This window comes from Micromonospora trifolii (assembly GCF_050516465.1).
Classification (GTDB): domain Bacteria; phylum Actinomycetota; class Actinomycetes; order Mycobacteriales; family Micromonosporaceae; genus Micromonospora; species Micromonospora trifolii.
The window spans coordinates 2,047,043-2,159,567 of sequence record NZ_CP191526.1 but is presented as its reverse complement, the minus strand read 5'-3'; the positions used below and the strand labels follow the sequence as shown (position 1 = coordinate 2,159,567).

112 protein-coding genes and 1 pseudogene (2 of these 113 cut by a window edge) are annotated in these 112,525 nt (G+C 71.2%); 45 read left to right on the top strand and 68 right to left on the bottom strand.

Annotated features, from left to right (window positions below):
• The 7 genes from hppD to ACQRWP_RS09995 all read right to left on the bottom strand — a co-directional run.
• Positions 1-440, bottom strand: partial view of a 4-hydroxyphenylpyruvate dioxygenase gene (gene hppD / locus ACQRWP_RS10025; protein ID WP_430501955.1) — the beginning only. Its footprint begins 652 nt before the window's first position; 440 of the gene's 1,092 nt are visible here — the first part of the coding sequence; its start codon is at positions 438-440; its stop codon lies off the left edge, out of view.
• A 75-nt stretch (positions 441-515) separates the two neighbouring features.
• On the bottom strand, positions 516-1,754 hold the full coding sequence (locus ACQRWP_RS10020; protein WP_430501953.1) for a beta-ketoacyl-[acyl-carrier-protein] synthase family protein: 1,239 nt from the start codon (positions 1,752-1,754) through the stop codon (positions 516-518).
• Positions 1,751-3,367 carry a class I adenylate-forming enzyme family protein gene (locus tag ACQRWP_RS10015; protein WP_430501951.1) on the bottom strand — a complete coding sequence of 539 codons (1,617 nt, stop codon included), beginning with the start codon at positions 3,365-3,367 and terminating at the stop codon, positions 1,751-1,753. The genes ACQRWP_RS10020 and ACQRWP_RS10015 overlap by 4 nt, the downstream gene beginning before the upstream one ends.
• Positions 3,364-3,810: a beta-ketoacyl synthase chain length factor gene (locus ACQRWP_RS10010; RefSeq protein WP_430501949.1), complete on the bottom strand. Its 447-nt coding sequence runs from the start codon at positions 3,808-3,810 to the stop codon at positions 3,364-3,366. Before ACQRWP_RS10010 ends, ACQRWP_RS10015 begins: the two co-directional genes overlap by 4 nt.
• A gap of 152 nt (positions 3,811-3,962) precedes the next feature.
• Entirely contained in the window at positions 3,963-5,066 is a 1,104-nt protein-coding gene (locus ACQRWP_RS10005; RefSeq protein ID WP_430501947.1) for a beta-ketoacyl synthase N-terminal-like domain-containing protein, read from the bottom strand.
• Positions 5,059-5,304: an acyl carrier protein gene (locus tag ACQRWP_RS10000; protein ID WP_430501945.1), complete on the bottom strand. Its 246-nt coding sequence runs from the start codon at positions 5,302-5,304 to the stop codon at positions 5,059-5,061. The genes ACQRWP_RS10005 and ACQRWP_RS10000 overlap by 8 nt, the downstream gene beginning before the upstream one ends.
• Positions 5,304-5,570, bottom strand: a complete 267-nt coding sequence (locus tag ACQRWP_RS09995) for an acyl carrier protein (protein ID WP_196922961.1) — start codon at positions 5,568-5,570, stop codon at positions 5,304-5,306. Before ACQRWP_RS09995 ends, ACQRWP_RS10000 begins: the two co-directional genes overlap by 1 nt.
• A gap of 15 nt (positions 5,571-5,585) precedes the next feature.
• Between ACQRWP_RS09995 and ACQRWP_RS09990 the strand changes: the two genes are divergently transcribed.
• Positions 5,586-6,272, top strand: coding sequence for a 4'-phosphopantetheinyl transferase family protein (locus ACQRWP_RS09990; RefSeq protein ID WP_430501942.1), 687 nt, complete (start codon positions 5,586-5,588; stop codon positions 6,270-6,272).
• On the opposite strand, the gene ACQRWP_RS09985 is transcribed toward ACQRWP_RS09990, so the two are convergent.
• Together ACQRWP_RS09985 and ACQRWP_RS09980 are read right to left on the bottom strand one after the other, a co-directional pair.
• Positions 6,200-7,549: a class I adenylate-forming enzyme family protein gene (locus ACQRWP_RS09985; protein WP_430501940.1), complete on the bottom strand. Its 1,350-nt coding sequence runs from the start codon at positions 7,547-7,549 to the stop codon at positions 6,200-6,202. The genes ACQRWP_RS09990 and ACQRWP_RS09985 overlap by 73 nt on opposite strands.
• Positions 7,550-7,876: 327 nt before the next feature.
• Positions 7,877-8,704 (bottom strand): M55 family metallopeptidase, encoded by an 828-nt coding sequence (locus tag ACQRWP_RS09980; protein WP_430501938.1) that lies wholly within the window; start codon positions 8,702-8,704, stop codon positions 7,877-7,879.
• A 207-nt stretch (positions 8,705-8,911) separates the two neighbouring features.
• On the opposite strand from ACQRWP_RS09980, the gene ACQRWP_RS09975 reads away from it, so the two are divergent.
• Positions 8,912-9,937, top strand: coding sequence for an IS30 family transposase (locus ACQRWP_RS09975; RefSeq protein WP_430501936.1), 1,026 nt, complete (start codon positions 8,912-8,914; stop codon positions 9,935-9,937).
• A gap of 90 nt (positions 9,938-10,027) precedes the next feature.
• Here the strand turns inward: ACQRWP_RS09975 and ACQRWP_RS09970 are convergent, their stop codons facing one another.
• The 9 genes from ACQRWP_RS09970 to ACQRWP_RS09930 are packed head-to-tail and all read right to left on the bottom strand — an operon-like array spanning position 10,028 to position 18,111.
• The gene (locus ACQRWP_RS09970) at positions 10,028-10,345 is read right to left on the bottom strand and encodes an antibiotic biosynthesis monooxygenase family protein (protein WP_091408806.1); all 318 of its coding nucleotides are present in this window, start codon (positions 10,343-10,345) and stop codon (positions 10,028-10,030) included.
• Positions 10,342-11,616 (bottom strand): beta-ketoacyl synthase N-terminal-like domain-containing protein, encoded by a 1,275-nt coding sequence (locus tag ACQRWP_RS09965; RefSeq protein WP_430501934.1) that lies wholly within the window; start codon positions 11,614-11,616, stop codon positions 10,342-10,344. The genes ACQRWP_RS09970 and ACQRWP_RS09965 overlap by 4 nt, the downstream gene beginning before the upstream one ends.
• A complete protein-coding gene (locus tag ACQRWP_RS09960) occupies positions 11,613-12,887 on the bottom strand; it encodes a beta-ketoacyl-[acyl-carrier-protein] synthase family protein (RefSeq protein WP_430501932.1) in 1,275 nt (424 codons plus the stop codon). Before ACQRWP_RS09960 ends, ACQRWP_RS09965 begins: the two co-directional genes overlap by 4 nt.
• Positions 12,884-13,288, bottom strand: coding sequence for a cupin domain-containing protein (locus ACQRWP_RS09955; protein ID WP_112587250.1), 405 nt, complete (start codon positions 13,286-13,288; stop codon positions 12,884-12,886). The genes ACQRWP_RS09960 and ACQRWP_RS09955 overlap by 4 nt, the downstream gene beginning before the upstream one ends.
• Positions 13,281-14,036, bottom strand: a complete 756-nt coding sequence (locus ACQRWP_RS09950) for an SRPBCC family protein (RefSeq protein ID WP_430501929.1) — start codon at positions 14,034-14,036, stop codon at positions 13,281-13,283. Before ACQRWP_RS09950 ends, ACQRWP_RS09955 begins: the two co-directional genes overlap by 8 nt.
• Positions 14,033-15,463, bottom strand: a complete 1,431-nt coding sequence (locus ACQRWP_RS09945; protein ID WP_430501927.1) for an acetyl-CoA carboxylase biotin carboxylase subunit — start codon at positions 15,461-15,463, stop codon at positions 14,033-14,035. The genes ACQRWP_RS09950 and ACQRWP_RS09945 overlap by 4 nt, the downstream gene beginning before the upstream one ends.
• A gap of 19 nt (positions 15,464-15,482) precedes the next feature.
• Positions 15,483-16,013: an acetyl-CoA carboxylase biotin carboxyl carrier protein gene (gene accB, locus ACQRWP_RS09940; RefSeq protein WP_430501925.1), complete on the bottom strand. Its 531-nt coding sequence runs from the start codon at positions 16,011-16,013 to the stop codon at positions 15,483-15,485.
• Positions 16,010-17,776 carry an acetyl-CoA carboxylase carboxyltransferase subunit alpha gene (locus tag ACQRWP_RS09935; RefSeq protein WP_430501923.1) on the bottom strand — a complete coding sequence of 589 codons (1,767 nt, stop codon included), beginning with the start codon at positions 17,774-17,776 and terminating at the stop codon, positions 16,010-16,012. The genes accB and ACQRWP_RS09935 overlap by 4 nt, the downstream gene beginning before the upstream one ends.
• Positions 17,773-18,111, bottom strand: coding sequence for a TcmI family type II polyketide cyclase (locus ACQRWP_RS09930; protein WP_091408771.1), 339 nt, complete (start codon positions 18,109-18,111; stop codon positions 17,773-17,775). The genes ACQRWP_RS09935 and ACQRWP_RS09930 overlap by 4 nt, the downstream gene beginning before the upstream one ends.
• A 425-nt stretch (positions 18,112-18,536) precedes the next feature.
• Between ACQRWP_RS09930 and ACQRWP_RS09925 the strand changes: the two genes are divergently transcribed.
• The 4 genes and pseudogenes from ACQRWP_RS09925 (at position 18,537) to ACQRWP_RS09910 (ending at position 22,681) form a co-directional block, all read left to right on the top strand.
• On the top strand, positions 18,537-19,334 hold the full coding sequence (locus tag ACQRWP_RS09925; RefSeq protein ID WP_430501921.1) for an AfsR/SARP family transcriptional regulator: 798 nt from the start codon (positions 18,537-18,539) through the stop codon (positions 19,332-19,334).
• Between the two features lie 95 nt (positions 19,335-19,429).
• Positions 19,430-19,762: pseudogene (locus ACQRWP_RS09920) on the top strand (TcmI family type II polyketide cyclase); the annotation flags it as partial.
• Positions 19,763-19,871: 109 nt separating this feature from the next.
• On the top strand, positions 19,872-21,221 hold the full coding sequence (locus tag ACQRWP_RS09915; RefSeq protein WP_430501919.1) for an FAD-dependent oxidoreductase: 1,350 nt from the start codon (positions 19,872-19,874) through the stop codon (positions 21,219-21,221).
• A gap of 326 nt (positions 21,222-21,547) precedes the next feature.
• Positions 21,548-22,681, top strand: a complete 1,134-nt coding sequence (locus ACQRWP_RS09910; RefSeq protein WP_430501917.1) for a helix-hairpin-helix domain-containing protein — start codon at positions 21,548-21,550, stop codon at positions 22,679-22,681.
• A gap of 297 nt (positions 22,682-22,978) precedes the next feature.
• Here ACQRWP_RS09910 and ACQRWP_RS09905 read toward each other — a convergent pair whose 3' ends face one another.
• On the bottom strand, positions 22,979-23,695 hold the full coding sequence (locus ACQRWP_RS09905) for an isocitrate lyase/PEP mutase family protein (protein ID WP_430501915.1): 717 nt from the start codon (positions 23,693-23,695) through the stop codon (positions 22,979-22,981).
• Between the two features lie 38 nt (positions 23,696-23,733).
• The gene (locus ACQRWP_RS09900; RefSeq protein ID WP_430501913.1) at positions 23,734-24,489 is read right to left on the bottom strand and encodes an SDR family NAD(P)-dependent oxidoreductase; all 756 of its coding nucleotides are present in this window, start codon (positions 24,487-24,489) and stop codon (positions 23,734-23,736) included.
• Between the two features lie 89 nt (positions 24,490-24,578).
• Between ACQRWP_RS09900 and ACQRWP_RS09895 the strand changes: the two genes are divergently transcribed.
• Entirely contained in the window at positions 24,579-25,169 is a 591-nt protein-coding gene (locus tag ACQRWP_RS09895; RefSeq protein ID WP_430501911.1) for a TetR/AcrR family transcriptional regulator, read from the top strand.
• Between the two features lie 23 nt (positions 25,170-25,192).
• On the opposite strand, the gene ACQRWP_RS09890 is transcribed toward ACQRWP_RS09895, so the two are convergent.
• A complete protein-coding gene (locus ACQRWP_RS09890; protein WP_430501909.1) occupies positions 25,193-25,495 on the bottom strand; it encodes a GNAT family N-acetyltransferase in 303 nt (100 codons plus the stop codon).
• A 157-nt stretch (positions 25,496-25,652) separates the two neighbouring features.
• Here ACQRWP_RS09890 and ACQRWP_RS09885 point away from each other — a divergent pair, with 157 nt between their 5' ends.
• The 3 genes from ACQRWP_RS09885 (at position 25,653) to ACQRWP_RS09875 (ending at position 29,813) form a co-directional block, all read left to right on the top strand.
• A complete protein-coding gene (locus ACQRWP_RS09885) occupies positions 25,653-26,348 on the top strand; it encodes a DUF1223 domain-containing protein (protein WP_430501907.1) in 696 nt (231 codons plus the stop codon).
• A gap of 40 nt (positions 26,349-26,388) precedes the next feature.
• On the top strand, positions 26,389-26,754 hold the full coding sequence (locus ACQRWP_RS09880; RefSeq protein WP_430501905.1) for an MmcQ/YjbR family DNA-binding protein: 366 nt from the start codon (positions 26,389-26,391) through the stop codon (positions 26,752-26,754).
• 191 nt (positions 26,755-26,945) lie between these two features.
• The gene (locus ACQRWP_RS09875) at positions 26,946-29,813 is read left to right on the top strand and encodes a glycosyl hydrolase (protein ID WP_430501903.1); all 2,868 of its coding nucleotides are present in this window, start codon (positions 26,946-26,948) and stop codon (positions 29,811-29,813) included.
• 93 nt (positions 29,814-29,906) lie between these two features.
• On the opposite strand, the gene ACQRWP_RS09870 is transcribed toward ACQRWP_RS09875, so the two are convergent.
• Both ACQRWP_RS09870 and ACQRWP_RS09865 read right to left on the bottom strand, forming a co-directional pair.
• A complete protein-coding gene (locus tag ACQRWP_RS09870) occupies positions 29,907-31,292 on the bottom strand; it encodes an endo-1,4-beta-xylanase (RefSeq protein WP_430501901.1) in 1,386 nt (461 codons plus the stop codon).
• A 340-nt stretch (positions 31,293-31,632) separates the two neighbouring features.
• Positions 31,633-33,408, bottom strand: a complete 1,776-nt coding sequence (locus ACQRWP_RS09865) for a family 43 glycosylhydrolase (RefSeq protein WP_430503171.1) — start codon at positions 33,406-33,408, stop codon at positions 31,633-31,635.
• 689 nt (positions 33,409-34,097) lie between these two features.
• Between ACQRWP_RS09865 and ACQRWP_RS09860 the strand changes: the two genes are divergently transcribed.
• The 3 genes from ACQRWP_RS09860 (at position 34,098) to ACQRWP_RS09850 (ending at position 38,536) form a co-directional block, all read left to right on the top strand.
• Complete coding sequence (locus ACQRWP_RS09860; protein WP_430501899.1) at positions 34,098-36,434, top strand: beta-L-arabinofuranosidase domain-containing protein; 2,337 nt, start codon at positions 34,098-34,100, stop codon at positions 36,432-36,434.
• A gap of 160 nt (positions 36,435-36,594) precedes the next feature.
• On the top strand, positions 36,595-37,533 hold the full coding sequence (locus tag ACQRWP_RS09855; RefSeq protein WP_430501897.1) for an SMP-30/gluconolactonase/LRE family protein: 939 nt from the start codon (positions 36,595-36,597) through the stop codon (positions 37,531-37,533).
• Positions 37,534-37,666: 133 nt separating this feature from the next.
• Complete coding sequence (locus tag ACQRWP_RS09850) at positions 37,667-38,536, top strand: endonuclease/exonuclease/phosphatase family protein (protein ID WP_430501895.1); 870 nt, start codon at positions 37,667-37,669, stop codon at positions 38,534-38,536.
• Positions 38,537-38,614: 78 nt separating this feature from the next.
• On the opposite strand, the gene ACQRWP_RS09845 is transcribed toward ACQRWP_RS09850, so the two are convergent.
• Both ACQRWP_RS09845 and ACQRWP_RS09840 read right to left on the bottom strand, forming a co-directional pair.
• The gene (locus tag ACQRWP_RS09845) at positions 38,615-39,499 is read right to left on the bottom strand and encodes an MHYT domain-containing protein (protein WP_430501893.1); all 885 of its coding nucleotides are present in this window, start codon (positions 39,497-39,499) and stop codon (positions 38,615-38,617) included.
• Positions 39,500-39,664: 165 nt separating this feature from the next.
• Positions 39,665-42,466 carry a DEAD/DEAH box helicase gene (locus ACQRWP_RS09840; protein ID WP_430501891.1) on the bottom strand — a complete coding sequence of 934 codons (2,802 nt, stop codon included), beginning with the start codon at positions 42,464-42,466 and terminating at the stop codon, positions 39,665-39,667.
• Between the two features lie 86 nt (positions 42,467-42,552).
• On the opposite strand from ACQRWP_RS09840, the gene ACQRWP_RS09835 reads away from it, so the two are divergent.
• A complete protein-coding gene (locus tag ACQRWP_RS09835; protein WP_430501889.1) occupies positions 42,553-43,323 on the top strand; it encodes an HAD family hydrolase in 771 nt (256 codons plus the stop codon).
• 17 nt (positions 43,324-43,340) lie between these two features.
• On the opposite strand, the gene ACQRWP_RS09830 is transcribed toward ACQRWP_RS09835, so the two are convergent.
• Complete coding sequence (locus tag ACQRWP_RS09830) at positions 43,341-43,739, bottom strand: PIN domain-containing protein (RefSeq protein ID WP_430501887.1); 399 nt, start codon at positions 43,737-43,739, stop codon at positions 43,341-43,343.
• Positions 43,736-44,032, bottom strand: a complete 297-nt coding sequence (locus tag ACQRWP_RS09825; RefSeq protein WP_238659052.1) for a hypothetical protein — start codon at positions 44,030-44,032, stop codon at positions 43,736-43,738. Before ACQRWP_RS09825 ends, ACQRWP_RS09830 begins: the two co-directional genes overlap by 4 nt.
• Positions 44,033-44,145: 113 nt before the next feature.
• On the opposite strand from ACQRWP_RS09825, the gene ACQRWP_RS09820 reads away from it, so the two are divergent.
• Complete coding sequence (locus tag ACQRWP_RS09820; protein ID WP_430501884.1) at positions 44,146-45,063, top strand: EamA family transporter; 918 nt, start codon at positions 44,146-44,148, stop codon at positions 45,061-45,063.
• Here the strand turns inward: ACQRWP_RS09820 and ACQRWP_RS09815 are convergent.
• The 6 genes from ACQRWP_RS09815 to ACQRWP_RS09790 all read right to left on the bottom strand — a co-directional run bounded on the left by ACQRWP_RS09815 (position 45,026) and on the right by ACQRWP_RS09790 (position 49,839).
• Entirely contained in the window at positions 45,026-45,949 is a 924-nt protein-coding gene (locus tag ACQRWP_RS09815) for a diacylglycerol kinase (RefSeq protein WP_430501882.1), read from the bottom strand. The two genes, ACQRWP_RS09820 and ACQRWP_RS09815, sit on opposite strands and share 38 nt — an antisense overlap.
• Positions 45,950-46,086: 137 nt before the next feature.
• Positions 46,087-47,040 (bottom strand): twin-arginine translocase subunit TatC, encoded by a 954-nt coding sequence (gene tatC, locus ACQRWP_RS09810; RefSeq protein ID WP_430501880.1) that lies wholly within the window; start codon positions 47,038-47,040, stop codon positions 46,087-46,089.
• Positions 47,041-47,058: 18 nt separating this feature from the next.
• Positions 47,059-47,373 carry a Sec-independent protein translocase subunit TatA gene (tatA, locus tag ACQRWP_RS09805; protein ID WP_430501878.1) on the bottom strand — a complete coding sequence of 105 codons (315 nt, stop codon included), beginning with the start codon at positions 47,371-47,373 and terminating at the stop codon, positions 47,059-47,061.
• Between the two features lie 159 nt (positions 47,374-47,532).
• Positions 47,533-47,778 (bottom strand): hypothetical protein, encoded by a 246-nt coding sequence (locus ACQRWP_RS09800; protein ID WP_430501876.1) that lies wholly within the window; start codon positions 47,776-47,778, stop codon positions 47,533-47,535.
• A 10-nt stretch (positions 47,779-47,788) separates the two neighbouring features.
• The gene (locus ACQRWP_RS09795) at positions 47,789-48,844 is read right to left on the bottom strand and encodes a helix-turn-helix transcriptional regulator (protein WP_430501874.1); all 1,056 of its coding nucleotides are present in this window, start codon (positions 48,842-48,844) and stop codon (positions 47,789-47,791) included.
• Complete coding sequence (locus ACQRWP_RS09790) at positions 48,841-49,839, bottom strand: helix-turn-helix transcriptional regulator (RefSeq protein WP_091408906.1); 999 nt, start codon at positions 49,837-49,839, stop codon at positions 48,841-48,843. The genes ACQRWP_RS09795 and ACQRWP_RS09790 overlap by 4 nt, the downstream gene beginning before the upstream one ends.
• A 117-nt stretch (positions 49,840-49,956) precedes the next feature.
• On the opposite strand from ACQRWP_RS09790, the gene ACQRWP_RS09785 reads away from it, so the two are divergent.
• Both ACQRWP_RS09785 and ACQRWP_RS09780 read left to right on the top strand, forming a co-directional pair.
• Positions 49,957-50,961 (top strand): cation diffusion facilitator family transporter, encoded by a 1,005-nt coding sequence (locus ACQRWP_RS09785; RefSeq protein ID WP_430501871.1) that lies wholly within the window; start codon positions 49,957-49,959, stop codon positions 50,959-50,961.
• Between the two features lie 49 nt (positions 50,962-51,010).
• The gene (locus tag ACQRWP_RS09780) at positions 51,011-52,096 is read left to right on the top strand and encodes a DUF3866 family protein (protein WP_430501870.1); all 1,086 of its coding nucleotides are present in this window, start codon (positions 51,011-51,013) and stop codon (positions 52,094-52,096) included.
• A 125-nt stretch (positions 52,097-52,221) separates the two neighbouring features.
• On the opposite strand, the gene ACQRWP_RS09775 is transcribed toward ACQRWP_RS09780, so the two are convergent.
• From ACQRWP_RS09775 to rfbA, 4 genes are all read right to left on the bottom strand, one after another.
• Complete coding sequence (locus ACQRWP_RS09775) at positions 52,222-52,416, bottom strand: hypothetical protein (RefSeq protein ID WP_430501868.1); 195 nt, start codon at positions 52,414-52,416, stop codon at positions 52,222-52,224.
• A gap of 79 nt (positions 52,417-52,495) precedes the next feature.
• Positions 52,496-53,854 (bottom strand): Pup--protein ligase, encoded by a 1,359-nt coding sequence (pafA, locus tag ACQRWP_RS09770; protein WP_238680390.1) that lies wholly within the window; start codon positions 53,852-53,854, stop codon positions 52,496-52,498.
• A gap of 68 nt (positions 53,855-53,922) precedes the next feature.
• Positions 53,923-54,546, bottom strand: a complete 624-nt coding sequence (gene rfbC, locus ACQRWP_RS09765) for a dTDP-4-dehydrorhamnose 3,5-epimerase (RefSeq protein WP_425700239.1) — start codon at positions 54,544-54,546, stop codon at positions 53,923-53,925.
• Positions 54,543-55,433, bottom strand: a complete 891-nt coding sequence (rfbA, locus tag ACQRWP_RS09760) for a glucose-1-phosphate thymidylyltransferase RfbA (RefSeq protein WP_430501865.1) — start codon at positions 55,431-55,433, stop codon at positions 54,543-54,545. The genes rfbC and rfbA overlap by 4 nt, the downstream gene beginning before the upstream one ends.
• An 85-nt stretch (positions 55,434-55,518) precedes the next feature.
• Between rfbA and rfbB the strand changes: the two genes are divergently transcribed.
• Genes rfbB through ACQRWP_RS09730 form a run of 6 tightly spaced genes read left to right on the top strand, consistent with a single transcriptional unit; the run spans position 55,519 to position 60,801 of the window.
• Positions 55,519-56,520, top strand: coding sequence for a dTDP-glucose 4,6-dehydratase (rfbB, locus tag ACQRWP_RS09755; protein ID WP_430501863.1), 1,002 nt, complete (start codon positions 55,519-55,521; stop codon positions 56,518-56,520).
• Positions 56,517-57,404 (top strand): dTDP-4-dehydrorhamnose reductase, encoded by an 888-nt coding sequence (gene rfbD, locus ACQRWP_RS09750; protein WP_430501861.1) that lies wholly within the window; start codon positions 56,517-56,519, stop codon positions 57,402-57,404. The genes rfbB and rfbD overlap by 4 nt, the downstream gene beginning before the upstream one ends.
• Positions 57,401-57,772, top strand: a complete 372-nt coding sequence (locus ACQRWP_RS09745) for a DUF2304 domain-containing protein (RefSeq protein ID WP_030332916.1) — start codon at positions 57,401-57,403, stop codon at positions 57,770-57,772. The genes rfbD and ACQRWP_RS09745 overlap by 4 nt, the downstream gene beginning before the upstream one ends.
• Positions 57,765-58,466, top strand: coding sequence for a glycosyltransferase family 2 protein (locus ACQRWP_RS09740; RefSeq protein ID WP_354946139.1), 702 nt, complete (start codon positions 57,765-57,767; stop codon positions 58,464-58,466). The genes ACQRWP_RS09745 and ACQRWP_RS09740 overlap by 8 nt, the downstream gene beginning before the upstream one ends.
• Positions 58,463-59,776: a lipopolysaccharide biosynthesis protein gene (locus ACQRWP_RS09735; protein ID WP_430501858.1), complete on the top strand. Its 1,314-nt coding sequence runs from the start codon at positions 58,463-58,465 to the stop codon at positions 59,774-59,776. The genes ACQRWP_RS09740 and ACQRWP_RS09735 overlap by 4 nt, the downstream gene beginning before the upstream one ends.
• Positions 59,773-60,801, top strand: coding sequence for a glycosyltransferase family 2 protein (locus ACQRWP_RS09730; RefSeq protein WP_430501856.1), 1,029 nt, complete (start codon positions 59,773-59,775; stop codon positions 60,799-60,801). The genes ACQRWP_RS09735 and ACQRWP_RS09730 overlap by 4 nt, the downstream gene beginning before the upstream one ends.
• A 63-nt stretch (positions 60,802-60,864) precedes the next feature.
• Here ACQRWP_RS09730 and prcA read toward each other — a convergent pair whose 3' ends face one another.
• The 10 genes from prcA to ACQRWP_RS09680 form a co-directional block, all read right to left on the bottom strand.
• Complete coding sequence (prcA, locus tag ACQRWP_RS09725) at positions 60,865-61,686, bottom strand: proteasome subunit alpha (RefSeq protein WP_430501854.1); 822 nt, start codon at positions 61,684-61,686, stop codon at positions 60,865-60,867.
• A gap of 64 nt (positions 61,687-61,750) precedes the next feature.
• Complete coding sequence (gene prcB, locus ACQRWP_RS09720) at positions 61,751-62,590, bottom strand: proteasome subunit beta (RefSeq protein ID WP_430501852.1); 840 nt, start codon at positions 62,588-62,590, stop codon at positions 61,751-61,753.
• Positions 62,509-63,030: an endonuclease VII domain-containing protein gene (locus tag ACQRWP_RS09715; protein ID WP_430501850.1), complete on the bottom strand. Its 522-nt coding sequence runs from the start codon at positions 63,028-63,030 to the stop codon at positions 62,509-62,511. Before ACQRWP_RS09715 ends, prcB begins: the two co-directional genes overlap by 82 nt.
• 186 nt (positions 63,031-63,216) lie before the next feature.
• Positions 63,217-63,432 carry a ubiquitin-like protein Pup gene (locus ACQRWP_RS09710; RefSeq protein WP_030332902.1) on the bottom strand — a complete coding sequence of 72 codons (216 nt, stop codon included), beginning with the start codon at positions 63,430-63,432 and terminating at the stop codon, positions 63,217-63,219.
• A 104-nt stretch (positions 63,433-63,536) separates the two neighbouring features.
• Positions 63,537-65,054, bottom strand: coding sequence for a depupylase/deamidase Dop (gene dop / locus ACQRWP_RS09705; protein WP_430501847.1), 1,518 nt, complete (start codon positions 65,052-65,054; stop codon positions 63,537-63,539).
• A gap of 142 nt (positions 65,055-65,196) precedes the next feature.
• The gene (locus tag ACQRWP_RS09700; protein WP_430501845.1) at positions 65,197-66,756 is read right to left on the bottom strand and encodes a DUF2142 domain-containing protein; all 1,560 of its coding nucleotides are present in this window, start codon (positions 66,754-66,756) and stop codon (positions 65,197-65,199) included.
• Between the two features lie 57 nt (positions 66,757-66,813).
• Complete coding sequence (locus ACQRWP_RS09695) at positions 66,814-67,746, bottom strand: glycosyltransferase family 2 protein (protein WP_430501843.1); 933 nt, start codon at positions 67,744-67,746, stop codon at positions 66,814-66,816.
• Between the two features lie 2 nt (positions 67,747-67,748).
• On the bottom strand, positions 67,749-68,696 hold the full coding sequence (locus ACQRWP_RS09690) for a Gfo/Idh/MocA family oxidoreductase (RefSeq protein ID WP_430501841.1): 948 nt from the start codon (positions 68,694-68,696) through the stop codon (positions 67,749-67,751).
• Complete coding sequence (locus ACQRWP_RS09685; protein ID WP_430501839.1) at positions 68,689-69,789, bottom strand: DegT/DnrJ/EryC1/StrS family aminotransferase; 1,101 nt, start codon at positions 69,787-69,789, stop codon at positions 68,689-68,691. Before ACQRWP_RS09685 ends, ACQRWP_RS09690 begins: the two co-directional genes overlap by 8 nt.
• 22 nt (positions 69,790-69,811) lie before the next feature.
• Positions 69,812-70,345 (bottom strand): acyltransferase, encoded by a 534-nt coding sequence (locus tag ACQRWP_RS09680; protein ID WP_410819321.1) that lies wholly within the window; start codon positions 70,343-70,345, stop codon positions 69,812-69,814.
• 108 nt (positions 70,346-70,453) lie between these two features.
• Here ACQRWP_RS09680 and ACQRWP_RS09675 point away from each other — a divergent pair, with 108 nt between their 5' ends.
• Positions 70,454-70,867 (top strand): GtrA family protein, encoded by a 414-nt coding sequence (locus ACQRWP_RS09675; RefSeq protein ID WP_430501837.1) that lies wholly within the window; start codon positions 70,454-70,456, stop codon positions 70,865-70,867.
• 83 nt (positions 70,868-70,950) lie between these two features.
• On the opposite strand, the gene arc is transcribed toward ACQRWP_RS09675, so the two are convergent.
• Entirely contained in the window at positions 70,951-72,735 is a 1,785-nt protein-coding gene (arc, locus tag ACQRWP_RS09670) for a proteasome ATPase (protein ID WP_030332887.1), read from the bottom strand.
• Positions 72,736-72,913: 178 nt separating this feature from the next.
• Between arc and ACQRWP_RS09665 the strand changes: the two genes are divergently transcribed.
• Positions 72,914-73,207, top strand: a complete 294-nt coding sequence (locus ACQRWP_RS09665) for a ferredoxin (protein ID WP_091408893.1) — start codon at positions 72,914-72,916, stop codon at positions 73,205-73,207.
• Positions 73,208-73,256: 49 nt separating this feature from the next.
• Here ACQRWP_RS09665 and ACQRWP_RS09660 read toward each other — a convergent pair whose 3' ends face one another.
• From ACQRWP_RS09660 to ACQRWP_RS09650, 3 genes are read right to left on the bottom strand one after another with little or no spacing between them, the layout of a single operon-like run.
• Positions 73,257-73,829 carry a hypothetical protein gene (locus ACQRWP_RS09660; protein ID WP_091408625.1) on the bottom strand — a complete coding sequence of 191 codons (573 nt, stop codon included), beginning with the start codon at positions 73,827-73,829 and terminating at the stop codon, positions 73,257-73,259.
• 46 nt (positions 73,830-73,875) lie between these two features.
• Positions 73,876-74,877 carry a tRNA (adenine-N1)-methyltransferase gene (locus ACQRWP_RS09655; RefSeq protein WP_430501835.1) on the bottom strand — a complete coding sequence of 334 codons (1,002 nt, stop codon included), beginning with the start codon at positions 74,875-74,877 and terminating at the stop codon, positions 73,876-73,878.
• The gene (locus ACQRWP_RS09650; RefSeq protein ID WP_430503170.1) at positions 74,874-75,965 is read right to left on the bottom strand and encodes a site-2 protease family protein; all 1,092 of its coding nucleotides are present in this window, start codon (positions 75,963-75,965) and stop codon (positions 74,874-74,876) included. Before ACQRWP_RS09650 ends, ACQRWP_RS09655 begins: the two co-directional genes overlap by 4 nt.
• Before the next feature lie 140 nt (positions 75,966-76,105).
• Between ACQRWP_RS09650 and ACQRWP_RS09645 the strand changes: the two genes are divergently transcribed.
• The 5 genes from ACQRWP_RS09645 (at position 76,106) to ACQRWP_RS09625 (ending at position 82,121) form a co-directional block, all read left to right on the top strand.
• Complete coding sequence (locus tag ACQRWP_RS09645) at positions 76,106-77,020, top strand: RecB family exonuclease (protein WP_430501833.1); 915 nt, start codon at positions 76,106-76,108, stop codon at positions 77,018-77,020.
• A gap of 202 nt (positions 77,021-77,222) precedes the next feature.
• Positions 77,223-77,909, top strand: a complete 687-nt coding sequence (locus ACQRWP_RS09640; RefSeq protein WP_430501831.1) for a response regulator — start codon at positions 77,223-77,225, stop codon at positions 77,907-77,909.
• Positions 77,910-78,264: 355 nt separating this feature from the next.
• Positions 78,265-79,032 carry an ABC transporter ATP-binding protein gene (locus ACQRWP_RS09635; protein WP_124816963.1) on the top strand — a complete coding sequence of 256 codons (768 nt, stop codon included), beginning with the start codon at positions 78,265-78,267 and terminating at the stop codon, positions 79,030-79,032.
• Positions 79,032-81,587, top strand: coding sequence for an ABC transporter permease (locus tag ACQRWP_RS09630; protein WP_430501829.1), 2,556 nt, complete (start codon positions 79,032-79,034; stop codon positions 81,585-81,587). Before ACQRWP_RS09635 ends, ACQRWP_RS09630 begins: the two co-directional genes overlap by 1 nt.
• A 156-nt stretch (positions 81,588-81,743) precedes the next feature.
• Entirely contained in the window at positions 81,744-82,121 is a 378-nt protein-coding gene (locus tag ACQRWP_RS09625; protein ID WP_430501827.1) for a carboxymuconolactone decarboxylase family protein, read from the top strand.
• Positions 82,122-82,169: 48 nt separating this feature from the next.
• On the opposite strand, the gene ACQRWP_RS09620 is transcribed toward ACQRWP_RS09625, so the two are convergent.
• Complete coding sequence (locus tag ACQRWP_RS09620; protein ID WP_430503169.1) at positions 82,170-82,826, bottom strand: HAD family hydrolase; 657 nt, start codon at positions 82,824-82,826, stop codon at positions 82,170-82,172.
• A 121-nt stretch (positions 82,827-82,947) separates the two neighbouring features.
• Entirely contained in the window at positions 82,948-83,691 is a 744-nt protein-coding gene (locus ACQRWP_RS09615; RefSeq protein ID WP_430501825.1) for a neutral zinc metallopeptidase, read from the bottom strand.
• Between the two features lie 248 nt (positions 83,692-83,939).
• Here ACQRWP_RS09615 and ACQRWP_RS09610 point away from each other — a divergent pair, with 248 nt between their 5' ends.
• A complete protein-coding gene (locus ACQRWP_RS09610) occupies positions 83,940-84,305 on the top strand; it encodes a hypothetical protein (protein ID WP_430501823.1) in 366 nt (121 codons plus the stop codon).
• A 6-nt stretch (positions 84,306-84,311) separates the two neighbouring features.
• Here ACQRWP_RS09610 and ACQRWP_RS09605 read toward each other — a convergent pair whose 3' ends face one another.
• The gene (locus ACQRWP_RS09605) at positions 84,312-84,458 is read right to left on the bottom strand and encodes a hypothetical protein (protein ID WP_430501821.1); all 147 of its coding nucleotides are present in this window, start codon (positions 84,456-84,458) and stop codon (positions 84,312-84,314) included.
• A 177-nt stretch (positions 84,459-84,635) separates the two neighbouring features.
• On the opposite strand from ACQRWP_RS09605, the gene ACQRWP_RS09600 reads away from it, so the two are divergent.
• Both ACQRWP_RS09600 and ACQRWP_RS09595 read left to right on the top strand, forming a co-directional pair.
• Positions 84,636-85,028, top strand: a complete 393-nt coding sequence (locus ACQRWP_RS09600; protein WP_430503168.1) for a YciI family protein — start codon at positions 84,636-84,638, stop codon at positions 85,026-85,028.
• A gap of 4 nt (positions 85,029-85,032) precedes the next feature.
• Complete coding sequence (locus ACQRWP_RS09595; RefSeq protein ID WP_430501819.1) at positions 85,033-86,289, top strand: RNA polymerase sigma factor; 1,257 nt, start codon at positions 85,033-85,035, stop codon at positions 86,287-86,289.
• 18 nt (positions 86,290-86,307) lie between these two features.
• On the opposite strand, the gene ACQRWP_RS09590 is transcribed toward ACQRWP_RS09595, so the two are convergent.
• The gene (locus ACQRWP_RS09590) at positions 86,308-87,408 is read right to left on the bottom strand and encodes a calcium:proton antiporter (protein ID WP_430501817.1); all 1,101 of its coding nucleotides are present in this window, start codon (positions 87,406-87,408) and stop codon (positions 86,308-86,310) included.
• 111 nt (positions 87,409-87,519) lie between these two features.
• On the opposite strand from ACQRWP_RS09590, the gene ACQRWP_RS09585 reads away from it, so the two are divergent.
• On the top strand, positions 87,520-87,882 hold the full coding sequence (locus ACQRWP_RS09585; protein ID WP_430501815.1) for a metalloregulator ArsR/SmtB family transcription factor: 363 nt from the start codon (positions 87,520-87,522) through the stop codon (positions 87,880-87,882).
• Positions 87,879-88,382, top strand: a complete 504-nt coding sequence (locus ACQRWP_RS09580; protein WP_430501813.1) for an SRPBCC family protein — start codon at positions 87,879-87,881, stop codon at positions 88,380-88,382. Before ACQRWP_RS09585 ends, ACQRWP_RS09580 begins: the two co-directional genes overlap by 4 nt.
• Here ACQRWP_RS09580 and mug read toward each other — a convergent pair.
• The gene (gene mug, locus ACQRWP_RS09575) at positions 88,379-88,948 is read right to left on the bottom strand and encodes a G/U mismatch-specific DNA glycosylase (RefSeq protein ID WP_430503167.1); all 570 of its coding nucleotides are present in this window, start codon (positions 88,946-88,948) and stop codon (positions 88,379-88,381) included. The two genes, ACQRWP_RS09580 and mug, sit on opposite strands and share 4 nt — an antisense overlap.
• A gap of 62 nt (positions 88,949-89,010) precedes the next feature.
• Between mug and ACQRWP_RS09570 the strand changes: the two genes are divergently transcribed.
• Together ACQRWP_RS09570 and ACQRWP_RS09565 are read left to right on the top strand one after the other, a co-directional pair.
• The gene (locus ACQRWP_RS09570; RefSeq protein WP_430501811.1) at positions 89,011-89,754 is read left to right on the top strand and encodes an SAM-dependent methyltransferase; all 744 of its coding nucleotides are present in this window, start codon (positions 89,011-89,013) and stop codon (positions 89,752-89,754) included.
• A 36-nt stretch (positions 89,755-89,790) separates the two neighbouring features.
• The gene (locus ACQRWP_RS09565; protein ID WP_430501809.1) at positions 89,791-90,600 is read left to right on the top strand and encodes a CPBP family intramembrane glutamic endopeptidase; all 810 of its coding nucleotides are present in this window, start codon (positions 89,791-89,793) and stop codon (positions 90,598-90,600) included.
• Between the two features lie 121 nt (positions 90,601-90,721).
• Here the strand turns inward: ACQRWP_RS09565 and ACQRWP_RS09560 are convergent, their stop codons facing one another.
• Entirely contained in the window at positions 90,722-91,069 is a 348-nt protein-coding gene (locus ACQRWP_RS09560; protein WP_430501808.1) for a hypothetical protein, read from the bottom strand.
• 313 nt (positions 91,070-91,382) lie between these two features.
• On the opposite strand from ACQRWP_RS09560, the gene ACQRWP_RS09555 reads away from it, so the two are divergent.
• Complete coding sequence (locus tag ACQRWP_RS09555) at positions 91,383-92,570, top strand: ThuA domain-containing protein (protein WP_430501806.1); 1,188 nt, start codon at positions 91,383-91,385, stop codon at positions 92,568-92,570.
• 88 nt (positions 92,571-92,658) lie between these two features.
• Positions 92,659-95,484 (top strand): PQQ-dependent sugar dehydrogenase, encoded by a 2,826-nt coding sequence (locus ACQRWP_RS09550; protein WP_430501804.1) that lies wholly within the window; start codon positions 92,659-92,661, stop codon positions 95,482-95,484.
• A 44-nt stretch (positions 95,485-95,528) separates the two neighbouring features.
• Here ACQRWP_RS09550 and ACQRWP_RS09545 read toward each other — a convergent pair whose 3' ends face one another.
• Positions 95,529-96,308 carry a helix-turn-helix domain-containing protein gene (locus tag ACQRWP_RS09545; RefSeq protein ID WP_430501803.1) on the bottom strand — a complete coding sequence of 260 codons (780 nt, stop codon included), beginning with the start codon at positions 96,306-96,308 and terminating at the stop codon, positions 95,529-95,531.
• A 68-nt stretch (positions 96,309-96,376) separates the two neighbouring features.
• Between ACQRWP_RS09545 and ACQRWP_RS09540 the strand changes: the two genes are divergently transcribed.
• The gene (locus tag ACQRWP_RS09540; RefSeq protein ID WP_430501801.1) at positions 96,377-96,763 is read left to right on the top strand and encodes a nuclear transport factor 2 family protein; all 387 of its coding nucleotides are present in this window, start codon (positions 96,377-96,379) and stop codon (positions 96,761-96,763) included.
• Here ACQRWP_RS09540 and ACQRWP_RS09535 read toward each other — a convergent pair.
• The 3 genes from ACQRWP_RS09535 to ACQRWP_RS09525 form a co-directional block, all read right to left on the bottom strand.
• Positions 96,760-97,704 (bottom strand): acyltransferase domain-containing protein, encoded by a 945-nt coding sequence (locus ACQRWP_RS09535; RefSeq protein WP_430501800.1) that lies wholly within the window; start codon positions 97,702-97,704, stop codon positions 96,760-96,762. The genes ACQRWP_RS09540 and ACQRWP_RS09535 overlap by 4 nt on opposite strands.
• A gap of 29 nt (positions 97,705-97,733) precedes the next feature.
• The gene (locus ACQRWP_RS09530) at positions 97,734-98,318 is read right to left on the bottom strand and encodes a hypothetical protein (RefSeq protein ID WP_430501798.1); all 585 of its coding nucleotides are present in this window, start codon (positions 98,316-98,318) and stop codon (positions 97,734-97,736) included.
• A gap of 119 nt (positions 98,319-98,437) precedes the next feature.
• On the bottom strand, positions 98,438-98,866 hold the full coding sequence (locus ACQRWP_RS09525; protein ID WP_430501797.1) for a VOC family protein: 429 nt from the start codon (positions 98,864-98,866) through the stop codon (positions 98,438-98,440).
• A gap of 96 nt (positions 98,867-98,962) precedes the next feature.
• Here ACQRWP_RS09525 and ACQRWP_RS09520 point away from each other — a divergent pair, with 96 nt between their 5' ends.
• Positions 98,963-99,883, top strand: a complete 921-nt coding sequence (locus tag ACQRWP_RS09520) for an NAD-dependent epimerase/dehydratase family protein (protein ID WP_430501795.1) — start codon at positions 98,963-98,965, stop codon at positions 99,881-99,883.
• A 104-nt stretch (positions 99,884-99,987) separates the two neighbouring features.
• Here the strand turns inward: ACQRWP_RS09520 and ACQRWP_RS09515 are convergent, their stop codons facing one another.
• The 3 genes from ACQRWP_RS09515 to ACQRWP_RS09505 form a co-directional block, all read right to left on the bottom strand.
• A complete protein-coding gene (locus ACQRWP_RS09515) occupies positions 99,988-100,428 on the bottom strand; it encodes a VOC family protein (protein WP_430501793.1) in 441 nt (146 codons plus the stop codon).
• A 134-nt stretch (positions 100,429-100,562) separates the two neighbouring features.
• Entirely contained in the window at positions 100,563-101,315 is a 753-nt protein-coding gene (locus ACQRWP_RS09510; protein ID WP_430501791.1) for an MBL fold metallo-hydrolase, read from the bottom strand.
• A gap of 82 nt (positions 101,316-101,397) precedes the next feature.
• Positions 101,398-101,715 carry a hypothetical protein gene (locus tag ACQRWP_RS09505; protein ID WP_430501789.1) on the bottom strand — a complete coding sequence of 106 codons (318 nt, stop codon included), beginning with the start codon at positions 101,713-101,715 and terminating at the stop codon, positions 101,398-101,400.
• Positions 101,716-101,872: 157 nt separating this feature from the next.
• On the opposite strand from ACQRWP_RS09505, the gene ACQRWP_RS09500 reads away from it, so the two are divergent.
• A complete protein-coding gene (locus tag ACQRWP_RS09500) occupies positions 101,873-102,331 on the top strand; it encodes a hypothetical protein (protein WP_430501787.1) in 459 nt (152 codons plus the stop codon).
• 225 nt (positions 102,332-102,556) lie between these two features.
• On the opposite strand, the gene ACQRWP_RS09495 is transcribed toward ACQRWP_RS09500, so the two are convergent.
• The 3 genes from ACQRWP_RS09495 to metH all read right to left on the bottom strand — a co-directional run bounded on the left by ACQRWP_RS09495 (position 102,557) and on the right by metH (position 108,003).
• Positions 102,557-102,907: a hypothetical protein gene (locus ACQRWP_RS09495; RefSeq protein ID WP_430501785.1), complete on the bottom strand. Its 351-nt coding sequence runs from the start codon at positions 102,905-102,907 to the stop codon at positions 102,557-102,559.
• 627 nt (positions 102,908-103,534) lie between these two features.
• Positions 103,535-104,323, bottom strand: a complete 789-nt coding sequence (locus ACQRWP_RS09490; RefSeq protein WP_430501784.1) for a GNAT family N-acetyltransferase — start codon at positions 104,321-104,323, stop codon at positions 103,535-103,537.
• A gap of 179 nt (positions 104,324-104,502) precedes the next feature.
• Positions 104,503-108,003 carry a methionine synthase gene (metH, locus tag ACQRWP_RS09485; RefSeq protein ID WP_430503166.1) on the bottom strand — a complete coding sequence of 1,167 codons (3,501 nt, stop codon included), beginning with the start codon at positions 108,001-108,003 and terminating at the stop codon, positions 104,503-104,505.
• Between the two features lie 276 nt (positions 108,004-108,279).
• On the opposite strand from metH, the gene ACQRWP_RS09480 reads away from it, so the two are divergent.
• The 3 genes from ACQRWP_RS09480 (at position 108,280) to ACQRWP_RS09470 (ending at position 111,526) form a co-directional block, all read left to right on the top strand.
• Positions 108,280-109,149, top strand: coding sequence for a PAC2 family protein (locus ACQRWP_RS09480; RefSeq protein ID WP_030332815.1), 870 nt, complete (start codon positions 108,280-108,282; stop codon positions 109,147-109,149).
• 123 nt (positions 109,150-109,272) lie between these two features.
• A complete protein-coding gene (locus ACQRWP_RS09475; RefSeq protein ID WP_430501782.1) occupies positions 109,273-110,064 on the top strand; it encodes a GntR family transcriptional regulator in 792 nt (263 codons plus the stop codon).
• 289 nt (positions 110,065-110,353) lie between these two features.
• A complete protein-coding gene (locus tag ACQRWP_RS09470; RefSeq protein WP_430501781.1) occupies positions 110,354-111,526 on the top strand; it encodes an alpha/beta hydrolase family protein in 1,173 nt (390 codons plus the stop codon).
• A 159-nt stretch (positions 111,527-111,685) separates the two neighbouring features.
• Here the strand turns inward: ACQRWP_RS09470 and mshC are convergent, their stop codons facing one another.
• Positions 111,686-112,525: the 3' portion of a cysteine--1-D-myo-inosityl 2-amino-2-deoxy-alpha-D-glucopyranoside ligase gene (mshC, locus tag ACQRWP_RS09465; protein ID WP_430501779.1), read on the bottom strand. 399 nt of this gene lie beyond the right edge of the window; the window shows 840 of its 1,239 coding nt (coding positions 400-1,239); its start codon lies off the right edge, out of view — the gene reads right to left on this strand; it ends in the stop codon at positions 111,686-111,688.

The window sequence follows — 112,525 nt, the reverse complement described above, 5'->3', positions numbered from 1 at the left end:
ATGGCGCCGGGCAGGAACCCGCTCCCCTCGCCCCGGCGCTGCACCAGCCGGTGTCGCACGTCGGCGAAGCCGTCCACCTCGGCGATCACCACCTCGGCGTCCGCGCCGGTGTGGGTGGTCGGCGGCGTCACCCCGGTCGCGCCCCGACCCACGAGCTCGGCGTACGCGGCCGACACGTCGTCGACCTCGACCGCGACGACCCCGATGCCGTCCCCGTGGCGTTGCACGTACCGCGCCGCCGGGTGCGCGGCGCTCAACCCGGAGGTGAGCAGCAACCGGATGTCGCCGTGGCAGAGCAGCAGCGAGCGCTGCCCCGCCAGCCCGGTCTCCGGACCACCCTGGCCACAGATTTCGAAGCCGACGGCGGTGCTGAAGTAGAAGGCCGCCTGTCGGGCGTCCCCCACGTAGAGTTCGATGTGGTCAATACCACGGATGTCCATGTCCCCTGAAACCCTTCCCACCCGATTCCCCCTGTGTTGCCGTCCGGGCACACCCCGCCCGGGATGCCGCCTCGATCACCCCCTCGGCTCGGCGACGCGTGCCAGCAGCAGGCTCACGTTCTGGCCGCCGAACCCGAACGAGTTGGTGACCGCGTACTCCAGGTCGGCCTTGCGGGGGTTGCCACGGATGTGGTCCGCCGGGCAGGCCGGGTCCGGATCGTCGAGGTGGTACGTCGGCGGCAGCAGCCCCCGACCGAGCGCCAACGCGGTGGCCGCCGCCTCCAGCACCCCGGAGGCCCCCAACAGGTGACCGGTGAGGGCCTTGGTGGAGCTGACCGGCACACCGCCGACGCCGAAGACGTCGGCGAGGGCGGTGGTCTCCGCGATGTCACCGAGCTTCGTGCCGGTGCCGTGCGCGTTGACGTAGCCGACCGCCGCCGCCGGCACACCGGCGCTGCGCAGCGCCCGGCGGATGCACGCCGCCGCGCCGGCGCCGTCCGGGCGGGGCGCGGTCGGGTGGTACGCGTCCGTCGTCGCGCCGTGGCCGGCAACCTCGGCGTACCCGGCGACGCCGCGCGCCGCGGCGTGCTCAGCGCGTTCGAGCACCAGCAGCGCGGCCCCCTCGGACAGAACGAACCCGCTGCGGGAGGTGTCGAAGGGTCGACTCGCCCGGCCCGGGTCGGTGCCGGCGCGCGCCAACGCCCGCGCGTTGCCGAAGGTGTCGGCGAAGGTCGGGAAGAGCGGTGCCTCGCTGGCACCGCAGAGCACCACGTCGACCTCGCCGGTCGCGATGAGCCGCACCCCGTCGGCGACCGCCTGGGCGCCGGAGGCGCAGGCGGTGCCGACCGACGAGCTGTAGCCCCGGATGCCGTGCGCGATGGCGATCCGCGCCGCCGGCATGTTCGGCAGGATCCCGGTGAGCAGGTACGGGCTGACCGCCGCCCGACCCCGGGCCGCCCGGGCCAGCACCTGCGACTCCAGGGTGGCCATCCCGCCGACCCCACCGACGATCACACCGATCCGGTCGGGGTCGACGTCGCGGCCCACCTCGATGCCGGCGTCGGCGAGAGCGTCGGCCGCGGCGAGCAGGGCGAGGACGACGATCCGGTCCAGCACCCGGGTCTCCGGCCCGGAGGCGACGGTGCGCGGGTCGATGTCGGGCAGCAGGCCGGCGACGTCCAGCGACTTGCTCGCCGGGTGCCCCTCGGGCGGGCGGGTCAGCCCGGACCGGCCGGTGGTCAGCGCGTCGAAGGTCTCCTCGACGCCCCGCCCGACCGGGGTGAACAGACCCATCCCCGTGATCAACGCGCTCACGAAGTGGCCTCGGTGAGGTAGCGCTCGCGCAGGACCACCTTGCGGACCTTGCCGGTCACGGTGACCGGGATGTCGGCGGAGCCCACCGGCACGACCCGGCGCAGTGTGGCGCCGACGTCCGGGCCGAGGGCGGCGCGGACCCGATCGGTGCGGTCCTCGGCCTCGTCGGCGCCGGCGGCCAACTCCAGCAGCACGTCGGTGACGACCGCGCCGGCCTCGGCGACGATCACCACGGTGCAGTCGGTGACGTCCGGGCAGGCGGCGAGGATGCGCTCCTCGGACAGCGCTGTGTAGAAGCGCCGCCCGTCACCGGCGTCGACCGAGTCCACCGCCCGGTCCAGGTGGTAGTAGCGGCCGTCGGCGTCAGCGCGGACCAGGTCACCGGTGAGGTACCAGCCCCGCTGGCGGAAGCGGTGGGTGGTGACCGAGTCGTTCCAGTAGCCCCGGAACAGCGACGGTGAGTCGATGCCCAGGAAACCCACCTCGCCGACCGGCACCGGCTCACCGTCGGCGTCGAGCACCGCGACCTTGGCGAACCGGTACGGGCGGCCGATGCAGCGGCCGTACCGGTCGGTGTCGGCGCGGTGGGTGATGTGGAACATCGAGTGCCCCATCTCGCTGGAGCCCAGCCCGTCGATGAAGACCGAGCCGGGCACCTTCGCCACCCCGTCGCGGGTGACGGTGTCGTGCCAACCGACCGCGACGAGGCGGCGGATGTGCGGCTCGTGCGAGGCGTCGCCGGTGTTGAACCACAGCCGCACCGAGTCCAGGTCGTACCCGGACAGGTCGAAGCGGGCCAGCTCCGCCCAGGTGACCGAGAAACCGAACACCCCGTCGGGGCGCCAGCGTTGGATCGCGTCCAGCACCTGCTCGCCGCCCTGTTCGGAGAGCAGGAACATCTGAGCGCGGTTGCCCAGCGCCTGGTTGACCATCAGCACCGTGGCGGTGTGCGGTGCGGGCAGCGCGTTGAGGATCCGGGTGGTGCCCTGCGCCTGCGGCATGGTGAGCAGGTGTCGGGTGGCCGCGAAGAGGCTGGCGTGCGAGTGCAGCACCGCCTTGGGCACCCCGGTCGTCCCGGAGGTGTGGGTGATCACGATCGGGTCGTCCGGGTGGTGCCGGTAGTGCGCCGGGGCCGTGGCCGGATCGCCCGTGCCGGCCTGCGCGGGGGTGCCGAGCAGGGGTACGCCCAGGTCGTGCCCGGCCAACAACGCGGTGTGCGCGTCGTCGGCCAGCACACCGACGCCCCGCAGGCGGCGGATGTACTCGGCGGCGATCTCCGGGCGGAGTTTGCCGTTCATCAGCGCCGGGATCGCCCCGAGCCGGGCCAGCGCCAGGAAACTGAGCACCATGTCGGCGGCGGCGGTGGCCCAGACGGCGACCGGGTCGCGAGGGCGTACCCCTTGTTCGTGCAGCCAGGCGGCGCGGGCGGCGACCCGCTCGTCGAGCCGCCCGAGCGTCAGTGGCGTCTCGGCGGGGTGCCCGTCGACGGCGGTGTCGAAGGTCAGGCCGGGCCCGTCCGGGTCGGCGCCGTGCGCCAGTACCCGGGCCAGGACGTTGCCCGCACCCAGCTCGGTGTCGGCGGCCAGTGCGCCGCGCAGTCCCCGTGTCCTCATGGTCGTGCTCCTCCCCCCAGCAGCACCGCGACCGCCTCGGTCGGCTTGTCGGGTGCCTGTTCGATCAGGATCAGCAACACCTCGTCGGCGTCGCCGTCGTCGCGCAGCAGGTCGGCCTCGTCGACGCCGTCGGTGTACGGGTCGCCGGTCGGGCTGAGGCAGACCACCGGGCCACGCAGGTTCCAGCGGGCCGCGATGTGCCCGGCGACGCTGTTGGGCACGGACTGGAAGAAGAACAGTGGGCCGATCCGCCCGCCGGCCTCGACGGTGGCCCGTACGTGCTGGGCGCTGGCGAGATCACCGCTGGCGCTGACCAGCACGATCCCCGTCCGCATCCCGGCGGGCACTCCCGCCGACCCGTACCCCCGTCGCAGACACCGTTCCGCGACGGCCACCACCACCGGCGCGAAGTCCGAGTGCACAAACCCCGGCACCCCCGCCACCGTGCCCTCGACGTCCCCACCCTCAGGCCAGAAGGCCCGAGCCCTCTCCCCGGCCCTCTCCCCCGGCGATCTTGCGGTCTCGGTCGTCGATCTGGGTGCTTGGTCGGATTCGTCGGGGCAGAAAGTGCGAGATCGCGGGGAGATGGGGGCGGTCATCCGACGCCGACCAGGAGAGCGGTGTTGGCGCCGCCGAAGGCGGCGTTGAGGGTCAGGGCGTGGGTGGCTTCCGTCTGGTGGGGACGGTCCATGACGACGTTCAGGGGGCAGGAGTCGTCTCGGCCTAGCCAGCCGGCGTTGACCGGCAGTTGGCCGTGGCGCAGCGCGAGCGCGGTGACCACCAGTTCGAGCAACCCGGACGCCTCCAGCGCGTGCCCGTGCACCGACTTCGTGGAGCTGACCGGGACCCGGTTGGCATGCCCGCCGAGGGCCCGACGCAGGGCGGCCGCCTCGGCGGTGTCGCTCTGCGCGGTACCTGTCGCGTTGGCGTTGACGTAGCCGACGGACTCCGGTGGCAGCCCGGCCCGGCGCAGCGCGCCGTCGACCGCGCGGGCCAACCCGGTGCCGCCAGGCTCCGGCTGGCAGGGATGGAACGCGTCACCGGCCCGCCCCCAACCAGCCACTGTGGCCACCGGATCGACACCGCGCCGTCTGCCGGTGCTCGATTCCAGCACCACCGCGGCCACCCCGTCGCCCAGCAGCAACCCCCGGCGGCCAGCGCTGAACGGGCGGACCGCCCCGTCGACCGCGAGGGCGCGACCGGCGTCGAAGAGCGCGAACTGGTCCGGTTCCACCAGGTAGCCGGCCGCGACCACCACCCGCTCGACGTCACCCCGGGTGATCCGAGCGGCGGCGTCGGCCACCGCCGTGCTCGCCGACACGCAGGCGCTGGTGTAGACCCGGGTGTGACCCGAGAGTCCACCTCGGGTGGCGAGCTGACCGGCGAGCACGGCCGGCGTCGGGCCCACGGCCGGGCCGCCGTGCACGGCGAGCAGCAGGGAGCACCCGGCGCGCTGCGCGCGGTCCAGACCGGCCGCCCGACAGGCCGCGTCGATCGCTGCGGCCAGCTCGTCGGGGAGCGTACCGACCTCGGGCAGGGTGGCCGCCACGGTGACCCGGCGGGCGGCTGTGTCGAATCGGCCCACCGGTCCGAACGCCGGCACCCCGGCCAGCACACCGGCGAGCTGCGCATCGGCACCCCGCCCCAGGGCGCTGACCGCGTGCACACCGGTGAGCTGGGCGACGCGCGCCTCAACCATCTGCGGAGACGGTCAGCGCCGCCCGGAACACCAGCAGGGCGTCGTCGACGGTGCGGATGCCGGCCAGTTCGTCGTCGGTGATGTCGAGCCGGCGTTCGTAGCGCTGCTCGACGAGGTGCACCAGCCAGGCAAGCTCCATCGAGCCGATCCGGTCGGACACCTCGGCAGCCGGTTTCGCGGTGAGTTCGGCGAGCATGGTCATCAGGTCAGCTCGCCCCAGATCGGGCTGACCGCTCATCAGGCTTTGTCGCTCGTCGCCTCGGTGACGCGATTGGCGACCATGGTGGTGAACTCGCCGACCGTCATGAGGGCCAGCTGCTCCGACTCGTCGTCGGCGAACGTCAGGCCGTACCGGTCCTCGACCCGGACGGACAGGTCGGCCAGGGCGAGAGACTCCAGGTCGACGCCGGAGGGGCCGAGCGTGGTGTCGTCGTCGAGCCCCTCGACGTCGTAGTTCATGTCGGCGAGCTGCTCGACGACAAAGGCGCGGACCTCGGCTCTCATGGATACCCTCTCTGCGTGGCTCAGCTGACGGTGTCCGGTCGGGACACCGCCTACGTGTGGGTCGGTCGGGACACCGGCGGTCAGCCGGATCCGGCCGCTGTGCTGTTGCGGCGGGCGGGTGCTCTGCTGCTCGGTCGCCCGGAGACCGAGCTGGTGCTGACGCACGACCGCGAAGGACGGCCGGCCGTCAGGGTCGACGAGGTGACCGGGTCGGTCGAGCTGGCGGTCAGCGTCAGCCGCACCGCCGGGCTGGTGGTGGTCGCCGCCCGTCGGGCCGGTGCGGTCGGGGTGGACGTGGAGCGGATCCGCCCGCTGCCGGCGCTCGCGCTGGCCCGCCGCTGGTTCCCGCCCGCCGAGCTGGCCTGGTTGGACGATCGGCCCGAGGCCGGTCGGACTGTGGACTTCCTGCGGCTGTGGACCGCCAAGGAGGCGGTCGGTAAGGCCCTCGGGCGGGGGTTGCGGAACGGCGGGCTGCGCCGGTTGATGCCGGCGCCGGGGCTGCCGTTGCGACCGGTACCCGGTGCCGAGCCCCTGCGGGTCGGTCACCCGCAGCTGGGCGGGGGCCTCGTCCTGGCGGTCGCCGCGCGGGCGAGCGGGCAGGTCGACGTCGAGGTGGTGCAGCGGCCCGGTCACGGGGTGACCGCCGAGCGCAGCGCGTCGGTCGAGCGGACCAGCTTGCCGGTGGTGGTACGGGGCAACTGATCGAGCAGGTGCAGCGCCCGGGGCCGTTTGTAGCCGGCCAACCGCTCGGCGAGGAGCTTGTCCAGGGTCTCCTCCGACAGCGGGCCGTCGGGTTGGACGTACGCGGTGATGCCGTCGTCCCAGACCACCACCGCGGCGGCCACCCCGGTCAACTCGGCGACGGTGGCCTCCACCTCGGTCAGGTCGACCTTCAATCCGCCGACGGAGACCTGCGAGTCGAGTCGACCGCGCACCGTGACCAGGCCGGTGTCCTCATCGACGGTGCCGGCGTCACGGGTGTGCAGCCAACCGTCGGACCAGCGGGTCGGGTCGCTCAGTCCGACGTACGGCGACGCCGGGCAGGACACCCACAGCTCACCGCCGGTCTCGCGGACCTCGATGCCGGGCGCCGGGGCGATCGACGGTCGGTGCGCGCCGTGCAGGTCGGTGCCGATCACCCCGACCTCGGTCATCCCGTACATGTTGCCCAGGGGCACCCCGTACCGGTCGGTGAACGCCCGGGCGACGGCGGCCGGCACCAGCTCGCCTCCGGTGGTCATCCGCCGCAGCTGCGGCAGTGGACCGGTCGGGCGGGTGGAGGCGAGCAGTCCGATGTGGAACGGCACTCCGAGCACGGTGGCCGGTGTGGTGCCGGCACTGATCGCGGCCAGCACGGCGTCGCCGCTGAGCCGCTCCGGCGGAACCAGCTCGACCCCGGCGTGCAGCCCGTAGAGCAGGCCGCCGACCAGGCCGAGCACGTGCACCATCGAGGGCAGCAGGATGATCCGCTCGCCGGGCAGCGCGACCCCGTCGATCCGGGTGTAGCGGTGCACCTCGGCGACCAGGTCGGCGGCGGTGCGGCCGATCACCTTGGACGGGCCGGTGGAGCCGGAGCTGAGCTGGATCACGGCGTGGCCGCTGACCGCCGGACGGTCGGCGTACCGGGTGACGCCCTCGGTGACGTCGACGAAGATTTTCAGCGCTCCGCCACCGGTCCGCACCGGGGCGACCACCACCTGCGGGGTCAGCCGGGCCAGCGCCCGGTCCACCTCGTGGTCGGTGAGCCGGTGGTCGAGCAGGATCGCCTGCCCCCCGGCGCGCCAGGTGGCCAGCAGGTTCACCACGTACGCCAGGGACGGCGGCAACCGCAGCGCCGCAGCGCCGCCGGGGCGCAGTCCGGCGGCGGTGAGCCGGTCCTGCGCGGCGGTGACCAGCCGGTGCAGGGTGGCCCGGTCGACGGGCTCGGGCAGACGGAGACAAACGTCGGTCGGGTGGCCTGCGAACAGGACTTCGTCCACCCATCCCGGGTCGGTCGCCGTAGGATCTTCTGCCGTCACTGCCGATCACCGCCCAGCATCAAAGAGGGCGAATCCGCCCATCACGTACGCTTGTCGGGGTGCTGCGGGGAACCATACGACCCTCAACGACGGCATTGCTAGATGCGAATGGATGGATCAAAAGCAGCGGCCAGCCGGATTGCCGACAGCCCGTTCGGCGGACAGGATCGGGCGGGCGATTCGGCAGAGCGTCACCGAGCCATGACGCCTCGTACAACCGTCGCGCGGCCCCAGCCGGACGGCCGATGGCGTCGCGGTCACCGGCTGAGAGCCGACGACTCGCGGCCGCTAGCTCGGTTTGATGCTGGCGAGTTGGACCAGCAACTGAACCAGCCGGTATGCCTCGGCGAAGTCGGCGGCGTGGAAGGCGACCGTCCGGCCGCCGCCGACGCGGGCCACACCCGGCACCAGAGTGGCGAGGTCGACCATGTAAGGACCGTAGAGGTCGACCTCGACGTCCAACGGCCCGGCCATCTTCGCCGGGGGAATCGAGGCGCGCCGGGCGACTGCGTCGGCGGCTGCGTGGCGCAGCCGCTCCCGTGCCTCCTGCGGATGCAGGGCCACCGCGGCGGCCTGCCCCAGGGTCTGCTTGACGGCGACGGTGACTGCCGAGGGCACCAGTTCACCGAACTCGGCGCAGGCGGTGTCGTCTCCGCTGAGCAGGACGACCGGCGCGTCCAGGTGTCCCGCCATGGCGACGTTGAGGCCGATCTCGCCCAGCGATCGTCCGGCCACCCGTACGTCGAGGACGGCGTCGCTTATCGTGTGCGCCAGCACGGCGGGCCCGGCACCGGCCCGAGCGTGATAGCCGACGAGCAGAACGGCATCCGTCTGCTCGTCCAGCCCCGCTAGCATGCCCAGCGGGCGGGGTTTGCCCCGCACGAGGTGAGCACGCCGGTCGAGGTCCTCCGGCAGGATGTTCCGAAACGTCCCGTGCGCGTCGGCGACCCACACCACCGCGTCGGGTTCGGCATCGAGGACCCCGGCGATCACCGCGTTCGCCTCGGCCGTCATCAACGCCCGGCCGCGCTCGTAGTCGTACCGATCCGGATTCGTCTCGGTGGGATGCACGATCCCCGAGATGCCTTCGAGGTCGACCGAGATCAGTACCTTCATGGCCCCAGGACCCTACGCGCTCCTGACGCAATATCGACCCCGCCCGCGGCGAAGCCCGCCCCACCGCGCCGATCTCGCAGTTTCGGTCGTCGGGAAGGGAGCCGTCGATCATGGAGTTGTGGTGCCTGGATCGTCGCAGTAAGGGGCACTTGTGGCGGGCTCAACCGGTGGTTGCAACACCCTTCGGTGATTTTCGTTGGGGTGGCTATGGCGTCGAGGTTGAGTCCGCTGGAGCGGGAGCAGATCGGGTTGGGTCGGGCTGCGGGTGAGTCGTTGCGGTCGATCGCGCGAAGGTTGGAGCGGTCAGCGTCGACGATCTCGCGGGAGGTGGGTCGGTTCGAGCGTTATGGGCAGCGGTATCAGCCGTTGATGGCGCAGTGGGCGTCGTTTCTGCGGCATAACCGGTCCGGGCGGGTGCCGCGGTTGGCTGACGGCGGGCCGTTGCGTCAGGTGGTGCTGGATATGCTGCGGCGACGCCGTTCGCCGCAGCAGGTCAGTGCTCGGCTGCGGGTGCAGTTCCCGGACACGCCGGAGATGTGGGTGTCGCACGAGACGATTTACCAGGCGATCTACCTGCAGGCGCGGGGCAACCTCCGCGCGGAGTTGACGCGGCAGGTGGCGTTGCGATCAGGGCGGGCCGCTCGTCGCCGTCGGGCGGCGTCAGCCGGGGCGGTGCGCTCGGCTCGGCCGTGGGTCGACCTGCGTATCGCTGACCGGCCGGCTGAGGTCGCTGACCGGGCGGTGCCCGGTCATTGGGAGGGTGATCTCCTCGAGGGCGTCCGTCGGGGTGGGCGCGGTGGTTCCGCGATCGCCACGCTGGTCGAACGCGCTACCCGGTTCGTGATCCTGGTCGGACTGCCCGAGGGCAAGGTCTCCGACCACGTCGTGTCCCAGTTGGCCGCGGCGATGAGCTGGCTCCCGCAGCGGTTGAGGGCCTCGCTGACCTGGGACCAGGGCGTCGAGATGGCCCGGCACCGTGACTTCACCATCGCCACCGACTGCCCGGTCTACTTCTGCGACCCACACAGCCCCTGGCAGCGTGGCAGCAACGAGAACACCAACGGACTGCTCCGCCAGTACTTCCCCAAAGGCCAATTCGACTTCACCACCATCGACCAAACCGGCCTCGACCACGTCGCCGACGAACTCAACGACCGCCCCCGCATGACCCTGGGCTGGGCCACCCCAGGTGAGAAGATGACCCAACTTCTAGGTGTTGCAACCACCGGTTGAGCCCACCTGTCCCCCACCACAACTCCATGATCGACGGGGGCGGTGGGGCGGGGGCGGGGCGGGGGCGGCGGGGCGGGGCGGGGCGGACCGTCAGGCTAGGGCCGGGGTTTGGGCGTGGATGTGGAAGCGCAGCGAACGGGCGTCGGTGAAGCACTCCCGCATCGGACGCACCAGGTCCCGGTGCTCCGGGCTGCGTTCCCACTCTTCGAAGTCGGCCAGGCTCGCCCACTCACTGGTGATCAACCACTGCTCCGGGTCGGTCGACGACCGGCACACCTGGTCGACCAGGTGCCCCGGCACACCGCCGGCGACCAGGTGCCGCACCTCCTCGTACGCGGCGAGGAACTGCTCGGTGCGCGGCACCGGCACCCGTACCAGGAAGACCACCCGGGCTCGTTTGTCGCTCATGACGCCTCTCCCCTCATCGGCGCGGCCCCGCGCAGGACCAGCGCGCTGTTGAACCCGTCGAAGCCCCGCGCGCAGATCAGGGCGAGTCGGCTGCGCGGTCGGCGGTGCTCCCGTAGGAAGTCCAGCTCGCAGCCCTCGGCCACCTCGTCCGGCCCGGCCGACGCGGGCAACGTGTCGTGGGCGAAGGCGAGCAGCGCGGTGGCCACGTCCAACGCCGAGCCGCCCTGGTACGCCCGACCGGTCAGCGGTTTCTGCGTGGTCGCCGGGGGCGGCCGGTCGGCGAACACGGCACGCAGCGCCTCGGCCTCGCTGCGGTCGTAGCGGGGCACACCGAGCGCGTCGGGCAGCACCACGTCGATTCCGGCCGCGGCGACGCCCGCCCGGTCCAGGGCCAGACGCATCGCCCGCGCGTACTGGGCCGGGTCGCCGGTGCTCTCCGCCGTGGTGTGCGCGGCGTCGTGGGTGGAGCCCCAGCCGCTCACCTCGCCGTAGACCCGGGCGCCCCGGGCCAGGGCGTGCCCCAGCTCCTCCACCACGAACACCGCTCCACCCTCGGCCGGCAGGTAGCCGCTGGCCTTGGCGTCGAACGGCCGGTAGGCCCGCTCCGGGTCGGCGACGTCACTGAGCAGCCCCGAGCGCAGCTGGCAGGCCAGCGCGTACGGGCTCAACGGGCACTCGGTCGCCCCGGCGATCACGACCGGGGTGCCCCGGCGCACCGCGCGGGCGGCGTGCGCCAGGCTGTCCAGCCCGCCGGCCGACTCTGCGACCAGCACTCCGCTCGGACCCTTGAACTGGTGGTGGATGGAGAGCTGCCCGACGCTGGCCGCGTAGAACCAGGCGATCGACTGGTACGCCCCGACCGTTCGGGACGTGCCGCCCCACAGCCGTTGCAGTTCCCGCTGACCGAACAGGTTGCCCCCGGACGAGCTGGCCAGGGTCACCGCGTAGCCGTACGGGTCGGGGGCCCGGTCGGGCAGGCCGGCGTCGGCCAGCGCCAGCCGGGTGGCGGCGAAGCCGAGGTGCGTCCACCTGTCGGTCTGCACCAGTTGTCGGCTGTCGGCGTAGGAGTCGGCGGTGAAGCCGGGCACCTCCCCGCCGAAGCGGGTCGGATAACCGGCCGGGTCGAACAACGTGATCGGGCCGGTCCGGCGGGTGCCGGCGAGGACCGTGCGCCAGTGCGCGTCCGCGCCGATGCCGCTCGGTGCGACCACCCCGATGCCGGTCACCACCGCCCGGGCCGTCGCGCCGCCACTGTGCGGAGCGGCGCTCACGCCGCCACCGCGCCGAGCATCCGACGGAAGACCATCGCCGACTGGAAACCGCCGAACCCGCTGCCCACCGAGAGGGCCACGTCCACCGGCACCTCCCGCGCCTCATTGGGTACGTAGTCCAGGTCGCACTCCGGGTCCCGGGTGCTCCAGTTCGCCGTCGGCGGCACCACACCGAACTCGATGGCGAGGGCGCACGCGGCCATCTCGATCGACCCGATCGCGCCGAGCGAGTGCCCGACCATCGACTTGATCGAGCTGATGGGTATCCGGTAAGCGGCCTGGCCCAGCGCCCGCTTGAACGCGGCCGTCTCGTGTCGGTCGTTCTGCCGGGTGCCCGAGCCGTGCGCGCTGATGTAGGAGACCTGCTCGGGCAGGATCCGGCCCTGCCGGAGCGCGTCGGTGACGGCGAGGCCCATCTCCAGCCCGTCCGGCCGTAGCCCGGTCATGTGGAAGCCGTTGCTGCGGCTGGCGTAGCCGGCCACCTCGCAGTAGATGTGCGCTCCCCGCCGCCGGGCGTGCCCGGCCTCCTCCAGCACCAGCACCGCCCCGCCTTCGGCCAGCACGAATCCGTGCCGGTCGGCGTCGAACGGGCGGGAGGCGTGTGCCGGGTCGTCGTTGTCCGGGCTGGTCGCCTTGATTGCGTCGAACGAGGCGACAGTGACCGGCGAGATCGGCGAGTCGGCCGCGCCGGCCAGCATCACGTCCGCCTCACCGTCCACGATCATCTGGTGGGCGTACCCGATGGCGTCGATGCCGGAGGTGCAGCCGGTCGACACCACCTGCGCCGGGCCGTGCAACCCGTGCCGGCAGGCCACGTCCGCCGCGAGGCTGCTGGGCACCAGCGCCTGATAGAGGTACGGGCCACCACGCGCCCCGTCCACCAGCCAACGCCGGCCGTGCTCGCTCACGGTGACGTACTCCTGCTCCAACGCCATCGTGCCGCCCACCGCCGTGCCCAACACGACCCCGGCCCGGTCCCGTTCCGCGTCGGTGAGCACCAACTGGGCGTCGGCCACCGCCTCGGCGGAGCAGGCCAGCGCGAACTGCACGTACCGGTCGGCCCGCCGCAGTTCGGCCTCGCTGAGCCCCGCCGCGACCGGGTCGAAGTCGCACTCCGCCGCGATCTGCGACCGGAACGCCGACGGGTCGAAGAAACTGATCCGCCGGGTGGCGGTCCGCCCCTCGGTGATGGTCTTCCAGAAGCGGTCCCGGCTGGCGCCGCCCGGGGCGACCACCCCAATCCCGGTCACCACCGTGCGGCGCCCCGTCATGACCCGCCCCGCTGTTCGACCAGTTCGGTGTCGACGTGGCCCAGTTCGGGCCGGGGGGCGAGCGGGCCCAGGTGGAAGACCACCTCGGCCGGTTCGACGCCGGTGTTGCGCAGCCGGTGCCGCACGTTCACCGGTACGAAAAGCCCCTCGCCGGCGGCCAGCAGCGTCGGCTGGTCGTCCAGGTCCACGGTGATCGCGCCCCGGACCAGGTACAGGAACTCCTCGCTGTACGGGTGGTAGTGCTCGGCGATCCGCTCCCCCGGCTCGAGCGTGGCCACCCCGAGGAAACCCGAGGTGCTGCCGACGGTGCGGGGGCCGAGCAGCACCCGCAGCTCACCGCCGCGCCGGCGGTCGGCGGGTACGTCCCGGGCGGCGATCGGGCGGGTGCTCAGGTCACTCATCGTCGGCCTCCGTCGGTGCGTCGCTGGCGGTCGGGCTGCCCTGGTCGGCGCGCTGCCAGGCGGTCCGCTCCACCCGGTCCTTGATCACCGCGAGTTGGATCACGCTGTTGGTGTTGATCCGCTCCGTCATCGCGGCGTTGTCGACCGGCGCGGTCGGCTTCATCGCGAAGTCCTGCGTCCAGGTCATCCGGGTGCCACCGGCCTCCTCGGTGTAGCGCCAGTGGATGCGCATGTACTCGAACGGCCCGGTCTCCACCCGGTGCGCCCGGACCTGCCTGCTCACCGGGTCGGCGGTGCGCTCGCTGACCCAGCTCCAGGAAACCCCGTTCTCGTCGGGGTACATGGTGAGCCGGAACCGCACCGTGTGCCCCTCGCGGTGCAGGATCTCCACCACGGCGTACTCGGTGAACAGCTCGGTCCAGTTCGCCACGTCGTTGGTGACCTCCCAGACCAGCCCCAGCGGCGCGTCGATGAGCACGCTGTTCTCGGTGTGCCCGGGCGGGTCGACGCGGCGGGTGACCAGGTCGGCCACCGCCGGGATGCTCAACTGCCCGGCCTGCTCGGGGATGCTCACCTGCCAGCGGTCGGCGACGACCGCCGACAGTTCCAGCAGTGCGAGCGAGTCCATGCCCAGCTCCTCCAGCGACGCGGCGGGCGCCCGGGCCGCGGCGTCGGCGTCCAGCCCGCAGTGCGCCACCAGGATGTCGGTGATCTCGGCGGTCATCGGGCGACCATGGGTGACGGTCATCGGGTCCTCCTGTGGGTTGCGTCGGGATCTGCGGCGGGCGCGGTACGCGGTGCGGGGGTGGCCGTCGGCCCGGGCACGGGCGCGGCGAGCAGACGGTCGACCAGGCCGGTGGTGTAGCGGCCCTTGCGGAATGCGGCGTCGTCGAGCACCCGCCGGACGAACGGGATGGTGGTGTGCACGCCCGGACCGGCGATGTCGAACTCGTCCAGGGCACGTTCCAGCCGGTTGAGGGCCAACTCCCGGTCGGGCGCCCAGACGATCACCTTGGCCAGCAGCGAGTCGTACCAGGGGCCGACCAGGTAACCGGCGCTGGCGTGGGTGTCCACCCGGGTGAACGGGCCGCCGGGTGGGGTGAACCGCTCCAACCGGCCGGGGGTGGGGGCGAAGCCGCGCTCGGGGTCCTCGGTGTTGACCCGACACTCCACCGCGACGCCGTGCAGGCGGATCTCCTCCTGCCGCCAGCGCAGCGGCACCCCGGCGGCGATGTGCAGTTGCTCGTGCACCAGGTCGATCCCGGTGACCATCTCGGTCACCGGATGCTCCACCTGGATCCGGCAGTTGATCTCCAGGAAGTGGAACTTCTCCTCGGCGTCGACCAGGAACTCCAGCGTGCCGGCACCGACGAAACCGACCTGGAGCGCACCCCGCAGGGCGGTCTCGGCGATGGTGTCGAGAACGGCGGCGGGCAGCGCCGGGGCGGGCGCCTCCTCGACCAGTTTCTGGTGCCGGCGCTGCACCGAGCAGTCCCGGGTGCCCAGGTGCACCCCGTTGCCGTGGGCGTCGCAGAGCACCTGCACCTCGACGTGCCGCGCCTCGGTGAGGTAGCGCTCGACGTACACCCGGTCGTCGCCGAAGGCGGCCTGCGCGGCGGCCCGGGTCCGGGTGTACGCCCGGCGCAGCTCGCCCGGGGTGTGCACCACTGTCATTCCCCGGCCCCCGCCCCCGGCGGCGGCCTTCACGATCACCGGGTAGCCGACGGCCTCGGCCACCTCCGCCGCCGCTGCGGCGGTCGGCACCGGCGCGACACTGCCCGGCGACAGCGGCAGGCCGGCGCGGCTCATCAGCGCCCGTGCCGAGGACTTGTCGGCCAGCGCGGCCATCACCGCCGGTGGCGGGCCGATGAACGTCAGCCCGTTGTCGGCGCAGATCTCCGCGAAGTCGGCGTCCTCGGAGAGGAAGCCGTAGCCGGGGTGCACGGCCTGCGCGCCCACCTGCCGCGCCGCCTCCACGATGGCGGCGGCGTTGAGGTAGCTGCGTCGACTCGACGCCGGTCCGATCCGGACGGCCTGGTCGGCCAGGCGGACCACCGCCGAGTCGGCGTCGGCGGCGGAGTAGACCACCGCCGTCCGCACGCCGAGCTCCTTGCAGGCGCGCAGCACCCGCAGCGCGATCTCGCCCCGGTTGGCGATCAGCACGGTCTCGAACATGGTCAACCACTCCGCGCCGTCATGCCGGGTCCAGTTCGACGAGCGGCTGGTCGTACTCGACCGGCTGGCCGTCCTCGACGAGGATCGCGGCCACCCGGCCGGCCCGATCGGCGGTCACCTCGTTCATCAGCTTCATCGCCTCGACGATGGCGACCGGCTGGCCCGGGCGGACCAGGTCGCCCACCGCGACGAACGGCCGCGCGCCGGGCTCCGGCGCCCGGTAGAAGGTGCCGACGATCGGTGCCCGCACCGCGGCGCGCCCGGGCACCGGTGGCCGGAGCACCGCAGGTGCGGCACCGGGCGCCGGCACGACCGCCGGTGCCGCCTCGGCCCGGGGCAGCGGTACGCCCGGCCGGGTCGCGTCCTCGGGGTGCCACTCGACCTCCAGCACCGCCGGCCCGCTGCGCAGCCGGATCCGGCGCACCGGCCCGGCCAGCTCGGCGATCAGGTGCTGCGCCTGCCGGCGCAGCCCGGCCAGCGCCTCCTCGCCGTTCACCCCCGCGTCGTCGGACGCGTCGACGGTCGACAGCGCGCGGTCGCCGGCGGTCATCTCAGGCCCGCCCGAGCGCCGACACGGTTCGCGCCGAACCGTCGGAAACGTTGCCGGCGCAGGCGGACCAACATGGCCGGCGGCACGTCCAGCAGCGGTAGGAGGTTGGCCAGCAGGGTGGCGCGCAACCGGTGGGCGGTCTCCGCCGGGTCGTCGTGCGCGGCACTCGACGGCTCCGAGACGACCTCGTCGACCACCCCGAGCCGGCGCAGGTCGGGCGCGGTCAGTCGCAACGCGCGGGCGGCCTGCGGCGCCGCGGACCGGTCCGGCCAGAGGATCGCCGCACACCCCTCGGGGCTGATCACCGAGTAGACGGCGTTCTCCAGCATCAGCACCCGGTCGGCCACCGCCAGCGCCAACGCGCCGCCGCTGCCGCCCTCGCCGGTGATCACCGCGAGCACGGGGGTGGGCAGCACGGTGAGGGTGAGGATGTTCTCGGCGATGGCCGCCGCCTGACCCTGCTCCTCGGCGCTCACTCCGGGGTCGGCACCAGGGGTGTCCACCAGGGTGACCACGGGTAGGCCGAGCCGGGCCGCGAGGCGCATGAGCCGCAGCGCCTTGCGGTGCCCGGCCGGGCTGGCCATGCCGAAGTTGCGGGCGACCAGCTCGGCGGTGGTGTGCCCCTTCTGGTGGCCGATGACCATCACGTGCCGGCCGGCCAACCGGGCCACCCCACCCACGATGGCCGGGCAGTCCGCACCGAGCCGATCGCCGTGCAGCTCCACGAACCCGTCGAAGACCGAGTCCAGGTAGTCCAGTGTGGTGGGTCGCCCCGGGTGCCGCGCCATCCGGACGGTGTCCCACGCGTCGCGTACCGCCGGGGTGTCCCCCGCTTCCGGGGTGTCGGCGTCTCCCTCGGCCGCCGGGTCCGCCGGCCGCGCCAGGGCCGCGCCGTCGTCGGCGAGGCGCTCGCGGCGCGACGCCGGCTCCTGCCGGGGTACGGGCGAACGTGCCGGCCCGCCGGCGCGGGTCGCGGCGAGCAGCGCCATCAGCCGCCCGCGCAGCGACCGACGCTGCACCACCATGTCGACCTGCCCGTGTCGGAGCAGGAAGTCGGCGGTCTGGAAGCCCTCCGGCAGGGCCCGCCCGGTGATCTGGCGGATCACCCGGGGGCCGGCGAAGCCCATCCGCGCGCCGCTCTCGGCGAGCACCAGATCGGTGTTGGTGGCGAACGAGGCGGCCACCCCGCCGTAGGTCGGGTCGGTGAGGACGCTCACGGTGAGCAGCCCCGCCTCGCGCAGCGCGGCGATGGCCTGGCTGACGGTCGCCATCTGCATCAACGACAGCGCGCCCTCCTGCATCCGCGCCCCGCCGGAGGCGGTGATCAGGACGAGCGGGGTGCGGTCGTCCAGCGCCCGTTCGGCGGCCCGGGTGATCAGCTCGCCCACCGCGCAGCCCAGGCTGCCACCGAGGAAGCGGAAGTCCATCACCGCCAGGGCCGCCGGGTGCCCACCGATGGTGGCCGTGGCACAGACGACCCCCTCGGCCAGACCCGTGCTGGCCCGCGCGGCGGTGAGCCGATGCGGGTACGGCAGCACGTCGACGAAGTCGAGCGGGTCCGCCTCCGGCAGCCGGTCGGGCAGCAGGCGCAGCGAACCCGGGTCGACCAGTTGGCGCAGGCGTTCCGGCGCGCCGAGTCGCGCATGTTCGCCGCACTCCGGGCAGACGTCGAGGTTGCGGCGCAGCCGTTTGCGGTAGAGCAGGCTGGCGCAGCCCGCGCAGCGGGACCAGAGCTGTTCTTCGCGCGGCGCGGTGGCCGTCACGACCGCCGCCCGGTGTCCGGGGCGTCGAACCGGTAGAAGCACCGCGCCATGGCGTCGCGCGGCGAGCGCCAGGTCGACAGGTACGGCGACACGTACGGGCGCAGGCGGTCGCTGACGCGGATGAACTCGGGGTGGTCACGAGCGGCCTCCACCGCGCCCTCCGCCGGCTGCGCGGTCTCGAGCAGGTGCACGTAGAGGTCGTGCAGTCGGTACAGCGAGCGGTGCCGGACACCGACCAGGCGCGGCAGCTCCGTCGCGTCCGACTCGGCGAAGATCTCGGCAACCCGCTCCTCGGCGGTCGGATCCACCTTCGCGACGATCAGCGATCGGTCCATTCTGGGCCTCCCCCCACAGCGTCCGGCCGGCGACGGGTGGCCCCCGGACGCGCTGGACGACTGCCGACACGATGCGCCGATCCTCGTCACGGCGGCGTCACCGCGCCGGGTCGGCCAGCGACGGATGGCAGTGACGCTGCGTTGACGCAACCTGTGTATCAGCTATGTGCCCGGTGTGCCGCACGCGCTGATGTTTATGCAGTTCAGAACCGATCTCGGGTTGACTGTCGCTATATAGAGGCTCAGGCTGACATTGACGCAACGTGACCGTTATTGATAATCTTCAGCGTGGTCAGCCCGGCGGCCTCGGCGGGCGGGGCCGCGCCCGGCCACGCCGCGATCGGCGGGGTCGACAGTGGCGTCGAGGGCAACCGATCCGGGACACAGCAGACAGTCGGGACGAGCGTTCCGCAGGGGGTGCCGCCGTGGCCGCTGATCCGTCCGTGCCGACCGCCGGAGACCCGCCGGAGGAGGGCGTCTCACTGCACCTGCTCGGCGGCTTCCGACTCCTCCGCGAGGCGGTACCGGTCGTGGTGCCGCGCGGGCTGCAACGGGTGATCGCGTTGATCGGGCTCCGCCCCGGCGCCACCCGCAGCCAGCTCGCCGGGCTGCTCTGGCCCGACGCGTCGGAGGAACGGGCGCTGTCCTCCCTGCGTACCGCCCTGTGGCGGCTACGACAGGACCCGTGCTGCCCGATGACCGTGGCCAGCGACACCGTGAGCCTCGGCTCGGCGGTCCGGCTCGATGTGGACGACCTGGTCGGCACCGCGGCCCGGGTCCGGGACGGCGACGACCCGGGCACCGCGGCCGGGGCGCTCGCCGCCGGGCGGCACGACCTCCTCCCCGGCTGGTACGACGACTGGGTGCTGCTGGACCGGGAACGCCTGCGCCAACTCCGCCTGCACATGCTGGAACAGGTGGCGGGGCACCACCTGGCCGCGGGGCGGCACGGCGAGGCTCTCGAAGCCGCGTTGGAGGCGATGGCCGCCGAGCCGTTACGGGAGACACCACACCGACTGGTGGTCCGCATCCACCTGGCCGAGGGCAACGCCTTCGAAGCCGTGCACGCCTTCTACGTCTACCGGGACCTGCTGCGCCGGGAGCTGCGGCTGGAGCCGAGCCCCGCCATGAGCGCTTTGCTCGACGACACCCTCGCCCCGATCCGCCAGGCCAGCCGCGAGGCCATCACCGAACGCCCGTCACCGGCCGTTAGGCGTACGTGACGGTGATGTGACAGGCGCTGCGGCACGGTGGGCGCACAGTGCACGTGGCACCGGTCCCCCGAGGGGTCGGGCAGGCCACCGGCGGAAGGGGTCCCATGAGTCGTCTACTGATCGTCAGCCGGATCATCCCGGGAGCGGAGGGTCGGGTCGCGCAGATCTTCGCCGAGTCCGACGCCACCGAACTCCCCAGCCTGACCGGTGTCACGCACCGATCCCTGTACTGCCTGCACGACCTGTGCGTACACCTGCTGGAGACCTCGGACGACGTCGACCCGGACGCGCTCGCGGCGGCCCGCAACCACCCGCTCTTCCAGCAGGTCAACGAGCGGCTCTCCGCGCACACGTCGCCGTACCTGCCGACCTGGCGTTCCCCCCGGGACGCGATCGCCGGCTGCTTCTACCGCTGGGACGCAGCCGAGGTGCCGGCGGCACGCCCGACCAGCATCGACGTGCCCACGGCGCGCCCAACCAGCACCGAGACGCCCGCTCCGCGCCCGGCCAGCACCGAGGCACCGGCCGCGCACCCGGCCGGCTGACATGTCCGCCGCGCCGCCGCACGTCCTGATCATCGGCGCGGGCACGGGCGGGCTGTGCCTGGCGCACGGCCTGCGCCGCGCCGGGATCAGCGTCGCCGTCTACGAACGACACCGCGACCGCGCCGAGGGGCTGCTCGGCTACCGGGTCGGCATCGGCCCCACCGGTAGCCGGGCGCTGCGGGAGTGCCTGCCCCCGGAGCTGTTCGCCACCTTCCTGGCCACCTGCGCCCGGCCGCCGCACTACTTCAACGTCGTCACCCAGGGGCTCCGCCAGACCGCGTCGTTCGCGCTGCGGCCGAGCGCCGACCCGGTACGCACCGAACACTCCGTGGCCCGGATGGTGCTGCGCCAGGTGCTGCTGACCGGCCTGGAGGACGTGGTGCACTTCAACAAGACCTTCGCCCGGTACGAGCAGCGCGACGACGGCACGGTCACCGCGCACTTCGCCGACGGCACCAGCGCCACCGGCGACCTGCTGGTGGCGGCCGACGGCACCCATTCCGCCGTACGCCGCCAGTACCTGCCGCACGCCGTCACCCGCGACGCCGGGACGATCAACATCGCCACCCGGATCCCGCTGACCCCGCACACCCGCGGTCTCATTCCGGAGCGGGTCCAGCAGGGCATCTCGCTGATCTTCGGCGTCGGCGGGATGATGGGCGTGCTGCACGTCATGGAGTTCAAGTGGGACGCCGAACGCGCGATCAAGCCCGGCGTCAGCGAGCCCGACGCCGCCCTGCTCCGAGACTGGCCCGGCCTGGCCCACGACACCACCACCGACAACATCAACCTGATCATCTGGAGTGCGGCCAACCGGTTCCCGGCCGACATCATGGAACGCCGCGGTGAGGACCTGGTGCAGGTCGCCCTGGACCTCACCTCGAACTGGCACCCGCACCTACGGGAACTCCTCGCCCACGCGGACCCGGCCAGCGCCCTGCCGATCAAAGTGTCCACGTCCGAGCCGGTGCCGCCCTGGAAGAGCAGCACCGTCACCATGCTCGGCGACGCCATCCACACCATGACCCCGGGTCGGGGCGTTGGCGCGAACACCGCGCTGCGCGACGCCCGCCTGCTCTGCGCACAGCTCAGCCGCGCCACCGCCGGCGACAAGACGCTGCTCCAGGCGGTCGCCGACTACGAGGCCGTGATGGCGCCGTACGGCTTCGCCCGGGTCGCGGAATCGTTGAACCGCAGCGGCACCAGCGGTGACGACCGGATGTACCGGCCGGTGGTGGGTCGGCTCGCGCTGCTCGGCGCGCGCGGCTACTTCGGAGTGACCAGCCGGGTACCACGGCTCCGTCGCCGGTTCGTCGACGACTTCCACACCTACGAGGGCGACCGGGACTGAACCCCGCATCGCCCGTCCCGGGCTCGGCGTGCCACGCCGGGCCCGGGTCTCATCGCGTCCGGAGCGCTCTGCCCGACCGATCCATGCCCGGCCCGCTCCGTGCCCGGCCCCGGTTTCCTCGGGTCGGGTCTTCGTGTGATCGGGCGACGCTGTGTTACCCGGCAGGCACCGGCTGAGGTGGCGGGCCCACCCGCACCGCTGACGGCCGATCCTGCCTGTCGTCGGCAATACGCGTGTGCGAAGCTGCGGCGAGTTTTTCTCGTGACTTTTCCAACGAGCTGAGAGGGAGGTTCGCCGTGGCGTGGTCTTTCGGACACTCGCTGATAGTGGTACTGGCACTGTTGCTGGGCCTGGCCGCCGGGTGGCTGCTGCGCGGCCGGCGGGGCGTACAGGGCAATTCGATTGTGGATGGTGACCCCGTCGCCGGTCTGGCCGTGATCAACGCGCCCACGCCGGCTGCCACCACCGACGAGGCCCGGCCTGCGGCCGCCGTCGACCCGGCACCGACCGCGGTCGCTGACGAGCCGGTACCGCTCGACACAGTCAGTGCGCCAGGTTCAATGACCGAACCGGACGGTCCGACCCCGGTGCCCGTGCCGGCGGATGCCCCGAGCACCGTCGACCCGGCGGACATGGCGCTGACCGAGGACCCGCCGCCGGTACCGGCCACCGAGCAGTCCGACGACGCTGAGCTGCGGCAGGAGCCGGCCGTGGAATCGACCCCCGAGCCGGTCACGGTCGACGAGCAGCCCGCCCCGGCGGCCGTGGTCGCTCCCCGCCAGCCCGCGGACGACCTCCCGTCCGCCGACGCGGCACCGGTCGGCACGACGCCGGCCGACGATGCGCCGGTAGCGGCCACCCCGGCCGACGATGCGCCGGTCGCGACCACCCCGGCCGACACCACGCCCGCCGACGATGCGCCTGTCAACACCACGCCGATCGACGATGCGCCGGTCTCCGTCGGCCCGGCCGACGACGTGGAGACCAGGGCGACGGCGGTCGACGCCACGCCGGCAGAGGCATTGGCGACCGCAGGAACGTCCGATGCCGAGCCGGTGCACGCCGATTCCGTGAACGGCGAGCCTGCGGTTGCCGCCGCGGAGGGCGAGCGGTCGACGGTGGCCACGCCACCGGTCCGGCCGGTCAGCACCGCGACCCCTCCGGTCCGTTCGGCCGCCGACACGGCGATCAGCAGCGTCGACGCCGACCCGACGGGCCCGGCCGACGACTTCCGCCGAATCCAGGGGATCGGGCCGAAGATGGCGGCCGCGTTGCAGGACGCGGGCGTGCGCACGTACGGCCAGCTCGGCGAGTTGGACGAGCCGGCGCTGCGCGACCTGATCCGGGCCGCTGGCCTGCGCGCCGCACCGGGGCTGGCCAGTTGGCCGCAGCAGGCCCGCGTGCTTGCGGGTGCCGGCGACCAAATGGCCTCGGTGCTGCCGAACGGCAACCAGGCCTGACCGCCTGCATTCGAGCCCCCGGCAGCCGTCCGCAGCGACGGCGCGCCGGGGGCTCGGCCATAGTTGCCGAAACTTCTCCGACGCCCACCGCCGGATGATCGACTCGGGTTTCAGGAAATCGCGCCATCCACCCGACCGAGACACCCCGACTTCCCGAAACCCGAGTCGATCTTGCGGGCACGAGGGGCTGCGCCCGCCCCTCCGATCCGCTGCGCGTGACTCGCCGAGCGGCTGCGCCCGCCCCTCCCGGCCGCTGCTCCTTCAGCGGCGGTGGGGGCGCGGGGGCGACGTCCAGGCTCAGGCGCGCAGCTCGGCCGCGAGGTCGCCGATCGATGCCATCGCGTACCGCTGCATTCCTGGACCGAAGGTGATGCGTGTGGCGCCCTGCCGGCCCAGCTCGGCCACGGACTCCCGGTCCGGTCCGGCGGCCATGTTGATCGGCCCGGAGATGCCCTCCCTCAGCTGCGGGAGCACCTGCGACGGCGCCAGGATCGGGTAGACGCAGTCGGCGCCGGCCGCCACGTAGAGGCGGGCGCGTTCCACCGCGTCGGCCGGGTCACCCGTCCCTACCAGGAAGGTGTCGACGCGGGCGTTGATGAAGAGATCGTCGCCCGCCTCCGCGCGCACCTCGGCCAGCCAGTCGGCGTGCCGCCGGGGGTCCTTGAGGGTGGCGGACCCCTCCGAGTCTTCCAGGTTGCAGCCGACGGCGCCGGCCTCCAACAGCCGTCCGACCAGCTCGCGGGGGGCGAGGTCGTAACCGCCCTCGACGTCCGCGGAGACGGGAACGGACACCGCGCGGACGATGCGCGCGACCGCCGCGAACATCTCGTCCGGCGGGGTCGCGCCGTCCTCGTAGCCGAGCGAGGCGGCGACACCCGCGCTCGGGGTCGCGAGCGCCGGGTAACCGGCGTCGGCCAGCACCCGGGCGCTGGCCGCGTCCCAGGGGCCCGGCAGGACGAGCGGGTCACCGGCGGCACGGTCGTGGTGCAGGGCACGGAAGGTGGAGGCTGTCATCGTTGTGGTCTCCCGACGGGGCTGCGGAGGGGCGGGGCTCAGGCGGTGTATCCGCCGTTGGAGTCAAGCACGGCACCGGTGATGTACGAGGCCGCGGGGCTGGCCAGGAACGCGATGGCCGCGGCGGTCTCGGCGGGGTCGCTGACCCGTTGGATCGCGAGGCTGGACACCATGCCCTTGAGCATCTCCGGGGAGGGCGGCTCCATTCCGGTCGGCATCAGTCCGGCCTGCACCATGTTGACGGTGATGCCGCGCGGCGCCAGGTCGCGGGCGACGCCTCGGGTGTAGCCGACCAGCCCGGCCTTGGTCGCGGCGTAGTCGGCGAGACCGGGCACCCCGACGCGGGTGCCGATCCCCGAACCGATGTTGACGATCCGGCCGTTGTCGCGCAGCACCTTCGCCGCCGCGCGGATGATCGCGATGACGCCGGTGTAGTTGGTGGCGTGCATGCGGTCCAGGGTGGCCACGTCGACGTCCGGGTCGTCGACGGTCCTTCCCTGCTCCAGGGAGATCGCGGCGTTGTTGACCAGGATGTCCAGACCGCCGAGCTGGGTGACGACGTCGTTGATCAGCTGCGGTGCGCGCGAGTTGTCCGCCTGGTCGTTCTGCAGGGCGAGGGCGCGCACCCCCCGACTCACCAGCTCCTCGACCACGGTGGCGGCCTTGTCGGCGGAGCCGACGTAGGTGATGGCGACGTCCGCGCCGGCGTCGGCCAGAGCGCGGGCCGTGGCCGCGCCGAGACCGCGGGAACCGCCGGTGACGAGGGCGACCTTGCCGACAAGAGGCTGTGTCATGGGTGATCCTCCAGGTGGCCTGATTATTGACTGATCGGTCCACCATACGTTTGGTGGACCGTACGGTCAACAATTGCTACGCTGGTCACATGGCCAGGCCACGGCAGTTTGACGAGGAGCAGGTGATCCGCGCGGTCCGAGACCAGTTCTGGGACGCCGGCTACGCGGCGACCTCGCTGGAGGACCTGGTGCGCGTCAGCGGGCTGGGCAAGGGCAGCCTCTACGGCGCCTTCGGCGACAAACACCGACTGTTCCTGCGGGCGTTGCGGGAATACACCGACACCAGCGGCGGCTACCTGCGCGAGATGCTCACGTCCGCTCCCCGCGCAGTGGACGCGCTGCGCGCGTTCGTCATGGCGCCGGTGAACGATCCGGGTGGAGCTGCCGCCCGGCGCGGCTGCCTGATGGCCAACAGCACGTACGAGCTCGCCACCAGCGACCCCGACGTTCTCGCCGAGGCGCGGCGCACCTACGAGGCGACGACCGCCCTGGTCGCCGAGAGCGTGGGGCGGGCCCAGGACGAGGGTGACCTGCCGCGCGACGTCGACCCGGTCGAGACGGCGCGGGCGCTGCTCGCGGCACAGCAGGGCCTGGTGTTCATGGGGCGGACGGGGCTGGACATCGACACCCTGACCGCGACGGCCCGCACCCTCGCCGCCAAGCTCCTACCGGACGCCTGACACCACTCGACGAGGAGCAGCGGTTATTTGATCTTGCGGGTGGACCGGACCACGATGCTCTCGTACTCCGGGTGCTTGACCAGCCAGTCGGCGAGGAACGGGCAGATCGGCACGACGGTCCGGCCCTTGCCCCGCGCGTCGTCGAGCACGGCCCGGGCCAGCGTCGACCCGACGCCCTTGCCCTCGTACGCCGGATCGACCTCGGTGTGGGTGTAGGCGATGATCGAGCCGGTCAGCTGGTAGGTGACGAACCCGACGACCGCGCCCGCCTCGTCGCGCGCCTCGAAACGCTCCCGCGCCGGCGCGTCTGTCACGGTGAACTGCACCCGACCATCCAATCACCCGCCCCGGCGGCGCTACCCGCGAGGCCGGCAGGGGACGCGACCCACGCGCATTGTCTCGGCCGAAACGGGAAACGTAACGCCGCCGGGCACCGGGAGACGCACCATCGCCGGGCACCACCGTGGGAGGAGACACGCCACCATGACGAACCCATCGACGGACGGCGGCTTCGCCGTCGTCGAGATGTTCACGTCCCAGGGCTGCAACAGTTGCCCTCCCGCGGAGGAGCTGCTGAGCGAGATCGAGCGCGACGCACGGGAACGGGGTCAGAACGTCTTCACCCTCGGGTTCCACGTCGACTACTGGGACGACCTGGGGTGGCCCGACCAGTTCGCGGACGCGTCGTACACCGCGCGGCAGGAGGCGTACGCCCGCGCGTTCGGTACCCGAGGTCTGTACACCCCGCAGATGGTCGTCAACGGCACCGTCGAGTTCGTCGGTTCCGATCGCCGCCGGGCGGCCGCCGCGATCATGTCCGCCATGGCCCCGACCGCCACCACGCCGCTGGCGCTCTCCATCGCCAACCTCGGCAACGACCGGGTGATGGTGGACTACCGGACCGACCAGCCGCCGGAGCGCGCGGTGCTGCACGTGGCGGTCGTGGAACGGGACCTGACCAGCGAGATCGCCCGGGGGGAGAACGCCGGGCGGACGCTACGGCAGGACAACGTCGTGCGCGCCTTCCGGTCGGTGGGCCTGGACGTCGAGCGGGGGCAGGTGGAGCTGGCGATACCGCCTGGCCTCGATCCACGGAGCGCCAGCGTGGTCGGCTATGTCCAGGAGAACGGCGAACGGGCGATCGTCGGCGCCACGGCCATCGAGCTGTCCACCGCGTAATCTCGGCGCATGCGCATGGTGCGCGGTGCGAGGGGGTTCGGTGGCTGACGCGGACGACGTACGCCGGGTGGCGCTGGCTCTGCCGCACACGGTCGAGATTGCCAGTGACGGCTTCGACTTCCGGGTGGCCGAGAAGGGCTTCGTCTGGTCCTATCCGGAGCGGATACCGGGCAAGCCGCGGGTGATCCGGCTCGACGTCGCGGTGCTGTTCGTCGGCGACGAGGCCGAGAAGCAGGCTCTCCTGCTCGGGGAGCCCGAGGTCTTCTTCACCGCGCCCGGCTACGACGGCCTGCCCCTGGTGCTGCTGCGCCTGGCGGCGGTCGACCTGGACCGGCTGACCGAGCTGGTGACCGACGCGTGGCGGATGCGCGTGCCGGACTCGCTGGTGAGCGACCGTCAGGGGTGAACCGCTGGGCAACCGTGCGAGCGCCGGCAAATAGCGACATCAGCACGCAACGGGTTGGACACATTGACGGGGATCTCGGTACTCGATTACCGTGGCCGAGAGAGCGCTCTCTCACCTGACCTTCCCCCCAATTCAGACGCATAGCGCTGGACCCGGCAAGGGCCGCACCCGGCGCGCGCGATGGAGGCACGATGAAACCTCCCGTCCCCCACCGCCGATGGGCCCTGGCCGCCGCCACCGCGCTGGCCCTGGTCGTCGGCGGCCTCGCCATCCCCGTCACCCGCGCGGCCGAAGCCGCACCCGTCGGCGCCGGCAGCTACACCACCACCCCGGTCGGCCCGCTCCCCAGCGGCTGCGGCGCGATGTCCAGCAACCCCCGGCAGTTCGCCACCGCCAACGCACCCGCCGGGCCGATCCCCACCAACGACTGGTGGTCCTCACTGCTGTGGAAGCGCACCGACTGCTCCTTCAGTGAGCCGCTGCACGCCCACCCGATCTCGTACGACACCTTCGGCGACGGGCTCGGCTTCTCCGCCAACTCCACGCCCGCCATCAGCGGCACCGCCACCGGTGTCGGTGAGTTCCACTACCCGTACGTGCAGGACATCCGGGTCGGTGTGGCCGGGCTCAGCGCACCCCTGGTGAAGGTCGACGGCTGGACGGACTGGACGGTCAGCCCGCACTGGAGCGACGGCACGCGCACCATGCGCGCGACCATCGGCCACGGTCTGCCCTTCGCGTACTTCCAGACCACCGGCGGGAACGCGCAGATCAGCACCGCCGGCACCCCCGACGTCTGGTCCAACAGTGGCGCCACCATCGGCTTCCGGGTCAACGGCCACGACTACGTCGGGTTCGCGCCCAGCGGCGCCAGCTGGACCGTGGCGTCCGGCCGGATCTCGTCCACCCTGGCCGGTCGCGGCTACTTCTCCGTGGCCCTCCTGCCGCCGACGTCGAGCGCCACGGAGCGCGCCGAGCTGGCCGCCACCTACGGCCGGTACGCGCACGCCCACGTGACGGGCACCCAGGTGTCGTACGCCTACAATCCCGCGACCAGCGGCCTGACCACCACGTACGCGTTCACCACGACCGCCCGGGAGGGCACCGCCACGCAGACAGTGGTCAGCCTCTACCCGCACCAGTGGAAGTCGCTGAGCGGTTCCACCGCGATCACGCCGACCTACCCGTCGGCACGTGGCCGGATGAAGGTGCTCACCGGCGTCAACCAGTTCCGCACCGCCATGAAGTTCCAGGGCATCCTGCCGGAGCTGCCGGCCGTCGGCGACGGCAGCGGTGGTGACCTGTCGACGCTCACCGGGCACCTGGCCGCCACCCGCGCCAACCCGATGGACCAACGCGGCAACGACACCTACTGGACCGGCAAGGGGCTCGGCCGGGCCGCGCGGATCGCCGAGATCGCCGACCAGGTCAACGACACCACGACGCGCGACAGCGCGCTGAACGCCATCCGCAGCACGCTCACCGACTGGTTCACCGCGTCCAGCGGCAAGACCAGCCGGGTCTTCTACTACGACAACAACTGGGGCACCCTGATCGGCTACCCGGCGTCGTACGGGTCGGACCAGGAGCTCAACGACCACCACTTCCACTACGGCTACTACATCGCCGCCGCCGCGACGCTGGCGAAGTTCGACCCGGCCTGGGCGGCCACCAGCCGCTACGGCGGCATGGTCGACCTGCTGATCCGCGACGCCAACAACTACCGCCGCGGCGACACCCAGTTCCCGTACCTGCGCGACTTCGACATCTACGCCGGCCACGACTGGGCGTCCGGGCACGGCTCGTTCGGCTCAGGCAACAACCAGGAGTCGTCGTCGGAGGGGATGAACTTCGCGAGCGCCCTCATCCAGTGGGGGCAGACGACGGGTAACACTGCCGTCCGCGACGCCGGCGTCTTCCTCTACACCACCCAGGCCGCGGCCATCCAGGAGTACTGGTTCGACGTCAGCGACCAGAACTTCCCCGCCGCCTTCGGGCACACGACGGTCGGCATGGTCTGGGGTGACGGCGGCGCGTACGCCACCTGGTTCAGCGGCGAGCCGGAGATGATCCAGGGCATCAACCTGCTCCCGGTCACCGGCGGGCACCTCTACCTGGGCAACAACCCGGCGTACGTGCGGACCAACTACGCCGAACTCGTCCGCAACAACGGCGGACAACCGACGGTCTGGCAGGACATCCTCTGGCAGTTCCAAGCCCTCGGCGACCCCGACGCGGCGCTGGCGAACCTCCGCGCGAACCCGAACTACACCCCGGAGGAGGGCGAAAGTCGAGCACACACGTTCCATTGGATCCGTAACCTCGCCGCCCTCGGCAATGTCGACACGACGGTGACCGGCAACCATCCGCTGTCCGCGGTCTTCTCCCGCAACGGCGCACGCACCTACGTGGCGTCGAACCCGACGGCGACACCGATCACTGTGACGTTCTCCAACGGCACCACGCTCACCGTGGGAGCCGGCAAGACGGCCACCACCGGGGCGTACACCTGGAGTGGCGGCAACGCGGCCGGTGGTGTCCCTCCGACGACGCCGACGGACCCCCCGCCGACGACCGACCCGCCGACGAACCCGGGCAACCCGACGCGGTACCTGCTTCCCGGGGGCGGGTTGGGCGCCGCCGGTAGCGCGGCCACGACGACGGTCGCGGCGGCAAACGGAAACCACGACGGTACGCCCACCAACGCCCAGGCCTTCACGGCGACCGGCCTGAACCTCGCCTACGCCGGCGGCCAGACGGCGTTCGACCTGTTCGTGGACGCCGGGACGGCGGTCGGCAACGGCGTGCAGGTGCGGATCTCCTACGACCTCACTGGCAACGGCAGTTGGGAACGGGTGGAGACGTTGCGCTACTTCGCCACCGACCCGGTCGCCGGCTACGAGCACTACACCCAGAACGCCGGCCTGTCCTCGGCCACCGGCACCTTGGGCACGCTGAGCAACGGCACGGTCCGAGTGGAGGTCTGGTCGGCGATCGGCAACAACCCGACCACTGTGGGCATCGGCAACCAGTCGGTGCTGCGGCTTCCGTACTCCTGATCGACAGGTTCGAACACGACACGACGTCGGCCGGTGTGCAGGAGCAGGATCGCTCCTGCACACCGGCCGACGTGTGCGGTCAGTCAGTCGTGCTCAGGAGGCGGCGCAGGTGGGGGTGATGCCGGCCCCACTGCCCGTGCCCTGGAAGCCGAACTCGGTGACCTGGCCCGCGCCGAGGCGGCCGTTGTAGTCCACGTTGGCGAACCGCACCGTGCCGGTCGAGCCACTGGCCGTCGCGCTCCAGGTGTTGGTGACACTCGCACCGCTCGCAAGCGTGACGCTGACGTTCCATCCGCTCGTCCCGGCCGAGCCGGCGGTCACCTTCACTGTGGCCACGAAACCGCCGTTCCACGAGTTCAGTGACACCGACGCCGAGCAACCATCCGTTCCCGGCGGCGGGGTGGTGGGCGGGTCCGTCGGCGGGTCGGTCGGCGGGTCCGTCGGCGGGTCCGTCGGCGGGTCCGTGGGGATGGCCGGGCCGGCGTTGAGGGCGTTCAGAACGTTTGTGTACGCGGCCTTCTTGTTGCCGTTGCAGTCGAACAGCAGAGCGTTGTCGGACCCACGCCACGAGTCGCAGTCCCGCACACCCCAGGTGGTGATGCCGGTGCAGCGCGAGACGGCCAGGCAGGCGCGGGTGACGGCGCCGAAGATGTTGGCCTGGTTGCCACCGGTCATCACGTCCAGCTCGGTGATCTGCACATCCACACCAAGGTCGGCGAACCGCTGAAGGTTGGCCTGGTAGTCACCGGCCAGCGAGGTGCCCAGGTGCGACTGGAAACCCACGCAGTCGATCGGCACGCCACGGGACCTGAAGTCCCGCACCATGTTGTAGATCCCCGTCGACTTCGCGTTGATCCCATCGGTGTTGTAGTCGTTGTAACACAACTTCGCACCCGGATCCGCGGCCCGCGCCGCCCGGAACGCCGCCTCGATCCAGTCGTTACCGGTGCGCTGCAGGTTCGAGTCGCGACGCCCACCGCTACCACCGTCGGCGAACGCCTCGTTCACCACATCCCACGAGTGAATCTTCCCCCGGTAGTACGTGGCGACCTGGGTGACGTGGTTGATGGCCGCGTTACGCAGCGCGCTGCCGGACATGCCCTGCGCCCAGCCGGGCTGCTGCTGGTGCCACAGCAACGCATGGCCCCGCACGCTCATACCGTTGGCCTGGGCGTGACTGACCAGACGATCACCACCGGTATAGCTGAACCGACCCTGCTGCGGCTCGGTGGCGTCCCACTTCATCTCGTTCTCGGCCACGACACTGTTGAACTCACGGTTCAGAATCGTCGTGTAGGCGCTGGTGGACAGCTTGCCCGTCGCGACGGCCGCGCCGAAGTAACGCCCCTTCTCGGCCGCCGAGGCCCGGAGGGTCGTGCCGGCGCTGGCCGTGGAAGTCAGGGTCATCGTCATAGCGGCGGCGAGAGCGCCGGTGACGGCGACGGTCACCGCCGCTCGCAGGGCTCTTCTGTGATTCATGCGGATTCCTTCTCTGTGGTGGTGCAGCGATGGAGACGCACGCCCGAATCTGCTCCTGCGACATGGGAGACGTCAGCAACGGTCGCCGTCGCGGCAGCGGTGCGGGGAGTCCTGACCCGACGTCCGGCATGCCCTGGGCGGACGTCGCGGGTCGAGGTGCCACAGCAGGTTCGCCCGGTGAACCACAGGTGCGGCTGCCCTCAACCATCGACTGTGAGCGATAACATGTCGTTCGTCAAGTCGTAACCAACCGCGTCGGGAAACGGGTCGCTCCGTCGCACTGGTGGGGCACGTCGCCGTGCTGCCGGAGCCGCGCCGAGCACGGCTCCGGCAGCACCCGTCACTGGAACGAGGCGTCGTCGACGAGGAGGCTGTCGGTGCCCTCGGCCGTCTCCACGTAGAAGGCGGCACTGGACAACGTGCCGCTCCACGACACGGTGGCGGTGCCGGTGAGCAGGGTCCAACCGTTGACGTTCACCCCCACCGCCGGCGTCAGCTGGAGGTAGTTCGTCGTGCCGTTCGCGGTCAGCGACAGTGTCGCCTTCGCCGACGGGGTGGCGCTCTGTGCTCGTACCCAGACGTTGGTGGTGTAGCTCTTGCCGTTGGTGAGCTTGGCGGTCACGTCCTGACTGGGGCCGTTCCAGGCGCCGGTCCGGCCGGTGATCGACAGCGACCCGCTGCCGCCGTGCGCGACTGTGGTGTTCCTGGCGAGCGTGCCGCTGCCGTGCACACCCCAGCCCGTCGTGCCGTTCTCCACGTCGCCGTTGGTGAGCAGGTTGGTGGCGCTGCCGCCCGTGCCGCCGAACTGCCACCAGTTGATGTTGAACAGGTTGCCGCTGCCGCCGGCGAAGCGCAGGTAGAGATCATGGGTGCCGGTCGCCCCGCTGACCGCACAGGTGGTGGTGCTCCAGGTCTGCCAGCCGCCGGTGCCGCCCACGGTGCAGGTGCCCACGGTCGGACCACTGGCACTGTCCAGGCGTACCTCGATCCGGCCGCCGCTGGTGGCAGATGCGACCCGGGCGCTGAACGAGGTCGCACCCGCGCCGAACGCGACGCCCTTGACCTTGATGAAATCGCCGTTCTCGATCCAACCGACGTTCATCCCGCCCTCGCCGGACGCCTCGGTCTCGATCCCCGAGCCCCAGGCGATCGTCTCGGCTTCCTGCCGCACGTACGGGTTCAGCGTGCCCACCTGTGGGGCACCGGTGTTCGTCATCGTGATCGTCGGGAACAGGCCACTGCTGGTGTAACTGAACTTCTCCACTGCGACCGAACGGGTGTAACCACCACCACCGGGCAACGCTCCGTTGTGATAGAAGAAATACGATCCACCCTGGAAATCGATCACACCCGCGTGATTGGTGAAGCTGGCGCCCTGGCGCGGCATGATCGTTCCCCGATATGTCCACGGCCCCGTCGGTCCGGTCGCCGTGGAATACGCGATGAACTCGGAGCAGCACTCCGCCGCGAACACGTTGTAGTACAGCCCGTTGCGCTTGAACACCCACGGGCCCTCCTCGTACAGCGTCGGCCGACTGGCATTACCGTTACGGGTACCGAACCCCGCCGTCGTGAGTGGAATGCGGGTCGCGCTGCCGGAGAACGAAATCATGTCCGGGTTCAACTTCACGTACCACAGACCCGGGTTACCCCAGTACAGATACGCCTGCCCGTCATCGTCGATGAACGCGTGCGGGTCGATTTCGTTGTTGCCGACCAGTGGTCGACCGAGCGCGTCGCGGAATGGCCCGGTCGGGCTGTCGGCCACCCCGACGCCGATGACCATCTGCCCGTTGGAGCGCTGGCGTACCGGCACGTACCAGTAGAACTTTCCGTTACGCGAAACCACCTGCCCGGCCCACGCGTTGGCGTCCGCCCACGCGAACGTCGCGAGATTCATCGGCGAGCCGTGATCGGTCCAGTTCACCATGTCGGCGGACGAGTACACCCGCCACTCACGCATGGTGAAGTAGGTGGAACCGTCCTCGTCGTGTCCTGTGTAGAGGTAGACCCGGCCGTTGTGCACCATTGGCGCCGGGTCGGCGGTGTAGATGTTCTGGACGATGGGGTTGTCGGCCCTGGCCGTGCCCGGGATCAGTGCGAGGACACAGGCCATGCTCGCCAGCCAGGCGATGGCGCGCCTGGCCCGGTGGCTGACCCGGGTTGTGGTTCGATCCTTCACTTTCACGATTACTCCTACAGAGAGTGCGCCGTGCGCGATGTCTGACTGGGCGACCCACCGCTGCGCTGGCAGCCGTTGGAACGGGTTTTGCCGTTCGCGGCGGGCAGCACGGCCGGCGGCTGTGTTAGCGCTAACAGCAGTTCTTGAATGCCCCCTCCCCCATTTGACCTGGATTTATGTGAGGCGCGGGATGACCGTCGCAACCACAGGGCAGCATTGATGTATCGACGTTGACATCGAAGATTTACGATGCACCGTACTGAGCGGCCGGACGGGCGTCAACGGAAGGAAAGTCATCGGCCTCCGTCACCCACGGTCACGCTCCGGTGATCGCGAACCCGGTGGATGTCCGTTTCGGACCATAGCTACCACCGGGCCCCGCGGCACTGGGCCAGGTCGTCGCGGGGATGGATCGACGAGATGCCCCGGGGGTTGCGGGCGTGTTAACGACCAACTATGTTAGCGATCACATCGATGTGCCGCGATAAGCGCAGGGGTGGGCACCCGGCGTCCACGGCGACCCACGTCCCACCCACCACACCGCACCCGGCGTCGGCCCCTTTGCCGACCACCCACCGCCATCGATGGCGGCCCCGACGTACCCGGCCACCTGGAGGTTCCCCATGCCACCACCCCCGCCCCTCAGCCGCCGCCACCTGCTTCAGGCCGCCGGAGCCACCGTGGTGGTCTCCGCGACCGGCGCCGCCATCCTCCCCGGGAGCGCGTCCGCCGCAGTCGTGCCCCCGGCCCGGTCCGACATCGGCGTCTCGGCGTACGCATTCGACCCAGGTCAGGTACGACTCACCGCCGGCCGTTGGATGGACAACCAGACCCGGACGCTGAACTACCTGCGGTTCGTCGACGTCGACCGGATGCTCTACAACTTCCGCGCCAACCACCGGCTGTCCACCAACGGCGCCGCCACCAACGGCGGCTGGGACGCGCCGAACTTCCCGTTCCGGACCCACATGCAGGGCCACTTCCTGAGCGCGTGGGCGTACGCGTACGCGGTGCTGGGCGACACCACCTGCCGGGACAAGGCCAACTACATGGTGGCCGAGTTGGCCAAGTGCCAGGCCAACAACTCCGCCGCCGGGTTCGGCGCGGGTTACCTCTCCGGCTTCCCGGAGTCCGACTTCACCGCGCTCGAGGCACGGACGCTGTCCAACGGCAACGTGCCCTACTACTGCATCCACAAGACCCTCGCCGGTCTGCTCGACGTCTGGCGCTACATCGGAAACACCCAGGCCCGTACGGTGCTGCTGTCGCTGGCGGGATGGGTCGACACCCGGACCAGCCGACTGAGCTCCAGCCAGATGCAGTCGATGCTGGGCACCGAGTTCGGGGGCATGAACGACGTGCTCGCCGACATCTACCAGCAGACCGGCGACAGCCGGTGGCTCGCCACCGCGCAGCGGTTCGACCACGCTGCCGTGTTCGACCCGCTGGCCAACAACCAGGACCAGCTCAACGGCCGGCACGCCAACACGCAGGTGCCCAAGTGGATCGGCGCGGCCCGGGAGTTCAAGGCCACCGGGACCACCCGTTACCGGAACATCGCCAGCAACGCGTGGAACATCACCGTCGGCGCGCACACCTACGTCATCGGCGGCAACAGCCAGGCGGAGCACTTCCGGCCGCCCAACGCGATCGCCGGCTACCTCAGCAACGACACCTGCGAGCAGTGCAACACGTTCAACATGCTCAAGCTGACCCGGGAGCTGTGGCTGCTCGACCCGAACCGGGTGGACTACTTCGACTTCTACGAGCGCGCGCTGATCAACCACCTGATCGGCGGGCAGAACCCGGCCGACAGCCACGGCCACATCACCTACTTCACCCCGCTGCGGCCGGGCGGACGTCGCGGTGTGGGCCCGGCGTGGGGTGGCGGCACCTGGAGCACCGACTACAACTCGTTCTGGTGCTGCCAGGGCACCGGCCTGGAGATCAACACGAGGTTGATGGACTCCATCTACTTCTACAACGGCACCACACTGAGCGTGAACCTGTTCGCGCCGTCGGTGCTGAACTGGACGCAGCGCGGCATCACTGTCACCCAGAGCACCAGCTTCCCGGTCAGCGACACCAGCACCCTGACCCTGTCCGGCTCGATGAGCGGGTCGTGGAGCATCCGGGTGCGGATCCCGTCCTGGACCAGCGGCGCGACGATCGCCGTCAACGGCACGGTGGAGAACGTCACCACCACACCGGGCAGCTACGCCACTGTCACGCGCACCTGGGCCGCGGGCGACACCATCACCGTGCGGCTGCCGATGCAGGTCGCCGTCAAGGCCGCCAACGACAACGCCAACGTCGGCGCGGTCACGTACGGCCCCTCGGTGCTGGCCGGCAACTACGGCAACACGGCCCTGAGCACCCTGCCCACCCTCACCGTCTCCTCGATCACCCGGACCAGCACCAGCTCGCTGGCGTTCACCGCCAGCGCCAACGGATCCACTGTGAACCTCGCCCCCTTCCAGGACGCCCACGGCTACAACTACACGGTCTACTGGAACACCAGCGGCAGCGGCGGCCCCAGCGGCAGCTACCGACTGGTCAACGTCGGCACCGGCCTGGTCCTCGGCGTGCAGAACATGTCCACCGCCGACGGCGGACTGGCCGTGCAGTGGAGCGACAGCGGCACCGCTGACCACAACTGGGTGGTCATCACCGACGGCAACGCGGTCCGGTTCCGCAATGTCAACAGCGGCAAGGTTCTGGGCGTGGAGAACATGTCCACCGCCGACAACGCCCGGGTCCTGCAGTGGGCCGACAACGGCACCGCCGATCACCGGTGGATCCTCGTGGACAACGGCGACGGCACCTACAAGATCCGCAACGTCAACAGCAACAAGCTGCTCGGAATCCTGAACGGGTCGACCGCCTGGGGAGCGCAGGCCGTGCAGGATCCGGACAACGGCAGCGCGGACAACCGGTGGAGGCTGGTCCGCAACGCCTGATTTCCGCCCCGCTCGACGGGCTCACCGGCGCGGTCACCCGAAGGCCGCGCCGGTGACGCCGAGCGGGCGTCCGCCGGCGGTCGTACAGTGGGGAGGGTCCTGGCCCCAGTGAACGTGGCGGACGTGTCGGCTCGTGCCGCTTCCGCCCGGAAGGAGCACAGTGAACCGCCCCCTCCGCACCACGCTCGGCGGCGCGTTGACCGCCGCGATACTGGCCACCGTCGCCGTCGCGCCGGCACAGGCGCACCCCGCAGGGCGGCCGCCGACCGTCCTCGCCCTTCCCGACGGTTTCCAGCCCGAGGGCATCGCCACCGCCGGCCGGTACGCCTACTTCGGCTCCCGCGCCACCGGTGCCATCCAGCGCATCGACCTGGTCACCGGCCGGGGCACGACGATCGGCGCGGCCACCGGCACTCCGTCGCTCGGCCTCAAGGTCGACCCACGTGGCCGGCTCTTCGTCTCCGGCGGCACGGCCGGCGACGCTCGCGTGCTCGACACCCGCACCGGCGAGGTGCTGGCCCGCTACCAGTTCGCCACAGCCCCGACGTTCGTCAACGACGTCGTGCTGACCCGCGACGCGGCATACTTCACCGACTCGAACCGGCCGGTGCTCTACCGGCTGCCGCTCGGACGCGGCGGTGCGCTGCCGCCCGCCGACGCCTTCACCACGATCACGCTGACCGGCGCGTACGAGCAGGTCGGCACCGGGGTGAACCTCAACGGCATCGCCACCACACCGGACGGCCGGGCGCTGATCGTCGTCCAGTCCACCACCGGCACGCTGTACCGGGTCGACCCGGCGACCGGGGCGAGCACCGTCGTGGACGTGCCCGGCCACACCTTCACCAACGGCGATGGACTGTTGCTGCTCGGCCGCACCCTCTACGTCGTGCAGAACCGCCTCAACCAGATCGCGGTGGTCCGGCTGAACCACGCCGGCACCGCCGGAGCGCTCACCGGCATCATCACCGATCCGAACTTCGACGTGCCCACCACAGTGGCCAAGGCGCTGGGCCGGCTGTACCTGCCCAACGCCCGGTTCACCACGCCGCCGACTCCCACCACGCCGTACACGGCCGTCGCGGTCCGCGCCCACTGAGCGACCCGAGGGGGTACGCGCCACGCGCATGCCCCCTCGGCCCACCGCTCTGGATCTCGATCGCCGATTCGGCCGCCAGTAGGATCACTGGCACCTCGGCGATGACTGTCGCTTCGTGCACCCCGGAGTCCGTGTGGCCGCCCGTCCGTACCGGTTCCTGCGCCGAACCCTGGCCGTGGGCTGCCTACTCGCCGCCGCCGCACTCCCGGCCAACCGGCCGACCGCATCGCCGGTCGCCGGGGACGCCGCGCAGCCCACGGTCCTACGGATGCTCCAGCTGAACCTCTGCAACAGTGGCCTCGCCGGCTGCTACACCGGCCGTGCGATGGCCAGGGCCGCCGAGGTGATCACCATCGAGGCGCCCGACCTGGTCACCCTCAACGAGATCTGCGAGGGTGACGTGTCCGCCCTGCACGGCGTTTTCCAAACCGTCCACCCTGGGCGGACCGTCGTGGCCGCGTTCCAGGCCGCCGGCGACCGGCCGAGCGGCGACGACACCCGCTGCCGCAACGGCCAACGGTTCGGCATCGGGTTGCTGACCCATGTGCGGACGCCGGCCACCCCGAACACCGTGTACGCCGGGACCCATCCGACACAGGACCTCTCGGACCCCGAGGAACGAGCCTGGCTCTGCGTCGACGTCGACGGCGCCCTGCTCGCCTGCACCACGCACCTGTCGGCCACCGGCTACCGCGTCGCGCTCACCCAGTGCGACCACCTGGTCGACACCATCCTGCCGACGATCAGCCGCAACGCCGGGTACGAGCCCACCGTGCTGGCCGGCGACCTCAACCTGCGCGCCGGCCACGACCCCGACGTGCGGTCCTGCACTCCGCCGGGTCATCAGCGGATCGACGACGGCCGACTGCAACACGTCACGGCCACCACCGACATCACCCTCTGCTGTCGCAGCCTGGTGCCAATGCACGGGGCGACCGACCACCCCGGGCTGCTGGCCACCCTCACCATCGACCGCAGTCGACCCGGCCGGCGGCCGGCCTGATCCGCCTCCGCACCGGGGCACGGAGGCGGCCGTATCCACGAGGCCGCCAGCAACGCGGCGCAGGCCGACCGCACGGCGTCAGCTCGGCGGCGTGTCCCGGCGCGACGGGAACGGAGTACCGGGCTGGCCGAGGGTGGAGCGAGCGCGCAACCCGACCGGGTCGGGAGCAGCGGTGGGCGCCGGGGCCGCCGGCTCCGAGAGCCGCCGCCCGTCCAGGTACGCGGCGGCGGCCCGGTCGTCGTCGGTCGGAGCGGCGAGCAGGGCGTAGAGCAGGCCGACCACCCCGAAGACCACCGCCAGCACGATCGGCACCAGCAGGGTGCTCACCCCGGCGCCGGTCACCTCACCCGCCCGTTCGTGGCGGTGCACCGACAGGGCGCTCATGCCGGTGAAGTGCATCCCGTTGACGGCGATTCCCATGACCAGCGCGGAGGCGAAGATCGCCAACCCCCGCCGGACGGTCATCGCGAGCCACAGCGCGACGGTGGACGCCACCACGGCGATGACCACCGAGAGCACGACCCGGACCGTGTCGTAGCCGAGGCTGCCGTTGAGGCGCATGGCGGCCATGCCGGTGTAGTGCATGGAGGCCACGCCGACGCCGGTGAAGATACCGCCGGCGATCAGTCGTACCGGATTCAGCCGGCCGGTGCCCACGATGGCCAGGCCGATACCGACCGCCACCACGGCGATGGCCGTGCTGGCCGCGGTCAGCGGCACGTCGTAGCGGATCCGGGTGTTCTCGACGGCGAAGCCGAGCATGGCCATGAAGTGCATCGCCCAGATGGCGGTGCCGCCCAGCGCCCAGGCCGACAGCAGACCCCACCACGCCCGCTGACCGCTCGTCCGGGCCGTACGGATGCGCCCGGCGCAGACCAGGCCGAGGATCGAACCGAGCACGGACAGCGCGTAGCTCAGCGAGGGCGTGATCCACCCGTACTCAAAGTGATTGATCTCCGCCACGGCGGCTTTCTCCCCATTCGTTACCGACGCGTCAACAAGACGCCTCGGCAATGATCAGGGGTGCTGTGATCAGGCGCAACAGGGCCCCCCGGGCTATCCGAGGGGTGCCGTTGCGGTGACCGTCCGCTGCGTCGATTCGACGACGAAGATGACTGAGCGTGATTATCAGGCTGACGTGTGGTACGCGAGAACGCCCCGATTGACGGCCGCTATAGCCTGTCGAGCGGTGGACCGCAGCTCCGTTGTGGCACCGCCAGAGTCGGCAATCTGACCCAGCAGGTCGACGACCTGTCGGGCCCACCGGACGAAGTCACCGGCGGGCATCTCACCATCGATCTCGTGCCCGCTGCCGAGCACCTTGGCCAGCGCCTCGCCCCGGGCCCACCGGTAGACGGGCCAGGCGAAACCGAGATCCGGCTCCCGGGTCGCCGTCAGCCCCCGCGCCGCCTCGTCGGCCTCGATCTCCCCCCACAGCTTCAGCGTCTCGTCCACCGCGTCGGCCACCGGCCCGCGCGGCAGCGACGCCCGCTCGTCGACATCGCGGCGCGCCTCGAACACCACAACGGACACCGCGGCGGCCAACTCGGCCGGGGACAACCCGTTCCACACTCCCCGGCGCAGGCACTCGGCGACCAGCAGGTCCGCCTCGGTCCAGATCCGACCCAGCATCCGACCGGCGTCGGTGACCGCGCCGTCGCGGGCGAGGTAGCCACGCTCGGTCAACAGCGCCACGATCCGGTCGAACGTTCGAGCGAGGGACCCCGTACGACCACTGACGCGCTCGCGCAGCTCCTCGGTGTCGCGCTCCAGCCGCCGACGCCGCTCCGCCCAGCGGGCGTGCTCCTCCCGTTCGGGGCAGGCGTGGCAGGGGTGGTGGCGAAGCTCGGTGCGGAGCTGGGTGATCTGGTGGTCCTCGCCGGTCACCTGCCGGGAACGACCCCCACGTCGGCCACCGTGCCGGTCCAGGCCGGTGCCGCTGACCTCGGCGGCGAGATCCCGCCGGGCGCCCGGGGACCGGTGGTTGAAGTGCTTGGGCACCCGGATCCGGGCCAACACCTCGGCCGGAGTGGTGAAGTCGCCGGGGCTGACCCGCCCGGCCCAACGGTCCTGGGTGAGCACCAGCGGCCGGGGCTCACCGAACCCGCCGGTCGCCGGGTCCAGCACCACGGCCAGCCCGGCCCGCCGGCCCGACGGCACCCGGATCACGTCGCCCACCCGCAGCCGCTCCAACGAGGCCACCGCGGCGGCCTTGCGCTGGGTCTGCCCCTGCCGGGCGATCGCCTTCTCCCGGTCGGCGATCGCCACCCGCAACGCGAAGTACTCGTCGAAGTCGCCGTGGTGGCAGGCGGCCTCCGCGCCGTACGCCTCGATGGTCTCGGTGTTGCGCTGCACCTGCCGGGCCAGGCCGACCACCGACCGGTCCGCCTGGAACTGGGCGAACGAGGACTCCAGCAGGGCCCGGGCCGGCTCCGCGCCGACCGTGCCGACCAGGTTCACCGCCATGTTGTACGACGGCCGGAAGCTGGAGCGCAGCGGGTAGGTGCGGGTGGACGCGAGCCCGGCCACGTGCCGTGGGTCGGTCTCCGGGGACCACACCACGACGGCGTGCCCCTCCACGTCGATGCCCCGGCGGCCGGCGCGCCCGGTGAGCTGGGTGTACTCCCCCGGGGTCAGGTCGACGTGCGCCTCACCGTTGTACTTGACGAGCCGTTCCAGCACCACGCAGCGGGCCGGCATGTTGATGCCCAACGCCAACGTCTCGGTGGCGAAGACCGCCTTGACCAGGCCCCGGACGAACAACTCCTCGACGATCTCCTTGAACACCGGCAGCATGCCGGCGTGGTGGGCGGCCAGGCCGCGTTCCAGGCCGTCCAGCCACTCCCAGTAGCCCAGGACCGACAGGTCCTCGCCGGGGATGGCGGTGACCCGGGACTCGACGACCCGGCGGATCTCGGCCCGCTCCTCCGCTGAGGTGAGCCGCAGCCCGGCGGCGAGACACTGCTGCACCGCGGCGGCGCAACCGGCCCGGCTGAAGATGAACAGGATCGCCGGCAGCAGACCCTCCCGGTCCAGCCGGTCGACGATGTCCGGGCGCAACGGGCCACGCCAGCGCGGGCCACGCCGGCCGGCACCGGGCCCCGCGCTGCGCCCCTCGCCCAACTCCAGCCGCCGCGCGGTCTCCCGGGTGTAACGCAGCAACTCCGGGTGCACGTCGTGCTTGCGGGCGGCGTCGGCGTCGTGGAACAGGTCGAACATCCGCTTGCCGACCAGCATGTGCTGCCACAACGGCACCGGCCGGTGCTCGCTGACCACCACTGCGGTCTCGCCGCGTACGGTGACCAGCCAGTCCGCGAACTCCTCGGCGTTGGAGACGGTCGCCGACAACGAGATCAGGGTGACCGAGGCGGGCAGGTGAATGATCACCTCTTCCCACACCCCACCGCGGAACCGGTCGGCCAGGTAGTGCACCTCGTCCATCACCACGTACGCGAGGCCCTGGAGGGTGCTGGAGCCCGCGTAGAGCATGTTGCGCAGCACCTCGGTGGTCATCACCACCACCGGCGCGTCGCCGTTGATCGCGTTGTCGCCGGTCAGCAGGCCGACCTGCTCGGCGCCGTACCGGGCGACCAGATCGTGGTACTTCTGGTTGGACAACGCCTTGATCGGCGTGGTGTAGAAGCACTTGCGCCGCGTCGGCGGGGTCGTCGCGTCGACGGCGGGCACCGGATCGTCGGGCCGCCCCCGCAACGCCAGGTGGACGGCGAACTCCCCGACCACCGTCTTGCCGGCGCCGGTGGGAGCGCAGACCAGCACACCGCTGCCCCGCTCCAGCGACTGACACGCCTCCCGCTGGAAGTCGTCGAGGTCGAACCCCAACTCGAGGGCGAACTCGTCCAGCGCCGGAAACTGTGCGGCTTGTGCGGCCTTGCGGCGCGCCGCTGCGTACCGCTCGGCGGGGCTCGACATGGCACCAAGATTAGTGCGTGCCGAGTCATGTCACCCCACAAGGCCGTCCGGAGGTGCGGTCGGGGGCGGTCGGTAGGGTGCACGGCGTGCCGGACCATGCCGAACCGCCCCAGACCAGTCCGCCGGGCACCGCCGAGGCGCCCGCCGCCCGCCGGGCGTCCCGACGCCCTGTCAAGGCGGTGCTCTTCGACTTCCACGGCACCCTGGCCCAGGTGGAGGACCCCCAGCGGTGGGTGCTGGAGGCCGCGGCGGCGTGCGGCGTCACCCTGGACCGGGTCCGCGCCACCTCGCTGGCCGACCGACTGCTGACCGCCGGCCGCGCCGGCGGGCCACTGCCGGCGCGGGTGCCGCCCCGACTCGCCGAACTGTGGGCCGACCGGGACCTCTACCAACACGCCCACCGGGGCGCGTACACCGGGCTGGCCGAGACCGTCGACGCCGGCATCGAGGGTTTCGCCGACGCGCTCTACGAGCGGCTGCTGACCGCCGAGGGCTGGCTGCCGTACGCCGACGCCGCCCCCACACTGACCGCGCTGCGCGACGCCGGGGTGCCGGTGGCGGTGGTCAGCAACATCGGCTTCGACCTGCGGCCGCACTTCGACACCTGGGGGCTGACCGACCTGGTCGGCGCGTTCGTGCTCTCGTACGAGGTGGGGCGCTGCAAACCCGACCCGGCGATCTTCTGGCGTGCCTGCGGCATGCTCGGCGTCGACCCGGAGCAGACCCTGATGGTCGGTGACACCCCGGCGGACGCGGGCGCGGTGGCCGCCGGCTGCTCGGTGCTGGTGCTCCCGGCCGCCGACCCGGGCCGGGAGAACGGGCTGGGCGCGGTGCTCGACCTCGCCCTGCCAGGCTGACCGGCGGTAGGGGGCCGTCAGTCGGGAACGTGAATCACCGGTAGCTCACCGTCGCCGTACCGGTCCTCCCCGGTGAGGATCGAGGCGTCGTGTTCGAGAACGGCCAGTGCTGTGCTGGCCAGATCGGCACGTCCCGTGACCGTCCGCCAGAAGCTGAGTTCCTGCCAGGAGTGCCCCTCGGTCGAGAGCACCTCGCAGGCGTCCAGGTTCAGCAGCCGGTGCAGGGTCGCCCGCTCCTTCGGGTCGCTGACGATCGCCAGCGCCTCAGCCGCGGTCACGGCGGTGACCCCAAACCTGTTGCGGTCCTGGATGACCTCGTGCAGCGGCTCCCCGACATGCACCGATCCCGCCAGGTACGCCAGCAGTGCCGACCGGTCCAGCACGAGCCGGATCGGGCGGTCGTCCTCGGGGCTCACGCCGCCGGTTGTTCGAGCGTGCCGGCGGCGGCGTCCAGCGCGTGCTGGCGGGCCCGCTCGCGAAGGGCGCTGCGGCGCTCCGGCGACCAGTCGGCCTCCACGGCAGCCCGGCGGGCGCGCGCCTCGGCCACGCCCTGCTCGGTGATCGGGATGCCCTGGTGAGCCAACTCCGCGTCCAGGGCGTCCAGCCGCATCCGGTCACGGACAGCCTGGGTGATGTAGGCGCTGGCGTTGGACTCGCGCTCCAGGCGCTCAGCCACATCGGGTGGCACGGAGATCGATAGCTTCCGCATCGCGCTGGTCATACCAGGGACCGTACGCCGGTAGCACCACGTTGGCGAACACTAACGGCCGTGTCGGCAGGTGGATACCGCCGCAAGGTGGCCGAAGCGGACGGCCTACCGTCGTGCCCGTGACGGACACCCTGCTGCCCACGCCACGGTCGGGCGAGACACGACCGGCCCGGCGCGGTGGCGTCGCCGCCGTGGGGCTGGTGCTCGGCGGGGCCCTGTCGGTGCAGTTCGGCTCCGCCGTGGCCGCGTTGCTCTTCCCGCGTACCGGAGTGGCCGGCGCGGTGACCCTGCGGCTGACCATCTCGGCGGTGCTGCTGCTCATCGTCTGCCGGCCCCGACTGCGCGGACACGACCGGTCGGCCTGGCTCGCGGCCGGCGCGTTCGGGCTGGCGCTGGCCGGCATGAACTCGCTGTTCTACCAGGCCATCGAACGCATCCCGCTGGGCCCGGCGGTGACGCTCGAGGTACTCGGCCCGTTGGCGCTGTCGGTGTTCTCCGCACGCCGACTGGCCAGTTGGGGCTGGGCGGGGCTCGCGCTGGCCGGGGTGGCGCTGCTCGGGCAGGGCGGCTTCGACCGGCTTAACCCGGTCGGGGTGGGCTTCGCGTTCGGCGCAGGCGCCATGTGGGCCGCGTACATCGTGCTGAGCGCCCGGGTCGGCGGCCGCTTCCCCGGCGCAGACGGGCTGGCCCTGGCGCTGACCCTCGCCGCGCTGGTCACCCTGCCGCTGGGCCTCATCGACGGCGGCGCGGCGCTGCTCGACCCGCCGGTGCTGGCGCTCGGCACCGCCCTCGCGGTGCTCGCCTCCGGGCTGCCCTACACCCTGGAACTGCTGGCGCTACGGCGGATGCCCACCGCCACCTTCGCGGTGCTGATGAGCCTCGGCCCAGCCGTCGCCACGCTCGCCGGCTGGCTGGTGCTGCGGCAGGCGCTGACCCTGCTGGAATGCGCCGCCATCGTGCTGGTCATCGTCGCCAGCATCGGCGCGGTACGGGTCAACGCAGCAGCCGCAGGGCGCCCGGAACCGCGCTGATCGTCACCGGCAGCTTCAGGGAACGTTCCCCGTCGGCGTACGAGGTGATGCCCTCGGCGGCCAACTCCACGGTGCGGGCCCGGAAGCTGCGCACCAACGGGTGGCTGACGTGGGTGCCCTGGTAGATGCGCGGCTTCACCCGGACCAGCGTCCGCCGGTTGACCCGACCCGCCACCACCACGTCGAGCAGTCCGTCGGTCGGGTCCGCGTCGGGGCAGATCCGCATCCCACCGCCGTACGTCGGGCAGTTGCCCACCGCCACCAGCACCGCGTCCAGGTCGTGCGAAACCCCGTCGAGGCGCAGCGTGTAGCGGCGCGGGCGCAGCCGGGCCAGCTCGACCAGGATCGCCAGGTCGTACCGGCGCGGGCCGCGTGGCCAGCGCATCCGGTTGGCCCGCTCGTTGACGATCGCGTCGAACCCGGCCGCGAGGACCGCCCCGTACCAGCGCTCAACGCCGTCGACCCCGACCATCCGGGCGAGGTCGACCGGTTGGCTGCGGCCGTCACGCACCGCCTCGGCGATCACCGCCGCCGCCGCGAGGGGGTCGGCCGGGAAGCCGGTGTCCAGGGCGAAGTCGTTGCCGGTGCCGGCCGGGATCGGACCGAACGGCACGGCGGTCCCGGCGACCGCCTGCAACGCCCGGTGCACGGTGCCGTCCCCACCGACCGCCACCAACGCGCCAGCGCCCTCGGCGACGGCGGCCCGGCACGCCGCCTCCGCCTCGGCGGGGCTGGACGCCGGCAGCAACCGGACCGGCCGCTCGGCGGCGGCCAAGCCGTCCAGCAGCCGGGGCAGCAGCGCCCGGTGCCGTCCGCGACCGGCGGTCGGGTTGGCGAGCACGGCGACCGGGCCGGGCAGGTGATCGTCTGCGGTCACGGGCAGCACCGTACCGGTCGGACACCCGCCGTTCACCAGGGGCAGGTGCCGTCACCATCAGTTCCGCTGCCGGCGCGCGAGGTGACGCAACGACGCCGCCCCCGGGAAACGGGGACGGCGTCGGTGGACCGGTCGGCGCGGGGCCGTCAGGTCATGTCGTCGTAGCGGCGTTCGATCGGCGCCGGTGGGGCGACCGGTTCGGGTACCCCGATCGGAGCGGTCGAGTCGACCCGCTGCCCGGCCACGACCGGGTCCGCGTCGAACTCCAACGGCGACACCTCGTCGTCGTCGATGCCGGCGTAGACCTCCTTGCCCCGCCCACGCCGCCGATCGTTGATGAACGCGACGCCGACCGCGGCGAAGTAGAGCGCGGACAGGCAGAGCGCCAGCGCGGTCATCCCGAACGGATCAGGGGTGGGAGTGACCACGGCGGAGAAGGCGAAGAACACGAAGATCGCCACCCGCCACCAGCTGAGGAGCCGTTTCGCGCTGGCCAGGCCGACGAAGTTGAGCATCAGCACGATCAACGGGAACTCGAACGCCACCCCGAACAGCAGGATCAGGTTGGTGACGAACGAGATGTACCGGGTGACTTCCAGATTCGTCGAGATGTCATCGCCGGACACGTTCAGCAGGAACTCGAGGCCCTTGGTGGTGACGAAGAAGGCCAGCACCGCGCCGGCCGCGAACAGCGGCGCGGCCAGCGCCGTGAAAATGTACGCGTAACGCCGCTCGTGCCGGTGCAGACCCGGCGCGATGAACGCCCAGAGCTGGTAGAGCCAGATGGGCGCCGCGATGACCAGGCCCACCCACAGACCGATCTTCAGGTTCAGCAGGAAGACGTCCGCGACACCGAGCTGGACGAACTTGCACTTGCCCGAGACCGGATCCATCGAGGCCGGGAGGTCGCAGTACGGCTTCGACAACAGGATCCGCACCGGCGTCGCCAGCCAGATGCCGACGCCGAAGCCAATCATGATCGCCAGCGACGCGCGGAACAGGCGGTTGCGCAGTTCGCGGACGTGCTCGATGAGCGTCATCGAGCCGTCGGCGGCCCGCTCGAACGCCTTTGGGGCGCGTTTACGCAGTGCGAAGGCCACGGTGGTGGGGCCCTTCGGTCAGTTGTCGCGGACGCGGTGCACCGGGTCGACGACCGGCTGCTGCGGCGGCGCCTGCTGGTACGGGGCCTGCTGCGGCTGGCCAGCGTACGGCGCCTGCTGCCCGGCGTGCGGCGGCAGCGGCTGGTAGGCGGCCTGCGCGTCGGCCTTCTCGGCGAGGTCGCGGTCGTCGTCCTGCAGGCTCTTGGTCTCGGCCTTGATGATTCGCAGCGACCGACCCAGCGAACGGGCCGCGTCGGGGAGTCGCTTCGCACCGAAGAGCAGGATCAGCACAACCACGAGAACAGCGATGTGCCACGGCTTGAGGGCACCCATGAGAAGCTCCAGTCGCTCTGTGTCCGGGGGGTGGTACGCAGCCCATCGTACGTGCGGATCGGCTGCCCGCCACCCGCTGGGTGGTGGTGGTCTGGGTGGGAGGGTGAAGTCTTGACCAACCCGCGATGATCCGTCAACCACCGCCGGGTGCGTACTCGATCAGCCGCGCTTGGCCTTGATCACCGCGAGTCGCTGGGATGTGGTGTCGAGCCGCCGTTGGACTTCCTCGGCACGCTGTTGCAGCGCCTCGGCGGTTTCCCGCAGCGCATCGGCCTCGGCGGCCCGTCGCTGCAACGCCACGGCGGCCCGGTGCAGTCGGGGCAGCCGGGCCAGCACCGGGCGCACGGCCAGGGCGAGCGCCACGAGGGGTAGCAGCACCACCGCGAGCACGATCCAGATCAGCACGGCGGTCAGCCTACTGGGTGCGGCCGGCCACCGCCGGGTCACCCGACGGCGCGCGCTCCGGGTCGACCTCGGGCGGCCGGGGCACGGCCGTGGGCGCGGGCACGGCGTACGCGTCCAGCGCGGCGGCCGCCGTCGCCCGCACCTGCTCGGCCAACTCGACCGGGGCGACCACCGTCACCTCCGGGCCGAGGCCCAGCACGAACCGGCGGGCCCACCCCAGGTCGGTGACCCGCAGGGAGACGAGCCACTGGTCGCCGTCGCCGGCCTCCACCCGCTCGCACGGGTAGTACTCGGTGATCCACCGCTCGCCCCGACCGATGCGCAGAGTGATCAGCGGTAGGTCGGCCGAGGGGCGGAACACGCCCTCGGTGAGGTCGTGCGGGACGGCCTGCGGCGGCACCGTGGCCGGCTCGTCCAACTCGGTGACCGCGTCGATCCGGTCGGCGCGGAACAGCCGGACTGCCTCCGCACGCCGACACCACGCCTCCACGTACGCCCGGCCGCCGACCATCAGCATCCGCAGCGGGTCGATGACGCGCTCGGTGGTCTCGTCCCGGGCGGCCGTGTAGTAGGTGATCCGCAGGGCCTTCCCGCCCTCCACGGCGGTGCGTAGCGCCTCGACCCGCGGGGTGTCCCCGGGCAACCGGACCGCCACCGGCGCGCCCACCAGGTCGCCCGCGGCCTCGATCTTGGCGAGGGCCCGTTCGACGGCCTCCCGGTTGGCCACCCCGGGCGTCTCGGCCAGCATCCGCAGCGCCACCACCAGTGCCAGGGCCTCGTCGGGGGTCAGCCGCAACGGCCGGTCGATGCCGGCGTCGTAGGTGATGGTCACCCGGTCACCGTCGAACGCCATGTCGATCAGGTCACCGGGGCCGTACCCGGGGAGCCCGCACACCCAGAGCAGCTCCAGGTCCTCCCGGAGCTGGCGCTCGGTGACGCCCAGGTCACCTGCCGCCTCGGCGATCTCGATGCCGGGCCGGGCCAGCAGGTAGGGCACCAGGTTGAGCAGTCGGGCCAGCCGGTCGGCGGACGCGCGGGAACCGTTGCGGCCGGCCGGGCGGGTCACCGGGCGCCCCCGCTGACGGCCAGCTCGTCGTGGCGCACGGCGATCTCCTTGAGTCGTTGGATGACCGCCTCGCGGACCTCCGGTGGGTCGAGGACCCGCACGTCCGGGCCGTAGCCGACCAGATGACCGGCCAGCCCGTCCGGGTCCGCGTACGGCAGGACCAGCCGGTCGCCGTCCGGCCCGGCGGTCACCTCCACCGCCCAGCGGCGCAGCCCGGCGGCCCGCCCGGGCGCGGCCAACACGGTGGCCCGACCGGTGCGCTCCACCGGACCCGACCAGCGGGCCACGTGGCTGATCAGGTCGACGTTGGCCGGCGGCTCGTAGGCGCCGGGGGCGCCGGTCACCCGGACCGCGCCGACGACCCGGGACAGCCGGAAGCAGCGGGTCGCTTCCCGGTCCTGGTCGTGGCCGACCACATACCACCGGCCGCGCCAGCAGACCACGCCCCACGGTTGCAGCCGTCGCCGGCTGGGCGCGTCGCGGTCGGGCACCCGGTAGTCGAACCCCACCTCGCGGCGGTCCCGGGCGGCGGCGGTCAGCGGCGCGAACGCCGGGTCGACAGTGACCATCGGCTCCAGGCCGAGGGTGGCCTGCGGGTCTACGTCCACCCCGGCGGCGCGCAGCTTGGCCAGCCCCGACGACGCGGCGGCGGCCAACCCGGCGTGCTGCCACAGCCGGGCGGCGATGCCGACCGCGGCGGCCTCGTCCGGTTCGAGGAGGATGTCGGGCAGCGCGTATTCGCGGTGGGCGATCCGGTAGCCGGGCTCTGCGTCGAAGGCGCTCGCCGTGCCGGTCTCCAGCGGCACACCCAGCTCGCGCAGCTCGGCCTTGTCCCGCTCGAACTTGCGTTGGAACGCCTCGTGGTCGCGCGCGTCGTCCGGATCGTGCTCGTAACCGGGCACGGTCGCGGCGATCTGCGCGGCGGTCAGGAACCGTCGCGTGGACAGCAGGCAGATCACCAGGTTGACCAGGCGTTCGGTGCGGGTCCGCGACACGCGGTAGACGCTAGCAGCCGACCCGCCCACACCGTGCACCCACGCGGGCGTGCCGCACACTTGTTCGGATTTGGCCTCCCCCGGCGCGTCGCCGTCCGCGGTCATAGGGTGATCCTCATGTCGCAAGCGGACGCCAGGCCCGAGAGCGAGAGCGTCGGCACCGTCGTCGTCGCCGGCGCCGCCAACCTCGCCATCGCGATCGCCAAGCTGATCGCCGGGCTGATCTCCGGATCCGCCGCGATGCTCTCCGAGGCGGCGCACTCGATCGCCGACACCACCACCGAGGTGCTGCTCTTCCAGGCGCTGCGCCGCGGCGCCCGCCCGGCCGACCAGCGGCACCCCTTCGGGTACGGCAAGGAGAGCTACGTCTGGGCGTTCTTCGCGGCCATGTTCACGTTCGTCGCCGGCGCCGGTTTCGCCGTCACCCACGGCGTCACCACGATCCTGGTGCACGAGCACAGCGGCGACTACCTGATCTCGTACATCGTGCTCGGGGTGTCGTTCGTCATCGAGTCGATCTCACTGGCCCGGGCGGTGCGGCAGGTCCGCCGCGAGTCGCGACGCTGGCAGACCACGCCTCGACGGTTTCTGCGGCTGACCGCCGACACCACCGTCAAGGCGGTCTTCCTGGAGGACAGCGCGGCCCTGATCGGTCTGGTGCTGGCCGGGCTCGGCGTCGGCCTGTCGCACGCCACCGGCGACGAGGTGTGGGACGGCGTCGCGTCGATCCTGATCGGGCTCCTGCTGCTGACGGTCGCCGGGGTCCTCGCCGGCAACAACCTGTCGCTGCTGGTCGGCCGGGCCGTTCCGGAGCGGCTGCGCCGCGAGATCGAGCAGGATCTGGCCGGGCTGCCCGAGGTGGAGCGCATCGACACCCTGTTGACCATGCAGCTCGGCCCGCAGGACATCCTGGTCGCCGCGAAGGTCGACTTCCGCGACGAGGCCACCGGCGCGCAGATCGAGGCCACCGCCGACGAGGCGGAGCGGCGGCTCACCGACCGGTACCCGGAGATCCGGTTCGTCTTCCTCGACCCGACCCGTTCGATGCCGGGCGCCACCGGCACCGCCCGGCACACCCAGGCCGGGCCGAGCCCGGACGCCGGCGGTCCCGAACCGACCTGACCCACACCCGGGCGCGGGCCGCCGGGCCCGCGCGGCTAGCGTGCCCGTCATGGTGCGATGGCGTACGGGGACGGTGGCGACGCTGCGACGGCAGTGGACCGGGGCGGTGGAGCTGGACGTTGACCTGCCCGACGGCACCCGGATGCGGGCGCTGGCCTACCCGGAGCTGGTCGGCACGCCCGAGCCCGGCGACCGGGTGCTGCTCAACGCCGGCGCGCTGCTGATGGGGTTGGGCACCGGCGGGTACGCCCTGGTGGTCGCCCTGCCGGACCGGCTGCCGCCGGACCCGCCGGACGTCGCCGACACCCGCGACGCCGGGCACCTGGTCAAGGCCCGCTACACGCCGTTGCAGCCGATCCTCCTCGGCGTCGACGAGGAGGCGTCCCCGCACCGCGACGTGCTGGCCGACGCGGACGACCTGGGCGGCCTGCCGGTGGTCACCGCCGACCTGCACTCGGCGCTCCCGGCGATCCTGGCCGGTATCCGGGCCGACGCCCCGCAGGCGCGGGTGGCGTACCTGCTCACCGACGGCGGGGCGCTGCCCGCCTGGTTCTCCCGCACCCTCGCCGGGCTGCGGGCCGAGCTGGCCGGCACGATCACCGTCGGGCAGGCGTTCGGCGGCGACCTGGAGGCCACCACCCTGCACGGCGGTCTGCTCGCCGCCCGGTACGTGCTCGAAGCGGACGTGGCGATCGTGGCGCAGGGGCCGGGCAACCTGGGCACCGGCACCCGGTGGGGCTTCTCCGGCGTCGCCGTCGGCGAGGCCGTCAACGCGATCGCCACGCTGGGCGGAAAGCCGGTCGGCTCGTTGCGCATCTCCGACGCCGACCCCCGCCCCCGACACCGGGGCGTGTCACACCACAGCCTCACCGCGTACGGCCGGGTGGCGCTCGCCCCGGCGGAGCTGGTGGTGCCCGAGGACCTGGCGCCGTCGCTCGCGACCGAGGTGGGCGCGGCGTTGGCGCCCCTGGCGGCCCGGCACCGGATCGTCCGGGTGCCCACCGACGGTCTGGACGCCGCGCTGCGCGCCAGCGCCGTGCCGCTGTCCACCATGGGCCGCGGCCTCGACGCCGACCACGCGTACTTCCTGGCGGCAGCCGCCGCCGGCCGCCACGCCGCCACCCTCCTCCCCTAACCCCGGGCCCCCGGCCTCCACGCGGTTGATCATGAAGTTATTGCCCGCCGCCCCGGCGTGTCATGGCGATAACTTCATGATCAACGCGAGCTGGGGCGGGGGCAGGGCACGGGGGTGGGGGTGGGTTAGGCCAGGAAGATCAGGGCTAGCCAGCCGCCCACGATGAGCGCCAGCGCCAGGGCCAACACCCACGTCGGCACCGTGTAGTCACCGCGCCGGTTACGGTCGATCTCGGCGCGAATCTTCTCCCGCCGGCGTTCGATCCAGTTCTGCCGCTCGGCGCCGCGCTCGGAGCGGTCGGAAGGTCCAGAAGTCGTCATGGCGCGCTCAGCTTAACCGCTCGGCGCGCCGGGCTGACCGGCCCCGTCGGCGCAGCGCACCGACGGGGCCGGCAACCGGTCACATGCTGGCGATCAGCCGCTCGACCCGCTCGTCGTACGCCCGGAACGGGTCCTTGCACAGCACGGTGCGCTGCGCCTGGTCGTTGAGCTTCAGGTGCACCCAGTCGACGGTGAAGTCCCGGCGCTTCTCCTGGGCGTGCCGGATGAACTCGCCCCGCAACCGGGCCCGGGTGGTCTGCGGCGGGGTCTCCTTGGCCTCGAAGATCTCCGGGTCGGTGGTCACCCGGTCGACGTCGCCGCGGCGCTCCAGGAGCCCGTAGAGACCCCGGCCACGGCGCACGTCGTGGTAGGCCAGATCCATCTGCGCCACCCGGGGGTGCGACAGCGGCAGGTCGTGCTTGCGCTGGTAGCGCTCGATCAGCCGCAGCTTGCTGACCCAGTCGATCTCCCGGGAGACCGGCTCCAAGTCGCCGCTCTCCACCGCGTTGAGCACCCGGCCCCACAGCTCGACGACCCGCTTGGCGGCCTGGTCGCCGCCGCGTCGCTCGACGAACTCGGTGGCCTTGGCGAGGTATTCCTGCTGGATGTCCAGGGCGCTGACCTCCTTGCCGTTGGCCAGCCGCACCTTGCGCCGACCGGTGATGTCGTGCGACACCTCCCGGATGGCCCGGATCGGGTTCTCCAGGGACAGGTCGCGCATCACCACCCCGGCCTCGATCATCCGCAGCACGATGTCGGCGGTGCCGACCTTGAGCAGTGTGGTGACCTCGTTCATGTTGGAGTCGCCGACGATCACGTGCAGCCGCCGGTAGCGCTCGGCGTCGGCGTGCGGCTCGTCGCGGGTGTTGATGATCGGGCGGCTGCGGGTGGTCGCCGAGGAGACGCCCTCCCAGATGTGCTCGGCCCGCTGCGAGAGGCAGTAGACCGCGCCGCGCGGGGTTTGCAGCACCTTGCCGGCCCCGCAGATCAACTGCCGGGTGACCAGGAACGGGATGAGCACGTCGGCGAGCCGGCCGAACTCGCCGTGCCGAGAGACCAGATAGTTCTCGTGGCAGCCGTACGAGTTGCCGGCCGAATCGGTGTTGTTCTTGAACAGGTAGATCTCACCCGCGATGCCCTCGTCGTGCAGCCGCTTCTCCGCGTCGACGAGCAAGCCCTCCAGGATCCGCTCGCCGGCCCGGTCGTGGGCGACAAGATCGGTCACCGAGTCGCACTCCGGCGTCGCGTACTCCGGATGCGACCCGACGTCCAGGTAGAGCCGGGCCCCATTGCGCAGGAAGACATTGCTCGACCGACCCCAGGACACCACGCGACGGAACAGATACCGCGCGACCTCGTCCGGGGACAGCCGCCGCTGCCCGCGATAGGTGCAGGTGACGCCGTACTCGGTCTCGAGGCCGAAGATTCGCCGCTCCATGGTGTGACATTAGCCGCCCGGAGGCCCGGTTCGTCACTGTCAGACCACAGGTCGTGCCCCGAGCGCGGTCACATACCGGTTGAGTGCGACATTCCGTCCGGACCGAGGCTCGCCACGAACCGCCGGCAGCTGTCGTACTCCGGAAGCAGGCCCCGCTCGCGGGCCTGCGCCAGGGTCGGCGCCGCGTCGTCGCGCGCGGACAGCAACGGAACGTCGGCTGGCCACTCGATGCCCAGTTCCTCGTCCAGCGGGTGCACCGCGTGCTCGCCGGTCGGGTTGTAGGTGGCCGAGCAGAGATAGCTCAACGTCGCGTCGTCGGTCAACGCGCAGAACCCGTGCCCCAGCCCCTCACTGAGGTAGACCGCCCGACGGTCGGTGTCGTCCAGCCGGACGCCCTCCCAACGACCGAAGGTCGGCGAGCCCACCCGCAGGTCCACGATCACGTCGAGGACCGCGCCCCGCACACAGGTGACGTACTTGGCCTGCCCGGGCGGGACGTCGGCGAAGTGGACGCCGCGCACCACGCCCCGCGCGGAGACCGACAGGTTGGCCTGGGCCAGCCGCAGCGGATGCCCCACCACCTCGGCGAGCTTGTCGAAGCGGTACCACTCCATGAACATGCCGCGCGGGTCACCGTGCTGCTGGGGGCTGATCTCCCAGGCGCCCTCGATGCTCAGCTCCCGGATCTTCACCAGGAACCCCCGACGGCGCCGGCCTGATCGCTGAGCAGACCGAGCAGGTAGTTGCCGTAGCCGCTCTTGGTCAGCGGCTCGGCGAGCGCGCGCAGCTGCGCGTCGTCGATCAGGCCCGCCCGCCAGGCGACCTCCTCGACGCAACCGATCTTGAGACCCTGCCGCTCCTCGACCACCCGGACGAACTCGGCGGCCTGCATCATCGAGGTGAACGTGCCGGTGTCCAGCCAGGCGGTGCCGCGATCCAGCACCGTCACCGCCAGCTCCCCGGTCTCCCGGTACACCTCGTTGACCGCCGTGATCTCCAGCTCGCCGCGGGCGCTCGGGGTGAGCTTGCGGGCGATGTCCACCACCCGGTTGTCGTAGAAGTAGAGGCCGGGCACCGCGTAGCGGGACTTCGGCCGGGCCGGCTTCTCCTCGATCGAGAGCACCCGACCATCGGCGTCGAAGTCGACCACGCCGTACTCCTGCGGGTTGGCCACCTGATAGGCGAAGACCCGCCCGCCGACCGGGTCACCGTGGTCGGCGAGCTGCCGACCCAGACCCACGCCGTGGAAGATGTTGTCGCCGAGGACCAACGCCACCGACTCGGCGCCGATGAAGTCCGCGCCGAGGATGAACGCCTGCGCGATGCCCTCCGGACGCTCCTGGCTGACGTACTCCAGCCGCAGCCCGAACTGGCTGCCGTCGCCGAGCAGCCGACGGAACTGGTCCTGGTCGTCCGGGGTCGTGATCACCAGGATCTCCCGAACCCCGGACATCACCAGGGTGGAGAGCGGGTAATAGATCATCGGCTTGTCGAAGACCGGCATCAGCTGCTTCGAGACCGCCCGGGTGATCGGCCAGAGCCGGGACCCGGTGCCGCCGGCAAGTAGGATTCCGCGCACCGGGGAAGCCTAGCCGCACCCGGACGAGTTGTGCGGGGGTCTCATACCAGGCGCCGCGGCGCCCGTCGCGTATACTTCCGGACCCGTGAGGATCCTCGTCACCGGCGGAGCCGGATTCATCGGGTCGGAGTACGTTCGCCTGCTACTGGGCAAGCCCCTCGGCAGTGCAGACGGCGTGCCGCCGCTCGAGCCCGCCGCGGTGACCGTGCTGGACAAACTGACCTACTCGGGCAACCTGGCCAACCTCGACCCCGTCCGCGACGACCCGCGACTGCGGTTCGTGCAGGGCGACATCTGCGACCCGCTCGTGGTCGACGAGGTGGTGGCCGAGCACGACGTGATCGTGCACTTCGCCGCCGAGTCACACGTCGACCGCTCGATCGCCGGCGCCGCGCCGTTCGTCACCACCAACGTGCTGGGCACCCAGACGCTGCTCGACGCGGCCCTGCGCCACGGCACCAGCCGCTTCGTGCACGTCTCCACCGACGAGGTCTACGGCTCGATCGACGAGGGCTCCTGGACCGAGACCTGGCCCCTCGCCCCCAACTCGCCGTACTCGGCGTCCAAGGCCGGCTCCGACCTGCTCGCGCTGTCGTACCACCGCACCCACGGCATGGACGTGGTCGTCACCCGCTGCTCCAACAACTACGGCCCGTACCAGTTCCCCGAGAAGGTCATCCCCCTGTTCGTCAGCAACCTGCTCGACGGCGGCACCGTCCCCCTCTACGGCGACGGCGGCAACATCCGGGACTGGCTGCACGTGCACGACCACTGCCGCGGCATCGCCCTGGTCCAGCAGAAGGGCCGCGCCGGCGAGGTCTACAACATCGGCGGCGGCACCGAGTTGACCAACAAGGAACTCACCGGTCTGCTCCTGGACGCCTGCGACGCCGGGTGGGACCGGGTCGTCCCGGTCACCGACCGCAAGGGCCACGACCGCCGGTACTCCCTCGACATCACCAAGATCAGCGAAGAGCTCGGCTACCACCCCAGCATCACCCTGGACCAGGGCCTGGCCGACACCGTCCGCTGGTACCGGGACAACCGCAGCTGGTGGGAACCCCTCAAGTCCGCGCCGACCGCATGACCCGACTCCTCGTCACCGGCGCGGGCGGGATGCTCGGCCGGGACCTAATCACCGTGCTGGGGGCACGACCCGACCTCAAGGTGACCGCCGCCACCCGCGCCGACCTGGACGTCACCGACCGCGCGGCGGTAGACGCCGCCGTCGCCGGGCACGACCTGGTGATCAACGCGGCCGCGTGGACCAACGTCGACGCCGCCGAAGCCGACGAGGCCGCAGCGACCGCCGTCAACGGCCACGCCGTGGCCAACCTGGCCGCGGCGTGCGCCACCGCCGGCACCCGGCTGATCCAGGTCTCCACCGACTACGTCCTCGCCGGCAACGCCGACACCCCCTACCCGGAGGACGCGCCCACCGCGCCGGTCAACGCCTACGGCCGCGGCAAGCTGGTCGGCGAACAGGCCGTCGCGCGGCTGCTACCCGACACCGGGTACGTCGTGCGCACCGCCTGGCTGTACGGCGCGCACGGCCCGAACTTCGTGGCCACCATGCTCCGACTCGCCACCCAGCGCGAACACCTCGACGTGGTCGACGACCAACACGGCCAACCCACCTGGTCCTACGCGCTCGCCGAGCGGCTCGTCGCGCTCGCCGACGCGGCGCTGGCCGGCCACGCGACGCCCGGCGTCTACCACGGCACCTGCGCCGGGCAGACGACCTGGTACGGGCTGGCCCGCGCCGCGTTCACGCTGGCCGGGCTGGACCCGGACCGGATCCGACCCACCACCAGCGACCGGTATCCGCGTCCCGCCCCCCGGCCTGCGTACAGTGTGCTAGGGCACAGCCGCTGGGCAGCCGTGGGTCTGCCCCCGCTTCCGGACTGGCACAGCGCCCTGGTTGACGCGTTCCACTCCCCCGCTCCACCTGCCCCGTGGAAGGTCGCATGAAGCTCACCCTCGTCACCGGCCTGACCGGCCTGCTGCTCCTCGGCACCATCGTCGAGCTGCTGCGCCGTCGTCAGCTGCGCGAGAAGTACGGCATGCTCTGGCTCGCCGTACTGGTCGTCGTGATCCCGCTGTCCCTGTTCCCCCGGCTGCTCGACAACGTCGCCGAACTCCTCGGCGTCGCCTCCGGTGTCAGCCTGGTGCTCTTCCTCGGCATCGTCTTCCTGCTGCTCGTGTGCGTGCACCTGAGCTGGGAGGTCAGCGCACTCGAAGAAGAGACCCGCACCCTGGCCGAGGACTTCGCTCTGCTCCGCGCGGAGATCGACGCGGACCGGGCGGCCCGTGACGAACTGGTGTCGACCGATGGTTAACGGCAAGCGCACACTGATCATCATTCCGGCCCTCAACGAGTCGGGTTCCATCGCCGACGTCGTCGGTGAGGTCCGCGGCGAGCTGCCCGGCGTCGACGTGCTCGTCGTCGACGACGGCTCCACCGACCGCACCGCCGCCGTCGCCGCCGCCGCCGGCGCCCAGGTCGCCAAACTGCCGTACAACCTCGGCGTCGGTGGGGCCATGCGCCTCGGCTACCGCTACGCCCGCGACCACGACTACGACGTCGCCATCCAGATCGACGCCGACGGCCAGCACGACCCCCGGTACGTGCCGAAGCTCGTCGACCTCCTCGACGACAACGACCTCGTCATCGGCGCCCGCTTCGCCGGCGAGGGCGACTACATGGTCCGCGGCCCCCGCCGCTGGGCCATGGTGATGCTCTCCGCCGTGCTGTCCCGGGTCGCCCACACCAAGCTCACCGACACCACGTCCGGCTTCCGGGCCGCCAACCGGCGGGTCATCGAGATGTTCGCCACCTGGTACCCGGCCGAGTACCTCGGCGACACGGTGGAGACCCTGGTACACACCGCCCGTCGTGGATACCGCATCCGGCAGGTGCCGGTCGCCATGCGCAAGCGGATGGCCGGCACGCCCAGCCACTCCCCCGCCCGGGCGATGATCTACCTCGGCCGAGCGTTCGCCGTCCTCACGCTGGCGCTCATTCGCCGGTGATCCAACGCCTGCTACGCCTGATCCCGCCCGGCACCATCGCTGTTGGTGCCGGGCTGGGCCTTCTCGGCCTCGCCTCCTACGTCCACCTCGCGGTCGCCGGCCACAGCCTCAGCAAGGCCGACTACTCGTCCCTCTCGGTGCTCTGGTCGATCGTGTTCACCCTCGGCATCGGCGTGTTCATGCCGATCGAGCAGGAGGTCGCGCGCGTCGTCGCCGCCCGGCACAGCCAGGGGCTGCCCCCAGGGCCGGTGCTGGCCCGCGGCGTCACCGTCGCCGCCGTGCTGCTCGCCGTGCTGGTGTTGGCCGTCACCATCGGCCGTCAGCCACTCGCCGACAAGCTCTTCGCCGGTGACGGCAACCTGGTCACCGTGCTGATCGGCGCACTCGCCGCGATGGCCGTCGCCTACGCCACCCGCGGCGTCCTATCCGGCCTGCAACTGTTCCCCTGGTACGGCACCCAACTCGGGATAGACGGCGGCCTGCGCATCATCATGGTCGCCCTGCTCGGGCTGGCCGGAGTGAACTCCCCCGTCTGGTACGGGCTGGTGCTCGTCGCCGCCCCGCTGGTCAGCGTCCTGCTCACCCTGCCGCCGGTGCTACGCGCCATCGGTGGAGGCCCGCCGGTCGCCTGGGCCACCCTGCTGCGCGGCCTCGGCCTGCTCACCGCCTCCAGCCTGCTCTCCCAGGTCGTGGTGAACATCGGCGTGATCAACGTGCAGCTGCTCGCCCCCGCCGACGCGGCAGCCGCCGGCGCACTGCTCTCCGCCCTCGTGCTGGTCCGCATCCCCCTGTTCGTCTTCGGCTCCCTACAGGCGTCACTGCTGCCCGGCCTGGCCACCACCGCCACCACCGGCGACCAGGCCGGCTTCCACAGCCTGCTACGCCGGGCGCTCGGCATCGTCACCGCGCTCGGCCTCACCGGGGCCCTCGGCGCCGTGCTGCTCGGCCCCTGGCTGGTCGGCACACTCTTCGACGCGCCCGGCGTCCTCGGCCACGGCGACTTCACCTGGTTGGCGGCCGCCACGCTCGCCTACCTGTGGGCGATGGTGCTCGGCCAGGCCCTGCTCGCCCTCGACCGGCACCGCGCCCAGGCCCTCGCCTGGACCGCCGGCGTCGCCGCCCTGATCGCCGTGACGCTGATCCCGGCTCCGGTCACCCTGCGAGTCGAGTTGGCGTACACCATCGGCTCCGTCATCGTCGCCGCCACCATGGCGACACTGCTGCTGCGCGGCGGCGTCCGCCGACCCACCACCCCCACCCGGCCGCTCGCCGAGGCCGTCGCCCCTGCCGCATCCGGAGGCCTCCGATGACCCGCCCACAGGTGACCGCCGTAATGCTCGCCTACGGCGCCGAGCCGTACCTGGTCAACGCCGCCCGAGCCGTCCTGGCCAGCACCGACGTCGACATCGAGCTGGTCGTCGTCGACAACGGTTGCACCGGCGACGGCATCGACATCGTCAAGGGCTTCCCCCAGGTCCGGGTGGTCCGCCCCGAACAGAACACCGGCTACTCCGGCGGCTGCCGGATCGGCGCCGCCGAGGCCACCGGAGACTGGCTCGCCTTCGTCAACTCCGACGCCATCGTCGCCCCCGACGCCCTCGCCAAGACGGTCGCGGTCGCCGCCGAACCGGGCGTCGGCGCCGCAATGGCCTCCATCCGGCTCGCCGACACTCCCGACCTGATCAACACCTCCGGCAACCCACTGCACTTCACCGGGCTGTCCTGGGCCGGCGGCAACGGCGAGCCGGCCACCGCCCACGCCGTACGCACCAGGGTGCCGTCGCTCAGCGGCTGCTGCTTCGTGATCAGCCGCCAGCGCTGGCAGGAACTCGACGGCTTCGCCGCCGAATACTTCGCCTACCACGAGGACACCGAGCTGAGCCTGCGGCTCTGGCAACGCGGCCTGCGCCTGGAGTACGTACCCGACGCCATCGTGCGCCACCACTACGAGTTCTCCCGCAACGACCTCAAGCTCTACCTGGTGGAACGCAACCGGCTGGTCACCCTGCTCACCGCGTACCAGACCCGGACGCTGGTGGTGCTCGCCCCGATGCTGCTGCTCACCGAAGCCGCAATGCTCGCCGCCGCGCTCGCCGGCGGTTGGACCCGGCAGAAGACCCGCGGCTGGGGTTGGCTGTGGCGCAACCGCTCCTGGGTCGGCGCCCGCCGCCGTCAACTCCAGGCCGAACGCACAGTGCCCGACGGGGTGATCGCCGATCTGATGACCGCCCGGGTCGCCCCCTCGAACGTCGACTCGCCGCCCGGCATGGGCGTGTTCAACGCCGTCGCCGCCGGCTACTGGGCCCTCGCCCGGCCCCTGCTCCAGCGCCGCTGACCCTCGACAGACAACAGCGCCGGGGCCCGCGTGTGCGGGCCCCGGCGCTGTCTCGTCACCTGATCAGCTGTCGGGTTGACCCGGCCGGTCCTCCAGGTCAGCGGACCCCGCGGAGCTGGTCGGCTTACCGGCCTTTTCGGTCGGCACGCTCGGCGTGTCCGGCCGGTCGCTGGTCGGCGGCGCCGACTCCCCGTCCAACAGCGCGGTCAGCGCAGCCCCGGTGATCCGCCGGAACGTCCGGCCGACCCGCTGCCGGTCCAGCACCGCCACCTCGAGCTGGTTCGCGGCGATCGTCCGGGCGGCGCCACCCTCACCACCGACAGTGCTCAGTGCCTGCACCGCGACCTGGACCGCCTCCCCGAGCGACATGTCCGGTCGGTGGTTGGACTTCAGCACACCGGTGATGGCCTCAGCCTGACCACCCATCGCCATCCGCCCAGGCTCGTCGTTGACCGAACCGTCGTAGGTGAGCCGGTACAGCTCGTCGTCAGCGGCCGTGGCCCCGACCTCCGCCACACAGATCTCCACCTCGAACGGCTTCGACTGCTCGGTGAAGATCGCGCCAAGGGTCTGCGCGAACGCGTTGGCCAGGGCCCGACCGGTGACGTCCCGGCGGTCGTAGCTGAGCCCGTTCAGGTCGGCCATTCGCACGCCGGCCCGCCGGAGGTTCTCGAACTCGTTGTAACGGCCGACCGCGGCGAAGCCGATCCGGTCGTAGATCTCACTGACCTTGTGCAGGGCGCTGGAGAGGTTCTCCGCGACGAAGAGCACCCCGCCGGAGTAGCTCAGGACCACGGCGCTACGCCCGCGAGCAATGCCCTTACGGGCCAACTCGGAGCGGTCACGCATGATCTGTTCGGGCGAGGCGTAGAACTGCATGGCCACGGCGGCGGTTCTCCTAACGGCGCTGTGCTGACGACTGCTGGCTGGTGGGGGTGGTCGGGCGGAACTAACCGCCCGGGTTTTCCATCCGGCCGGCGACCACGCCCTCGGCGATCGTCGCCGTCTCGGCGTCGGTGAGCCGGTAGGTGCCCTCGGCAGTCGCGGTCATCACCACGGGGTAGATCCGCCGGGTCAGGTCGGGCCCGCCGGTCGCGGTGTCGTCATCGGCCGCGTCGTAGAGCGCCTCGACCGCCAGCCGCGTCGCGTCCTCGACGGACAGCCCGAGCCGGTACCGCTTCTTCAACGCGGACTTGGCGAACAACGACCCGGACCCGATCGCGTCGTAGCCGGTCTCCTCGTACGGGCCACCGGTCACATCGAAGCTGAAGATCCGACCGGCGCGCGCCGGGTCGGCGGCGGCAAGGTCGAACCCGGCGAAGAGCGGCACCACTGCCAACCCCTGCATGGCCGCTCCCAGATTGCCCCGGATCATCGAGGCCAACCGGTTGGCCTTACCGTCCAACGAGAGCATCGCGCCCTCGATCTTCTCGTAGTGCTCCAGCTCCACCTGGAACAGTCGCATCAGCTCGATGCCGATACCGGCGGTGCCCGCGATGCCGACGAGTGAGTACGCGTCGGCCGGATGCACCTTCTCGATGTCGCGCTGGGCGATCAGGTTGCCCATGGTGGCCCGTCGGTCGCCCGCCATCACCACACCCTCGGCGGCCGCGATGGCCACGATGGTGGTCGCGTGCGGCGCCAGGTCGGCGGCCATGCCCGGCGGCAGCGGTCGCCGACCGGGCAACATCTCGGGGGCCACCCGACTCAGAAACGTCGTGAAGGAGGACGTCCCCGCGTTGGTGAACACATCTGGTAGACGCCCGGATGGATCAAAGCCCGCTGCCACGTGGTTCCTCTCAGGTACGTGATCGCCCTGGCCAGCCTCATGGGACTGTCACGGAACTGGCCAAGACCACCGTTGCAGTTGAAGCAGAGTATCCCGCGCACCCATCCGGTGCGATGATCGTGGTCCAGATGTTGCGGGTCGGCGCGGCCACAGATCGCGCAGAGCCCGCCCTGCTCGGCCAGGAGCTCCTGAAACTCTTTCTCACCCACGCCGTACCGCTGCCGCAGGTGGTACTCGCGGTTGCCCCCGTAAAGCCGCTCTTTCGTCTCTCTGGTCTTCGTGTTGTGGCAGGGCTTGCAGTAGCTGGCATATCCGGAGCTGTCCGCCCGGTTACGGGGAAAGGCATCGAACGGCTTGTCCGCATCGCAGGCCGAGCAATACTTGTGCCCCTCCGGCACGGCTCGACCTGCGCGCACCTCGCGGTCGAATTTGGCTCTCACCCGACGCGCGTAACTTGCCTTGGACCGCTCGTTGAAGCAGGGCTTGCAGTAGCTGCCCCGCCCGCCCGGCCTTTTGGAACTCGCACAGAACTGATCGAGGGCCTTCCATTCGCCGCAGTCTCGGCAGCAACGAAGGCCGTCCCGATCGTCGCTTGCTTTAGGCATGTCCGAATTAACCCTATATGTTCACTGACCTCCTTTTTGTACGTAGCCCCTCACGAACTCCTCTGCGTTTTCTTCGAGGACGGAGTCGATCTCGTCGAGGAGGTCGTCGACGTCCTCGGTGATCTCGGCGTGCCGCTCGGCCACCTCGGGGTTGGCCTCGGTGGTGACGTCCTCGATTTCCTCGCCCTGACGGGACTTGCCGGACTGCGACTGGCCGCCGCTGTCATGAGTGGCCACTGCTGCCTCCTCCACGATCGTCTGCGATGAACTTACCTCGCGCGGGCGACGAAAAGCCCGCCGCGCGCCGGCTTGCGGCACACGACGGGCTGACGAATCCGGAATCAGCCCCCGGTCAACGTCTCCAGCAGGTCCTTGGCGCTGGCGCAGCGGTCGAACAGGGCGCCGACGTGCGCGCGGGTGCCCCGCTCCGGCTCCATCATCGGGACCCGGACCAGCGACTCCCGGCCCACGTCGAAGATCACCGAATCCCAGCTCGCGGCGACCACCTCGGAGGCGTACTGGGCCAGGCAGCGACCGCGGAAGTAGGCCCGGGTGTCCTCCGGCGGCTCGGTCATCGCGCTGCGCGTCTCGTCGTCGGTGAGCAGCGTCTTCATCGCCCCCCGGCTGACCAGGCGGTGGTAGAGGCCCTTCTCCGGCCGGACGTCGGAGTACTGGAGGTCGACGAGCTGGAGCTTGTGCGAGCCCCAACCGAGCTTCTCCCGCTCCCGGTAGCCCTCCAGCAGCCGCAGCTTGGCGACCCAGTCCAACTCGTCGGCGCAGAGCATCGGATCGCGGCCCAGCCGGTCCAGGACGCTCTCCCAGCGGTCGAGCACGTCGACGGTCTGCTCGTCGGCGTCGGTGCCGTACCGGTCGTCGACAAAGGACCGGACCCGCTCCAGGTAGGCCCATTGCAGGTCCAGTGCGGTGAGCCGGCGACCGTCGCGCAGTCGCATCCGGTGCGTCAGGGAGGGGTCGTGGCTGACGGCGCGCAGCTCGCTGACCGGGTCGGCGATGCCGAGGTCGGCCCCGAGCGCCTTCTCCTCGATCATGGTGAGGATCAGGGCGGTGGTGCCGACCTTGAGGTAGGTGGAGATCTCGGAGAGGTTGGCGTCGCCGATGATGACGTGCAGCCGGCGGTACTTGTCGGCGTCGGCGTGCGGCTCGTCGCGGGTGTTGATGATCGGGCGCTTGAGCGTGGTCTCCAGGCCAACCTCGACCTCGAAGAAGTCGGCGCGCTGGGAGATCTGGAAGCCGCTCTGGCCGCCGTCCTGGCCGATGCCGACCCGGCCGGCACCGCAGACGATCTGCCGGGTGACGAAGAACGGCGTCAGGTACGACACGATGTCGGCGAACGGCGTCTGCCGGCGCATCAGATAGTTTTCGTGGGCGCCGTAGCTGGCGCCCTTGTTGTCGGTGTTGTTCTTGTAGAGGTGGATCGGCTGGGTGCCCGGGATGGTGGCGGCCCGGCGGGACGCCTCGACCATCACCCGCTCGCCGGCCTTGTCCCAGCGCACGATGTCCCGGGGGGTGGTGACCTCTGGGGTGGAGTATTCGGGGTGGGCGTGGTCGACGTAGAGGCGTGCGCCGTTGGTGAGTATCACGTTGGCCAGGCCGAGGTCTTCGTCCGCGAGGGCCTCGGCGGGGTCGTACGCGGCGCCGGAGTAGGTGAAGCCGCGGGCGTCGCGCAGCGGCGACTCTTCCTCGTAGTCCCACCGGGCCCGGCCGCCCCGGTTGAGCTCCGGACGTGCCCCGTAGGCGTTCACCACCTGCGATGAGGTGACCATCGGGTTGGCTCCGGCCTGGCCGGGCACGGAGATGCCGTACTCGACCTCGGTGCCCATGATTCGCCGTACGCTCATGCCGCGCCCCGCTTCAGCTCGCTGACGTACCGGTCGACGCCCACCGCCGGCCGGCGCGTTACCGCTCGATCGGCCCTGCACTCCAGCCTAGTCCGAATCCGACAGCAACGCCCGCACCGGGCGTGGTCGGCCGGTCGACCGATCAGCGCAGATCCGTCGCCGGTGTCTGCTCGGCGATTGCGGGCGTCGGCTCGTCGGACTCGCTCAGTGGGCGCATCGAGACCCGCCAGGCGAGGACGCCGAGCAGGGTCAGGCCGAGCACGCTCGCCAGCAGGGGCGTGATCGAGCCCAGTGGGGGGTGCCAGTCGCCGGCGAAGGGGTTGAAGGTGCGGAAGGTCAGGTATCTGGGCAGCCCGTCCTGCCACCGCACCATCGTCAGGATCAGCGTGAAGAGTTGGATCGGCAGGAGCAGGATGACGCTGAGGCGGACCAGGGTGCGGCTGCGGGTGGCGTCGAGCCCTCGCTCCTCCCAGACGTATGCGGCGAACAGCATCACCCCGCCGAGCATCGGCAGCATGTAGCGGCCCTGGGTGACGAACCCGGTCTGCTTGACCAGGGCCACCTGCATCACGGACGGCACGACGGTGCCGGCGACGACCAGGACGAGCAGCCGCCAACGGTCGACCAACCGGCCGAAGACGAACGCGCCGATCAGCAGCGTCGCGGCGACGAACTGCCAGGTCAGGTAGATCGGCGCGGGCATCCGGGTATCCAGCCATGACGTCACTCCGACCATCTGGTCGAGGTAGCTGCGCCACCGGTCGGCCTCGGCGAGGGCGGCCTGGCCGTAGGTGTACACGTGGCCGCCGTACTTGCCGAGGTCGGAGGACTTCATCACGACGCCCCAGCCGACCGCGGTGAGGGCCGCGACGGCGATGCCGCCAACCCACCACCACACGGCCTTCTCGCGCACGAGCCGGCCGACGTTGCTCTGCCGCCACGGGAAGGCGAAGGCGACGAACGCCGCGGCCAGCCAGAGCGGCCCGGTCTGCCGCAGCATCGCGAGCAGCAGGCCGCTGATGCCGGCCAGGATGAGCAGCCCGTGGTGCGGCTTCGGCCGGCGGTCCAGGAACAGCGGGATGGTCGCCGCGAAGAACGCCACCCCGGCGGCGATCTCCACGCCGTTGGGGTTGACGGCGCTGGCCATCTGGGCGGCCATCGGGGTGACGGCGACCAGGAGGCCGGCGACCATCAGACGACGTCGGGACCAGTTCACCGCCACGACGAACGCGCTGGCCAGCAGGGCGGCGGCGATGCCGGCGCTGATGAACCGGGCGAGCAGCACCCCGGACCAGCCCGGCCAGAGGTCGAGCGGCCAGCCCACCAGGGCGTAGTAGACGGGGTGGTAGCGACCGGCGCCGGTGCCGGCGCGTACGGGGGTGTCGTCGCTGCCCGGTGGGACCGCGCAGGCGGCGGAGACGGCCGGCTTGAACTGCCAGCACTGCTCCCTGACCAGGCCGGCGGGCACGTCCTGGAAGGCTCCGGAGCCCTTCTTGGCGGCTGCCGGCGGCGGGGCGATCTCCCCCGCCGCCACACCGGCGGCGCGGATGATGTGTTCCCGCTCGTCCGGTGTGCCGTCGTAGGGGGCGGCGACCGACCAGGCCCCGATGGTCAGCAGGAAGCCGACGAACGCCAGGATCCAGACCCGGCGGGCGCCGGCGACGGCGCGGTCGCCGTCGCCGGCCGCAGGTTGTTCGGTCATCGCGGTTCTCTGCGCTGCCTTTCAGGGGGCGTGGATCGGATCAGGGCCCGGTACCGGTCAGTCCGGCGTCGACTGGATGTCCAGGGTGAGCGCGGAGATCAGCATGTGGATGCCGGTCAGCAGCGGCCCGACGCAGAGCAGGACGCTGCCGGTGGTGGCGACCGGTGGGCCGAGCGTCTCGGCCAGCACCCAGATCCCCCAGCCGCCGCCGAACACGATGAGGAACAGGCCGGTGAAGAAGAGCAGCGCGACGGCGGAGAACGAGGCGAGCACGTGCTTGAGCAGCATCCGCCGCCAGAAGCCACGGAACAGGAGGCTGGCGATGCGGGGGGCCACCCGGTGGATGCGCATCGTCGACACCTCCTCGCCGTAGCTGGCGGGGATCGGCACGTCCTTGGCTCGGGCGTTGGCGATGTTGAGCCAGATCAGGAGGTCGTTCTCGAATTCGTAGCCGCGTGCCACGGCGGCGACGTTGAGCCGCAGCAGGGCCGAGCGGGACACCGCGGTGTAGCCGTTCTGCGGGTCGAAGAGGTTCCAGTAGCCGCTGGCGACCTTGGTCGCGAACGACAGGGCGACGCTCCCCAGCATTCGTACGGCCGGCATGTCGGCGAACGACGTGCGGGAGAAGAAGCGGTTCGCCTTGGTGAACTCGTAGCCGTCGTCGCAGATCGGGTCGAGCAGCGCCGGCAGGTAGGCCGGGTCCATCTGGGCGTCACCGGCCATCACGACGTTGATGTCGGCGCCCAGGGCGAGGGCCCGCTCGTGCCCGTCCATGATCGAACCACCGACGCCGGTGTTCTTCACGTGGTCGATGACGACGACCCGCGGGTCGCCCACCGCGCGGGCTCGCTCGGAGGTGTCGTCGGTGGAGCAGTCGTTGATCACCACGATGAGGTCCACGAAGTCGGGCATCGTGGTGATCGTCTTGCCGATCAGCCGGCTCTCGTTGTAGGCCGGGACGACGGCAGCGACCTTTTGACCCTTGTACATGCTCAGCCGACCAGGGCGGTGTCGCGGATCTGGAGGCACACCTCGAGCGCGGCCAGGCCGTCTTCGCCGCTGACCACGGGTCGGCGGCGGTTGACCACGCAGTCGGCGAAGTGCCGAAGCTCGTGCATCAGCGGCTCACCGTGCTGGGAGAGGAAGGGGATCTCGACCCGCCCGCTCTGCCGGTAGCGCACGCCGCCCTCGGAGAGGAACTCGGAGTGCTCGATCCGGTGCACCTCGACCTGCTGGCGCAGCAGGTCGGCGATGACGCAGTCATTGCGCTGGGTGAGGGTGACGCGGCGGATCTTGTTCTGGCTGACTCGGCTCGCCGTGATGTTGGCGATCATGCCGTTCTCGAACATGAGCAGGGCGAAGGCCAGGTCCTGCTCGGCGGAGCGGACGATCCGGGTCGCCGCGCGGTGCGCGACGATCTCCGAGCCGGCCACCGTCCGTGCCAGGTCGACGTCGTGGATCATCAGGTCCAGCAGGACGTCGGCGAGGGCGCGGTTGGAGAACGGGCCGACCCGGGTGATCTCCAACGACAGCGGGTCGTCCACCAGTTGGAGGAGCTCTGTGACCGCCGGGTTGAAGCGCTCGACGTGGCCGACCATCAACACGCGTTCGTGCTTCTCCGCGAGGTCGATGAGTTGCCGCGCGTCGGCGACGGAGGTCGCGATGGGCTTCTCGACGAGCAGGTCGCGGCCGCTGCGCAGGATGCGCGCGCCCAGCTCGCCGTGCGTCTCGCTCGGGGTCGCCAGGATGACCGCGTCCACGCCGGCCAGCGCCTCGTCGAGGTCGGTCGTGTACTCCGCGCCGATGGCCTTGGCCAGGGTGGCGGCCCGCTGGGGGTCGGGGTCGCAGACGGTGGTGACGGTGACGTCCGGCGTGGCGCGGGCTACGCGACCGTGGTTCGCGCCCATGATGCCCGCGCCGATGATCGCCAAATTAGGCATTGAACGCACCTCGTACGGCCTCGATCACCTGGTCGACGTCATCGTCGACGAGGTGCTGGTGAACAGGAAGGGAGAGCGCCTCCTCGGCGGCGCGAAGGGCACGAGGGGTCTCGTCCGTGCCGATCTGGGGGTGACCCACGTAGCAGTCGTAGTGGTGCATGAGGCGGGGGTAGTACAGACCGTAGCCGATCTCCCGCTCATCAAGCCGCTTGCCGAGGTCGTCGCGGCTCAGTGGCGCGTCGGCGCCGATACGCACCGTGTACTGGTGCCAGACGTGGCTTCGCCCAGCCGGCACCGACGGGGTGGTCAGCCCGGGCAGGTCGGCGAGGCCGGCGGTCAGCCTCGCGGCGTTCGAGGCCCGGCGGGCCGTGGTCTCGGCCAGCCGGCCGACCTGCGGCACGGCGATGGCCGCCTGAAGGTCGGTCAGTCGCCAGTTGTGGCCCGGCGCCTCGTACTGGTAGCGCACCCGCATGCCCTGGTTGCGCAGCAGCCGGAGCCGGTCCGCGATGGCGTCGTCGGAGGTGGTGATCAGGCCGCCTTCGCCGCACTGCAGGTTCTTCGTGGCGTACATGGAGAAGCAGCCGACGCCGAACGAGCCGACCGCGCGGTCACCGACGCGGGCGCCGTGCGCCTGGGCGGCGTCCTCGACGATCGCGAGCCCGGCGGCGTCGGCGATCGCGGTGAGGGCCGTCATGTCGGCGGGCAGACCGTAGAGGTGCACCGGGAGGATGGCCTTGGTCCGTGCGTTGACCAGCGCCTGGACCGAGTCCGGGTCGATGGTGAAATCGTCACGGATGTCGGCGAAGCGGACCGTCGCTCCGGACTCGAGAATCGCGTTCAGGGTCGCCGCGAAGCTGAAGGGAGTGGTGATCACCTCGTCGCCGGGCTGTAGACCGAGCGCTTCGAGAGCGGCCACCAGGGCCACGGTGCCGTTGCTGACGGCCACGGCGTGGGGGACGCCGCAGAGTTCCGCGAAGGACCGCTCCAGTTCGGCGACCATCGGCCCCTGAGCCAGCCTGCCGGACCGCAGAACCGACAGGACCGCGGCCTCTTCCTCGGGGCCGATGACCACCGAAGTGATGGGAATAGACATGGGGGTTATCTCCTGAGAGGGTTCAGCGGCCTTCGAGTACACCGGCGGGCAACTGCTCGTCGCCGCGGGCGACCACCTCGCCGTTGCGGTTGACCCAGCCGAGATGCCGGGCCGGGTTGCCGGCCACGAGTTGGTACGGCTGCACATCCCGCGTGACGACGGCACCCGCGGCCACGAGGGCGAACTCCCCGATCTCGGTGCCGCAGACGATCGTGGCGTTGGCGCCGATGGAGGCGCCCGTGCGGACCAGGGTCGGCGTGACCTTCCAGTCCGGGTTCTGGGCGCGCGGGTTGAGGTCGTTGGTGAAGACCGCGCTCGGGCCGACGAACACCTCGTCCTCGAGCGTGACGCCGTGGTAGACCGAGACGTTGTTCTGCACCTTGACGCGGTCGCCGATGGTGACCCCGGCGTCGACGAACACGTTGCGACCGAGCGTGCAGTCGGCGCCGATGCGGGCGGTCGACCGGACATGCGTCAGATGCCAGATCCGAGTCCCGGCTCCGACCTCGGCCCCGGCTTCCACCTCGGCTGTCGGGTGGACGGAGACGCTCGGCATGTCGGTCACTGAACACCTTCGGGGGGTCTCGGGGCGATCGCGGGACGGGGAGACGATAGCGTGCTCCACCGTGACGACACATGGCGGGTCCGCATCCAAGGGTCAGCGATGAAGGCGGCGGCCTCGGCGACGCTCGCCGGCCTGACACGCCGCAGCGAGGTGCGGTTTCTGATCGTCGGTGGTCTCAGCGCGATCACCGACACCAGCGCGCTCTACCTGTTCCACGGTGTGCTGGGGGTGTGGCTGCCGTTCGCCACGGTGCTCGCCTTCGCCGTGGCGTTCGTGGTCAACTTCGGGCTCAACCGCGCATGGTCGTTCGGCTCGACCGGCGACGTCGGCGGTCAGGCCTGGCGATATCTGCTGCTGGTGATCGTCAACCTGGCTCTCACGGTCGCCCTCGTGCAGGGGTTGACCTGGGCCGGCCTTCCGTACCTGGTCGCGAAGGTGCTCACCACCGGGGGCCTGGCGGTGCTGAATCTCTTCGTCTCCCGCAGGTGGATCTTCACCGACGGTCGGAGCTGACCCACAGGACAGCCCGCCGGACGCCGGCGGAACGACAACCGGGGCGGCGCGTCGAAACGCGTCGCCCCGGTTGAACGTTGTTCCTACAGGTACTGACCGGTGTTGCTGGCGGTCTCGATGGACCGGCCGGCCTCGGCGCCCTTACCGCCGGAGACGAGCGTGCGGATGTAGACGATCCGCTCACCCTTCTTGCCGGAGATGCGCGCCCAGTCGTCGGGGTTGGTGGTGTTGGGGAGGTCTTCGTTCTCGCGGAACTCGTCGACGCAGGCGTCGAGCAGGTGCTGAAGGCGCAGCCCCTTGCGACCCGAGGTGAGGAACTCCTTGATGGCCATCTTCTTGCTCCGGTCGACGATGTTCTGGATCATCGCGCCGGAGTTGAAGTCCTTGAAGTAGAGGACTTCCTTGTCACCGTTGGCGTAGGTGACCTCGAGGAATCGGTTCTCCTCGGTTTCCGAGTACATCCGCAGCACCACGGCGTCGATCATCGCCGCGACGGTGGCCTGGGGGTCGGTGCCGTGTTCGGCCAGGTCGTCCGGGTGCAGGGGCAGCCCGGAGAGGATGTACTTGGAGAAGATGTCCTTGGCCGCCTCGGCGTCCGGTCGCTCGATCTTGATCTTCACGTCGAGGCGACCGGGGCGCAGGATCGCCGGGTCGATCATGTCTTCCCGGTTGGAGGCGCCGATGACGATGACGTTCTCCAGCCCCTCAACGCCGTCGATCTCGCTGAGCAGCTGCGGGACGATGGTGTTCTCCACGTCGGAGGAGACACCGGAGCCGCGGGTCCGGAAGATCGAGTCCATCTCGTCGAAGAACACGATCACCGGCGTGCCCTCGCCGGCCTTCTCCCGGGCGCGCTGGAAGATCAGCCGGATGTGCCGCTCGGTCTCACCGACGTACTTGTTGAGCAGCTCCGGGCCCTTGATGTTGAGGAAGAAGCTGGTGTGCTTCTCCTTGCCCTGCCGCTCAGCGATCTTCTTCGCCAGCGAGTTGGCCACCGCCTTGGCGATGAGCGTCTTGCCGCAGCCGGGCGGGCCGTAGAGCAGGATGCCCTTGGGTGGGCGGAGCTGGTGCTCACGGAACAGGTCCGCGTGCAGGAACGGCAACTCCACCGCGTCGCGGATCTGCTCGATCTGCGACTGGAGGCCACCGATGTCGCCATAGTCGACGTCGGGCACCTCCTCCAGGACCAGCTCCTCGACCTCGCTCTTCGGGATCCGCTCGTACGCGTACGCCGAGCGGGGCTCGATCATGAGCGAGTCGCCGGCCCGGATCGCCGAGCCGATGAGCGTCTCGGCGAGGTGCACGATGCGCTCCTCGTCGGAGTGGGAGACCACCAGCGCCCGGTCGCCCGGCCCGCCGTTCGGCCCCTCCAGGATCTCCTTGAGCATCACCACTTCGCCAACCCGCTCGTAACCGAACGCGTCGACGATGTTGAGCGCGTCGTTGAGCAGGACCTCCTGGCCGCGCCGCAGGTCACCCACGTCGAGCGAGGGCGAGACCGCGACCCGCAGTTTGCGGCCACCGGTGAAGACGTCCACCGTGCCGTCCTCGTGCTTGGCCAGGAAGACTCCGTAACCGCTCGGCGGTTGCGCGAGCCGGTCGATCTCCTCCTTGAGCGTCACGATCTGCGTGCGAGCTTCCTTGAGGGTGCTCACCAGCCGGTCGTTGTTCTCGGTCAGCCGCGCCAACTGTGCCTGGGTGGCCGCCAGCCGCTCTTCGAGCTGCCGGACGTGTCGGGGGCTTTCGGTCAACTTGCGCCGCACCAGGGCGAGTTCCTCTTGCAGGAACGCGACCTGCGTGGAGAGATCGTGGGCTTCCTTCTCCCACCGTGCGGCGCGCGAGTCCGCGTCGTCGCTACGTGCTGCCACGTCCCACCTCCCCGGGGGGCTTGAACGTTCTGCCCTAACACTAGCCGCTATGAGGCCGATTCGGTCCCACGCAACACCCTCGTCACCGAACCTTGATCGCCAAGGGTGGCCTGACGGGCCGGTACCGGCGTTCGGGTACCGTCGGAGCGTGGCACGGGAGAACATGGGGGGTGCACAGGTGGCCGAGGTCGCGACCGACGAATTGCAGGTCTGGGTCGACCAGGACCTCTGCACGGGCGACGGGCTCTGCGTGCAGTACGCGCCGGAGGTGTTCGAGTTCGACATCGACGGCCTGGCCTACGTCAAGGGCGTCGACGGTGAGCTGCGGATGGCGCCGGGCAGCCGGGTCGACGTCCCCGCGCACCTGCGACTCGAGGTGATCGACTCCGCGAAGGAGTGCCCGGGCGACTGCATCCACGTGGTGCGCGGCGACGGCGTCGAGGTCGCCGGCCCGGACGCCGAGGAAGACTGACCGACCGGCCGGGCCGCACGGCCCGGCCGGGTCCAGAACGGGGTACGCCTCAGAGCATCGGACGGCCGACCACCGAGGCGACCAACCGCGCGAACTCCTCCAACCGGGCGATCTGCCCGGCCCCGCCGTCGTCGAGGGTCTTGCCGAAGCGCAGCGCGTCGTGCCGGGGTGTGCCGGCCATCTCCTCGCTCGGCGGCGCCTCGTCCAACGAGGTGAGCAGCAGGTAGACGTCGATGCTGTCGACCCGGATCTCGCCGCTCTCGGCGCGGTTGAGCCGCCGCCGGCAGCCCACCTCGGTGACGGTGGAGACCGGCACCACCCGCAGCGACGAGGTCATCGAGCCCGGCGGGCCCTCCTCCGGCGGTACGTCCTCGCCGTGCCAGAGGATGAGCCGGCTGCCGTCGCAAACCACGACCTCCTGCCACACCCCGTTGACCTCGTTGACGAAGCGTTCCAGGGTGAAGCCGAGCACCGACGCGCCGCGCAGCACGCCGCCGAGCGCCTCCAGGGCGACGTCCGGGTCGCGCAGGTAGGCCCGCGCCGCCGACTCCAGATCCTGGTAGGGCGACCAGTCGGGAAAGACCGCGGGGAGGTCTCCACCGCCGTAGCCCGGTCGGCTCATGCCAGCGTCTCCCCCTGCTCGGCGCTGCCGACACCCAGCTCGTTGGTCACGGCCTGTCCATCTCCCCCGCACCGTTGGGTTGCGCGCCGGCCGCCTGCGCGGCAGCGGCCTGTCGGGCCGCCTCCGCCTCGCGCAGGTCCTGGCGGCGCTGCGCGTACGCCTCGGTGCCCTTGCTGGGCTTGCGCCGGCGCGGCGGAGCGGTGACCCCCGGGGCCAGCTTGCGCGCGGACACCAGGAAGGCGGTGTGCGCGATCATCCGGTGGTCCGGGCGGACGGCGAGGCCCTCGGCGTGCCAGTCGCGCACCAGTGACTCCCAGGCCCGTGGCTCGGTCCAGCCGCCGCGCTCGCGCAGCGCCTCCACCAGCTCGGAGAGCTGCGGTGTGGTGGCGACGTAGCCGATGAACACCCCACCGGGCACCAGCGCCCGCTCGACCATGTCGAGGGTCTCCCACGGGGTCAGCATGTCCAGGATGATCCGGTCGAAGCCGGTTTCCTGGCACTGCGCGACGTCGCCGACGTGCAGGTTCCACGAGGGGTGCGGCCCGTTGAAGAACGCCTCGACGTTGCGCTTGGCGATCTGGGCGAAGTCGTCGCGCAGTTCGAACGAGTGCAGCTCGCCCTCGGTGCCGACGGCGCGCAGCAGGGAGCAGCTCAGCGCGCCGGAGCCGGCGCCGGCCTCGAGGACCTTCGCGCCGGGGAAGATGTCGCCCATCGCGACGATCTGCGCGGAGTCCTTCGGGTAGATCACCTGGGCGCCGCGCGGCATGGACAGCACGTAGTCCGACAGGAGTGGCCGCAGGGCCAGGAACGCGGTGCCGCCGCCGGAGGTGGTCACCACGCTGCCGTCGGGGAGGCCGATCAGCGCGTCGTGCGCCAGGATGCCGCGGTGGGTGTGGAACTCCTTGCCAGGCTCCAGCGTCACGGTGTGCATCCGCCCCTTGGGGTCGGTCAGCTGGACCCGGTCGCCGGGCCGGAACGGCCCGCGGTGCACGGGTGTCAGCGCCGGGTTGGCGGGGTCGGCGGCGACGGTGGAGGGAGTTGCGGTCACGGTGTCATCTTCCGGTTGGGTTCGAGGAGCTGTGCCAGGTCCGCGATGTGCAGAATGCCGACGACATCTTCGCCTGACGTCACCACGTACTGTGCGCCCGGGTAGGTCTGTACGGCCTCCATCACCCGCTCGCCGTCCCACCCGACCGACAACGTGGGAAGGGTGCCCAGCGACCGGGCGACGGCGTCCACCGCCAACCACGGTCGGCGCTCGACCGGCACCGCGTCCGCGGCGACCGGGTCGACCAGCGCCACCGGTCGACCGGTGGAGTCGGTGACCAGCAGCGCGGCGCCGGGCTGCCCGCTTTCGGCGCGTCGGCGCTGGGCCTCGGCCAGCGGCGTACCGGTGGCCACCGGCCAGACCGGACGGGCCAGCCGGGCGAGGTCGATCAGCGGGAACCGGCGGCTGACCCGGGCGGCGCGGATCGACTGCCCGGCGCCACGCCAGAGGGTGACGGCGACCAGCAGCATCAGCGGCAGCGCCAGCGGCGCCAGCCGCCGCTCGACGGTGAGCAGCAGGACCAGGGCCGCGGTGCCGACGGCGACGACCCGCCCGGCCCACCCGGCGACCTCGGTGCCGAGGTGCCGGTCGCGGGTCAGCCCCCACACGGCGGCGCGCAGCGCCCGGCCGCCGTCGAGCGGCAGCCCGGGCAGGCTGTTGAACAGCGCCACGATGACGTTGCTGACCGCGAGCTGGAAGGCGAGCTGGTGCGCCACGGTCCCCTCGGGCAGGGCGAGCGTGGCGGCGACCGCCAGGACGCCGAGCACCGCGGAGACCGCCGGGCCGGCCAGCGAGACCAGCAGGTCGACGCGGGGCGACGGGGCGTCCCGGTCCATCTCGGTGTAACCACCGAGCAGCTCCAGGGTGATCCCGCGCACACCGATGCCGTACCGCCGGGCGGTGAGGGCGTGGCCCAGCTCGTGCAGCAGCACCGAGCCGAGCAGCGACACGACGAACCCGAAGCCGATCAGGTAGCCGCTGAGCTGCGGCAGGTCCAGTTGTCGGCGGGCGAACTCGCCGTACAGCACCGCGATGAGCACCGCGAGCAGGACCATGGAGCCGTTGAGGTGCAGCGGCACCCCGAACACCCGGCCGACGTTCAGGCCGAGGCGTCGGTCTGGTCGGCGCGGTGGCCTGGTTGTCTGCTCCATCGCCACGATGCTACGGACCGTCGCTGTGTGGGGCGGGCGGCGGTCGGTGTCACACCGGTGCCCTAACCTTTGCCGACATGACGGCGGAATCGGTCACCACCTCCCAGCCCTCCCCCGCGGCGCAGGCGCCGCCGACGGTGCGGGCCTCGCTGTCCCCGTCGCGGGCGGCGGATTTCAAGACCTGCCCGCTGCTCTACCGGTTCCGCAGCATCGACCGGCTGCCCGAGCGCACCACCATCGAGCAGGCCCGGGGCACGTTGGTGCACGCGGTGCTGGAGCGCCTGTTCGACCTGCCGGCCACCGGCCGCACGCCGGAGGCGGCCGGCGACCTGGTGGCCCCCCAGTGGGACCGGCTGGTCACCGAGCAGCCGGAGCTGGCCGGGATCTTCGACGGCGCGGATCCGGCCGGCCCGGTGGAGTTCCTCCGCTCCGCCGCCGGGCTGTTGCAGGGTTACTTCGCGGTGGAGGACCCGACCCGGCTGGAGCCGGCCGAACGCGAGAGCCTGATCTCCGCCGTCGTCGACGAGGAGTTGCTGATCCGGGGCTACCTCGACCGGCTCGACGTCGCTCCGGACGGCGCGCTGCGGGTGGTCGACTACAAGACCGGCGGTGCTCCGCGGGAGGCGTTCGAGGCGCGGGCGCTGTTCCAGCTGAAGTTCTACGCCCTGGTGCTGTGGCGCACCCGGGGGGTGGTCCCCCGGGTGCTGCGGCTGCTCTACCTGCGCGACGCCGAGGTGTTGGATTACACCCCGGACGCCGACGAGCTGGTCCGCTTCGAGCGCACGGTGGTGGCGCTGTGGCGGGCGATCGAGCAGGCCACCGCCCGGCAGGATTTCCGGCCCCGGCCGAGCCGGCTCTGCGACTGGTGCAGCCACCAGGCGCTCTGTCCCAGCTTCGGCGGCACCCCGCCGCCGTTCCCGGTCGCCGCGGCGAGCGCCGACCCGCTGCGCGACTCCCGTTCCACTCCGGTGCCGCCGGGCGCCGACGAGTGACCGCTTCCTGACCGACGCGCGCGCCCGGCGCGGCGATTCAGGCCGCCGGGACCGCACGCCGACCCCGAAGACCCGACCGCAGCGGTGCCGCCGCGGTCGGGACAGGGCGACCGGCCGGCCTCTACGGTGATCTGCGACGCACCGGCTCCGGTACGCGAGGATGACCGGTGCGCGCCACGACGTCGGCGGGACGGAGGATGAGATGAGCGGTCAGGTGCCCTCGGCGCGGCCGGTGCGGATCCTGCTCGCCGACGACCAGCCGCTGCTGCGGACCGGGTTCCGGATGGTGCTGGGCGCCGAGAGCGACCTGGACGTGGTGGCGGAGGCCGGTGACGGCGTGGAGGCGGTGGAGCTGTCCCGCCGGCTGCTGCCCGACGTCGTGCTGATGGACATCCGGATGCCCCGGATGGACGGGGTGGCGGCGACCCGGGCCATCGTCGACGCCCGACTGCCGGTACGGGTGCTGGTGCTCACCACCTTCGACCTGGACGAGTACGTGGTGGGCGCGTTGCGGGCCGGCGCCAGCGGGTTCCTGGCCAAGGACGTGCCGGCCGAGGACCTGATCGCGGCGATCCGCACGGTCGCCGGCGGGGACGCGGTGGTGTCACCTCGGATCCTGCGGCGACTGCTGGACCGCTTCGCCGAACTGCTGCCCGACCCGGCGGCAACGCCGTCGGCGACGCTCAAAGCGCTCACCGACCGGGAGCGCGAGGTGCTCGTGCAGGTCGCCCGAGGGCTGTCCAACGCCGAGATCGCGACGGTCCTGTCGGTGAGCGAGACCACCATCAAGACGCACGTCGGCCATGTGCTGACCAAGCTGCGGCTGCGCGACCGGGTGCAGGCGGTGGTGCTGGCGTACGAGTCGGGGCTGGTCCGCCCCCGGGCGTAGTTCCGCCGGCCCGGGTACCTCACCCGGCGTACTCGAAGATCCCTCCGTGGGGGGACGGCTGCCGTTGCCGTCGTCACCTACCGTGACCGGAGACGGTTCGGTTCGGTTGACCCTCCTGTGGCGTCAGGTGCAAGTGTCGGTGCTGCCGCCCGCCGCCGTGGGGAAAAACGGTCGACCGGCCGTCGACTCAGGGGCAACCCTGATGCGGCATGGGGGTGCACCCGCAGCGGGAAATCCGCGCCGGGTCCCCCCAGGGTTGGACGGGGCGGGCGTACTCAGCACCGATGATTGAACAGTCGCGCCGGACCATCGGGGGGCGGCGTGCATTTTCGGACAGACGGAAGAGGTAGATGACGTGACCGCGACGGTAGGCCAGCAGGCGCAGGCCGCGGCCCGGGCGAACGACGTGTGGAAGGTGTACGGCAGCGGCGAGGCTCAGGTCATCGCGCTGCGGGGGGTCAGCGCGGAGTTCGAACGTGGCCGCTTCACCGCGATCATGGGCCCGTCGGGTTCCGGTAAGTCGACGCTGATGCACTGCCTGGCCGGCCTGGACTCGGTGACTCGGGGGACGGTGGCGATCGGTGAGACGACGGTCACCGGGCTGGGCGACGCGGGGCTGACGAAGCTGCGGCGCGACAAGGTGGGCTTCATCTTCCAGCAGTTCAACCTGCTGCCGACGCTGACCGCCAAGGAGAACATCCTGCTGCCGCTGTCGATCGCCGGGCGCAAGCCGGACCCGGCCTGGTACGACACGGTGATCGAGACGGTGGGTCTGAAGGACCGGCTGGACCACCGGCCGGCGCAGCTCTCCGGTGGGCAGCAGCAGCGGGTGGCGTGCGCCCGGGCGCTGGTCTCCCGCCCCGAGGTGATCTTCGCGGACGAACCGACCGGCAACCTGGACTCGCGCTCCGGCGCGGAGGTGCTCAACTTCCTGCGTAACTCCGTCCGGGAGCACGGCCAGACCATCGTGATGGTCACCCACGACCCGACGGCCGCCGCGTACGCCGACCGGGTGGTCTTCCTCGCCGACGGCGAGATCGTCTCGGAGCTGATCGAGCCGACCGCCGAGACGGTGCTGGACACCATGAAGAAGCTGGACACTGCGGCCGAGGTGGGCAACTGATGTTCCGCGCGACGCTGAAGAGTCTGCTGGCCCGTAAGGTCCGGCTGATCCTGTCCGGCCTGGCGGTGGTGCTCGGGGTGATGTTCGTCTCCGGCGCGTTCGTGCTCACCGACACGCTGGGTCGTTCCTTCGACTCGGTCTTCGCCGACGGTTTCTCCGAGATCGACGTGAACGTCGCGGCGAAGCCGAAGGTGCAGGTCAACGAGATGGAGGGCGAGCAGACCGTCGCCCCGCTGCCGGCCGCGCTGGTGGACCGGGTGAAGCAGGTGCCGGGGGCTGCCTCGGCGACCGGCGTGGTCAACGCCGATGGCGCCCGGGTGATCGGCAGCAACGGCAAGGTGGTCACCTCGTTCGGCCCGCCGCAGTTGGGCGAGAACTGGACCGGCGAGAGCGAGCTGCTGCAACTGCGTGAGGGGCGCGCGCCGCAGGCCGAGGACGAGATCGTCATCAACAAGGCGTTGGCCACGGCCGCGAAGGTGCAGGTCGGCCAGAAGGTCGGCGTGCTGACCGCGTTCGAGTCGAAGAAGCGGGACTTCACACTGGTCGGCGTCTTCGGTTACAGCGGTGACCGGGATTCGATCGGCGGGGTCAACGAGGTCTTCTTCACCACGCCGGTGGCGCAGCGGCTGATGCTGGGCGAGCCGGATACGTTCAGCAGCATCACCGTGCAGGCCGCCGACGGGGTCTCCGACGAGAAGCTGCGCGACGACGTTGCCCGCACCCTGGGCGCGGACTTCGAGGTGAAGACCGGCGAGCAGGTGGCCGCGGACGCCTCGGCCAGCCTGAAGGAGGGCCTGTCCTTCTTCAACAAGATCCTGCTCGGCTTCGCCGCGGTGGCGCTGCTGGTGGGCACCTTCCTGATCCTCAACACCTTCTCGATCATCGTGGCGCAGCGGACCCGGGAGTTGGCGCTCATGCGCGCCATCGGGGCCAGCGGCCGGCAGATCATCGGTTCGGTGGTGCTGGAGGCCATCGCGGTGGGGTTGATCGCGTCGGTGCTCGGCCTCGCCGCCGGCATCGGGGTGGGCGCGCTGCTGGCGTACCTGTTCGGCAAGCTCGCCGGTGGGCTCACCCTGGCCGGAATCGGCGTGCCGGCGGCTGCGGTGATCGGTTCGTTCGCCGTCGGTCTGGTGATCACCGTGGTGGCGGCGTTGCTGCCGGCGCTGCGGGCGTCCCGGATCCCGCCGATCGCGGCCATGCAGGACGTCGCCACCCCGGACCGCCCGTTGACCAAGGTCACGGTGGCCGGGTCGCTGGTCACCGGCGTCGGCGCGGTGCTGCTGTTCCTCGGGCTCAGCGGCAACGCCGGCGGTCAGACGTTGTCGACAATCCTCGGTGGGGTGCTGTTCGCCTTCATCGGCGTGGCGCTGCTGACCCCGCTGATCAGCCGGCCGGTGGTGAGCCTGCTCGGCGCGATCTTCTCCTGGTCGGTGCCGGGCAAGCTGGGCCGGCTCAACTCCGGGCGCAACCCACGTCGTACCGCGATCACCGCCGCCGCCCTGATGGTCGGCATCGCGCTGGTCACCGGCGTCACGGTGATCCTCGACTCGGCCAAGGGCAGCATCAGCGCGCTCGCCCAGGACACCATCAAGGCCGAGCTGGTGATCGCCGGCCAGCAGGGCGGCCCCCGTCCGCCGACCTTCGACCCGGGGGTGCTGGACAAGGCCAAGGCCCTGCCCGGTGTGCGGATGGTCGACGGCGAGTACGGCGACATGGGGCGGATCGACGGCGAGGGCACCTGGGTCGCAGCGAGCAGCGACATCGCGTCGCTGCGGCAGATCTTCGGTGCCAAGCCGACGGCCGGTGACATCGACCGGCTCGGGCCGACCCAGATGCTCGCCAGCTCGGACACGGCCACGTCCCGTGGCTGGTCGGTGGGCTCCACGGTCAATGTGCAGCTGACCCGGGGCGAGGCTCGCGCCTACACGATCAGCGGCATCTACGAGTCGTCGCAGCTGACCAACCCGGTGACGCTGCCGGTGACCGCGGCGAAGGACTTCGCCATCCCGCAGCCCATCCAGGGCTTCATCCAGCTGGACCCGGGCACCCGGGTGTCCGACGTCCAGCCGCAGGTGGAGGCGTTGCTCGCGGACAGCCCCGAGGTGTCGGTGGCTGACCGGGACGCGTTCATCAAGCAGCAGACCAGTTCGCTCGACGGGCTGCTCACGATGATCCAGATCCTGCTCGCGCTGGCCATCGTGATCGCCGTTCTTGGCATCATCAACACCCTGGCCCTGTCGGTGCTGGAGCGGACCCGCGAGCTGGGTCTGCTGCGGGCGATCGGCCTGCGCCGGTCCCAGACCATGGGCATGATCACCGTGGAGGCGGTGGTGATCTCGGTGTTCGGCGCGCTGCTCGGCGTGGCGGTGGGCACCGGCCTCGGCGCCGCGGTGGTCGAGGCCCTCAAGGACGAGGGCATCACCGACCTGATTCTGCCGTGGGGGCAGATGGGTGTCTTCCTCGGTCTCGCCGCCATCATCGGCGTGGTGGCCGCGGTGCTCCCGGCCGTCCGGGCGGCCCGGATCAACGTCCTGGGCGCCATCGCCCACGACTGATCGGCACTGCCGAGGCCCCCGGTCGCCATCCGCGACCGGGGGCCTCGGCCTGTCCCATTCCCCCTCGGCCACCCGTACGCGACTGCCAGGCTGGTGCTGCCGGCAGGGCGCCGGCCCGCCCGCGACCCGGGCGGCCGGAGAGCCGGGGCCGGTGACATGACCGATCAGGACGCGTACCAGGGGGCACTCGACAACGCCGAGCGGCTGCTCGGGCAGCCGTTGGTCCTGCCGCTCGGCGAGGGTGAGCCGTCGGTGGGGCACGACTTCCGTCGTCTCGCGACAGTGCAGACCTTCGGCGCGGCCTGGCCCCGGGAGGGCCTGGACCTGCGCAGCCGGTGCCTGGTCTCGGTGGCGATCGCCGCCGCGCTTGGCACCCACGAGCCGCTGCGCGGGCAGCTGCGCATCGCGCTGACCTCGGGCGTGACCCGGGAGGAGATCGTCGAGCTGTTCATCCACCTGGCCGCGTACGCGGGGGCCGCGCGGGCGTTCGACAGCTACCAGGTGGTCGCCGCGGTCTTCGCCGAGCGCCGGTGAGCCCGGCCGGTCGGGACGGCCGAGCGCCCCCGACCCGCGCCGGGCGGGTCAGCCGGTCGCCGCGGCCCGATCGGTCAGCAGCGCCGCGAGCAGCTCGAGATCCACGCCGGTCAGGCTCTCCACCTGGTGTACGCCGACAGTGCTCGGCAACGCCACCTCCGCCGGTACGGCGAGCACCGCCGCGCCCGAGGCGAGCGCGCTGGCCACCCCGGTCGGTGAGTCCTCGATCGCCACGCACCGCTCGATCGGCACACCCAGCAGCCGGGCGGCGGTCAGGTAGGGCTCGGGGTGCGGCTTGGCCGCCACCACCTCGTCGCCGGCGACCACCGTGTCGAAGTTGTCCCGACCCAGGGTGTCCAGGGCGATCTCGACCAGCGCGCGAGGGCTGGAGGTGACCAGCGCGGTGGGGATTCCCGCCGCGCGGACCGCGCGCAACAGGTCGAACGCTCCCGGCCGCCAGCGCAGACCGGTGCGGAACAGCTCCAGGATCCGGGCGTTGATCCACGCCGCGCTGATCTCCGGATCCCGTTCGGGCTGCCCCAGGTCGTCGTGCAGGATGCGCATCGACTCGGCCATGGCGGTGCCGATGATCGACTGGCGGGCGTCGACGGAGAGTTCCCCGCCGTACTCCTTCGCGAGTTCCTGCAACGCGACGTCCCACAGCTTCTCGCTGTCGACCAGCGTGCCGTCCATGTCGAAGAGCACAGCGGCGGGGTGATGGCTGCTCAGCGGAACCTCCAGGGTCGTGACCGACACCGGCGATCCTGCCAGCACCTGCCGTGGCCGGTGGCGGCAACGGGCGCCAGGGTGATCCGGGCAACCCCGTTCAGCCCAGGTCGCACTCCTTCAGGGAACCCTCGTAACCCCGGAAGAACATGTCGGTGCGCTGCTCGGCGGTGCCGTGCGCCCCTTCCGCGAACCACGGCTGGTCCGGGTCGTCGCCGACCGCCGCCACCCCCTCCCGGAACTCGTCCAGGTCGCCCTCGGCGAGGGTCAGGGTGCCCGAGCGCACCGAGTCGCCGAGGTACGCCCCGGCCATGCAGTCGGCCTGCAACTCCTGCTGGATGGTGAAGCTGTAGTTGATGCCGAGCCGCACCTGGATGGCGTGCGCGTACTCGTGTCCGAGCAGGTAGAACACGAACGCGTCGCCGACCTGGCGGAACGCCGCCACCGACCAGGCGACGTCGTACGCGATGAAGTCGCCCTGCGAGCAGTAGACGGCGTTGTTGCGGGGCAACGGCTGGCCGCCGCAGGACACCTCGCCCTCGCGCTGGTACGGGGTGATCCGCCGGACCGGTCGGAACCGCTGCCCGGATTCCTTGAACTGGGCCGCCCAGTACCGCTCGGCGACCGCCTGCGCGTCGGCGACGTCCTGCTCGAACTCGGCGACGCTGGTGGTGCTGTCCGCGCGGGTGGTGCTCGGCCCCGGTGAGGCTGCCGACGGGTTCGCCCCGGGGCGCTCGGCCTCCGGCTCGGCCAGCCCACCGCCGGCGCAGGCGAGGGAGACCAGGGCGGCGATCAGCAGACCAGCCAGCGGGCCCCGCGCGTCGCGTCCCAACCGTGCCCCCACTGTGCCTCCCCAGACATCGGTGCTCGCGCTGCGATGTACCCCGACGATACGACCGCCACGCCCATCACCGATTCACGCACGAGGTGGCCGGGCGGTTCACTCCCGGTGGTCCCGGGTCGGCTGCGGCGCAGTGGGCTCGGGTGGGCTGGGATGAGGTGTCGCGCAGCGGGCTCGGGTGTGCGCGAGGCGCCGCTGTCGGGCCGCCACAATGCTCCGGGGCGGGTGTCGCCGTCCAGGGAGGAGAGGCCGTGGTGCACGAGCTGGGCAGTCGCAGCCGACGTCAACCGGCGCCGGCGCACGTCCTGTGGCGGTCACTGCGCGACCCGTACGCGGCCGGCAGCCGGCCCTGGCTGGAGTTGCACGACGACGAGGTACCGCCCCGGGTGGTGGCAGGCTACGCGCCGCTACTGCTCGTCTGGTCGTCGCTGTGGCCGCACCGACCCTTGGACCGGATCCGCTTCGACCTGGCTCCCGGGCCGCCCGGCGGGGACTGCACGCTGCGCTGGACGCTCACCACCGACGGGGAACTGCCGAGCGAGAGCACCCTCGGCCACCTACGCCACCACCTCAACTACCTGATCAACAACCGGCTGCGCCGCTCGTACGGCCAGTAGGGTCGCTCAACCGCCCGACTCCCGGCCGCGCTGCCACGTGTCGCCCTGGTCACCGTGCCGCTCGGCCTCGTACCGCTGCTGCCGCGCCCGAGCGTCCCGCCCAGCCCGAAGGTCGTCGCCCCCAACCTCACCGACCCGAACCTCGGTGATCATGAAGTTAGCGTCATCCCGCTCGGCGTGTCGTGACGCTAACTTCATGATCACCGGTTCGGGTGGGGGGTGGTGGGAGGCGGACCTGGGGGTTGTGTCCGGGTGGGGGTGTGGGGTTCGACGTTTCCTGTGGGCGCCGGGGTGGTGTCCCGCAGGAGGAGGGGAAGAACCGTGAAGTACATGATTTTGCTCTACGGGTCGCAGCAGGACTATGACGTGCTGTCGGGGCGGGCTTCCGACCGGCCGGCGATGTCGCCCGAGCAGATCGCGGCGATGCACAAGCACATGGAGACCTTCCACCAGGCGCTGGCCGAGTCCGGCGAGTTGGTCGACGCCCGGGGCCTGAGCGAGCCGGTGCACGCCCGCCGGGTGCAGGTGCGCGAGGGAGCACCCGTGGTCACCGACGGCCCGTACCCGGAGACGCAGGAGGTCCTCGCCGGTTACACCATCGTGGAGTGCGCCAGCTTCGACCGGGCCACCGAGATCGCCGCCGGCCTGGTCGACCCGGACGCCCCCGGTGGGTACGTGGACGTGCGGCCGGTGCTCGACGGCGTCGAGGACCTGGCCGGCTGACCCGGTGCCGGAGACTCCCGCCGAGGACCTGCTGCGCGAGCTGGCGCCGCAGGTCCTCGGCGCGCTGGTCCGCCGCTACGGGCACTTCGACACGGCCGAGGACGCGGTGCAGGAGGCGCTGATCGCGGCGGCGCAGGGTTGGCCGCGCGACGGCGTACCGGACAATCCGCGGGGCTGGCTGATCACCGTGGCGTCCCGCCGGCTGACCGACCTGCTGCGTCGCGAGCAGGCCCGGATGCGGCGGGAGGACACGGTGGCCCGGTGGGTGCTGCCGGAGCAGTGGCGCGCCCCCGCCGCCGACCGTCCGCCGACGGACGCCGACGACACGCTCATCCTGCTGTTCCTGTGCTGCCACCCGTCGCTGTCGGCGGCGTCGCAGATCGCGCTCACCCTGCGGGCGGTGGGCGGGCTGAGCACCGCCGAGGTGGCGCGCGCGTTCCTGGTGCCGGAGGCGACGATGACCCGGCGGATCAGTCGGGGCAAGCAGCGGATCCGCGACAGTGGGCTGCGGTTCGCGCCGCCTACCGGCCCGGAGCGCGCCGACCGGCTCGCCGCCGTACTGCACGTGCTCTACCTGATCTTCACGGAGGGGTACGCCCGCACGGCCGGGCCCGGGTTGCTGCGCGCCGACCTGACCGCCGAGGCGATCCGGCTGACCCGTCTGGTGCGCCGGCTGGTGCCCGAGGACCCCGAGGTCACCGGGCTGCTCGCGTTGATGCTGCTCACCGACGCCCGCGCGCCGGCCCGGATCGGCCCGCACGGTGAGCTGGTGCCGATGGCCGAACAGGACCGCGCCCGGTGGCGGGCCGACCAGATCGCCGAGGGGGTCGAGCTGATCACCGGGGCGCTGCCGCGCGGGGTGGTCGGGGCGTACCAGCTCCAGGCGGCCATCGCGGCCGTGCACGACGAGGCGCCCAGCGCGGCGGCCACCGACTGGGCGCAGATCACCGCCCTGTACGAGGTACTGCTGGGGATGTCCGACAACCCGGTGGTGGCGCTCAACCACGCCGTGGCGGTGGCGATGAGCCGCGGCACGCCGGCCGGGTTGACACTGCTCGCCGAGCTGGCCGATGACCCCCGCCTCGCCGACGACCCTCGACTGCCGGCCGCCCGCGCCCACCTGTGGGAGCTGGAGGGTGAGCGGGTCGCGGCGCGGGAGGCGTACCGGATGGCGGCGGCGCGCTCGACGAACCTGGCGCAGCAGCGCTACCTGAACGCCCGCGCGGAGCGTCTCGCGGGCGACCCGCCGCCAGCCGGCTGAACCGGCGGGCGGTGCGGGTCACGGGCTGGCGGCCAGGAAGACGAAGGCGGCCATCAGCACCAGGTGTACGCCGCCCTGCAACACGTTGGCCCGGCCGGGCACCACGGTGAGGACGGCGGTCACGGCGGTGAGCGCGAGCAGGGCGAGCTGGGTGCCGCCGAGGCCGAGCAGCAGCGGGCCGTCCAGCCAGATCGAGGCGATCGCGATGGCCGGGATGGTCAGGCCGATGCTGGCCATCGCCGAGCCGAGCGCGAGGTTCAGGCTGATCTGCACCCGGTCGCGACGGGCGGCGCGGGCGGCGGCCAGGGTCTCCGGCAGCAGCACCAGCAGGGCGATGATCACGCCGACGAACGCGTGCGGCAGATTCGCCGCGGCGACGCCGGCCTCGATGGTCGGCGAGACGGTCTTGGCATCGCCGACCACCGCGACCAGCGCCACCAGCAGCAGCCCCAGGCTCATCAGCGCCGCGCGGGTGGTCGGCGGCTTGGCGTGCTCCTCCGCGTCGATCACCTGGCCCCGGCTGTCGACCGGCAGGAAGTAGTCGCGGTGCCGGCCGGTCTGCACGAGCACGAACAGCCCGTAGAGCGCCAGCGAGGCGACGGCGGCGAAGGTGAGCTGAGCCGGGCTGAACTCCGGGCCGGGTCGGGCCGTGGTGAAGGTCGGGATGACCAGACTCAGGGTGGCCAGGGTGATGACGGTGGCCAGGGCTCCGCCGGTGCCCTCCGGGTTGAACACCGCGACGCGACGGCGCAGCGCCCCGAGCAGCAGGGACAGGCCGAGTATCCCGTTGCAGGTGATCATGACGGCGGCGAAGACGGTGTCCCGGGCGAGCGACTGGGTCTTCTCCGGGCCGCTGATCATCAGTGTGACGATGAGGGCGACCTCGATCACGGTGACCGCGACGGCGAGCACCAGCGACCCGTACGGCTCCCCCACCCGGTGGGCGACCACCTCCGCGTGGTGCACGGCCGCGAGCACGGCACCTCCGAGCAGCACCGCGACCACCACGATGATCGGGCCGGGCAGGCTCCGTCCCCAGGTGACGATCAGTACCAGGACGGCGAGCACGGGTACGGCGAAGGTCCAGTCGGTCAGGCGGGAGCGAAGCAGGGCGGCCATGCCGTTCAGAGTGCCAGGTCAGGTGATCATGTGCCCACCATCGACGCACGGGTCTGCGGCGTCGGCGATCCACAACCGGCAAACCCGTAACTTATAGGTTACGCTTCTGGGGTGGATGAGGTGGCCGTCGCGATCGCCGACCCGGTACGGCGGCACATCCTGACCATGTTGCGCGCCGAATCTCTGTCCGCCGGCGAGATCGCCCAGCGGTTCACGATCAGCCGGCCCGCCATCAGCCGTCACCTGCGGGTGCTGCGCGACAGCGGGCTGGTCCGTGACGAGCTGGTCGGACGGCGGAGGATCTACCGGCTCGACCCGGGCCCGCTCGACCCGCTGCTCGACTGGCTCACCGGGCTCACCACAGTCGACCGGTGGGGCCGGCACCTGGACGCGTTGGAGACCGAGGTCTATCGCACCCGCCGAGAGCGCCGCAGCCGCGGCCCGGCGGAGCACCGAAGGGAGCACACGGCATGACCCGCACACCCGCCGGACGCCTGTTTCGCACCGACACCGGCCACGATCTCGTCCTCACCCGAACCTTCCGCGCCCCGGCGGCGGACGTCTGGGCCAGCCTGACCGAGCCGGAGCGTACGGCCCGCTGGTTCGGCCCGTGGGAGGGCGACGCCGGGCCCGGACGGACCATCCGGGTCCAGATGGCGTACGAGGAGCAGCAGCCCTGGTGTGAGGTGCGCATCGACGCGTGCGAACCGCAGCAGCGCCTCGCCGTGTCGATGATCGACAGCTACGGCACCTGGCTGCTGGAGCTGTCGCTGACCGAGACCGACGGCACCACCGAGCTGCGGTTCGCGCAGCACCTGAGCAGCATCGAGGGCATCGCCGAGGTGGGCGCCGGTTGGGAGTACTACCTGGACATGCTCGTCGCCTCTCGGGACGGTTCGCCCCGCCCGGAGTTCGACGACTACCACCCGGCGATGCAGCCCTACTACCAGGGGCTGGTCGCCTCGGCCGGCTAGGGGTCGAGCGCCCGCCGCAGCTTGGCGAACTCGGCGGTCAACGCCGGCAGCGGAAAGTGCGCGTTCAGGCCGCTGGGATTCGGCAGCACCCAGACCCGGGCCGGGCCCAGCCGGTCCGGTCGCGGACCCAGCCCGGCCTTCGGTCGGGCGAAGGCGATCCGGTACGCGGTCACCCCGAGGATCGCCACCCAGCGCGGCCGGTAGCGCTCGGCCTTCACCGCCAACCCGGTCACCCCGGCCACCAACTCCTCCGGGGTCAGCTCGGCGGCGCGGGCGGTGGCCCGGTTGCTCAGACTGGTGATGCCCACGCCCTGCCGCAGCAGCTCGACGCGTTCCCACGAGTGCAGCTGGCGGTCGGTGAAGCCGGCCCCGTGCAGGGCCGGCCAGAACCGGCTGCCCCGGCGGGCGAACGGCTCCCCCACGGCGGCCGAGTAGAGGCCCGGGTTGTAGCCGCAGAACAGCACGCGCAGCCCGGGACCGATGATGTCCGGCAGACCCCGGCCGGCCGCCGCCGCCACCTCCCGCGGGGTCGGCCGCCGCGCCGGCCCCGCACGCTCCGCGTCCACCCCACCGATCCTGCCGTACGCCCCGGTGCCGGACCCGGCGCACGGCTTGACATCCTCAACGGATGCAGTCAACCGACCACCTCGCCGCCAGCCGTTACGCGCGGATGCGCTGGAACACGCCGCTCTCGCCGGAGCACGCCGCGTTGCTGCTGCAACGGCTCGACGTCCGCCCCGGCGCGCGTGTGCTCGACCTCGGCTGTGGCTGGGGTGAGCTGTTGCTGCGGGCGGTCGCCGCCGGCGGCGTGTCCGGCCCGGTCGCGACGCGGGGCGTCGGCGTCGACACCGACGAGGCCGCCCTCGCCCGAGGGCGGCGGCTGGCCGCGGGGCGGTCGCTGAACCGGCACGTCGCCTTCGTGACGGGGGAAGCGGCGGCCTGGCAGGAGCCCGCCGACCGGGTCCTCTGCATCGGCTCGGCACACGCCTTCGGCGGCACCGAGGGCGCCCTCGACGCCCTCGCCGCCGTGGTCCGGCCCGGTGGGCGGTTGCTGTTCGGCGACGCGTACTGGGAACGGTCCCCCACGGCGGAGATCGCCGAGGTCTTCGGCCCGGACGTGCCGACCCTTCCCGGGCTGATCGAGGCCGCCCGCGAGCGGGGCTGGCGGTTGCTGCACCTGAGCACCGCCGACCAGCGGGAATGGGACGACTTCGAATCCACCTGGCTCGCCGGCCGGCAGGAGTGGCTGCTGGCGTACCCGGAGGATCCCCGTGCGGCCGAGGTCCGCGCGGAACTCGACGACCGGTTGCGCCAGTACGTCGGCGGTTACCGGGGTGTCCTCGGCCTCGGCTACCTCGTCCTCGGCCGCTGACCGTCCGCCTTGACGCCGCTGGCTACGCTGCGCGTGGTGAGCGCCGGATCTCGTCTCGCCCTGCCCTGGCGGATCCTCGTCGTGGCCACCGCCGCCGTGCTGGTCTGGCTGTTCCTGGGCGCCCTGCTCGACCGTGACTACGACCGACCCACCCATGCGGTCGGGGCGGTCCTCACCACCGCTGTCGTCGTACCCCTGGTGGTCGTCGCCCGTCGCGTTCTGGACCGACGGCCCTGGGCCGGCCTCGGGTTGCCGTCGCTGCGCGCCGGCTGGCGGCGTCTGCTGTTCGGCATGGCCTGCTGGCTCGTCCCCGCCGCGGCGGGGTTCGCGCTCTGCCTCGGCCTCGGCTGGGTCGAGATCAGCGTCCGGACGTCCGTCGGGGACGTGCTGCGGGTGGCGGTGCTGCTGGTCGTGCTGGTCTTCCTGAAGGAAGCGCTGCCGGAGGAGCTGCTCTTCCGCGGGTACCTGCAACACAACCTCGCCACCCGGCTGCCCGCCTGGCAGGCGGCCATCGGTCAGGCGGTGCTGTTCACAGTGTTCGGGTTCCTCACCGGGGCGGCCAGATCCGTCGACCGACTGGCGCTCTTCTTCGTCTTCGCGCTGCTGCTGGGCGCCTTCCGCGCCGCCACCGGCGACATCTGGGCCGGCATCGGCCTGCACGTCGCCTTCCAGACGGTCGCTCAGCTCTTCGGCGACGTCGGGGCGGTCTTCGACGTGGTCGGCGCGGACGTCCTGGGAGTCGTGGCCATGGGGGCCATCCCGTTCTCGGTGAGCTGGATCGTCCTGCGACACCGTTACCGGGACCGCCTGAACTGGCGCGCCCTCGCACCGGACCCGGCGCACTGAGAGGCTGACGCCTCGCTGTTCGGCCCACCGGGCCCGACCGGTGTTCAGGGCGACCAGGGGCACCCGCAGCCCCGCGTGGGGGCGCCCGAGGCTGACCGCGCGACGGACGGCCGCCGTGGTGTCAGGTCAAGGCGCACGCGGATCCGCAGTACGGGCAGAACGCGCGCTTGGCATTCGAGGTGACCTCGATGTCGCATCGTGCGCAGTGGCCGTTCTCCCACAGACCCTGGTCTATCCCGAGGCCCCCGTCGTAGTAGTCGCGGTCGGGCCACGCGACCAGTTCGACGTTGAGGCCCGGTTCGACCTCGTCCTCGTAGTAGGTGACGCTCGCCAGAGTCAGCGCAGTTCGCATGCCGTACGCCTCCGCGGTGAAGTGCGGTAGGGCACGGCGCAGGACGTCGACCAGCTCGCGGACCGGCAGCGCCACGAGTTGCCCAGCGAGCCGTTCTCGATCTTCGTCGGTGGTCACAGCACCGACCATACGGCCCACCTCCACGCCGACGACGGCCGTGCACGGGCGTGGTCGGACCGGAGCACGTGGGCTTGACGGGGCGTAGACATCGGAGGTTTACTGCGTCAACGATGCCAGTCGATGAATTCTGACCGTCCATTGTGGTGGTCTGCATCCTCGGCTGGTTTCACCGGCCCACCCCTGTTACCCCCACCACTCCGCACCACCTCAGCCGAGCATCGGCGGCCCGGCTTCCGCACCACCGCCATCGCGGCCCCCGGCCTGCCCGTGTGCACAGCCTGAGGTCGACGCTCAGCAGAGGAGCAAGACCATGCGTTCCCGTCCCCGCCTGTTGGCACTCGTCACCGGCCTGGCCGTCATGCTGGCCAGCCTGGTCGCCCTGCCGACCCCCGCCTCGGCGGCACCCCTGACCAAGGTCCTGGTGTTCAGCAAGACCGCCGGCTTCCGGCACTCGTCCATCCCCAACGGCATCGCCGCGATCCAGCAGCTCGGCTCCGCCAACGGCTTCACCGTGACCGCGACCGAGGACGCCGCCCAGTTCACCACCTCCAACCTGGCCCAGTACCAGGCGGTGGTCTTCATGTCGACGACCGGCGACGTCCTCAACGCCAGCCAGCAGACCGCGTTCGAGTCGTACATCGCCGCCGGTGGTGGCTACGTCGGCGTGCACGCCGCGGCCGACACCGAGTACAGCTGGCCGTGGTACGGCTCGCTGGTCGGAGCGTGGTTCGACTCGCACCCGGCGATCCAGACGGCGACCGTGAAGATCGAGGACCAGACCAACCCCTCGACCGCCCACCTCGGCACCACCTGGGTCCGCTCCGACGAGTGGTACAACTACCGCACCAACCCCCGGTCCAGCGCGCGGGTGCTGGCCAGCCTCGACGAGTCGTCCTACAGCGGCGGCAACATGAGCGGCGACCACCCGATCACCTGGTGCAAGGCGTACGGCGGCGGGCGTGCCTGGTACACGGGCCTCGGGCACACCGAGGCGTCGTACACCGACCCGAACTTCACCCGGATGCTGCTCGGCGGCCTCCAGGTCGCCGCGGGCTCCGTGACGGCCGACTGCTCGCCGCGTACGACGACCCCGCCGCCCACCGCCAGCGGCTCCACCCTGCGGGCCCGCGCCAACAACCAGTACGTCAGCGCGCCCAACGCCACCACCGCGCTGATCGCCAACAAGACCTCCGTCGGCACCACTGAGCGGTTCGACCTGGTCAACCTCGCCAACGGCAACGTGGCGCTGCGCGCCAAGGGCAACGGGCAGTTCGTCGCGGCCGAGAACGCCGGGGCCGCCGCGCTGATCGCCAACCGGGCCACCGCCGGCGCCTGGGAGACGTTCCAGCTGGTCCGCAACTCCGACGGCACGGTGAGCCTGCGGGCCACGGTGAACAACCGCTACGTCGCCGCCGACAACGGGGGCGCGTCGCCGCTGATCGCCAACCGGACCTCCATCGGTCAGTGGGAGAAGTTCGACCTGGTCACCACCAACTGACCTGGTCCCCCGCTCGTTCTCCACCACCCCCACCTGGTCGTGGTGCGCCCCCGCGCGCCCGTCCACCGGTCGTCGAGAAAGGACGATCATGCTCTCGTACCCCCGGCGCTTGCCCCGGGCTCTCCTCGCGGCGGTCACCACCGTCGCGAGCGTGGCCCTGGCTGTGGCCGCACCGTCCACCGCGCAGGCGGCGGTCATCCCCGCCTCGGACTATCAGCAGGTCAAGCTCGCCACCGGCTCGGGCGAGCTCGGTGAGGCCATGTCCCTGGCCGTCCTGCCCAACCGCTCGGTGCTGCACACCGCCCGCAACGGCGTCCTGCGGGTCACCGACGTGGCCGGCAACACCAAGGTCTCCGGCACACTGTCGGTCTACACCCACGACGAGGAGGGGTTGCAGGGCGTCGCGGTCGACCCCAACTTCGCCAGCAACCGGTGGATCTACCTGTACTACTCCCCCACGCTGAGCACCCCGTCCGGGGACGCCCCGACCACCGGCTCGCAGTCTGACTGGGACCGGTGGAAGGGGCACCTGCGGTTGTCGCGGTTCACCCTCAACAGCGACGACACGCTCAATCTGGGCAGCGAGAAGATCGTGCTCCAGGTCGCCAACGACCGTGGGCAGTGCTGCCACGTCGGCGGTGACCTGGACTTCGACGCCGCCGGCAACCTGTACCTGACCACCGGCGACGACACCAACCCGTTCGAGTCGTCCGGCTACGCGCCACTCGACGAACGGAGCAACCGCAACCCGCAGTTCGACGCCCAGCGCACGTCGGGCAACACCAACGACCTGCGGGGCAAGGTGCTGCGGATCAAGCCGCAGGCCGACGGCACGTACACGATCCCGTCGGGCAACCTGTTCGCGCCCGGCACGTCGGGCACCCGCCCGGAGATCTACGCGATGGGTCTGCGCAACCCGTTCCGGATGAGCGTCGACAAGGCGACCGGTGTCGTCTACCTCGGCGACTACGGCCCCGACTCCGGGTCCACGAACTCCAGCCGTGGCCCCTCCGGTCAGGTCGAGTTCAACCGCATCGCGGCGCCCGGCAACTACGGCTGGCCGTACTGCACCGGCAGCAACACCAGCACGGAAACATACAATGAATACACCTTCCCGTCCGGGCCGTCGCAGTCCAAGTACAACTGCACGGGCGGGCCGACCAACAACTCGTTCCGCAACACCGGGCTCGGCACGCTGCCCGCGGCGAAGCCGGCCTGGATCAAGTACGCGGGCGACTCCGGTTCGCCGTCGGAGTTCGGCAGCGGCTCGGAGTCACCCATGGGCGGGCCGGTCTACCGGTACGACGCCTCGCTCAACTCCAGCATCAAGTTCCCGGCCTCGCTGAACGGTCAGTTCTTCGCCGGTGAGTACGGCCGCCGCTGGATCAAGGCCATCGCCGTCAACTCGGACGGCTCGCGCGGGGAGATTTCCAACTTCCCGTGGACCGGCACCCAGGTCATGGACATGGCCTTCGGCCCGGACGGCGCCCTGTACGTGCTGGACTACGGCACCGGCTCGAACAACCAGGCGCTCTTCCGGATCGAGTACATCGGTGGCGGCAACCGCAGCCCGATCGCGGTCGCCTCGGCCAACCCCACGTCGGGGGCCAACCCGTTGACTGTCAACTTCTCGTCGGCCGGCAGCTCCGACCCCGAGGGCGGCGCGCTCAGCTACCTGTGGACCTTCGGCGACGGCACCACGTCGACGGCGGCCAACCCCACCAAGACGTACACCACGAACGGCACGTACAGCCCCACCCTGAAGGTCACCGACCCGACCGGCCTGTCCGGCACGGCGAGCCTGATCGTCACCGTGGGCAACACCGCACCGACGGTGTCGCTCACCTCGCCCACCGACGGACAGCTGTTCACCTTCGGTGACACGGTGCCGTACCAGATCTCGGTGAGCGACCCGCAGGACGGCACTATCGACTGCTCCAAGGTGAGCCTGACGTACGCGCTGGGCCACGACAGCCACGCCCACCAGATCACCTCGAAGACCGGCTGCAGCGGCACGATCACCGTCCCGACGGACGGTGAGCACGACGCGGCGGCCAACATCTACGGGGTCTTCGACGCCGCGTACACCGACAACGGTGGGCTGACCACGCACAGCATCAAGACGCTGCAACCGAAACACCGCCAGGGTGAGCACTTCAGCGCCCAGTCCGGTGTCCAGGCCACCGACCACACCAACGCCGAGGGTGGCCGCACGGCCGGGTTCATCGAGAACAACGACTGGATCTCCTACCAGCCGTACAACCTGTCCAACGCGAACCGGTTCACCGCGCGGGTCTCCTCGGCCGGCGCCGGCGGCACCATCGAGGTTCGCGCCGGGTCCGCCACCGGCACCCTGCTGGGCACCGCGACGGTGCCGGTGACGGGTAGCTGGGAGACCTTCGTCGACGTCTCCACCGCCATCAGCAACCCGCCCGCCTCGACGACCACGCTGTACCTGGTCTTCAAGGGCGGCTCGGGCAACCTGTTCGACGTCGACGCGTTCACCTTCACCACCGGCACCGGCACCCCGGTGACCAGCCTGCGGGCGCAGGTCAACAACCAGTACGTGTCGGCGGTCGGCACCACCGCGCTGATCGCCAACAAGGCCAGCGTCGGCACGACCGAGCAGTTCGACCGGGTGGACGCCGGCAACGGCAACATCGCCCTGCGGTCGCGCGCCAACGGGCTGTACGTCTGCGCCGACAACGCCGGCGCCGATCCGTTGATCGCGAACCGCACGACGATCGGACCGTGGGAGACGTTCCAGATCATCAACAACTCCGACGGGACTGTCGGTCTGCGCGCTCTGGCCAACAACCAGATCGTGGCCGCCGAGAACGCCGGAGCCGGATCACTGATCGCCAACCGGACGTCGGTCGGGTCCTGGGAGAGGTTCGTCCTGACCACCGGCTGACGTGCACGTGGTGGGCCCGGCCTGGGCGGTGACCAGGCCGGGCCCTACCGTGTGAAGTAGGCGGCGCTCTGCTGGTCCGCCGGGTAGTAGGACTCCACCGCGATCTCCTCGATGGTGATGTCCATCGGGGTGCCGAACGTGGTGATGGTCGAGAACAGCCGCAGCTCGCGTCCACCGATCCGCAGGATCATCGGGATCACCACGTCGGCGTCGACCCGTTGGTCCGGCGGATCCTCGGGCAGCGGGTTCAGCAGTTCTTCGTAGAGCGCCGCGAGTTCCGCGTCGGGAGCGGCGGCGAGCTGGCGCGATATCCGACTGCGGAACACCGCCCGCACGTCCGCTAGGTTGACGACCAGGGGGGCGAGCCCGCGCGGGTGCAGGCCCAACCGAACCAGGTTCACCGGCGGCCGCAAAAGCTCGGGCGCCGCGTACGCGAAGAACGGGTCGACCGCGCGGTTGGTCAGCACGATGTTCCACCGGCGGTCGAAGACCAGCGCCGGATACGGCTCGTGCGCCTGGAGCACCCTGCGGACCGCGTCGAGGGCACCCGACAGGGCGGCGTCGTCGAGCGGGCGCTGCGCGTGCCGGGGCGCGAAGCCGGCGGCGAGCAACAGCTGGTTGCGATCACGCAGCGGCACGTGGAGTTGGTCGGCGAGCCGGAGGATCATGTCGGCGCTCGGCGTGGACTTGCCGGTCTCGACCAGGCTGACGTGCCGAGCCGACACATCCGCGGCGATCGCCAGGTCGAGTTGGCTGAGCCCTCGGCGCTTGCGCCACTGCCGCAGGAGTTCCCCGACCGCATACACGATCGTGAGCCTACTCATCGTCGCTCGGGACGCCATGAAGTGCGATGTCATCGACAGGCACCCGGGCCGGGGAAACACTTGCGGCCATGACCACCGAGAACAAGAGCATCGTCGGACGTGCGTTGGCGGGGCTGGTCGACACCGGCGACGTCGACACGCTCGCCTCGTACCTGAGCGAGGACTTCACCCATCACCGGTCGGACTCGACGACCTCGACCAGGGCGCAGTGGCTCGCCGCGGTCCGCGCCGCGCTGGGCCCGACCGCCGGCATGCGGGTCGACATCCTGCACCTGCTGGCCGACGGTGACCACGTCGTGGTGCACTCGCGACGCCGACTCCCCGACGCGGGGCCGGAGATCGTGGTCGTCGACGTCCTGCGGATCGCCGACGGATTCATCGCGGAGGTGTGGGAAGTCATCGAACCGGCAGGCCAGGTGGCCGCCAACGGCGCGTGGTGGGACGCGCGTGCCTAGGTCGGGAAGCGGCCGTGGCGCCAGTGCCAGTGGCCGCCGGCCCGCAGGTGGTCGATGATCGCGCGCTGGAGCGCCGTGCGGCGCGGCAGCTCGTCGAGCGGCGTGGTCAGGGTCCGGAACCCGAACCGCAGCACCTCGATGTCGGCGTCCGGCCCCGCCGACTCGTCGTAGGGCTCCAGCTCGAACCGGCGCTGGAACCGCACGATGTTGGAGTCCTCGGGAAGGTACTCCCGCAGCTGCGGGTCGAGCAGCCACGAGGCGCAGGAGAACGCGGTGTAGCGCTCGTCGGGGAAATGCCGGGGGAAGAACGCGCGGGCCTCGTCGAGGGACGCCGCGACCGCCTCCGGGGTCAACGGCCCCGAATCGGGGACGTGCAGGCCGATGGCGCCGTCGCCACGCTGGTGCTGTAGCCGGCCCAGCTCGTAGACGCTGCCGCGCGAGTGCAGCGTCAGCCAGCTCTGCATGATCGGCCAGCCCTCGCCGCGCATCCGTCGGTCGATGGCGAGGTTGCGGCCCAGGTCAGCCAGGGTCACCCAGGTCACGGCATCGGGGACGCCGTGGTCGCGGTGGTACCCGCGCACCACGTCGACCAGGGCCAGGTACGCGTACACGTAGAGGTGCCGCCACGCGGGCCCACGCTCTCGGGGCACCTCCGGGCCGGGCGGGAGCCACTCGTAGCCCGCGAGGTCGGCGCGGACCAGGGCGATCGAGCGGTCGAGCAGCCAGCGCAGCTCCGGGGTCCAGAACGGAGAATCGGGGTCGGGCCAGCCCGCCATGACCTCGGCGGCGTCGTCCGGCGGCACGGCGAGCCGGTCGAGGATCGCGGGCGCGTCGGCCTTGGCTGGCAACGGAGCTGACGGCCCGTCACCGGCGAGCCGGTGCACGCGGTCGACCTCCTCGACGGGCACCCCGAGCCGGGCGGCGATGTCGTCCAGATCCACGCCGACGACCCTACCGGCCGGCGGGCTTCTCAGGAGTCCGCCGGCACCCCGGCGTCGAGCTGCCCGATCATCGGCGCGAGAAGGTCGTTGAGCTCCCGGGCCAGCACCGCCACGGCCCGGTGCGCCGCCACAACGACCTCGTCGTCGGGACCGTCCGGCGTCGGCGGCAGGTCGTCGAGCGGGACCGGCGCCTCCACCTGGAGCAACGCGCGCAGATGCGGGCGGCGCGTCTGGTCCTGCTCTGTTGGTGTGGTGAACTGGCCGAACAGTTGCGGCCAGTTCTGCCAACCACGGTCGCGCTGCCACTGCTTGGTCCAGGTCAGCTCGGCCGGCCAGCGGGAGGCCACTGTCACCGCGCAGACCAGGCTGCCGTCCCACGGGCTGCGCGCGCAGGTCGCCGAGATGATCCGCCGGTGCCAGCGGACGAAGCCGGGTGACAGCTCGGTGGCCAGCCGCCAGGCGGTCACCGCGAACGCCACGGGCGCGAAGTCACCCCAGGTGTCGGCGAACTCGTCGATCCGACGAGACACCTCGGCCTCGTACCGGCCGCGCCCGTCGGTGCCGTGCTCGCGGTCGAACTGCTCGTCCAGCCAGAAGGCGCGCGGTTCCGGCATCCTCAACCCCGTTTCACAGCGATGGTGTTCCGTACCTCGAACCTATGCGAATGTCGGGGTTGCGGACGCCAACCTCGCCCGTTGTCAACCTGCGCCGCGGCGAGGTGGCGGCAAGCCGCTCAGCCGACGAAGGCGCAGAAGGGATGCCCGGCCAGGTCGGCGTACACGCGCAGAGGCTCGTCCGGGTCGTCGATGCGGTCGTACAACAGCCGGCCGCCGAGGCGCAGCACGCGTTCATGTTGGACCAGCAACTCCTCGACGGACTCCACGGTCAGGTCCAGGTGCAGCTGCTGGGGCACGGTGTTCGTCGGCCACGTCGCCTCCGGCAGATGCTCCACCTGCTGAAACGCGATCTGGGGTCCGCCACCGGGTGACCGCGGCACCAGCCAGTCACTGCCGCGATCGTCGGCCTTGCCGGCCGCTGGCGGTTCGTCACCGGGCCGGTAGACGAAGCCCAGCAGCTGCCGATAGAACTCCGCCAGCGCCCTCGCGTCGGTGCAGTCGAGCACCACCGAACACAGCTTGGGCACGCTCTCCGGGTCGGCCATGCCCGATCACCTCCGGGTGCCATTCTGGTCGAATCGCGCCGTTGCCGCAGCCGCGGCGTCTTGACAAAGGGCGGGTTCCAGAGTGGACGATGCACCGTGCGAATTCTTGTGGTGGGTGGCAGTGGCCTGATCGGCGCTCACGTCGTGGACGTGCTTCGGGAGCGTGGCCATGCCGCGACCACTGTGGCGCGTACGGCCCAGCCGGGCGTCGACCATCTGCTCGATGTCGGGTCCGCCTCGATCGAGGAACTGCGGCCGTTGCTCGCCGGTCACGATGGCGTCGTGTACGCCACCCGCACCGAGGAGCAACGGCCGCTGCCCAAACCGATTTATCCCGAGTTCCGCCGTGACAACGTCGACCCGGTGGTACGCCTGTTCACCGCCGCCCGCCTCGAAGGTCTCACCCGGGGCGTCGTGATGGGCTCCTACTACACCTACTTCGACCGACTCCACCCGCAGTGGCGCCTCGCCGAACGCCACACGTACATCCGGTGCCGCCTGGAGCAGGCCCAGGAGGGGCGGGCGGCCGCCGGCGAGGGCCTGCCGGTCGCCGTACTCGAACTGCCCTTCGTCTTCGGTCGGGCCGGCGACCGACTGCCCAACTGGGCCGGTCCGCTGGACCGGTGGGCCCGCTCGCGTACCCCGCTGGTCGCCCCGACCGGCGGCAGCGCCGCGGCCTCCGCCCGCAGCGTGGCCGAGGTCGCGGTCGACGCCCTGGAGCAGGCCAGCGGCGCGGACATCCCGGTCGCCGACGAGAACCTCACCTGGACCGACATGATCGGGCGCATCGCCGACGCGGTGGGCCGACCCCGCCGGGTCGCGCGGATGCCGTCCGGCGCCGCGAAGGCCGCCCTGCGACTGGGCGGCGCGCTACAGGCCCTCGGCCGCAAGGAGTCGGGGGTGAACCCCAGCTACCTCGCCGACCTCCTGCTCGCCGAACTGTTCATCGAACCGCCGAGCGGTCGCCCGCTGGACCCGGCCCTACGCGAGACCTTCCCCGCCAACGCCGGGGCCTAGCGCTCCCCCAAGATCCGCACTACTTCAGGGATGTAGTGGTCTCCCACCGCGCGCGAGGCCCCTACATCCCTGAAGTTGCGGGTGGGACCGACCGGCGGCGGCCGTCAGCGGAGCTGTTCGGCCAGGCCGACGATGATGCCCTCGGGGCCGCGGACGTAGCAGAGCCGGTAGATGTCCTCGTACCGCTCCAACTCCCCGACGAGTTCGGCGCCGTGGCCGCGCAGCCGGGTGATCACGTCCTCGATGTCGTCGACGGCGAACATGATCCGTCGAATGCCCAGTGTGTTCGCCGGCGCGTCCTTCGGTTCCGCGCTGATCGCCGTGGGTCGGTGGAACATCGCCAGCTCGACCTTGCCGTGGCCGTCCGGGGTTCGCAGCATCGCGACCTCCTGCCGGACGTCGTCGATCCCGATGACGCGCTCCACCCACCGCCCCTCGACCGGGCCTCGCCCCTCCAACTCCATGCCGAGTTCGACGAAGAACGCGATGACCGCGTCCAGGTCCTCGACAACGATGAGGACGTTGTCCATCCGCTGGATCGCCATGTTGGATCTCCCTGCTCTGGTGCGGTCACAGTGACCGCATCCTCCCCGAGGACGGAGCCACCCGGCCGTTCTCGACATGCAGAGCTTCGCGTGGCGGCCCCGCTAGCCGTCGGCGAGCCTTAAGCGAGGGGCGTTCAGCTATCCGGCGTCCCGAGGATCAGGGCGAGCCCTTCCTCAGCCGCCAGCACCGCATCCCCGAACTCCACCTGCGCGGCGGCCACCGCGGCCGCCCGGTCGTTACCCGGCCAGAAGTGGGTGAGCATCAGGCGGCGGGCACCCGCGCGGCGAGCCCACAGACCGGCCTCGGTGGAGGTCAGGAGGTTACGGGTGGGACGGCTGGTCTCGCCGTCGTAGTCCGTCGCCTCGACGATGAACAGGTCGGCGCCGCGGCCCAGCTCGGCCAACGAGGGAGTCGGCCCCGTGTCCCCGGAGTAGGCCACGGCAATCCCGTCGGCCTGCAGCCGGATGCCGGCGTTGGGCACAAAGTGCGGCAGAGACAGCCCGGTGAGGTCGAACGGCCCAACCCGGTAGCTGCCGGGTAGTGGGTGCACGTCGAATACCGCGTGCAGGTCGACATCGGGTTCCAAGCCGCTGAGCCGGTCGAGCACGCCGGGCGGGCAGTACAACGGCAGCCGTGGTCCGCCCGGCTGACCGTAGAACCGCATCCTGAACAGACCGTGCAGGTCGACGCAGTGATCCGGGTGCTCATGGGTGATGACGACGGCGTCCACCGCAGCATCAGGCCAGTGCTTGAGCAACCGCGGCAGCGTGGCGTAGCCCAGGTCGAGCACCAGGCGGTAGCCGTCCCAGTCCAGAGCGAAGCCGCTACAGGCACGGCCTGGCTCGGGAAAGGCCCCAGAACTGCCGAGCACGGTCACCTGTCGCATCCGCACAGCGTCTCACCTGGCCGGGCTGGGCCGAATGGCGTGGCAGGAGTCTTCGGCCTCGTGCAACTCGGTCGCCACCCAGCTAGTCACTCAAGCCCTGGGTTCGAGATTCGGCTGGCCGAAGCCTCACCTGCCAGTTGTGAGCAGCGTGGTCGATCACAACCGCATCGAGGTGAACGCCGACAGGTGGGGGCTCGCTGCCGGGCGGAAGCGTGGTTATCTCCATCAGGGCGAGCGCATTGGGCTGACCGTCGATCTCGGCGAAGACACCAAACGGCATCGTCGCGAGCACGCGCGCTCGGACTCGCGTGCCCACGGGCAGTAACGACGTGGTCGCCGACCAGGAGCTCTTCGCTCGTTCGGCTCTGCCGTCGAGCAGGCTCCACGCGTCGGGGCTCATGGCCAAACATCCTCGCATGATCAGTGCGGGAGCGGGCCTGTGCCCACTTTGACGGACCGTTTGGTAGAGGGTTGCCCAACCTTGTCACACGTCCCCGAAGCTGCGATCCGTCGTGACGCCTTGGCCGGCGATTCGCACAGCGCCTAACCTCTCCGGCATGGAGCAACTGCGCGACCTTGGCATCCGCCTGGCGATGGACGAGCCGGTCGGCGATGACCTGCCGATGGCGGCTGCTCATGCTCTGACCCGAGGCATCGACTCTCCGAGCCTGCGTGAGCTCGCCGGCCTTTCAAAGGGCCAGTCGCGGGAAGCCGTCGACCTGTTCCGGCAAGCGATGGATGAGCTGGGCTGTCCCGTCCCGGACAAGAGCGCCGCTCGGCTACACCTCATGCGCCAGGCGGCGGCGAACATACTTGCCGGAAAGGGTGACCCCGAGGATCTGGCGCACGAGATCTACTGGCAGGCCTGCTACGCCGGCCGGCCGGAGTTGCGCCCGGTCGGCGATCACTTCCTAGAGTTGTACGCCGGATGGGGCGCAACGTACAAGGAGACGGAAGACGCGGTGGCGGCCATGAAGGCAGCAGCGCGATCGTTCCTACGCGACTATCCAGCCTGAGCGACTATCCGCTACAGCGAGGCGTTCCTGCGGCTACGAAGCTGCTGAGCTGCTAAAGCGGTCTCACGGTCGGTCGCGGCCTGCTGATCGTTGCGCTCTTGGTCCTCGTCGACCTGCGCCTCAGGTTGCCAAAGTCCGCTGCTGTTCGGCGGCTTGGCTGCTCCGATGGCTGCTCGGCCGACGGCCGCCCAGTCACAGGCCGACGGGGATCTGTGCGGTGAAGGTTCAGTCAAGCGCTCTGTACTCAGCCTGCGGTTCAACAAGTTCCGGGTGCTGGATCCAGTACCTCTCCCCGTAGATCTTCAGCATCGCCCAGTGCCATGCTTCGTCATGGAAGACGAGTCCTCGGTACGGGGCACCGCAGGCCTCGAAGGGGTAGTGCTGCACGGCCGCCGTCTCGGCTTGGGTTGCGTTGAGACCCCCGTGACGCTGCATCACCCACGCAAAGCGTCGGCGCTCGTCATGCAGGTACTGGACATACTCGTCCTCGCTCCAGTCCGCCCAGTCCGCCATGTCTTTAGCCTCGGATCCCGATACCGCGGTCTTTGCGCGATAGCCCCAGCTTGAGCCGTTCATGGGTGACACTCCGGTTGCTGTCAATCACCGGAGAATACGCAGGGCAGCGATCACCGACCTCGCAAGGCCTCATCCAATGCCTGGATCAACTGTGATGCCACGTTCTGGCCGCCACACGCAGCACTGCTGCCTCAGCACCGGCAGCCTCTGCTTCCATCCAAGCAAGGGCTCGGTCTTGCGGGAAGGGCATGACGTGGGCCAGTTCATCCAGGACCCCAGCCATCGCTTCGCGCCACGCGGCAAATTCGCAGGGATCAGCAGAATCAGCCGGGCGCTCCGACCGCACGCTGCGGAGCTGGCGCAGGGCGGCCTTCAGTACAGGATCGACACCCAGAACGCAGTCTTCTCTCGCCTCCGCCACGACAGCGACCCCACAAGGTCTTACCAATTACCTAGGTCAACTGACGAGCATGTGGTGGGACGGATCCGTCAAGTATGTGGTGGGACTAGACACGTCGTACTCCGCTTGATGCGTCACGTCGTGGCTACTTGATGCGTGACACGATGCCCTGGCTCGATGGCTATCCGCTGTCCCGGGGCGGCCGGAGATGCTGGTGCATACGCTTCTGCCGATGAGCGGGGTGGAGGTCTTGTGCTTGGCTCCGGACGGGGCCGCGAGAAGGGCGCTCACCGCTGCCAGTTGTAGGGCGTCGTCGTCGACGCCTTGATCAAACCGTAGCGTTCAAGGATCGGGCGTGAGTACTCGGTCGAGTCGCTGTTGATGAGTGTCTTGCCCATACGGAGTGCCGAGCGGGCCCGCGCCGCGGTCAACGCCCGGTAGATCCCACGGCCGCGCCACTCCGCGCGGGTCGCGCCGCCCCAGATCCCGGCGAAGTCGGTCCCAGGCACCGGCTCCAACCGGCCGGCACTGACGATCCGTCCCTCCGCCTCTGCAACCCACAGCTCCATTCCGTCATCGCGGGCCAGGCGGCGCAGGAGGGCGTTCGCCATGTCGTCGCTAACCGGGTTCTCAAAGGCTTCGTCCTGCATCGCACTCATCGCGCGGACGTCCGCCTCCTCGGTGACCCGACGCAGTGTCACGCCTTCGGGCAGCGGAACGTCAACGGCTAGCAGCCGTGCCTCGCCAATCATGATCGACTCAGGCTCATCCGCAATGAACCCATTCTCCAGCAACACCTCGTGCAACCCCGGCGCATGGTCGTGCCCACGCGCCTTCCACTTGACCCGCCCGACCTCGGGGTCTGCCTGGTAGTGGGCGAGCGCCTCTGGGACGAGCCGGCGAATCGTATCGGCGTCCGCCCCGCCGAGATCGCGGTAGGTGACAAAACCACGACCACCCGCGAACGTCACGAGACGCAGTGGCCCGTGTCGGGTGACTGAGACCGCGCTCGGCGTCTCGGCGTCAGTCCGAAGCTGTTCGTCGTAGGCCGCAAGCAGTCGAGCCGAATTGATCATGCTCGTACGCTGCAACAGCGCGGGCGGAGACGCAACTGCTTTCGAGCCAACCCCACGATCCTGGCCTGATGCGCTCTCCTGCCGCCGTTCGTGCGCTCGGCCCGTTCGCCGGACGGCATGATCATGGATCAGCGGTCTTCCGGACGACCTCAGGCGCAGGTCAGAGCGCCTGCGCCCGCTTACTTGGCGTTGAAGTAGTTGGCCTCCGGGTGGTGGACCACGATCGCGTCGGTGGCCTGCTCCGGCATGAGCTGGAACTCCTCGGACAGCTCGACCCCGATCCGGTCCGCGCCGAGCAGATCCATGATCTTCGCCCGGTCTTCCAGGTCGGGGCAGGCCGGGTAGCCGAACGCGTACCGGCAGCCCCGGTAGTCGTTGTGCAGGATGCCGGCCAGGTCCGCCGGGTCGTCGTGCCCCAGCGGACGACCGTCGGGCAGGGTCATCTCGGCGCGGATGCGCTGGTGCCAGTATTCGGCGAGCGCCTCGGTGAGCTGCACGGAGAGCCCGTGCACCTCCAGGTAGTCGCGGTACTCGTTGCGGGCGAAAAGCTTCGCCGCGTACTCGCTGACCGGCTGGCCGACGGTGACCAGTTGCAACGCGACCACATCGAGCTGGTCGCCCTGGGGCCTGAAGAAGTCCGCCAGGCAGAGCCGCCGCTCCTGCCGCTGCCGGGGGAAGGAGAACCGGGCGCGCTCCGCGTGCCCGTTCTCGTCGAGCACCACCAGGTCATTGCCTTCGGAGTACGCGGGGAAGTAGCCGTACACCACGGCTGCCTCAAGGACCTGGTCGGCGATCAGCCGGTCCAGCCAGTACCGCAGGCGCGGTCGGCCCTCGGTCTCGACCAGTTCCTCGTAGGAGGGTCCGCTGCCACCCCGGGCGCCGCGCAGCCCCCACTGCCCGGAGAAGGTGGCCCGCTCGTCGAGCAGCGCCGCGTAGTCGGCCATCGGCACGCCCTTGACGACGCGGGTGCCGAAGAACGGCGGGGTGGGCACCGACACGTCGGCGGCCACGTCGGAGCGGACCGACGAGTCGTGCAGCTCCGGCAGCGACGTGGTGACCATTGAGCGCTGCCGTTCCCGGCGCGCCCGCCGAGCCGCGAGAGCCGCCTCCCGCTCCGGGTCGATCACCGGGGCGCCGCCGCGCTTGGCGGTCATCACCCGGTCCATCAGGGACAGACCCTCGAACGCGTCCCGCGCGTAGTGCACCTGCCCGGGGAACGTCGACCGCAGGTCGTCCTCGACGTACGCGCGGGTCAGCGCCGCCCCACCCAACAGGACCGGCCAGCGCTCCGCGACCCCGCGCGTGGCCATCTCGGCCAGGTTCTCCTTCATGATGACAGTGCTCTTGACCAGCAGCCCGGACATGCCGATCGCGTCGGCGCGGTGCTGCTCGGCGGCGTCCAGGATGGCGCTGATCGGCTGCTTGATGCCGATGTTCACCACCTCGTAGCCGTTGTTGGACAGGATGATGTCGACCAGGTTCTTGCCGATGTCGTGCACGTCGCCGCGCACGGTGGCGAGCACGATGCGGCCCTTGCCGCCGTCCTCGATGGTCTCCATGTGCGGTTCCAGATAGGCCACCGCGGTCTTCATCACCTCGGCGGACTGGAGCACGAACGGCAGCTGCATCTGGCCGGAGCCGAACAGCTCACCGACCACCTTCATGCCGTCCAGCAGGATGTCGTTGATGATCGACAGTGGGGACCGACCGCCGGCCATCGCCTCGTCCAGGTCGGCCTCCAGGCCGTTGCGCTCACCGTCGATGATCCGCCGCTTGAGCCGCTCGTCCAACGGCAGCGCGGCCAACTCCTGTGCCCGGGTGGCTCGGGCACTTGTCACGTCGACGCCCTCGAAGAGCTCCAGGAAGCGCTGCAACGGGTCGTACCCCTCGCGCCGCCGGTCGTAGACCATGTCCAGGGCGACCTCGCGCTGCTCGTCGGGGATCTTCGACATGGGCAGGATCTTGCTGGCGTGCACGATCGCGGAGGTCAGGCCGGCCTGCACGCACTCGTGCAGGAACACCGAGTTGAGCACCTGTCGGGCCGCCGGGTTGAGCCCGAAGGAGATGTTCGAGATGCCGAGGGTGAAGTTGATCCCTGCGTAACGCCGGGCGATTTCCCGGATCGCCTCGATGGTCTCCAGTCCGTCGCGGCGGGTCTCCTCCTGCCCGGTGGCAATCGGGAAGGTCAGCGTGTCGATCAGGATGTCGGACAGGTCCATCCCCCACCGGCCGGTCAGGTCGTCGATGGTGCGCGAGGCGATGCGGACCTTGTCCGCCGCGGTGCGCGCCTGCCCTTCCTCGTCGATGCACATCACGACTACTGCGGCACCATGCTCCCGGATCACCGGCATCACCCGCCCGTAGCGGGACTCCGGGCCGTCGCCATCCTCGAAGTTCACCGAGTTGACCACGCACCGGCCACCGAGCATTTCCAGCCCGGCCTCGATCACCGCCGGCTCGGTGGAGTCCAGCATGATCGGCAGGGTGGAGGCCGTGGCGAACCGGCCGGCCAACTCGCGCATGTCCTGCGTGCCGTCGCGGCCGACGTAGTCCACGCACAGGTCGAGCAGGTGCGAGCCGTCGCGTGCCTGACTGCGGGCGATCTCCACACAGGCCCGCCAGTCGCCGGCGAGCATCGCCTCCCGGAACGCCTTCGAGCCGTTGGCGTTGGTCCGCTCCCCCACCATCAGCACGGACGCGTCCTGCGCGAAGGGCACCGGGTGGTAGACCGAGGAGACGCCCGCCTCGTGCCGGGGCTCGCGGGCCGGGGCGGTGACGCCGTGCAGCCGCTCGGCCAGCACCCGGATGTGCTCCGGGGTGGTGCCGCAGCAGCCGCCGACCAGCCCCACGCCGTACTCGGTGATGAACCGCTCCAGGGCCTCGGCCAGCTCCACGGGAGTCAGCGGGAAGTACGCCCCGTCGGCGGTCAGCACCGGCAGGCCGGCGTTCGGCATCACCGACAGCGGGATGCGGGAGTGCTGCGACAGGTAACGCAGGTGCTCGCTCATCTCGGCCGGGCCGGTCGAGCAGTTGAGCCCGATCAGGTCCACGCCGAGCGGCTCGATCGCGGCGAGGGCCGCACCGATCTCGCTGCCGACCAGCATGGTGCCGGTGGTCTCCACCGCCACGTGACAGATGATCGGCACCGACTGGCCCAGCTCGGCCATCGCCCGCTTCGACCCGACCACGGCCGCCTTGACCTGGAGCAGGTCCTGGCAGGTCTCGATGATCAGCGCGTCCGCGCCGCCGACGATCAGACCCGCGGCGTTCTCCTGGTAGGCGTCGCGCAGGGTCGCGTAGGCGGCGTGCCCGAGGGTGGGCAGCTTGGTGCCCGGCCCGATCGAACCGAGCACGAACCGGGGCCGCTGCGGGGTGCTGGCCGCGTCGGCGGCCTCCCGGGCGATCCGGGCGCCCGCCTCGGACAACTCGCGGATGCGGTGTGGGATGTCGTACTCGGCGAGGTTGGCGAGGTTGGCGCCGAAGGTGTTGGTCTCCACGCAGTCGGCACCGACGGCCAGGTAGGCGTCGTGCACCCCACGCACCACGTCCGGGCGGGTGACGTTGAGGATCTCGTTGCACCCCTCAAGCCCGTCGAAGTCGTCGAGCGTGAGGTCCGCGGCCTGAAGCATCGTGCCCATCGCGCCGTCGGCGATGAGAATGCGATCAGCCAGCACATCCATCAATGAAGTCCGCACCCGTTCAGGTTAGTGCGATTCGGCCGGACTCCACGACCATCCTCGAGCGATCCCCTATTGTGTCACGGGGATCACCCTGTCTGGTTCGTTCGGGTATGACCTGCTGCCGGAGCGGCCGACCGGCGCGGCCGACGGGCCGCACCCTCGCCCTGCACGTAGGCTGACGGACGTGAAGGACAACAGGGACGCCGCCGTGCCACACGGTATGACGACCGGGCGCGGTCCCGGCGCCAGCCGCGACGAGCAGGGTGAGGTGACGGCGTGACCGAGTTCGACGGACTGCCGGTGCTGCGGTCCCCGGTGGCGATCGCCGCGTTCGAGGGCTGGAATGACGCCGCCGACGCGTCCACCGCCGCGGTCGAGCACCTGGAGCAGGTCTGGAACGCCCGGCAGATCGCCGAGCTGGATCCGGAAGACTTCTACGACTTCCAGGTCAGCCGGCCCACCATCACCATGGCCGACGGGGAGACCCGGCGGGTGGAGTGGCCGACGACCCGGTTCATGGTGGCCAGCCCGGAGGGCACCGACCGTGACGTGGTGCTGATCCGCGGCATCGAGCCGAGCATGCGCTGGCGGACGTTCTGCGAGCAGGTGCTGGAGATCTGCCACAGCCTGGAGGTGGAACGGGTGGTGCTGCTCGGCGCGTTGCTGGCCGACGTGCCGTACACCCGGCCGCTGCCGATCAGCGGCAGCGCCTCCGACGCGCAGGCCGCGGAGCGCTACCAGCTCACCCCCACCCGGTACGACGGTCCGACCGGCATCGTCGGCGTGCTGCACGACGCCTGCACCCGCGCCGAGGTGGACGCCGTCTCGTTCTGGGTGCACGTGCCGCACTACGCCAACAACCCGCCCTGCCCGAAGGCCACCCTCGCCCTGCTGCACCGGGTCGAGGAGGTCGTCGACCTGCCGGTGCCGATGGCCGACCTGGCCGAGGAGTCCGCCGAGTGGGAGCAGCGGGTGCGCAGCGCCGCCGAGCAGGACGCCGAGCTGGGCGAGTACGTCCGCGAGCTGGAAGAACGGGTCGGCGACGAGGGGATCACCCCGTTGACCGGCGACGAGATCGCCCAGGAGTTCGAGAAGTACCTGCGCCGCCGGGGCGGTTCGGCCGGCCCCACCGCCGGCTCCTGGTAGCACCGTCTCGATGCGGGCCTTCGGACCTTTTGTGGTCCGGGGGCCCGTTTTCGCGTGTCTGGGGTAGCGCCGTCACACCCGCTGGGGCATCCTAGGAACCTAGATGTGATCAAGGAGGCGGGTGTGCAGATCAATCCCGGGGCCGCTGAGTTCCCGCACCGACAGATCGCCACGCAGCTCAAGGCCCAGGTCCGCCGGGGCGACTGGGGGCCGGGCGAGCGGCTACCGTCCATCCCGGCCATCGCCGAGATGTTCGGCGTCGCCAAGCAGACCGTGCAACGCGCCGTCGACCAGCTGCGGGTCGAGGGCATCCTGATCACCAAACCCGGCTCCGGTACGTACGTCCGGGGCACCCGCCGCCGCCTCAACCGCCTCTCCCGAGGCCGGTACGGCGGCTTCCGCGGCTACCACACCGACCTGGCCGCCCGATACCGCCAGCAGCTCGTCTCCGTGGGGCACGCCCCCGCCCCCGCCGAGGTGGCCGACGCCTTCGGCGTGGCCGACGGCACCAGCCTGCTCTGTCGCCGGCACCTCGTCCGTACCGACGACTCCCCTGTCGAGGTGGGCGCCTCCTGGTTCCTGCCCCGCGACACCGGCGGCACCTCGCTGGAGCGCACCGAGGCGTTCGGCCGGCCGCTCTACCAGGAGGCCGAGGAAGCCACGGGGCGGCGGTACGTCTCGGCCACCGACACGATCAGCGCCCGCCAGCCGAGCCGGGAGGAGGCCGAGACCCTCCAGATCCGGCCGGACACCCCGGTGCTGCACCTGCTGCACGTCGCGTACGACGCGCACCGCAAGCCGATCGAGGTGTCCCAGGCGACGTGGCCCGGCCCGATGACCACCCTCACTGAGGAGTACAAGATCCCCGGCCCGACCCCCGACCCGGAACCCGACCCCGGCCTAGTCCTGGGCTAGCGGGCCCTGCCCCGCCCCGCCCCGCCGATCTTGCGCTTTCGGTTGACTTTTGCCGGTTTTGCACCTTTCGCTAGGACAGAAACTGCAAGATCGCGGGGCGATGGGCGAGGGCTGCGGGGCGCGCCCAGGCCCCTGGGAGTTCTCGGCTGCCGAGGCGCGCCGCCATCGTTGCAGCTATACACTCAGTATATATACTGCGGGTGTATCGATGGCCGGGCGGCCCTGTTTCGGCGTCGAGCAACCCAGGGGAGGACCAATGCCAACCGTGAAACCTGTTGGTGCACGGGGGATGACGCGCCGTGGCCTTGTCGGAGCCGCGCTGGCGGTCGGGGTCGGCGTACCGATGGGCGTTGCCGGCCGCGCCACGGCGGCCACCGCCGATTTGGGTCCGGTCCGGCTCACTCTCCCCCGGCCGACCGGGCCGTACCGCGTGGGTGTGGTGCCGCTGCATCTGGTCGACCGGTCGCGGCCGGAACCGCTGGCCGGGCCGGGGCGGTATCGGGAGCTGATGGTCAGCGTCTGGTATCCCGCCCGGAACGAGCGGCGCTACCCGCGCTCCCCGTGGATGACCGCCGCCTCGATGCGCATGCTGCTGGACTCGGCCGGCTTCGACCCCCACGCCGCGCTGGCGCCGTTGACGGCCGGGCACGAGGGCGCCCCGGTGCGGCACTCCGGTCGACGGATGCCGGTGGTGCTGTACTCACACGGCGCCGGCAGTCACCGTTCGGACACCACCATCGTGGTGCAGGAACTCGCCAGCCACGGGTACGTGGTGGTCACTGTGGACCACGCGTACGACGGGTTCGGCGAATTCCCCGACGGCCGGGTCACCGTCCAGGAAGAAGACTTTGATGCCACCCCGTGGACCTACACCCGGGACGTCCGGTTCGTCCTCGACCAGATCGCCGACCTCGCCGCCGGGGGCAACCCCGACGTCGACCACGCGCCGCTGCCGGCCGGGCTGGGCGCCGCCCTCGACCTGAGCCGGATCGGCATGTTCGGCTGGTCGAAGGGCGGCACCGCGACGGCCCTGACCATGGGCACCGACCGGCGGATCCGAGCGGGGCTGAGCTTCGACGCCCCGATGCTGTCGCAGCCGCTGCCCACCGTCGACCTGTACCGGCCGTTCATGCTGATGACGGCGGAGTTCACCCGGGCCGCGGAGCCCGCCGTCGCCGAGTTCTTCACGCACCTACGCGGATGGCGACTCAACGTCCAAGCCGCCGAAGCGGTCCACTCGTCCTACGGCGACAACCAGTGGCTGATACCGCAGCTGGCACGGCTCATCGGGATGAGCGACGAGGAGCTCGCCGGCTGGGTCGGCGCGCTCGACCCCGCCCGCGCGGTCCGCATCGGGCAGGCGTACCCGCTGGCTTTCTTCGACCTGCACCTGCGGCACCGGGGCGGTCACCTACTGAGCGGCCCGAGCCGGTCCTTCCCCGAGGTGAGGTTCATTCCGTGACCCGATCGAGGGCGCGCCCCGACCTCGGCCCCGGCCTGGGCTGAGCCGTTTGATCGACTCGGCTTCCTGGAACTCGGTGCGTCGCCCGCGTCGGGGCACCGCGACTTCCGGAAACCGAGTCGATCAACGCGGGGCGCACGGCACCACGCGCGTGGGCTGCTAGAGGCGGATGCCCAGGAGGGCGTCGACCGTGTTCGCGAAGAGGGCGGGAGCCTCGGGGTCGTCGGTGGCGCCGGCGAGGGTCGCCTCGGCCCAGCGGTCGGCTGCGGCCAGCGCTCCGGGGGTGTCCAGGTCGTCGGCCAGACGTGCGCGTACCTCGGCCAGCAGCTCGGCCCCGGACGGACCGGCGGGCGCGGCGGCGGCCCGCCGCCAACGGTCCAGGCGCTCGTGCGCGGCGGTGAGCAGGTCGTCGGTCCAGGTGCGGTCGCTGCGGTAGTGCCCGGAGATCAGCGCCAGCCGGATCGCCATCGGGTCGACCTTGTCGGCGCGCAGCCGGGACACGAAGACCAGGTTGCCGCGGGACTTGGACATCTTCTCGCCGTCCAGACCGATCATGCCGGCGTGGACGTAGTGCTCGGCGAACGGCGCCTGGCCGGTGAGCCGCTCGGCGTGCGCGGCGGAGGCCTCGTGGTGCGGGAACAGCAGGTCGTTGCCGCCGCCCTGCACGTCGATCCGGTCGCCGAGCAGGTTGAGCGCGATCACCGCGCACTCGATGTGCCAACCGGGGCGGCCCAGGCCCAGCTCGCCGCCCGGCCAGGACGGCTCGCCCTCGCGGGCGCCGCGCCACAGCAGCGGGTCCAGTGGGTCGCGCTTGCCGGCCCGGTCGGGGTCGCCGCCGCGCTCGGGGAAGATCTCCAGCATCTGCTCGCGGGTCAGGTTCGACTCGTAGCCGAAGCGGGGCGTGGCGGAGATGTCGAAGTAGACGTCGCCGGTGCCGTCGTCGAGCCGGTACGCGGCGCCGTCCTTGAGCAGCACCTCGACCTTGTCGGCGATGTCCGG

Bases quoted from the DNA above. Each gene is read 5' to 3' on its own strand.
- ACQRWP_RS10015 (WP_430501951.1), bottom strand. From the start codon at position 3,367: ATGAGGACACGGGGACTGCGCGGCGCACTGGCCGCCGACACCGAGCTG.
- ACQRWP_RS10005 (WP_430501947.1), bottom strand. From the start codon at position 5,066: ATGGTTGAGGCGCGCGTCGCCCAGCTCACCGGTGTGCACGCGGTCAGC.
- ACQRWP_RS10000 (WP_430501945.1), bottom strand. From the start codon at position 5,304: ATGAGCGGTCAGCCCGATCTGGGGCGAGCTGACCTGATGACCATGCTC.
- ACQRWP_RS09995 (WP_196922961.1), bottom strand. From the start codon at position 5,570: ATGAGAGCCGAGGTCCGCGCCTTTGTCGTCGAGCAGCTCGCCGACATG.
- ACQRWP_RS09980 (WP_430501938.1), bottom strand. From the start codon at position 8,704: ATGAAGGTACTGATCTCGGTCGACCTCGAAGGCATCTCGGGGATCGTG.
- ACQRWP_RS09975 (WP_430501936.1), top strand. From the start codon at position 8,912: ATGGCGTCGAGGTTGAGTCCGCTGGAGCGGGAGCAGATCGGGTTGGGT.
- ACQRWP_RS09970 (WP_091408806.1), bottom strand. From the start codon at position 10,345: ATGAGCGACAAACGAGCCCGGGTGGTCTTCCTGGTACGGGTGCCGGTG.
- ACQRWP_RS09960 (WP_430501932.1), bottom strand. From the start codon at position 12,887: ATGACGGGGCGCCGCACGGTGGTGACCGGGATTGGGGTGGTCGCCCCG.
- ACQRWP_RS09955 (WP_112587250.1), bottom strand. From the start codon at position 13,288: ATGAGTGACCTGAGCACCCGCCCGATCGCCGCCCGGGACGTACCCGCC.
- ACQRWP_RS09950 (WP_430501929.1), bottom strand. From the start codon at position 14,036: ATGACCGTCACCCATGGTCGCCCGATGACCGCCGAGATCACCGACATC.
- ACQRWP_RS09945 (WP_430501927.1), bottom strand. From the start codon at position 15,463: ATGTTCGAGACCGTGCTGATCGCCAACCGGGGCGAGATCGCGCTGCGG.
- accB (WP_430501925.1), bottom strand. From the start codon at position 16,013: ATGACCGCCGGCGACCGCGCGCTGTCGACCGTCGACGCGTCCGACGAC.
- ACQRWP_RS09930 (WP_091408771.1), bottom strand. From the start codon at position 18,111: ATGGACCGATCGCTGATCGTCGCGAAGGTGGATCCGACCGCCGAGGAG.
- ACQRWP_RS09915 (WP_430501919.1), top strand. From the start codon at position 19,872: ATGTCCGCCGCGCCGCCGCACGTCCTGATCATCGGCGCGGGCACGGGC.
- ACQRWP_RS09905 (WP_430501915.1), bottom strand. From the start codon at position 23,695: ATGACAGCCTCCACCTTCCGTGCCCTGCACCACGACCGTGCCGCCGGT.
- ACQRWP_RS09900 (WP_430501913.1), bottom strand. From the start codon at position 24,489: ATGACACAGCCTCTTGTCGGCAAGGTCGCCCTCGTCACCGGCGGTTCC.
- ACQRWP_RS09895 (WP_430501911.1), top strand. From the start codon at position 24,579: ATGGCCAGGCCACGGCAGTTTGACGAGGAGCAGGTGATCCGCGCGGTC.
- ACQRWP_RS09885 (WP_430501907.1), top strand. From the start codon at position 25,653: ATGACGAACCCATCGACGGACGGCGGCTTCGCCGTCGTCGAGATGTTC.
- ACQRWP_RS09875 (WP_430501903.1), top strand. From the start codon at position 26,946: ATGAAACCTCCCGTCCCCCACCGCCGATGGGCCCTGGCCGCCGCCACC.
- ACQRWP_RS09870 (WP_430501901.1), bottom strand. From the start codon at position 31,292: ATGAATCACAGAAGAGCCCTGCGAGCGGCGGTGACCGTCGCCGTCACC.
- ACQRWP_RS09865 (WP_430503171.1), bottom strand. From the start codon at position 33,408: ATGGCCTGTGTCCTCGCACTGATCCCGGGCACGGCCAGGGCCGACAAC.
- ACQRWP_RS09860 (WP_430501899.1), top strand. From the start codon at position 34,098: ATGCCACCACCCCCGCCCCTCAGCCGCCGCCACCTGCTTCAGGCCGCC.
- ACQRWP_RS09840 (WP_430501891.1), bottom strand. From the start codon at position 42,466: ATGTCGAGCCCCGCCGAGCGGTACGCAGCGGCGCGCCGCAAGGCCGCA.
- ACQRWP_RS09825 (WP_238659052.1), bottom strand. From the start codon at position 44,032: ATGCGGAAGCTATCGATCTCCGTGCCACCCGATGTGGCTGAGCGCCTG.
- tatA (WP_430501878.1), bottom strand. From the start codon at position 47,373: ATGGGTGCCCTCAAGCCGTGGCACATCGCTGTTCTCGTGGTTGTGCTG.
- ACQRWP_RS09785 (WP_430501871.1), top strand. From the start codon at position 49,957: ATGTCGCAAGCGGACGCCAGGCCCGAGAGCGAGAGCGTCGGCACCGTC.
- ACQRWP_RS09780 (WP_430501870.1), top strand. From the start codon at position 51,011: ATGGTGCGATGGCGTACGGGGACGGTGGCGACGCTGCGACGGCAGTGG.
- ACQRWP_RS09775 (WP_430501868.1), bottom strand. From the start codon at position 52,416: ATGACGACTTCTGGACCTTCCGACCGCTCCGAGCGCGGCGCCGAGCGG.
- pafA (WP_238680390.1), bottom strand. From the start codon at position 53,854: ATGGAGCGGCGAATCTTCGGCCTCGAGACCGAGTACGGCGTCACCTGC.
- rfbD (WP_430501861.1), top strand. From the start codon at position 56,517: ATGACCCGACTCCTCGTCACCGGCGCGGGCGGGATGCTCGGCCGGGAC.
- ACQRWP_RS09745 (WP_030332916.1), top strand. From the start codon at position 57,401: ATGAAGCTCACCCTCGTCACCGGCCTGACCGGCCTGCTGCTCCTCGGC.
- ACQRWP_RS09740 (WP_354946139.1), top strand. From the start codon at position 57,765: ATGGTTAACGGCAAGCGCACACTGATCATCATTCCGGCCCTCAACGAG.
- ACQRWP_RS09730 (WP_430501856.1), top strand. From the start codon at position 59,773: ATGACCCGCCCACAGGTGACCGCCGTAATGCTCGCCTACGGCGCCGAG.
- dop (WP_430501847.1), bottom strand. From the start codon at position 65,054: ATGAGCGTACGGCGAATCATGGGCACCGAGGTCGAGTACGGCATCTCC.
- ACQRWP_RS09700 (WP_430501845.1), bottom strand. From the start codon at position 66,756: ATGACCGAACAACCTGCGGCCGGCGACGGCGACCGCGCCGTCGCCGGC.
- ACQRWP_RS09695 (WP_430501843.1), bottom strand. From the start codon at position 67,746: ATGTACAAGGGTCAAAAGGTCGCTGCCGTCGTCCCGGCCTACAACGAG.
- ACQRWP_RS09690 (WP_430501841.1), bottom strand. From the start codon at position 68,696: ATGCCTAATTTGGCGATCATCGGCGCGGGCATCATGGGCGCGAACCAC.
- ACQRWP_RS09685 (WP_430501839.1), bottom strand. From the start codon at position 69,789: ATGTCTATTCCCATCACTTCGGTGGTCATCGGCCCCGAGGAAGAGGCC.
- ACQRWP_RS09680 (WP_410819321.1), bottom strand. From the start codon at position 70,345: ATGCCGAGCGTCTCCGTCCACCCGACAGCCGAGGTGGAAGCCGGGGCC.
- ACQRWP_RS09675 (WP_430501837.1), top strand. From the start codon at position 70,454: ATGAAGGCGGCGGCCTCGGCGACGCTCGCCGGCCTGACACGCCGCAGC.
- ACQRWP_RS09660 (WP_091408625.1), bottom strand. From the start codon at position 73,829: ATGAGCCGACCGGGCTACGGCGGTGGAGACCTCCCCGCGGTCTTTCCC.
- ACQRWP_RS09645 (WP_430501833.1), top strand. From the start codon at position 76,106: ATGACGGCGGAATCGGTCACCACCTCCCAGCCCTCCCCCGCGGCGCAG.
- ACQRWP_RS09640 (WP_430501831.1), top strand. From the start codon at position 77,223: ATGAGCGGTCAGGTGCCCTCGGCGCGGCCGGTGCGGATCCTGCTCGCC.
- ACQRWP_RS09630 (WP_430501829.1), top strand. From the start codon at position 79,032: ATGTTCCGCGCGACGCTGAAGAGTCTGCTGGCCCGTAAGGTCCGGCTG.
- ACQRWP_RS09625 (WP_430501827.1), top strand. From the start codon at position 81,744: ATGACCGATCAGGACGCGTACCAGGGGGCACTCGACAACGCCGAGCGG.
- ACQRWP_RS09605 (WP_430501821.1), bottom strand. From the start codon at position 84,458: ATGATCACCGAGGTTCGGGTCGGTGAGGTTGGGGGCGACGACCTTCGG.
- ACQRWP_RS09600 (WP_430503168.1), top strand. From the start codon at position 84,636: ATGATTTTGCTCTACGGGTCGCAGCAGGACTATGACGTGCTGTCGGGG.
- ACQRWP_RS09590 (WP_430501817.1), bottom strand. From the start codon at position 87,408: ATGGCCGCCCTGCTTCGCTCCCGCCTGACCGACTGGACCTTCGCCGTA.
- ACQRWP_RS09580 (WP_430501813.1), top strand. From the start codon at position 87,879: ATGACCCGCACACCCGCCGGACGCCTGTTTCGCACCGACACCGGCCAC.
- ACQRWP_RS09570 (WP_430501811.1), top strand. From the start codon at position 89,011: ATGCAGTCAACCGACCACCTCGCCGCCAGCCGTTACGCGCGGATGCGC.
- ACQRWP_RS09555 (WP_430501806.1), top strand. From the start codon at position 91,383: ATGCGTTCCCGTCCCCGCCTGTTGGCACTCGTCACCGGCCTGGCCGTC.
- ACQRWP_RS09550 (WP_430501804.1), top strand. From the start codon at position 92,659: ATGCTCTCGTACCCCCGGCGCTTGCCCCGGGCTCTCCTCGCGGCGGTC.
- ACQRWP_RS09545 (WP_430501803.1), bottom strand. From the start codon at position 96,308: ATGAGTAGGCTCACGATCGTGTATGCGGTCGGGGAACTCCTGCGGCAG.
- ACQRWP_RS09540 (WP_430501801.1), top strand. From the start codon at position 96,377: ATGACCACCGAGAACAAGAGCATCGTCGGACGTGCGTTGGCGGGGCTG.
- ACQRWP_RS09530 (WP_430501798.1), bottom strand. From the start codon at position 98,318: ATGCCGGAACCGCGCGCCTTCTGGCTGGACGAGCAGTTCGACCGCGAG.
- ACQRWP_RS09525 (WP_430501797.1), bottom strand. From the start codon at position 98,866: ATGGCCGACCCGGAGAGCGTGCCCAAGCTGTGTTCGGTGGTGCTCGAC.
- ACQRWP_RS09515 (WP_430501793.1), bottom strand. From the start codon at position 100,428: ATGGCGATCCAGCGGATGGACAACGTCCTCATCGTTGTCGAGGACCTG.
- ACQRWP_RS09510 (WP_430501791.1), bottom strand. From the start codon at position 101,315: ATGCGACAGGTGACCGTGCTCGGCAGTTCTGGGGCCTTTCCCGAGCCA.
- ACQRWP_RS09505 (WP_430501789.1), bottom strand. From the start codon at position 101,715: ATGAGCCCCGACGCGTGGAGCCTGCTCGACGGCAGAGCCGAACGAGCG.
- ACQRWP_RS09500 (WP_430501787.1), top strand. From the start codon at position 101,873: ATGGAGCAACTGCGCGACCTTGGCATCCGCCTGGCGATGGACGAGCCG.
- ACQRWP_RS09495 (WP_430501785.1), bottom strand. From the start codon at position 102,907: ATGAACGGCTCAAGCTGGGGCTATCGCGCAAAGACCGCGGTATCGGGA.
- ACQRWP_RS09490 (WP_430501784.1), bottom strand. From the start codon at position 104,323: ATGATCAATTCGGCTCGACTGCTTGCGGCCTACGACGAACAGCTTCGG.
- metH (WP_430503166.1), bottom strand. From the start codon at position 108,003: ATGGATGTGCTGGCTGATCGCATTCTCATCGCCGACGGCGCGATGGGC.
- ACQRWP_RS09470 (WP_430501781.1), top strand. From the start codon at position 110,354: ATGACGCGCCGTGGCCTTGTCGGAGCCGCGCTGGCGGTCGGGGTCGGC.